General features: G+C 69.5%; 92 protein-coding genes (2 of these 92 running past the window's edge). 56 read left to right on the top strand and 36 right to left on the bottom strand.

Annotated features, from left to right (window positions below; all coding sequences use genetic code 11):
• The 6 genes from LQ772_RS00810 to LQ772_RS00835 form a co-directional block, all read left to right on the top strand.
• Positions 1-119, top strand: the end of a protein-coding gene (locus LQ772_RS00810) for a thiamine pyrophosphate-requiring protein (RefSeq protein ID WP_231323104.1). Its footprint begins 1672 nt before the window's first position; only the last 119 of its 1791 coding nucleotides appear in the window; the start codon falls outside the window, past its left edge; the stop codon is at positions 117-119.
• Positions 116-1264 carry an enolase C-terminal domain-like protein gene (locus tag LQ772_RS00815; protein WP_231323106.1) on the top strand — a complete coding sequence of 383 codons (1149 nt, stop codon included), beginning with the start codon at positions 116-118 and terminating at the stop codon, positions 1262-1264. Before LQ772_RS00810 ends, LQ772_RS00815 begins: the two co-directional genes overlap by 4 nt.
• Before the next feature lie 160 nt (positions 1265-1424).
• Complete coding sequence (locus LQ772_RS00820; protein WP_231323108.1) at positions 1425-4577, top strand: FAD-binding and (Fe-S)-binding domain-containing protein; 3153 nt, start codon at positions 1425-1427, stop codon at positions 4575-4577.
• A 64-nt stretch (positions 4578-4641) separates the two neighbouring features.
• On the top strand, positions 4642-5088 hold the full coding sequence (locus tag LQ772_RS00825; protein ID WP_231323110.1) for a PPC domain-containing DNA-binding protein: 447 nt from the start codon (positions 4642-4644) through the stop codon (positions 5086-5088).
• Positions 5085-5465, top strand: a complete 381-nt coding sequence (locus LQ772_RS00830; RefSeq protein WP_231323112.1) for a sensory rhodopsin transducer — start codon at positions 5085-5087, stop codon at positions 5463-5465. The genes LQ772_RS00825 and LQ772_RS00830 overlap by 4 nt, the downstream gene beginning before the upstream one ends.
• Before the next feature lie 27 nt (positions 5466-5492).
• On the top strand, positions 5493-6500 hold the full coding sequence (locus tag LQ772_RS00835; protein ID WP_231323114.1) for an SDR family oxidoreductase: 1008 nt from the start codon (positions 5493-5495) through the stop codon (positions 6498-6500).
• 62 nt (positions 6501-6562) lie between these two features.
• Here the strand turns inward: LQ772_RS00835 and grxD are convergent, their stop codons facing one another.
• From grxD to LQ772_RS00850, 3 genes are all read right to left on the bottom strand, one after another.
• Complete coding sequence (grxD, locus tag LQ772_RS00840; RefSeq protein ID WP_231323116.1) at positions 6563-7486, bottom strand: Grx4 family monothiol glutaredoxin; 924 nt, start codon at positions 7484-7486, stop codon at positions 6563-6565.
• 75 nt (positions 7487-7561) lie between these two features.
• Entirely contained in the window at positions 7562-8161 is a 600-nt protein-coding gene (locus LQ772_RS00845; RefSeq protein ID WP_231323118.1) for an SGNH/GDSL hydrolase family protein, read from the bottom strand.
• 174 nt (positions 8162-8335) lie between these two features.
• Positions 8336-9595, bottom strand: coding sequence for an aminotransferase class I/II-fold pyridoxal phosphate-dependent enzyme (locus LQ772_RS00850; protein ID WP_231323120.1), 1260 nt, complete (start codon positions 9593-9595; stop codon positions 8336-8338).
• 91 nt (positions 9596-9686) lie between these two features.
• Here LQ772_RS00850 and rsgA point away from each other — a divergent pair, with 91 nt between their 5' ends.
• From rsgA to aceE, 5 genes are all read left to right on the top strand, one after another.
• Entirely contained in the window at positions 9687-10739 is a 1053-nt protein-coding gene (gene rsgA, locus LQ772_RS00855; protein ID WP_231323122.1) for a ribosome small subunit-dependent GTPase A, read from the top strand.
• A 67-nt stretch (positions 10740-10806) separates the two neighbouring features.
• Positions 10807-12078 carry a peptidase MATCAP family protein gene (locus tag LQ772_RS00860; protein ID WP_231323124.1) on the top strand — a complete coding sequence of 424 codons (1272 nt, stop codon included), beginning with the start codon at positions 10807-10809 and terminating at the stop codon, positions 12076-12078.
• A 115-nt stretch (positions 12079-12193) separates the two neighbouring features.
• On the top strand, positions 12194-14506 hold the full coding sequence (locus tag LQ772_RS00865; protein WP_231323126.1) for an NADP-dependent malic enzyme: 2313 nt from the start codon (positions 12194-12196) through the stop codon (positions 14504-14506).
• Positions 14507-14767: 261 nt separating this feature from the next.
• Positions 14768-15751: a glycosyltransferase gene (locus LQ772_RS00870; RefSeq protein WP_231323128.1), complete on the top strand. Its 984-nt coding sequence runs from the start codon at positions 14768-14770 to the stop codon at positions 15749-15751.
• A 199-nt stretch (positions 15752-15950) separates the two neighbouring features.
• Complete coding sequence (gene aceE / locus LQ772_RS00875) at positions 15951-18668, top strand: pyruvate dehydrogenase (acetyl-transferring), homodimeric type (protein WP_231323130.1); 2718 nt, start codon at positions 15951-15953, stop codon at positions 18666-18668.
• Between the two features lie 485 nt (positions 18669-19153).
• On the opposite strand, the gene LQ772_RS00880 is transcribed toward aceE, so the two are convergent.
• Positions 19154-20755: an MFS transporter gene (locus tag LQ772_RS00880; protein ID WP_231323132.1), complete on the bottom strand. Its 1602-nt coding sequence runs from the start codon at positions 20753-20755 to the stop codon at positions 19154-19156.
• Positions 20756-20861: 106 nt separating this feature from the next.
• Here LQ772_RS00880 and LQ772_RS00885 point away from each other — a divergent pair, with 106 nt between their 5' ends.
• Entirely contained in the window at positions 20862-21173 is a 312-nt protein-coding gene (locus tag LQ772_RS00885; protein ID WP_231323134.1) for a hypothetical protein, read from the top strand.
• 60 nt (positions 21174-21233) lie between these two features.
• Here the strand turns inward: LQ772_RS00885 and LQ772_RS00890 are convergent, their stop codons facing one another.
• The 4 genes from LQ772_RS00890 to LQ772_RS00905 all read right to left on the bottom strand — a co-directional run bounded on the left by LQ772_RS00890 (position 21234) and on the right by LQ772_RS00905 (position 25876).
• Complete coding sequence (locus tag LQ772_RS00890; RefSeq protein WP_231323136.1) at positions 21234-21566, bottom strand: hypothetical protein; 333 nt, start codon at positions 21564-21566, stop codon at positions 21234-21236.
• A 357-nt stretch (positions 21567-21923) separates the two neighbouring features.
• A complete protein-coding gene (locus LQ772_RS00895) occupies positions 21924-23546 on the bottom strand; it encodes an alpha/beta hydrolase-fold protein (protein WP_231323138.1) in 1623 nt (540 codons plus the stop codon).
• A 112-nt stretch (positions 23547-23658) separates the two neighbouring features.
• The gene (locus tag LQ772_RS00900; protein ID WP_231323139.1) at positions 23659-24576 is read right to left on the bottom strand and encodes an arginine deiminase-related protein; all 918 of its coding nucleotides are present in this window, start codon (positions 24574-24576) and stop codon (positions 23659-23661) included.
• Positions 24577-24619: 43 nt separating this feature from the next.
• A complete protein-coding gene (locus tag LQ772_RS00905) occupies positions 24620-25876 on the bottom strand; it encodes an MFS transporter (RefSeq protein ID WP_231323141.1) in 1257 nt (418 codons plus the stop codon).
• A 248-nt stretch (positions 25877-26124) separates the two neighbouring features.
• On the opposite strand from LQ772_RS00905, the gene LQ772_RS00910 reads away from it, so the two are divergent.
• Positions 26125-26427: a DUF3247 family protein gene (locus LQ772_RS00910; protein ID WP_231323143.1), complete on the top strand. Its 303-nt coding sequence runs from the start codon at positions 26125-26127 to the stop codon at positions 26425-26427.
• Between the two features lie 77 nt (positions 26428-26504).
• Here the strand turns inward: LQ772_RS00910 and LQ772_RS00915 are convergent, their stop codons facing one another.
• Positions 26505-28307: an FAD-binding oxidoreductase gene (locus LQ772_RS00915; protein WP_231323145.1), complete on the bottom strand. Its 1803-nt coding sequence runs from the start codon at positions 28305-28307 to the stop codon at positions 26505-26507.
• 217 nt (positions 28308-28524) lie between these two features.
• Here LQ772_RS00915 and LQ772_RS00920 point away from each other — a divergent pair, with 217 nt between their 5' ends.
• From LQ772_RS00920 to LQ772_RS00930, 3 genes are all read left to right on the top strand, one after another.
• The gene (locus LQ772_RS00920; protein ID WP_231323147.1) at positions 28525-29397 is read left to right on the top strand and encodes a LytTR family DNA-binding domain-containing protein; all 873 of its coding nucleotides are present in this window, start codon (positions 28525-28527) and stop codon (positions 29395-29397) included.
• Positions 29398-29474: 77 nt separating this feature from the next.
• Entirely contained in the window at positions 29475-30194 is a 720-nt protein-coding gene (locus LQ772_RS00925; protein WP_231323148.1) for a hypothetical protein, read from the top strand.
• A gap of 64 nt (positions 30195-30258) precedes the next feature.
• Complete coding sequence (locus LQ772_RS00930; RefSeq protein ID WP_231323150.1) at positions 30259-30681, top strand: DUF6491 family protein; 423 nt, start codon at positions 30259-30261, stop codon at positions 30679-30681.
• A gap of 40 nt (positions 30682-30721) precedes the next feature.
• On the opposite strand, the gene LQ772_RS00935 is transcribed toward LQ772_RS00930, so the two are convergent.
• The 3 genes from LQ772_RS00935 to LQ772_RS00945 all read right to left on the bottom strand — a co-directional run bounded on the left by LQ772_RS00935 (position 30722) and on the right by LQ772_RS00945 (position 32985).
• Entirely contained in the window at positions 30722-31543 is an 822-nt protein-coding gene (locus LQ772_RS00935; protein WP_231323152.1) for a ferritin-like domain-containing protein, read from the bottom strand.
• Between the two features lie 114 nt (positions 31544-31657).
• A complete protein-coding gene (locus tag LQ772_RS00940; RefSeq protein WP_231323154.1) occupies positions 31658-32074 on the bottom strand; it encodes a universal stress protein in 417 nt (138 codons plus the stop codon).
• 41 nt (positions 32075-32115) lie between these two features.
• Complete coding sequence (locus LQ772_RS00945) at positions 32116-32985, bottom strand: YihY/virulence factor BrkB family protein (protein ID WP_231323156.1); 870 nt, start codon at positions 32983-32985, stop codon at positions 32116-32118.
• A 159-nt stretch (positions 32986-33144) separates the two neighbouring features.
• Here LQ772_RS00945 and LQ772_RS00950 point away from each other — a divergent pair, with 159 nt between their 5' ends.
• The 9 genes from LQ772_RS00950 (at position 33145) to LQ772_RS00990 (ending at position 39485) form a co-directional block, all read left to right on the top strand.
• Positions 33145-33603: a hypothetical protein gene (locus LQ772_RS00950; protein WP_231323158.1), complete on the top strand. Its 459-nt coding sequence runs from the start codon at positions 33145-33147 to the stop codon at positions 33601-33603.
• 167 nt (positions 33604-33770) lie between these two features.
• The gene (locus LQ772_RS00955; RefSeq protein ID WP_231323160.1) at positions 33771-34226 is read left to right on the top strand and encodes a hypothetical protein; all 456 of its coding nucleotides are present in this window, start codon (positions 33771-33773) and stop codon (positions 34224-34226) included.
• A 44-nt stretch (positions 34227-34270) separates the two neighbouring features.
• Positions 34271-35119: an energy transducer TonB gene (locus tag LQ772_RS00960; protein ID WP_231323162.1), complete on the top strand. Its 849-nt coding sequence runs from the start codon at positions 34271-34273 to the stop codon at positions 35117-35119.
• Positions 35120-35186: 67 nt separating this feature from the next.
• Positions 35187-35939 (top strand): DUF2884 family protein, encoded by a 753-nt coding sequence (locus LQ772_RS00965; protein ID WP_231323164.1) that lies wholly within the window; start codon positions 35187-35189, stop codon positions 35937-35939.
• Positions 35940-36111: 172 nt separating this feature from the next.
• The gene (locus LQ772_RS00970; RefSeq protein ID WP_231323166.1) at positions 36112-36552 is read left to right on the top strand and encodes a PA2169 family four-helix-bundle protein; all 441 of its coding nucleotides are present in this window, start codon (positions 36112-36114) and stop codon (positions 36550-36552) included.
• 37 nt (positions 36553-36589) lie between these two features.
• Positions 36590-37162, top strand: a complete 573-nt coding sequence (locus LQ772_RS00975; protein ID WP_231323168.1) for a DUF924 family protein — start codon at positions 36590-36592, stop codon at positions 37160-37162.
• A gap of 31 nt (positions 37163-37193) precedes the next feature.
• Positions 37194-37481 (top strand): DUF2845 domain-containing protein, encoded by a 288-nt coding sequence (locus LQ772_RS00980; protein ID WP_231323169.1) that lies wholly within the window; start codon positions 37194-37196, stop codon positions 37479-37481.
• 98 nt (positions 37482-37579) lie between these two features.
• Positions 37580-38395, top strand: coding sequence for a DUF2884 family protein (locus LQ772_RS00985; protein WP_231323171.1), 816 nt, complete (start codon positions 37580-37582; stop codon positions 38393-38395).
• Positions 38396-38642: 247 nt separating this feature from the next.
• Positions 38643-39485, top strand: a complete 843-nt coding sequence (locus LQ772_RS00990; RefSeq protein ID WP_231323173.1) for a mechanosensitive ion channel family protein — start codon at positions 38643-38645, stop codon at positions 39483-39485.
• A 75-nt stretch (positions 39486-39560) separates the two neighbouring features.
• Here LQ772_RS00990 and LQ772_RS00995 read toward each other — a convergent pair whose 3' ends face one another.
• Both LQ772_RS00995 and LQ772_RS01000 read right to left on the bottom strand, forming a co-directional pair.
• Entirely contained in the window at positions 39561-43148 is a 3588-nt protein-coding gene (locus LQ772_RS00995) for a M1 family aminopeptidase (protein WP_231323174.1), read from the bottom strand.
• A gap of 4 nt (positions 43149-43152) precedes the next feature.
• The gene (locus tag LQ772_RS01000) at positions 43153-44037 is read right to left on the bottom strand and encodes an ABC transporter ATP-binding protein (RefSeq protein ID WP_231323176.1); all 885 of its coding nucleotides are present in this window, start codon (positions 44035-44037) and stop codon (positions 43153-43155) included.
• A gap of 201 nt (positions 44038-44238) precedes the next feature.
• Between LQ772_RS01000 and aceF the strand changes: the two genes are divergently transcribed.
• Both aceF and lpdA read left to right on the top strand, forming a co-directional pair.
• Entirely contained in the window at positions 44239-45978 is a 1740-nt protein-coding gene (gene aceF, locus LQ772_RS01005; RefSeq protein ID WP_231323178.1) for a dihydrolipoyllysine-residue acetyltransferase, read from the top strand.
• A gap of 15 nt (positions 45979-45993) precedes the next feature.
• Complete coding sequence (gene lpdA / locus LQ772_RS01010) at positions 45994-47841, top strand: dihydrolipoyl dehydrogenase (protein ID WP_231323180.1); 1848 nt, start codon at positions 45994-45996, stop codon at positions 47839-47841.
• Positions 47842-47947: 106 nt separating this feature from the next.
• Here the strand turns inward: lpdA and LQ772_RS01015 are convergent, their stop codons facing one another.
• Positions 47948-48622: a hypothetical protein gene (locus tag LQ772_RS01015; RefSeq protein ID WP_231323182.1), complete on the bottom strand. Its 675-nt coding sequence runs from the start codon at positions 48620-48622 to the stop codon at positions 47948-47950.
• A 19-nt stretch (positions 48623-48641) separates the two neighbouring features.
• Positions 48642-49700 (bottom strand): DNA polymerase IV, encoded by a 1059-nt coding sequence (gene dinB / locus LQ772_RS01020; RefSeq protein ID WP_231325832.1) that lies wholly within the window; start codon positions 49698-49700, stop codon positions 48642-48644.
• A gap of 177 nt (positions 49701-49877) precedes the next feature.
• Between dinB and LQ772_RS01025 the strand changes: the two genes are divergently transcribed.
• A complete protein-coding gene (locus LQ772_RS01025) occupies positions 49878-51881 on the top strand; it encodes a protein-L-isoaspartate(D-aspartate) O-methyltransferase (protein WP_231323184.1) in 2004 nt (667 codons plus the stop codon).
• Between the two features lie 11 nt (positions 51882-51892).
• On the opposite strand, the gene LQ772_RS01030 is transcribed toward LQ772_RS01025, so the two are convergent.
• Positions 51893-52525, bottom strand: a complete 633-nt coding sequence (locus tag LQ772_RS01030; RefSeq protein ID WP_231323186.1) for a LysE family translocator — start codon at positions 52523-52525, stop codon at positions 51893-51895.
• A gap of 65 nt (positions 52526-52590) precedes the next feature.
• Complete coding sequence (locus LQ772_RS01035) at positions 52591-53547, bottom strand: putative bifunctional lysylphosphatidylglycerol flippase/synthetase (RefSeq protein WP_231323188.1); 957 nt, start codon at positions 53545-53547, stop codon at positions 52591-52593.
• A 263-nt stretch (positions 53548-53810) separates the two neighbouring features.
• Here LQ772_RS01035 and LQ772_RS01040 point away from each other — a divergent pair, with 263 nt between their 5' ends.
• From LQ772_RS01040 to LQ772_RS01050, 3 genes are all read left to right on the top strand, one after another.
• Complete coding sequence (locus LQ772_RS01040) at positions 53811-55133, top strand: APC family permease (RefSeq protein ID WP_231323190.1); 1323 nt, start codon at positions 53811-53813, stop codon at positions 55131-55133.
• Between the two features lie 46 nt (positions 55134-55179).
• Entirely contained in the window at positions 55180-57264 is a 2085-nt protein-coding gene (locus tag LQ772_RS01045) for a beta-agarase (RefSeq protein WP_231323191.1), read from the top strand.
• A 178-nt stretch (positions 57265-57442) separates the two neighbouring features.
• Positions 57443-57637 carry a hypothetical protein gene (locus LQ772_RS01050; protein ID WP_231323192.1) on the top strand — a complete coding sequence of 65 codons (195 nt, stop codon included), beginning with the start codon at positions 57443-57445 and terminating at the stop codon, positions 57635-57637.
• A 48-nt stretch (positions 57638-57685) separates the two neighbouring features.
• Here the strand turns inward: LQ772_RS01050 and LQ772_RS01055 are convergent, their stop codons facing one another.
• From LQ772_RS01055 to LQ772_RS01085, 7 genes are read right to left on the bottom strand one after another with little or no spacing between them, the layout of a single operon-like run.
• Positions 57686-59077 carry a sugar porter family MFS transporter gene (locus LQ772_RS01055; RefSeq protein ID WP_231323194.1) on the bottom strand — a complete coding sequence of 464 codons (1392 nt, stop codon included), beginning with the start codon at positions 59075-59077 and terminating at the stop codon, positions 57686-57688.
• Positions 59074-60030, bottom strand: coding sequence for an SMP-30/gluconolactonase/LRE family protein (locus LQ772_RS01060; RefSeq protein WP_231323195.1), 957 nt, complete (start codon positions 60028-60030; stop codon positions 59074-59076). Before LQ772_RS01060 ends, LQ772_RS01055 begins: the two co-directional genes overlap by 4 nt.
• The gene (locus LQ772_RS01065) at positions 60027-60788 is read right to left on the bottom strand and encodes an SDR family NAD(P)-dependent oxidoreductase (RefSeq protein WP_231323197.1); all 762 of its coding nucleotides are present in this window, start codon (positions 60786-60788) and stop codon (positions 60027-60029) included. Before LQ772_RS01065 ends, LQ772_RS01060 begins: the two co-directional genes overlap by 4 nt.
• Before the next feature lie 2 nt (positions 60789-60790).
• The gene (gene dgoD, locus LQ772_RS01070) at positions 60791-61939 is read right to left on the bottom strand and encodes a galactonate dehydratase (protein WP_231323199.1); all 1149 of its coding nucleotides are present in this window, start codon (positions 61937-61939) and stop codon (positions 60791-60793) included.
• On the bottom strand, positions 61936-62583 hold the full coding sequence (locus tag LQ772_RS01075) for a 2-dehydro-3-deoxy-6-phosphogalactonate aldolase (protein WP_231323201.1): 648 nt from the start codon (positions 62581-62583) through the stop codon (positions 61936-61938). The genes dgoD and LQ772_RS01075 overlap by 4 nt, the downstream gene beginning before the upstream one ends.
• Positions 62580-63503, bottom strand: coding sequence for a 2-dehydro-3-deoxygalactonokinase (locus tag LQ772_RS01080; RefSeq protein ID WP_231323202.1), 924 nt, complete (start codon positions 63501-63503; stop codon positions 62580-62582). The genes LQ772_RS01075 and LQ772_RS01080 overlap by 4 nt, the downstream gene beginning before the upstream one ends.
• Positions 63500-64225, bottom strand: a complete 726-nt coding sequence (locus tag LQ772_RS01085; RefSeq protein WP_231323204.1) for a FadR/GntR family transcriptional regulator — start codon at positions 64223-64225, stop codon at positions 63500-63502. Before LQ772_RS01085 ends, LQ772_RS01080 begins: the two co-directional genes overlap by 4 nt.
• A gap of 386 nt (positions 64226-64611) precedes the next feature.
• Between LQ772_RS01085 and LQ772_RS01090 the strand changes: the two genes are divergently transcribed.
• From LQ772_RS01090 to LQ772_RS01110, 5 genes are all read left to right on the top strand, one after another.
• On the top strand, positions 64612-65763 hold the full coding sequence (locus tag LQ772_RS01090) for an aldose epimerase family protein (RefSeq protein ID WP_231323206.1): 1152 nt from the start codon (positions 64612-64614) through the stop codon (positions 65761-65763).
• Positions 65764-65851: 88 nt separating this feature from the next.
• The gene (locus LQ772_RS01095) at positions 65852-67036 is read left to right on the top strand and encodes a glycoside hydrolase 5 family protein (RefSeq protein ID WP_231323208.1); all 1185 of its coding nucleotides are present in this window, start codon (positions 65852-65854) and stop codon (positions 67034-67036) included.
• A gap of 115 nt (positions 67037-67151) precedes the next feature.
• Positions 67152-69950, top strand: coding sequence for a TonB-dependent receptor (locus LQ772_RS01100; RefSeq protein ID WP_231323210.1), 2799 nt, complete (start codon positions 67152-67154; stop codon positions 69948-69950).
• 106 nt (positions 69951-70056) lie between these two features.
• Entirely contained in the window at positions 70057-71616 is a 1560-nt protein-coding gene (locus LQ772_RS01105; protein ID WP_231323212.1) for an exo-alpha-sialidase, read from the top strand.
• A 39-nt stretch (positions 71617-71655) separates the two neighbouring features.
• Positions 71656-72654, top strand: coding sequence for a glycoside hydrolase family 43 protein (locus LQ772_RS01110; protein WP_231323214.1), 999 nt, complete (start codon positions 71656-71658; stop codon positions 72652-72654).
• An 11-nt stretch (positions 72655-72665) separates the two neighbouring features.
• On the opposite strand, the gene LQ772_RS01115 is transcribed toward LQ772_RS01110, so the two are convergent.
• The 3 genes from LQ772_RS01115 to LQ772_RS01125 are packed head-to-tail and all read right to left on the bottom strand — an operon-like array spanning position 72666 to position 74453.
• Positions 72666-73073, bottom strand: coding sequence for a hypothetical protein (locus tag LQ772_RS01115; RefSeq protein ID WP_231323216.1), 408 nt, complete (start codon positions 73071-73073; stop codon positions 72666-72668).
• Positions 73074-73544 carry an Mpo1 family 2-hydroxy fatty acid dioxygenase gene (locus tag LQ772_RS01120; RefSeq protein WP_231323218.1) on the bottom strand — a complete coding sequence of 157 codons (471 nt, stop codon included), beginning with the start codon at positions 73542-73544 and terminating at the stop codon, positions 73074-73076.
• Between the two features lie 12 nt (positions 73545-73556).
• Positions 73557-74453, bottom strand: coding sequence for a phosphoribosylaminoimidazolesuccinocarboxamide synthase (locus tag LQ772_RS01125; RefSeq protein WP_231323220.1), 897 nt, complete (start codon positions 74451-74453; stop codon positions 73557-73559).
• A gap of 139 nt (positions 74454-74592) precedes the next feature.
• Between LQ772_RS01125 and LQ772_RS01130 the strand changes: the two genes are divergently transcribed.
• The 7 genes from LQ772_RS01130 (at position 74593) to LQ772_RS01160 (ending at position 81337) form a co-directional block, all read left to right on the top strand.
• Positions 74593-74904 (top strand): c-type cytochrome, encoded by a 312-nt coding sequence (locus LQ772_RS01130; protein ID WP_231323222.1) that lies wholly within the window; start codon positions 74593-74595, stop codon positions 74902-74904.
• A complete protein-coding gene (gene djlA, locus LQ772_RS01135; protein WP_231323224.1) occupies positions 74901-75704 on the top strand; it encodes a co-chaperone DjlA in 804 nt (267 codons plus the stop codon). The genes LQ772_RS01130 and djlA overlap by 4 nt, the downstream gene beginning before the upstream one ends.
• 100 nt (positions 75705-75804) lie before the next feature.
• The gene (gene rpe, locus LQ772_RS01140; protein ID WP_231323226.1) at positions 75805-76473 is read left to right on the top strand and encodes a ribulose-phosphate 3-epimerase; all 669 of its coding nucleotides are present in this window, start codon (positions 75805-75807) and stop codon (positions 76471-76473) included.
• Between the two features lie 128 nt (positions 76474-76601).
• On the top strand, positions 76602-77558 hold the full coding sequence (locus LQ772_RS01145) for an SEL1-like repeat protein (protein WP_231323228.1): 957 nt from the start codon (positions 76602-76604) through the stop codon (positions 77556-77558).
• A gap of 483 nt (positions 77559-78041) precedes the next feature.
• The gene (pdsR, locus tag LQ772_RS01150) at positions 78042-78731 is read left to right on the top strand and encodes a proteobacterial dedicated sortase system response regulator (RefSeq protein WP_231323229.1); all 690 of its coding nucleotides are present in this window, start codon (positions 78042-78044) and stop codon (positions 78729-78731) included.
• Positions 78728-79285: a hypothetical protein gene (locus tag LQ772_RS01155; RefSeq protein WP_231323231.1), complete on the top strand. Its 558-nt coding sequence runs from the start codon at positions 78728-78730 to the stop codon at positions 79283-79285. The genes pdsR and LQ772_RS01155 overlap by 4 nt, the downstream gene beginning before the upstream one ends.
• Before the next feature lie 27 nt (positions 79286-79312).
• A complete protein-coding gene (locus tag LQ772_RS01160; protein ID WP_231323233.1) occupies positions 79313-81337 on the top strand; it encodes an ATP-binding protein in 2025 nt (674 codons plus the stop codon).
• 15 nt (positions 81338-81352) lie between these two features.
• On the opposite strand, the gene LQ772_RS01165 is transcribed toward LQ772_RS01160, so the two are convergent.
• On the bottom strand, positions 81353-82300 hold the full coding sequence (locus LQ772_RS01165) for a pilin (protein WP_231323235.1): 948 nt from the start codon (positions 82298-82300) through the stop codon (positions 81353-81355).
• A gap of 107 nt (positions 82301-82407) precedes the next feature.
• Between LQ772_RS01165 and trpE the strand changes: the two genes are divergently transcribed.
• From trpE to recD, 8 genes are all read left to right on the top strand, one after another.
• Positions 82408-83895, top strand: a complete 1488-nt coding sequence (trpE, locus tag LQ772_RS01170) for an anthranilate synthase component I (protein WP_425600816.1) — start codon at positions 82408-82410, stop codon at positions 83893-83895.
• Between the two features lie 249 nt (positions 83896-84144).
• On the top strand, positions 84145-85662 hold the full coding sequence (locus LQ772_RS01175) for an efflux transporter outer membrane subunit (RefSeq protein WP_231323238.1): 1518 nt from the start codon (positions 84145-84147) through the stop codon (positions 85660-85662).
• On the top strand, positions 85652-86803 hold the full coding sequence (locus LQ772_RS01180; RefSeq protein WP_231323240.1) for an efflux RND transporter periplasmic adaptor subunit: 1152 nt from the start codon (positions 85652-85654) through the stop codon (positions 86801-86803). Before LQ772_RS01175 ends, LQ772_RS01180 begins: the two co-directional genes overlap by 11 nt.
• The gene (locus tag LQ772_RS01185) at positions 86800-89919 is read left to right on the top strand and encodes an efflux RND transporter permease subunit (protein ID WP_231323241.1); all 3120 of its coding nucleotides are present in this window, start codon (positions 86800-86802) and stop codon (positions 89917-89919) included. Before LQ772_RS01180 ends, LQ772_RS01185 begins: the two co-directional genes overlap by 4 nt.
• Positions 89920-89963: 44 nt before the next feature.
• Positions 89964-90677 carry a hypothetical protein gene (locus LQ772_RS01190; protein ID WP_231323243.1) on the top strand — a complete coding sequence of 238 codons (714 nt, stop codon included), beginning with the start codon at positions 89964-89966 and terminating at the stop codon, positions 90675-90677.
• A 57-nt stretch (positions 90678-90734) separates the two neighbouring features.
• Complete coding sequence (recC, locus tag LQ772_RS01195) at positions 90735-94175, top strand: exodeoxyribonuclease V subunit gamma (RefSeq protein ID WP_231323245.1); 3441 nt, start codon at positions 90735-90737, stop codon at positions 94173-94175.
• Positions 94172-97729 (top strand): UvrD-helicase domain-containing protein, encoded by a 3558-nt coding sequence (locus LQ772_RS01200; RefSeq protein ID WP_231323246.1) that lies wholly within the window; start codon positions 94172-94174, stop codon positions 97727-97729. Before recC ends, LQ772_RS01200 begins: the two co-directional genes overlap by 4 nt.
• An 82-nt stretch (positions 97730-97811) precedes the next feature.
• Positions 97812-99638, top strand: a complete 1827-nt coding sequence (gene recD, locus LQ772_RS01205; RefSeq protein WP_231323248.1) for an exodeoxyribonuclease V subunit alpha — start codon at positions 97812-97814, stop codon at positions 99636-99638.
• Between the two features lie 25 nt (positions 99639-99663).
• On the opposite strand, the gene LQ772_RS01210 is transcribed toward recD, so the two are convergent.
• The 7 genes from LQ772_RS01210 to LQ772_RS01240 all read right to left on the bottom strand — a co-directional run bounded on the left by LQ772_RS01210 (position 99664) and on the right by LQ772_RS01240 (position 110271).
• Positions 99664-100710: a serine hydrolase domain-containing protein gene (locus LQ772_RS01210; protein WP_231323250.1), complete on the bottom strand. Its 1047-nt coding sequence runs from the start codon at positions 100708-100710 to the stop codon at positions 99664-99666.
• A 72-nt stretch (positions 100711-100782) separates the two neighbouring features.
• A complete protein-coding gene (locus tag LQ772_RS01215; RefSeq protein WP_231323252.1) occupies positions 100783-101451 on the bottom strand; it encodes a M15 family metallopeptidase in 669 nt (222 codons plus the stop codon).
• 122 nt (positions 101452-101573) lie between these two features.
• On the bottom strand, positions 101574-103157 hold the full coding sequence (locus LQ772_RS01220) for a serine hydrolase domain-containing protein (protein ID WP_231323254.1): 1584 nt from the start codon (positions 103155-103157) through the stop codon (positions 101574-101576).
• Entirely contained in the window at positions 103144-104352 is a 1209-nt protein-coding gene (locus LQ772_RS01225; protein WP_231323256.1) for a dipeptidase, read from the bottom strand. The genes LQ772_RS01220 and LQ772_RS01225 overlap by 14 nt, the downstream gene beginning before the upstream one ends.
• Positions 104353-104367: 15 nt before the next feature.
• Entirely contained in the window at positions 104368-105657 is a 1290-nt protein-coding gene (lysA, locus tag LQ772_RS01230) for a diaminopimelate decarboxylase (RefSeq protein WP_231323258.1), read from the bottom strand.
• Between the two features lie 69 nt (positions 105658-105726).
• A complete protein-coding gene (locus tag LQ772_RS01235; RefSeq protein ID WP_231323259.1) occupies positions 105727-108726 on the bottom strand; it encodes a TonB-dependent receptor in 3000 nt (999 codons plus the stop codon).
• Between the two features lie 48 nt (positions 108727-108774).
• On the bottom strand, positions 108775-110271 hold the full coding sequence (locus LQ772_RS01240; protein WP_425600817.1) for a transglutaminase-like domain-containing protein: 1497 nt from the start codon (positions 110269-110271) through the stop codon (positions 108775-108777).
• Positions 110272-110410: 139 nt separating this feature from the next.
• On the opposite strand from LQ772_RS01240, the gene LQ772_RS01245 reads away from it, so the two are divergent.
• The 5 genes from LQ772_RS01245 to LQ772_RS01265 form a co-directional block, all read left to right on the top strand.
• On the top strand, positions 110411-111562 hold the full coding sequence (locus LQ772_RS01245; protein WP_231323261.1) for a DUF819 family protein: 1152 nt from the start codon (positions 110411-110413) through the stop codon (positions 111560-111562).
• Positions 111563-111581: 19 nt separating this feature from the next.
• Positions 111582-112982: a C40 family peptidase gene (locus LQ772_RS01250; protein WP_231323263.1), complete on the top strand. Its 1401-nt coding sequence runs from the start codon at positions 111582-111584 to the stop codon at positions 112980-112982.
• 65 nt (positions 112983-113047) lie between these two features.
• Positions 113048-114145 carry a dipeptide epimerase gene (locus tag LQ772_RS01255; RefSeq protein WP_231323265.1) on the top strand — a complete coding sequence of 366 codons (1098 nt, stop codon included), beginning with the start codon at positions 113048-113050 and terminating at the stop codon, positions 114143-114145.
• Positions 114145-114996 carry a MurR/RpiR family transcriptional regulator gene (locus tag LQ772_RS01260; RefSeq protein WP_231323267.1) on the top strand — a complete coding sequence of 284 codons (852 nt, stop codon included), beginning with the start codon at positions 114145-114147 and terminating at the stop codon, positions 114994-114996. The genes LQ772_RS01255 and LQ772_RS01260 overlap by 1 nt, the downstream gene beginning before the upstream one ends.
• A gap of 71 nt (positions 114997-115067) precedes the next feature.
• A protein-coding gene (locus LQ772_RS01265; protein WP_231323269.1) for a L,D-transpeptidase family protein crosses the window boundary here: on the top strand, positions 115068-115343 show its 5' portion. Its footprint extends 489 nt past the window's final position; 276 of the gene's 765 nt are visible here — the first part of the coding sequence; its start codon is at positions 115068-115070; its stop codon lies beyond the right edge, outside the window.

Consider the following 115343-nt stretch of genomic DNA (forward strand, 5'->3'; position numbering starts at 1 on the left):
GGAAGCAGGCCAGGGATTACATGACCGCACTGGCCAAGGGCGATCCGGACGAGGGCGGCATCATCAAGCAGAGCCTGCGCCAGGTGCTCGCCGGCATCCTGCCGAACAATTCCCGATGAACGACGCACGGCCCGCGCCTGTCGCGACCGTTCCCGCAACGCGCCGCATCGCCCGCATCGAAGTGGATGCCTATCGCATTCCCACCGATGCGCCGGAGGCCGACGGCACCATCGCCTGGGATGCGACCACCATGGTGCTGGCGCGGGTGTCGGCCGGTGGGCATACCGGCCTTGGCTGGACCTACGCCCATGCCGCGGCGGGCGCGGTGATCGCCGACCCGCTGCGCGACGTGCTGCTGAACCAGGACATCGACGACATTCCCCGCGCGTGGGCCTCGATGAACCGCGCCTTGCGCAACATCGGGCGGCCCGGCGTGGGCCTGATGGCGATCGCCGCCGTCGACGTGGCGCTGTGGGACCTGAAGGCACGCCTGCACGGCACTTCGGTGGTGCGCCTGATGGGCCGCGCGCGCGAGGCGGTGCCGGTGTACGGCAGCGGCGGTTTCACCTCCTATTCGATCGGCCGCCTGCAGGAACAGCTCGCCGGGTGGGCCGGTGAGGGCATGACGCGGGTCAAGATGAAGGTCGGCACGCACCCGGATGACGATCCGTCGCGCGTGCACGCCGCGCGCGAGGCGATCGGCCCGGCGGTCGAACTGATGGTCGATGGCAACGGCGCCTACGAACGCAAACAGGCGCTGGCGCTGGCTGGTGGTTACGCCCGCGACAGCGTGGGCTGGTTCGAGGAGCCAGTGTCCTCAGACGATCTCGAAGGGTTGCGCCTGCTGCGCGACCGCGCGCCAGCCGGCATGGATATCGCCGCCGGCGAGTACGGCTGGGATGCCTGGTACTTCCGCCGCATGCTTCGGGCCGGCGCGGTCGACGTGCTGCAGGTCGACGCTACCCGCTGCGGCGGCTTCACCGGCTTCCTGCAAGCGGCCGCGCTGGCGCGCGGCTTCGGCATCCCGGTCTCGGCGCACTGCGCGCCACACCTGCACGCGCACGTGTGCAGCGCAATCGGGCACCTCAAGCACGTGGAGTATTTCCACGACCACGCACGCATCGAGTCGATGTTCTTCGACGGCCTGCCGGCGCTGCGCGATGGTGCGCTGGTGGTCTATGCGGACGCGCCCGGGCTGGGCCTGACGTTCAAGCAGCGCGACGCGGAGCGTTACCGCATCGCTCCGGAAGGACTCCTGACATGACCGCCAGAACACGCCATGGCCAACAAGGCCGCTCCCTCGGCCGGAATCCCTGCAGGAGCGCACCCGGTGCGCGACCGCCCGAAGCGGCATGCCCACGGGCGCGCACAGGCTGCGCTCCGACAGGAGAGTCAGCGGGTTACTTGCGGGGAGGGGCGACATCATGACCAAGCAGCGGGAGCACGGCTCCGTCCCTTCGTTCCCCCGCAAACCCGACGCTTCCGGCGCCGAGGCGGCCGCATCGTCCACCGATGGCCGCGGCCGCCAGGACAGCCACCGCGATGCCGCGGTGCTGCCGCTGGCGCCGCCGCGCGTGCGCCACTCGCACAGCAACCGCTTGGCCTTTTCCAGTGCCGCCGCCGCCGTGCTGGCGCAGGACCTGGCCGCGGCGCTGGAAGGCGAGGTCTGCTTCGACGACGGCAGCCGTGCGCTCTACGCCACCGACGGCTCGATCTATCGCCAGGTGCCGATCGGCGTGGTCAAGCCGCGCCACGCCCGCGACGTGATCGAAACCCTGCGCATCTGCCGCGAACACGACGCGCCGGTGCTCTCGCGCGGCGGCGGCACCAGCCTGGCCGGCCAGTGCTGCAACACCGCGGTGGTGATGGATTTCTCCTACCACCTCAACCAGATCGTCGCGATCGATCCGGAGCAACGTCGTGCGCGCATCGAACCGGGCTGCGTGCTGGACGACCTGCGCGACCAGGCGGAGAAGCACCACCTCACCTTCGGCCCGGATCCGTCGACACACGCGCACAACACGCTGGGCGGCATGATCGGCAACAACTCCTGCGGCGTGCACTCGGTGATGGCCGGGCGCACTGCCGACAACGTGCATGCGCTGGAGATCGTCACCTACGACGGCCTGCGCATGCGCGTCGGGCCGACCAGCGAAGAGGAGCTGGAACAGATCATCCGCGAGGGCGGCCGGCGCGGCGAGATCTACGCCGGCCTCAAATCCATCCGTGACCGCTACGCCGACCTGGTCCGCGCGCGCTATCCGAAGATCCCGCGCCGCGTCTCCGGCTACAACCTGGACGAATTGCTGCCCGAAAACGGCTTCAACGTGGCGCGGGCGCTGGTCGGCACGGAAGGCACCTGCGTGACCATCCTGGAGGCCGAGGTGCGGCTGGTGCCCAGCCCGCCGGTGCGCTCGCTGCTGGTGCTCGGGTACCCGGACGTTTTCGAGGCCGGCGACCACGTGCCGCAGATCCTCGCCTTCGGCCCGACCGGCCTGGAAGGCATCGACGACGCGCTGATCGCCGACATGAAGCGCAAGGACATGCACCCGAAGGACCGCGCCCTGCTGCCGCCGGGCGGCGGCTGGCTGATGGTCGAGTTCGGCGGCGACTCCAAGGACGAAGCCGACGGCAAGGCCCGCAAGCTGATGCAGGCGCTCAAGGCCGAGGACCACCCGCCGAGCATGAAGCTGTTCGACGACCCGGCCGAGGAAGGCATGCTGTGGACGATCCGCGAGTCGGGCCTTGGCGCCACCGCGCGCGTTCCCGGCCAGCCGGACGGCCATCCCGGCTGGGAGGACGCCGCCGTCCCGCCGGACAAGGTCGGTCCCTACCTGCGCGACTTCCGCAAGCTGCTCGCCAAGTACACCTACACCTGTGCGCTGTACGGCCATTTCGGCGACGGCTGCATCCACTGCCGCATCGCGTTCGACCTGTCCACGCCCGAGGCGGTGGCGCAGTGGCGCGCCTTCATGGACGAGGCCTCCGACCTGGTGTTGTCCTACGGCGGCTCGCTCTCCGGCGAGCATGGCGATGGCCAGGTGCGCGCCTCGTTCCTGCCCAAGATGTTCGGCGACGAGCTGGTCCAGGCCTTCGGCGAGTTCAAGGCGCTGTGGGACCCGCGCGGGCGCATGAACCCCGGCAAGGTGGTCGATCCCAACCCGATGGACGCCGACCTGCGCGACGGTCCGGGCTACCAGCCGCCCAAGCTCAAGACCGCATTCGCCTTTCCGGCCGACGGCATGAGCTTCGCGCAGGCGGCGCGCCGCTGCGTCGGCGTGGGCAACTGCCGCAACAAGCACAAGAACGTGATGTGCCCGAGCTACCGCGCCACCCACGAGGAGAAGTGGAGCACGCGCGGGCGCTCGCACCTGTTGTTCGAGATGCTCGAAGGCGACCCGTTGAAAGACGGCTGGCGCAGCGAGGCGGTGCGTGACGCGCTGGACATGTGCCTGGCCTGCAAGGGCTGCAAGAGCGACTGCCCGGTCAACGTGGACATGGCTACCTACAAGGCCGAGTTCATGCATCACCACTACGAAGGCCGCCTGCGCCCGCGCGCGGCCTATGCGATGGGGCGCATCTTCGACATCGCCCGCGTCGCGTCGCACGTGCCGTGGCTGGCCAACGCGATCCTGCAGACGCCCGGACTCTCGCACCTGGCCAAGGCGATCGGCGGCATCGCCCAGCAGCGCACGATGCCGCGGTTCGCCAGCGAGACCTTCCGCGACTGGTTCGCCGCGCGCGAAAAATCCCGCATGCGCGGCCCGGAAGTGCTGCTGTGGCCGGACACGTTCAACAACTACCTGCACCCTGATCCACTCAAGGACGCGGTCGGCGTGCTGGAGGCGGCCGGCTACCGCGTGGTGGTACCGCAGGCGACGCTGTGCTGCGGGCGTCCGCTGTATGCCGAGGGCATGCTGGACAAGGCACGCGCGCAGCTTTCGGACATCCTCGATGCGCTCTCGCCGCACATCGACCGCAGCGTGCCGGTGGTCGGGCTCGAGCCCTCCTGCGTCGCGGCGTTCCGCGACGAGCTGCCCAATCTGTTCCCGGGCGACGAACGCGCGCACTGGCTCTCGCGCAACACCTTCCTCTTCAGCGAGTACCTCGACCGTGTCGGCTACGCGCCGCCGCAGCTCAAGCGCAAGGCGCTGGTGCACGCGCACTGCCACCACCACGCGGTCATCGGCACCGATGCGGAAAAGCGGCTGCTCGCCAAGGCAGGGTTGGACTTCGAACTGCTCGATGCGGGCTGTTGCGGCATGGCCGGCTCGTTCGGCTTCGACGCGAAGAAAGTCGACGTCTCCCTCGCGATCGGCGAGCTGGAACTGCTGCCGGCCATCCGCGCGGCCGATCCGGACACGCTGATCATCACCAACGGCTTTTCCTGCCGCCAGCAGATCGGGCAATGCACCGGCCGCACCGCGCTGGACGTGTCGCAGGTGCTGGCGATGGCGCTGGCGCAGGGCACGTCCAACCTCGACCCGATTCCCCGCCGCGAGCGCGAAGCGCCGCTGCCCTCGGCGCGGCCGGAGCCCGGACGCGGGGGCGAGGGGTGGGGAGGGCACGCAAGGTGAGGATGGACCCGATGCCCCTCGATCCTGCTCCACCTGGCCGGCCACCACGCAGGAGCGCCAATCCATGCATTACCAACTGATCCACCAGGGCGACACGCGCACCTGGGCCGTCGTGCTCGAGACCGGCGACGAGGCCAACGCCTGCCTGCTCGCCTTTGCCAGGGCGCAGCAGCTGTCGGCCGCGCACCTGACCGCCATCGGCGCCTTCCAGCGCGCGGTGCTGGGCTATTTCGACTGGGACGCCAGGGACTACAAGCGCAACCCCGTCGACGAACAGGTGGAAGTGGTCTCGCTGATCGGCGACGTGGCGCTCAAGGACGACGAACCCCGGCTGCACATGCACGCGGTGCTGGGCCGGTCCGACGCCCGCGCGCTGGGCGGCCACCTGCTGGAGGGCCACGTGCGGCCCACGCTGGAAGTGATCGTCACCGAGGCGCCCGCGCACCTGCGCCGCCGCCACGACCCGGTCTCGGGTCTTGCATTGATCCACCTCGACAAGGAGCTGCCATGACCACGCCAGAACCGATCGGCCAGCGCCGCTGGGCCATCGCCGAGGGCTACATCCCGCCCGGCGGCACGCATGCGGACGATCCGCGTTTCCTGAGCCACGAAACCGCCTGCCTGCTCAACACCAACGCGCAGGACGCGCAGGTGACCCTCACCATCTACTTCAAGGATCGCGACCCGGCCGGTCCCTACCGCGTCACCGTGCCGGCGCGGCGCACGCTGCACCTGCGCTTCAACGACCTGACCGATCCCGAGCCGATCCCGCGCGACACCGATTATTCGAGCGTGATCGAGTCGGACGTGCCGATCGTGGTGCAGCACACGCGGCTGGATTCGCGCCAGGCCGCGCTCGCGCTGCTTTCCACCATCGCCTACAGCTGATCCTGCAGGCACCGAAGGAGCCGCACCATGAAGAAACCCGAAGTCGTCGTCATCACCGGCGCCTCCGCCGGCGTCGGCCGCGCCACCGCCCATCGCTTCGCCCGCGACGGCGCGCGCATCGCCCTGATCGCGCGCGGCAGCGATGGCCTGGAGGTCGCCGCCGAGGAAGTGCGGCGGTTGGGTGGCGAGGCGTTGCCGATCCCGCTGGACGTGTCCGACGCCGACGCGGTCGAGGCCGCGGCCGAGCGCGTCGAGCGGGAGCTCGGCCCGATCGACATCTGGATCAACGATGCCATGGCGACCATCTTCGCGCCGGTCCACCAGATCAGCCCGGCGGAGTTCCGCCGGGCCACCGAGGTCACTTACCTGGGCACCGTGTACGGCACCATGGCGGCGCTCAAGCGCATGCGCGAGCGCGGCCGCGGCACCATCGTGCAGGTGGGGTCGGCGCTGGCGTACCGGGCGATACCGCTGCAGGCGCCCTACTGCGGCGCCAAGTTCGCCATCCGCGGCTTCACCGACGCGCTGCGCGTGGAGCTGATGCACGAGCGGAGCGACATCCACATCACGATGGTGCAGCTGTCCGCCTTCAACACGCCGCAGTTCCAATGGGGCCGCACCAAGCTGCCGCGCCGGCCGCAGCCGGTGCCGCCGATCTTCCAGCCGGAGGTCGCGGCCAGGGGCATCCATTGGGCCGCGCATCACCGGCGGCGCGAGCTCAACGTGGGTTTTCCCGCGGTCAAGGCGATCCTCGGCAACAAGCTGTTCCCGAAGCTGGGCGATCGCCGCCTGGTCAAGCTCGGCTACGCCGGCCAGATGGGCCAGCTGCCGCTGCCGGAAGACCGGCCGGACAACCTTTACGAAGCGGTGCGCGAGGATTACGGCACGCACGGCCGCTTCGATGCCCGTTCCAAGGCGTACAGCCTGCAGTTGTGGGCCACGACGCACCGCGGCCTGCTCGCCGCCGGCGTGCTGGCGGCCGGGGCGCTGTTGTGGGCGGGAAGCCGTGGCCCGCGCCGGGCGGAGCACGTGTAGGTTGGTGGGTTCGGCCTACCGCCGAGGTGCGCCAGGGTGGGCCGAAGCCCCACCCTGCGCCATCAGTAGCGCGGCACCGAGGAATCGATCTCGCGTGACCACGCATCCATGCCGCCCTCGACGTTGAACACGTCGGTGAACCCGTGCGCCGCGAAGCGCTCGGCCACGCCGCGGCTGGAGTTGCCGTGGTGGCAGATGAAGGCGATCGCCGTGTCCTTCGGCAGCGCGGCCAAGGCGTCGTAGCCCTCCTCCTCCAGCACGCGCGCCTGCGCCAGCGACGGGGCCAAGGCGCGGCCAGCGGCCGGGCGCACGTCCACCAGCAGCACGCTGCTGTCGGCCAGGCGTGCCTTCAGTTCCTGCACGCTGAGCGACTTGATCTCCTGCGCGCCGGGGAACTTCAGGCTGAGGCCTTCGCCCTGCACGGTGGAGACCCAGTCGATCACGATGCCCTTGGCGCGCTGCGCGCTGCCCGGGTCGAAATGCACCTCGATGCCGTTGGCGGTCACCACGATGTCGTGGTCGCCGGCCGGCGCCAGCTGGAAGCCGGCGCTGTGGTCGGGGCCGATCTCCAGGTGCAGCGCCAGTCCCTGTGCGTTGGCGATGCCGTTGCGGATGGCCTCGGCCGCCTTGTCGGTGATCGTGATCTCCGGCGGCGTGCGGTCCGGCGGGGTGGCGCCGAACAGCGAATGCAGTTCGCCGCTGGCGTACATCTGGCGGATGATGTCGGCGCCGCCGACCAGCTCGCCCTCGACGTACAGCTGCGGGATCGTCGGCCAGTCCCCGAACACCTTGATGCCCTCGCGGATTTCCGGATCGTCCAGCACGTTGACCGTGTGGTATTCGGGCAACAGCTCGTTGAGCGTGTTGGTCGCGGCCGCGGAGAAACCGCACATCGGCTGGCGACGGTCGCCCTTCATGAACAGCACCACGCGGTGGTCCTTGAGCAGGGTTTCGATGCGTTCGCGGGTGGCAGGGTCGAGGGACATGGGAAAGCTCCGGCAAAGAGGGCCAATGATACGCCCCGCAGATGGGGGCGGTGCCAGGCGATCCCAATCGCCGCGCTATTTCACCGCAGCGGCGGCGGCCGGCAGGATCGCGTCGGTCCACAGCGTGTACTGCGCGGCGCCGGGGTGCAGGCCGTCGTCGGCTACCAGGTCCGGATGTCGGCGCGAGATCGGCGTGATGTCCACCCAGCGCGTGCCCGCGCGGCCGGCCTCGTCGCGGGCGATCGCGTTGTAGACGTCCAGGGCGCGGGCGATCTGCGCCGGGTCGCGATCCTGCTCGCGGGCGAAACGGGTGACGCCCCAGTCGGGAATCGAGACCACCACCACATGCGCGGCCCGGCCGCCCGCCAGCGCGATCGCCCGTCGAAGCAGGCCGCTGAACTGGGAGCGGTACTCACCGGCCGCGCGGCCCCGGTACTGGTTGTTGACGCCGATCAGCAGGGTGACCAGGTCGTAGGGCGGCGTGAACGTGGCCGCGTCCATCGCGGCGGAAAGCTCGTCGGTGGTCCAGCCGGTCACGGCGATGATCTGCGGGTCGTCGATGGCCACGCCACGCGCGCGCAGCTGGTGCACCAGTTGCACGGGCCAGCGGCCGGTCGCGGGAACGGCTTCACCGATGGTGTAGGAATCGCCCAGGGCGAGGTAGTGCAGGGGCATGGCAGCGCTCCGGTGGGTGGTCCTTCGACTCCGGCGCCGGACATCCAGGCTCGGGCCGAAAGGATATGTTGGCCGCCCGGGAAACCGTTCGCGCTGGGCATAGCCCCCAGGGTGAAGTCGAAGCGCTGGCGGCAACCACGCGCCCAAACCCCTGTCCCGTGGGGATGGCCTGGATCAGGCGATGGCCGACTCGCGCGCCTGCTCCTGCGCCATCCGCGAGAGCACCCGCTCGACCCGCACGAACACCTCGGCCAACTGGTCCGGCGGCGGCAGCAGGGTCAGGCGGAAGTGGCGGCTGTGCGGCACGTTGAAGCTGGACCCGGGCACGACCAGCACCGCTTCCTCCTCCAGCAGGCGCAGCGCAAACACGTTGTCGTCGAACCGCGCCAGGCGCTCGGCCCGTACCTGAGGGAACGCATACAGCGCGCCCGCGGGAGCGACCAGGTCGAGAAACCCGCTCGATGCCACGCCCTCCAGCACCGCGCGACGTGCCTCGTGCAGGCGCCCGCCGGGGGCGGTGAGCGCGGCGATCGTGGCGCGACCGGTCAGCGCCGGCTCGACCGCCCACTGCGCGGTGACGTTGGCGCACAGGCGCAGCGCGGCCAGCAGCTGCAGCGCATCGCGGTAGGCGCCGGTGCGCGCCGGATCGCCGGACAGGCTCAGCCAGCCGACGCGGTAGCCGCAGGCGCGGTGCACCTTCGACAGCCCGCCGAAGCTCAGGCACGGGTGCGTGCCGGCGACCTCGGCCAGTGGCTGGAAGGGCGCGTCGTCGTAGAGGATCTCGTCGTAGATCTCGTCGGCGAACAGCAGCAGGTCGTGGCGCTGCGCGATTGCCACCAGCTGTTCCAGCAGCGCGCGCGGATACACCGCGCCGGTGGGGTTGTTCGGGTTGATCAACACCAGCGCGCGGGTGCGCGAAGTGATCAGCGACTCGAGTTCTTCCGGATCGGGCAGGTGCGCGTTCTGCGCCAGGCAGCGGTAATAGCGCGGGCTTCCGCCGTTCAGGATGGTCGCCGCGCTCCACAGCGGATAGTCGGGGCTGGGCAGCAGCACCTCGTCGCCCGGCTGCAGCAGCGCGCGCAACGACAGGTCGATCAGCTCGCTGACGCCGTTGCCGACGAAGATGCGCTCCACCGCCACGCCCTGCGCGCCGTGCGCGCGTTGCTGCGCGGCGATCGCCTCGCGCGCCTCTTCCAGCCCCTGTTCGTGGCCGTAGCCCTCGCTGTCGGCCAGGTGTGCGGCGATCGCCTGGCGCAGGTGGCCCGGCGTCTCGAAACCGTAGCGGGCCGGGTTGCCGATGTTGAGCTTGACGATGGCGTGGCCGGCCGACTCCAGTTCGCGGGCGCGGCGGGTGAGCGCGCCGCGGATCTCGTAGCGCACGTCGGCGAGGTGGGGGCTGGGGGTGATCGACGCGGAAAGGGACGGAACCGGCACGGGGTCCTCTGCGGGGCCTTGTAAAGCCGCTGATGCTAGCAGTGCGGGGTGCGCGGCGGACACCGCCTCGGCAAGGCATAATCGGGAACCTATGAGCGATGCCGCGACCATCGAACGCCTGCGCCACATCGGTTGGCGCGGCGACCTGCCACCCGGTGGACACCGCATCGCCCGCGTGGTGGCGCAGCATCGCGCCGGCTACGAACTGCACGACGGCCAGGCACTGTTCGGCGCGCAGCCGGCCGGACATTTCCTCAAGCGCACCCTCGATCCGGCCGACCGCCCCGCGGTAGGCGATTTCGTCGAGGTGGAGGAGGGCCGGCCGCCGCACATTCTCAGCGTGCTGCCACGGCGCAGCGTGCTTTCGCGCGCCGCCGCGGGCGAGCGCTACGAGCGGCAGATCATCGCCACCAACATCGACTACGTGCTGGTGCTCACCGGGCTGGACAACGATTTCAACCCGGCGCGCATCGAGCGCTACCTGTCGCTGATCGAGGATTCCGGCGCGCAACCGGTGGTGCTGCTGAGCAAGCTCGACCTGCAGGCCGATGGCGATGCGCGCCTGGCCGCGCTGCGCGAGCGCCTGCCGGATACCACGCCGATCCACGCCGTCAACGGCAAGGACCCGGCCAGCGCCGAGCTTCTCGCGCGATACCTGGGGCCCGGCGACAGCGCGGTGCTGGTCGGATCGTCCGGCGCCGGCAAGTCCACCCTGACCAACACCCTGCTCGGCACCGAACGCATGGCCACCGGCGCGGTGCGCGAGCACGACAGCCGCGGTCGCCACACCACCACCCACCGCGCGCTGCTGACGCTGCCCACCGGCGGTTGCCTGATCGACACGCCCGGCATGCGCGAACTGAAGCTCACCGGCGAGGAAAACCTCGACCTGTTCGCCGACATCGAGGCGCTGGCCGAAACCTGCCGCTTCGCCGATTGCGGCCACGGCAGCGAGCCCGGCTGCGCGGTGCAATCGGCACTGGACTCGGGCGACCTGACCGCCGAGCGCTGGCGCAATTACCTCAAGCTGCGCGACGAGCGCGAGGAGCAGGCGGCGACGCTGGAGGCGCGCCTGCGCCGCCAGCGCGGTGGGCGTCCGCCGGACCGTCCGCACGGACATCGCGGCCGGCGCGAGCGGGAGTAAGGCGCGGCATGCACGGCAGCTGCGCGAATCCGGGCCGTCCCTGCACCGCGTGTGCGCCGAGGCCGCGATGAACGTCGACGCATCCGCCCGCCGGCACTACGCCGCGCTCGACCAGCGCCTGCTCGCCGCCACCCGCGCCATCAACATCCTGCCCACGGTGAGCTGGCCGGCCTCGCTGGAGCGGCGCATGATCGCTGCCTACGACAAGGGCGATTTCGCGTTGCCGGAGGTGCATTACGTCCGGCCGGACCTGGCCGCGGTGCGCGCCGAGCTGGCGGCGATCGAACGCGAAGCCGAGGTGCTGCTGGTCGGCGACCCGATCGGCGATTTCCTGTGCCGCACCGCCACCTCCTGGCGGGTGGCAGCGGAGATGCTCGAAGCGGTCGGCAGCGCCGGCGTCACCGCCCCGTCGATCGCCCTGTACGGGCGGCCGGGCGATGCAATCCCGGGCAGTGACAAGAGCAACCTGGACGCGGCGCGCTACTTCGTCGAGCTCTCGGACGAGCTTGGCGCCGACCTGCTCTCCGACACGGTGAGCATGAATCTTTCGGCCGAGGAACTGTGCGCGGACCTCAGCCAGGTGCTGGACGGCTTTTTCGGCCCCGGACGCATCGCGGTGGAAGTCGACCCCGAACTCACCGCCAAGGCCGCCGCCGGCGCCACGCGCATCCGCCTGCGCGGCGGCGCCCACTTCAGCGAATACGACCGCCACCAGCTGCTCGCGCACGAGGCGTTCGTGCATTCGCTCACCGCGCTCAACGGCCGCGAGCAGCCCCTGCTCGGCTCGCTGGCGCGCACCTCGCCGCGCGTCACCGCCACGCAGGAAGGGCTGGCAGTGTTCGCCGAGCTGATTTCCGGCGCCATCGACATCGCGCGGCTCAAACGCATCAGCCTGCGCATCCTGGCCATCGATATGGCGCTCAACGGGGCCGACTTCGTCGAGGTCTACAAATACTTCCGCCATTGCGGGCAGGGCACGGCCGACAGTTTCCACTCCGCGCAGCGGGTGTTCCGCGGCGTGCCGCTGACCGGCGGCGCGGTGTTCGCCAAGGACAATGTGTACCTGTCCGGCCTGCTCACCGTGCACACCTTCTTCCGCTGGGCGTTCAAGCAGCAGCGCATGGACCTGCTGCGCTACCTGTTTGCCGGCAAGCTGGCGCTGCACGACGTGATCACCCTGCAGCCGCATTTCGAGGCCGGCACCCTGCTGCCCCCGCGTTGGCTGCCACCGTGGATGCAGCGCGTGCATGGCTTGGCCGGCAAGCTGGCCTTCTCCCTGTTCGTCAACGGCATCCACATGGGGCAGGTGCAGGCGGACGAGCTGAACCTGCGGCTCTGAGCGCCATTGCCGCGCCAGACGGCCTGGCGTGGCTCCTGCAGGCGCCGGAAGGCTCGCAAGCAACCTGCCTGTTACCATGTGAGACCGCTTCCCCTCGCAGAAAAAGCCGCCACCCATGGCCCATCCCGACGACCTGCGCCACGCCGCGCTCGAGTACCACCGCCATCCCCGCCCAGGCAAGATCAAGGTCACCGCGACCAAGGCGATGGTGACGCAGCGCGACCTGGCGCTGGCCTACTCGCCCGGCGTGGCCTACGCCTGCGAGGCGATCGTCGAGGACCCGCAGGCGGCCAGCCAGATGACCGCTCGCGGGAACCTGGTGGCGGTGATCACCAACGGCACCGCGGTGCTCGGCCTGGGCGACATCGGTCCGCTGGCCGGCAAGCCGGTGATGGAAGGCAAGGGCGTGCTGTTCCAGAAGTTCGCCGGCATCGACGTGTTCGACATCGAGTTGAACGAGCGCGACCCCGACAAGCTGGTCGACATCATCGCCGCGATGGAACCGACCTTCGGCGGCATCAACCTCGAAGACATCAAGGCGCCGGAGTGCTTCATCGTCGAGCGCAAGCTGCGCGAGCGGATGAACATCCCGGTGTTCCACGACGACCAGCACGGCACCGCGATCATCGTTGGCGCCGCCGTGCTCAATGCGCTGGAAGTGGTCGGCAAGAGGATCGAGGACGTCAAACTCGCCACCACGGGCGCCGGCGCGGCTGGCATCGCCTGCCTGGACATGCTGGTGGCGCTCGGCGTGAAGCCGCAGAACATCCTGGCGTTCGATCGCGAGGGCGTGATCCATACCGGACGCCCGGGCCTGGATCCGGACAAGGCACGCTACGCGCGCGATACCGACAAACGCTCGCTGGCCGACATCGTGGCGGGCGCGGACGTGTTCCTGGGCCTCTCCGCCGGCGGCATCCTCAAGCCGGAAATGGTCGCGACCATGGCCGAGCGCCCGGTGATCCTCGCGCTCGCCAATCCCAACCCCGAAATCCTGCCCGAAGACGCCAAGCGCGTGCGGCCGGACTGCATCATCGCTACCGGCCGCTCGGATTACCCGAACCAGGTCAACAACGCGTTGTGCTTCCCGTACATCTTCCGCGGCGCGCTGGACGTGGGCGCCACCGGGATCAACGAGGCGATGAAGCTCGCCTGCGTGCGCGCGATCGCCGCGCTGGCGCGGATGGAGGCTTCGGACCTTGCCGGCGCCTACGGCGGCGAGGTGCCCTCGTTCGGCGCCGAATACCTGATACCACGTCCGTTCGACCCGCGCCTGTTGGTGATGCTGGCGCCGGCGGTGGCGCAGGCGGCGATGGATTCGGGTGTCGCCGCGCGACCGATCGAGGACATGGACGCCTACCGCGAGAAGCTCGGCCAGTTCATCTACCGCACCAGCCTGCTGATGAAGCCGGTGTACGAGCGCGCCCGCACGGACCTCAAGCGCGTGGTCTATGCCGAGGGCGAGGAAGAAACCGTGTTGCGCGCCGTGCAGACGGTGATCGACGAGAAGCTCGCCTTCCCGATCCTGATCGGCCGGCCGGACGTGATTGCCCAGCGCATCGAGCGGCTCGGCCTGCGCATCCGCGAGGGCGTGGATTTCGAGCTCACCAACATCAACGACGACCCGCGCTTCAACGACTACTGGCAGCAGTACCACGCGCTGACCGAGCGGCGCGGCGTCACCCCGGCGGCCGCCAAGAACCTGCTGCGCTCGCGGCCCACGCTGATCGCCGCGCTGATGGTCGAGCGTGGCGAGGCCGACGCGATGATCTGCGGCCTGGTCGGTCGCTACCACAAGAAGCTCGGCTACCTGCGCAGCGTGTTCGGCCTGGACCCGAACGTGCAGTGCACCTCGGCGATGAGCGGCGTGATCAACGACCTGGGCGCCTGGTTCTTCGTCGATACCCACGTGCAGGTCGACCCCACCGCCGAGCAGATCGCCGAGGCCACGCTGCAGGCGAGCTATCGCCTCAAGCTGTTCGGCATCGCGCCGAAGGTGGCGCTGCTCTCGCACTCCAATTTCGGCAGCCACGACAACCCCAGCGCCGCCAAGATGCGCAAGGCCTACCAGCTGATCCGCGAGCATGCGCCGCGGCTGGAGATCGATGGCGAGATGCAGGCCGACACCGCCTGGGATGAGGCGCTGCGCCAGCGAATCTTCCCCAACAGCACGCTCACCGGTCGCGCGAACCTGTTCGTGCTGCCCAACCTGGACGCGGCCAACATCGTCTACAACATGGTCAAGGTGATGACTGGTGGCGTGGCGATCGGCCCGATCCTGATGGGCGTGGACAAGAGCGCGCACATCCTCACCCCGGCCTCGACCGTGCGCCGTGTGGTCAACATGACCGCGCTCGCGGCGGTGGACGCGCAGCTGCGCGGTTCGGGCCGCACGACCGGCGCGGAAGCCTGGCGGAGCATGCGCTAACGCAACGGCGGCCGGTACGGCGTATGCTGCGCTCGCGCGCCGGTTCCCGGGGCGGACGCGGGGGCGTCCACCCGTCATCCAGAGGACAGGACGAGCGCGCGCAGGGATCCGGAGGCATGACGGCAGGATGGCGCATCTGCGCCCAGCGTTGGCTGGGTGCAGGCCTTTGCGCAGATACCAGGCCGTCCGGCAACTGAACGGCGGATACCCGGCCATGGAGCGGCTTCGGAAACGCAAGGCATCCTTGGGGTCGGGTGACTCATGTCTGAAACCGCACTTTCCGCCAGCATCCTGCTGCTCTGCTACCGGGATGCGCCCTACATCCGTGCTGCGCTGGAATCGGCGCTGGCGCAGACGGTGCCGTGCGAGATCATCGTATCCAACGACTGCTCGGACGACGGCACCTTCGAGCTGGCGCAGGAGATGGTCGCCAACTACCGTGGCCCGCACCGCGTCAGCGTGCGCCGCAACGAGCACAACCTGGGCGTGGCCGCGCACGTCAATGCCGCGGTGCCGCTGACCCATGGCGACATCGTGGTGATGATGGCGGGCGACGACATCTCCTACCCGCACCGCGTGGCGACGATCCTGGATGCATTCCGGCGCCGGCCGCGGGCGACCGTGCTGGGCAGCGACTTCGACGGCATCGACGAGAACGGCCACGCGCGCGAGGTGTCGTTCCGGCAGCGGCCGGAAGTGTTCGGGCTGGACTACTACGTGAGCATCGGACGGCTGATCGGCCTGCTGGGCGCGGCCATGGCGTTCCGGCGCGAGGTGTTCGAACGCTTCGGCCCGCTGCTGGGACCGATCGAGGACAATGCGCTCAGCCTGCGCGGCGCGCTGCTTGGCGAATGCATGAACCTGCGCCAGCCGCTCATCCAGTACCGCCAGCACGCCAACAGCGTCAGCGCCGGCGTGTTCGCCCGGCACGAACCGCCGATGCTGCGCATGCAGCGCCGCTACGAACGCACCATCCACTTCTACCGCGGCACCGCCGACGACCTGGAACATTGCCTGGCGCAGATGCCGGAACTGCCGCCGCGCCGGCGCGGACTGGCGCGGGACATCGTCGCGATGTACCGGATCGAGGCCGATGCACGCGAGGCACTGCTGCACAAGGCCCGCCACCACTGGCTCAAGCCGATCGGCCGTGGCCTGATGCACCTGGGCCTGCGCCGCAAGAGTGCCGAGCGCGCGCTCAAGCTGTTCGTGCCTCGGCGCTGGTTCGGCCTGTACGGCCGCTAGCCCGCCGGTTCCCAGGAGCCCCTGTGCGCGACCGCGGCCTGCGGCCGGGCCGTCGCCGCGCGCGCGACATCGAGCGGCGAAAGGGTGCGCTCCTGCGGTATGCCGGTCTCATGTGGCACCCCCGCACCCCGAAAGCTAGAATCGGGGGCTCCCCACACGTCGAATACATCAGGCGCCCAGCGCGCCGCGGAGAAGCTTCATGGATCAGTTCGATGACATCCTGAACCAGGATATCGACCCCACCGAAACCCGCGAGTGGGTCGAATCGCTCAATGCGGTCATCCAGCACGACGGCACCGAGCGCGCGCATTACCTGCTCGAGCGCATGGTCGATTCCACGCGGCGCTCCGGCGGCTACCTGCCGTTCGATCCGACCACCGAGTACGTCAACACCGTCGCGGCCAGCCAGGAGGCCAAGAGCCCCGGCGACGCGGCGATGGAATGGCGCATCCGCTCGCTGATCCGCTGGAACGCGATGGCGATGGTGGTGCGTGCCAACCGCAAGCCCGGCGAGCTCGGCGGCCACATCGCGAGCTTCGCGTCCTCCGCCACGCTCTACGACGTGGGCTTCAACCATTTCTGGCGCGCTCCGAGCGCCGAGCACCCCGGTGACCTCGTGTTCCACCAGGGCCACTCGAGCCCGGGCGTGTACGCCCGCTCGTACCTGGAAGGGCGCATCGGCGAGGAGCAGCTGGACCTGTTCCGCATGGAGGTGGTGGGCAAGGGCCGTGGCCTGTCCTCCTACCCGCATCCGTGGCTGATGCCCGACTACTGGCAGGTGCCGACGGTGTCGATGGGCTTAGGTCCCATCCAGGCGATCTACCAGGCGCAGTTCTGGAAGTACCTCGAGCACCGCGGCCTGATCCCGAAGACCGACCGCAAGATCTGGTGCTTCATGGGCGACGGCGAGTGCGACGAGCCGGAGTCGCTCGGCGCCATCTCGCTGGCCGGTCGCGAGGGCCTGGACAACCTGGTGTTCGTGATCAACTGCAACCTGCAGCGCCTGGACGGTCCGGTGCGCGGCAACGGCAAGATCATCCAGGAACTGGAAGGCGTCTTCCGCGGCGCCGGCTGGAACGCGATCAAGGTGATCTGGGGTTCCTACTGGGATCCGCTCCTGGCGCGCGACAACGACGGCGTGCTGCGTAAGCTGATGATGGAAACGCTCGACGGCGAATACCAGGCCTGCAAGGCCTTCGGTGGCGCCTACACGCGCGAGCATTTCTTCGGCAAGTATCCGCAGACCCGCGAGATGGTCGCCAACCTGTCCGACGACGACATCTGGCGCCTGAACCGTGGCGGCCATGATCCGCACAAGGTCTACGCCGCCTACCACGCGGCGGTGAACACCAAGGGGATGCCGACGGTGATCCTGGCCAAGACGGTCAAGGGCTACGGCATGGGCCTGGGTTCGGGCGAATCACAGAACCCGACCCACCAGCAGAAAAAGCTCGATACCGATTCGATCCGGACGTTCCGCGACCGCTTCAACATCCCGGTGCCGGACGACAAGCTGGACGAAGTGCCGTACTACCACCCGGGCAAGGATTCGCCGGAGGTCGAATACATGCTCGAGCGCCGCCGCGCGCTGGGCGGCTTCCTGCCGCAGCGCCGCCGCAAGACCGACGTGGCGCTGAAGGCGCCCGAACTGTCCGCGTTCGAGCAGATCACCAAGGGCACCGGCGAGCGCGAGATCTCCACCACCATGGCGCTGGTGCGCGGCATGAACCTGTTGCTGCGCGACAAGGCGATCGGCCCGCGCGTGGTGCCGATCGTGGCCGACGAGGCGCGCACCTTCGGCATGGAAGGCATGTTCCGGCAGATCGGCATCTACGCGCCGTTCGGCCAGAAGTACCGCCCGCAGGATGCGGACCAGCTGCTGTACTACCGCGAGGACCAGAAGGGCCAGGTGTTGCAGGAAGGCATCAGCGAGGCCGGCGGCATGGCCGCCTGGATGGCCGCGGCGTCGAGCTATTCGATCAGCAACCAGCCGATGCTGCCGTTCTTCATCTACTACTCGATGTTCGGCTTCCAGCGCATCGGCGACCTGGCCTGGGCCGCCGGCGACATGCGCGCGCGCGGCTTCCTGATCGGCGGCACCTCCGGCCGCACCACGTTGAACGGCGAAGGCCTGCAACATGAGGACGGCCAGTCGCACCTGATGTCCGGCGTGATCCCCAACGTGAAGTCGTACGACCCGACCTTCTCCTACGAGGTCGCGGTGATCCTGCAGGACGGCACCCGCCGCATGCTGCAGGAGCAGGAGGACGTGTACTACTACATCACCGTGATGAACGAGAACTACGAGCACCCGGATCTGCCCAAGGGTTGCGAGGAGGGCATCATCAAGGGCATGTACCTGTTCCGCGACTCGGGTACGGGCAACAGCGGCAAGGGCAAGTCCAAGACCAAGGCGCCGTGCGTGCAGTTGCTCGGCTCGGGCACCATCCTGCGCGAAGTGATCGCGGCGGCCGAGCTGCTGCAGAAGGACTTCGGCGTGGCCGCCGACATCTGGTCCTGCCCCAGCTTCGCCGAGCTGCGCCGCGACGGTTTCGATGCCGAGCGCTGGAACCGCCTGCACCCGGAAGCCGAGCAGCGCCTGCCGTACGTCACCCAGCTGCTGCAGGGCCGCTCGGGCCCGGCCATCGCGGCGACCGACTACGTGCGCGAGTACGCCGACCAGATCCGCGCCTTCATGCCCGACGGCATGCGCTACACCGTGCTGGGCACCGATGGCTACGGCCGCTCGGACACGCGCGAGCACCTGCGTGACTTCTTCGAGGTCGACCGCTACTGGATCGCCCACGCCGCGCTGGCCGCGCTGGCGAAGGACGGCCTGGTCAATGCCAAGGACGTGGCGCGCGCGATCAAGGAGTACAAGCTCGACCCGGACAAGCCGAACCCGCAGACGGTCTGACCGCCCGCCTCATAGCTCCCTCTCCCCGCCGGGGAGAGGGTCGGGCCATTGCGCTGTTCGACGTCCTCCCCGGGAAGGGCTGAAGGCCACCCACGGACACCTTACGCAAACGTCGATGTGATCGGTTGTACCTCCCCGGTGGATCGCACTGCGGGTGACCCTCACTTGCCCCGGCTCCGAGCGCCCGCGGTAAAGCGGCGGCAGCGCCTCTGAGAGCAAGGGGCCCACTCGACAAGGCGAGGCGGCACCTAGCTCTTTACTCGCCCCGTGCTCAGCGAGGCCATTTCTTTTGGTTACTTTTCTTTGGGCCAGCAAAGAAAAGTGACTCGAGCGCCGTCAGGCGATCGGAAGCCCGCCGCAGGCGAGCCCAAGTCGCGGAAACTTATGCAAGGACGGCAATCGGTCCTTCGTGCGAGGCGTGTCTGCACACAGCTTCAGCCCGCGAATTCGCTCGTACCGAGCGCAGGCAATGCGCCTGCCGAGGCCTACTCGGACAACACCTGCTGGATCGCCTCCAGCCCGTGCCCGCGCGTCTCGATCCCGCGTCGCACCAGCAGCCACGCCGCCAGCCCCATCGGCAGCGCGATCAGCAGCGCCGACAGCATGAAGTGCTCGAACAGCCCGAGCACGCCCAGCAGCGCGCCGAGGATGCCGCCGAGCTTGGAGCCGCCGGCGATCAGCCCGGCGCCGGTGCTGCGCAGGTGCACGGGGTAGATCTCCGCCGCATAGGGAATCAGCGTCGCGATCACGCCGCTGATGCTGAGCAGCAGCGCCACCGTGGCGGCCGTGGTCAGCGCATTGGAGCGCAGCTCCACCATTCCGATCGCGAAGAACAGCAGCAACGACGCCGCCGTCAATGCGATGAACAGCACCAGCGTGCGGATGCTGCTCCAGCGCTGGTAGCAGGCCACCACCACGGCGATACCCGGCAACGCGAGCACTGCCGAGCGCGCCAGCAGCGCGGCGCTCGCCTGCGCATCGATGCCCAGCTTGACCAGGTTCGCCGGCAGCCACAGCAGGAAGCCGAAGTTGGCCAGCCCCCACGCCACCGCGCACACCATCAAGCCCCAGGTGATCGCCGCATGCCGGCCGCGTAACAACTGGCGCATGTCGATGCGTTCGACGCCGTGCGCGTGGGTTTCCGCCGGCAGCGGCGCGACCTCGCGGGCCGGCGGCTGGTTGCCGGAAAACTTCAGCAGCACCGCGCGCGCCTGTTCCTCCAGCCCGGCCAGCGCGAGGAAGCGCGGCGACTCGGGGATGTAGCGGTTGAGCAGCACGATCAGGGCGCCCGTGGGCAGGTTGAGCAGCCATAACGCGCGCCAGCTGTAGGTCGGCTCGAACAGCGTCGCCGCCCCCGAGGCGAGCAGATAGCCGGCCGAGGTGCCGACGCCACCGAGCGCCACCAGCAGCCAGCCACGGTGCGCGGTCGGAATGGTTTCGGCCATCAGCGTGAAGGTGATCGGCAGCATGCCGCCGGCGGCAGCGCCCATCATGAAGCACATCACCAGGTTCCAGCCGAACGAGGGCATCGCGCCGCAGATCGAGGTGCCCATGAACATCAGCGCCGAGAGCAGGATGGTGGCGCGCCGTCCGAACAGGTCGCCCAGGCGCCCCCACACGACCGAACCGACCGTGGTGCCGATCAGCGCCGAGAGCGCCAGCAGGCCGCCGGTGGCCGCGCTGATGCCGTATTCGGAGGACATGCCCGGCATCACGAAACCGATCGTCGCCGGCTTCATCACGTCCACCGCCAGCGCCATGGTCAGCACGGCCACCAGCTTCCAGTGTTCGCGGTTGAGCGGCACGTGGTCGGCCACGTGGAACGGCAGCGGGCTGGCGTCGGCATGGAGCGTGCGGCGCATCTGCGCCAGGCGCGGCATCAGGCCGTAGCCGGACAACAGGACGCCCAGCGGGACCAGCCCCATGCCGATCAGCATCAGGTTGTCCATCGGCATGCCGGCCAGCCGGTAATGCATCGGCGCGGCCATCGCCAACATCGGCAGGTGCGCCAGCACGCCGGCAATCACGCAGAAGCAGCCGGCCCAGAAGGCGATCGGGTGGTGGAAGGTGACGCTCTTGTGGGGCATGCGGGCAGGGGTAGCGAGGGACGGCCAAGCTTACCCTGCCGGGATGCCGCAGCCCCGCGGGATGTCCGCGGCTCTCCGGGGGGCTTCAAGGCTCGCGAGCGCGGCCATGCGCAAAGTGAACAGTCCTTTCGCGCAGCCCGCACGGCGGGTTGCCGATACTCGCCGCACAGGCAGCCATATGCAGGATCCCATGATCGAGTACATGCACGGCGCCGCGGTCGCGCCGATCTCTCCTTCGCATCGCGGGCGGACGGGCTGGTCGCTTGGCGGTCCACCCGGCGAGCCCGAGCATCCGCAGCAGGACCCACCGCCGCAGCGCCCGAACGACCCGATCGATCCGGGCCGGCCGCAGCAGCCGGAGGTGCCACCGATCGACCCGCACACCCCGTCGGTGCCCGAGCCCCGCATGCGCGGTTGATCGGCTCTGTGATCGCGCACCCCCGCGGCGCCCTCCCTGGCGGGAGGGCGCGAGGGCGCGTCAGTCCTCGTCGCTGCGCAGCAATTTACGCAGCAGGAGGAATGCGCCGATGGTGCCGGCGACCACGGCCACGGTCGCCACGGGGTGGCGGCTGGCGTGGCGGCGCGCGCGGCGGTACTGGTAGCTCGCTTCGTCGGCCAGGTCCTCGGCCATGTGCGAGATCTGTTTGCCGTAGCCGGCGCTGTGGCGGCCAAGGCGCGTGGTCAGGCGGCGGCCACGCTCGACCAGGTTGCTGGCCGTGTCGGCGGTGCCGGATGCGTACTGGCGCACCCGGTCGCGGACGCGTTCGCTGGCGCCGTCGAGACGCTGCTCGATATCGTGGGTTCGGTTCATTGAGGCCTCCTGTGCGTCGAGGCCCCAGCCTGACCGCCGCGGCGTGAGAGGGGCGTCGAAACTGCTCCCTCGGTTCAGGCCGGCCTTAGCCGGGTCGGTACCCGCCAGCGCGTTCGAACGGACGCCGGTAGAACGGACCGCGCGTCGAAGCGCTCGGGCCATGCCCACAAAAGGGGACGCCGCGCCTCGAGGCCACCGCGCGCTGGCCGCTTCCGGCGGGAAGCGCATCGCGATGTCGGCGTCGAACTCCTCGCCGGCGCACCAAAGCGCTCGGCGCGTTAATCCTGGCCAGTTCGTCGAACGGCCAAAAGACGCTTGGAGCGTGAATTGTCGAGGTGGTGGACGGCGATCGCCGGCTCAGTAGCGCCAGCCCGTGCGATCCGCGTCGGCGGGCGCATGGCCGTCGATGTACCGCGTGACCGTCTCGATCAGTTCCTTGCCGCGAGGACCCCAGCAGTGCGGTGCCATCGGCTGGTAGGTCACGCTGCCGCGGAAGGACGGGTTGCGCGCACTCTTGAGGAACGCATCCATCGCTCGCACGCCCATGTTGAGGTTGTAGGTGTCGGCGTCGCCCACGTAGATGTGGATCTTGTCGGTCACCTTCGGCCCCAGCGTGGCCCATTGCGACTGAAGCAGGTGGCGCAGGTCGAAGTGCGCTTTCCAGTACTGCGCGACGTCGTGGTCGATCACGCCCGTGCGCTTGTCCCAGAGCCGGCTGGGATAGCCGTCCGCACCAACCGGACCGAACGCCGCCTCCCAGATGTCCCACTGGCCACCGGAACGGCTGTGGTCGCCCACGGCCAGCTCGTACCAGTTCTCGTCCTTCATCATGGCGTCGACGTTGCCGTCGGGCTGGCGCGTGTCCACGCGCTCGACCTTCACCCAGCCCTTGTCGAGCCAGTACGCGTTGGCGTCGTCGTAGATGTTCACCACCTGGTGATGGCGGAAGTCCAGCGCGTCTGGGCAGGAGGCGAAGGTGGCGCCGTAGTAGTCCGGGTGGAAGAGCATCTGCGCCATGGCGATCCAGCCGCCGGTGGAACCGCCTTCCAGGATGCGCGCCCACGGTGCGTCGATGGTGCGGAAGCGCTTCTGGATGTCCGGCAGCAGCTCCTGGTGGATGGCGTCGTCGTACGGGCCCTCGTTGGCCGAGTTCACCGCGTAGGAGTCGTCGTAGTAGGGCGAGGGATGCTGCAGGCTGATCATGATGTAGCGCGGCGTGCCGTCGGCCAGCCAGTAATCGCGAAAGCCCGACTTCGGATGGTCGAAGCCGCCGGGCGCGCGGGTGGAGAAGTGGCCTTGCTCGTAGATCACCGGGTAGCGCACGTCCGGGTGTTTGTCGTAGTCCTTCGGCAGCAGCACCGTGGCGCCCAGATAGATCGGCTGGCCCCACCAGTCGCTCAGGAGCTTGCTCTTGATGCGGAAGCGCTTGACGTAGGGCGTGTCCTTCGGGAACGCGATCGGTGGGATCACCTGGTCGGCCACCAGCGTCACCGGCGTCGGCGCGGCGGGGTCGTAGTGCACCTTCACCGGCTTGCCGTAGAGGTTGCCGGGCGAGTGCTTGAAGTCCTGGCCTTCCCACTGGTCCATGTGCAGCCACACGGTGTGGCCGTCCGCGCGCTTGAATTCGGTGTAGACGTTGACGAAGGGCTGCATCCAGTAGTCGCCGGCGGGAAGCTGGCGCAGGCTGGTCAACGGCGCGCCGAAGTCGTCGGCATCGATGATCGCCGCCTGGCCGGGCGCGAGCGCCGTGACGTCGTGGCCGAACAGCGGCACGCCGGTGATGTCGGTCTGCTCGATCGGCGCGGTTTCGTTGCTGCGGCTGACCGCGACATAGACGCGCCCGGTGATCGGTTGCGCGTGCGCCTTGGCGCTGAAGCTGACCTGGATGCGCGGGCCGTCCGCCGCGTGCGCGGCAGGCAGGGTGGCCAGGACGAGGAGGGCGGCGCCGGCAAGGCGCAGGAGGGCGAGGGGCGTGGTCATGCCGGCGATCGTAGCGGTTGGCTGGCGCGCTTCACACTGCCCGCTGCCAGCGTCCCGTTCGCGACCTGCCGAATCCTCAAAATTCCTGCAGGCATCTCAAACGGGCTCGCCGTCAGAAAATCTCCGCCACGCAACACCGCAAACTGCCACCGGCCTTCTCGATCTCGTCCAGCGCCACCGCGCCGATGCGGAAGCCCCAGCCGGACAGCGCCTGGCGCTGCGCGTCGGTGAGCGCGGCGGCGGCCGCGCCGCTCATCCACACCCGCTCGTCCGACAGCGCGATCGCGTTGCCGGCGAAGGCCTGTTTCTGCGCCGGCGTGAGCCACAGCGCACGCTCGCCGTACGCCCGGGCGATCGCCGCGGGCACGGCCGGATCGGCGAAGCCGTCCGGCGCCACGATCGCAGCGCGACTGGCCAGCAATGCCAGCACCACGTTGGTGTGGTATTCGCCCGCGGCAAGCGGGAAGCAGAACGTGAGCCGCAGTCCGAACGCCTCGTGCATCGCCCGCGCGCCGGCCTCGTCGCAGCGTTCGGACAGGCCGCAATAGCCCACGCCGCGGGCGCGGTCGATCACCAGCGCGCCGGTCAGCTCGGCCACGCAGTCGGTGCGGCAGGACAGGTCGATCTCCTCGTAGCCGAGCACCAGGGCGAAGAAGTCGCGTACATCCCGCCGCCCGGCCTCGCGCTGGCGCACCGCGTGGCGCATGCGCCCGACGATCAGTCGCCCCGGTGCGGTCGCGAACACGTTGTTGGGGAACACCGCATCTGGGGTGCTGGCATCGCCGGGGAAGGTGACCACCGGGCAGTCGGCGCGCAGCGCTTGCGCCAGCGCCGCGTGCTGGGCCAGCGCGCGCAGCGGATCGACCGCAAGCTCCATGTCCATGTAGCGGTTGTCGCTGGCCGACTCTTCGGCCAGCGCGAATTCCGCCGGGGCGAGCAGGAACGCCGCGCGCGCGGTGGCCTGGGCATGGGGGAGCGGCGGCAAGGCCGCGAAGGCGTCGAGGAAGGCGGCGGGCGAAGTGACGATCACGGCTTGGGCTCCTCAGGGACACGCCATGGTAAGCGCCCGCCGCTCAAATGGTCTTGGCGCCGGCCTCCTCGGCCACCTCAATCGCCTCCGGCTCCAGGTGCAGCTTCTGGCGGCGGCGCAGGCCGGGGAACATCGCCATCCATAGCCCCACCACCACCAGCGTGCCGACGCCGCCCAGCACCGCCGCGCCCACCGCGCCCAGCCAGGCCGCGACCAGGCCGGACTCGAACTCGCCCAGCTGGTTGGAGGTGTTGATGAAGATCGAGTTGACCGCGTTGACCCGCCCGCGCATCGCGTCGGGGGTGTCCAGCTGCACCATCGAGCCACGGATCACCATGCTCACCATGTCGAACGCGCCGCCTGCGAACAGTGCAATCAACGACAGCCACATCCACGAGGACAGCGCGAACACCAGCGTCGCCACGCCGAAGCCGGCTACCGAGCCGAACATGATCATGCCCACGCGCCGCGTCAGGTCGTGCCGGGCCAGCCAGAAGGACATCAGCAGTGCGCCCACCGCCGGCGCCGCGCGCAGCAGGCCCAAACCCCAGGGGCCGGTGTGCAGGATGTCCTTGGCGAAGATGGGCAGCAGCGCGGTGGCGCCGCCGAACAGCACGGCGAACAGGTCCAGCGAGATCACCCCGAGTACGTCCTTGCGCTCGCGGATGAAGTGCACGCCGGCGAACAGCGATTTCAGCGTCGCCGGCTCGCGCCTGGGCGGCGTCTGCTCGTAGCGAAGCTGCGCCATCAGCGTGGCGGCGACCAGGTACAGGCCCGCCGCCGTCGCATAGACGACGCCCGGCCCGGCCACGTAGAGCAGGCCGCCTACCGCCGGACCCAGCACCATGGCCATCTGGAAGGCCGAACCGCTGACCGCTACCGCGCGCGGCAGGATCGCCGGCGGCACCAGCGCCGGCAGCAGCGAGGACATCGAGGGCGACTCGAACGCCTTGGCCGTGCTGATCACGAACACCAGCGCCAGGATGCCGGTCTCGTGGATGCGCCCGGTGAAGCTCAACACCGCTAGCGCGGCGATCGCGCACCACTCCACGATCTGCCCGATCAGCACCACGCGCCGGCGCTCGAACTGGTCGGCGACGTGGCCGGCCGGCAGCGCCAGCAGCACCGAGGGGAAGAACTGCACCAGGCCGATCAACCCCAGGTCCAGGGCGCGGCCGGTGATCGCGTAGATCTGCCACGCCACCGCCACCGAGAGCATCTGGAAACCGAAGCCCGAGGCGATGCGGGCGAACCAGAACTGCACGAAGGCGCGATGCTGGAGCAGCGAGTCGGTGGGCATGGGGAGTCCAGGGGCTTGAAGAGCGGAATTATCGCCTCGGGTGGCCATTCGCACGAGCGCGACCATCCGCCCTGCCGGCGCCTTCCCATGGAATGGGGGAAGGATCGGTGCGCGGCGCTAGTATCGAGCCTTCCCCGCCGGGCCGGAAAGGTGACGGCAGGCGGATGGGGCGCCCCTGCCGGAGACTTCACGAGCACTTGCCCATGCCCGCCCTAGCCTCGCCCCATCGCCGCAGCAGGAGACCGGCCATGGGCCGCCAGGCCGAACACGTCTACACCGACCAGCCCACCATCGCCCGCTTCAATGGCATGGTCGAGCACCTGCAGAACGGTGCCCGCGTGCGCCTGCACCTGGCCGACGGCAGCACCTGCGACGGCGTGGTCGCCGCCCGCCCGACCGTGCAGGAGTTCTACGACGGCGGCGGCAACGAGGGCAGCAACGGCGTCGTGCACCTGGAACAGCTGGGCACGTCCGAATGGAAACGCTACATCTGGTTCGACCAGATCGAGCGCATCGAACACCTGGATTCCGACGCGCAACTGCGCGCCTGACGCGGCTCCTTGGGAAGGCCTCAGGGCGCGACCCGGAGACAGGGCGGTCGCGCACAGGTGCGCGCCCTTGCGGGAATCTATCCGACGCGCGTGAACCCGTCCGCGCTCCAGCCCTCGCTTCCCACGCCGTGGTGCACGACGAACAACCCGTCGGGATCGTAGCGATGCTTGGCACGCAGCAGCCGCGCATAGTTCGATCCCCAGAAGCCCCGCTGCCAGTCGCGCAGGAAGTAGTCGCTCTCGGACACGTACGAGCCGGCGTGCGGTGCGACCCTGCGCAGTGCCTCCATCGCACCCGCGACCGCCGCCGCGTCGCCGCGCGCCTGGCCCAGGTCCGCTTCGCGCAACCCCGGAAAGGCCGGGCCGCTGCCATCGGCGCAGATCGCCAGGGCAAAGGCGTCGGCCACCTGGGGGTTCATGGCGGTATCGCGCGTACGCGCGATCGCCGAGGGCTCGCCACCGGCCATGCCCTTGTTGAAATGCAGCGCGAAGTCGTGCCGGCGCGAAGCGGCGAACACGGCATCGGCCAGCGCCGACTGCCGCCCGGGGGCGAGCAGCGCAGCCGGCAGCCATGCCGACTGATAGGCATGGATGAACCAGCCGACCTGGCCGCGATCGCCGGCCCAGACCATGTGGTAGGACGGCGTGCCGGAGCGGTCGTCGTTCACCATCAGCTGTGGCGCGTGCTGGCGGAAGAAATCGGCGTCCCAGAAGTGCTGCGCGGGCAACGCCAGCGTGCGCGGCGCTTCGGCGAAGCTGTATTCGTCGTGCGCGCGCACCCAGTCGAAGAAAGGCTTCCACGCTTGCTCGGCCTGGGCCTGCGTCAGGCCCTGGAACACCATGCTGATCGACAGCGTGTTGTCCGGCGCGAAGATCATCTGCTCGCCCCAGTGCCGGTTGAACAGCGCCTCGCGGTAGAACGCCATCGCCTGCGCCACCAGCGCCCGGTAGGCCTCGTCGGAGGACGCCTGGATGGTGCCGAACACCGCGCCAAAGAATGGCGGCAGCTCGAACGTGCGCAGGGTCAGCCGGGTCACCACGCCCAGGCTGCCGCCACCGCCGCCCTTGAGGCCCCAGAACAATTCCGGATGCGTATGCTCGCTGACGGTCAGCACCGCCCCATCGGCCGTGACCACCTCAGCCTCCAGCAGGTTGGACGCAGCCGTGCCGAAGCCCTTGGAGAAACTGCCGAAGCCGCCGCTCTGTACCAGCCCGGCCACGCCGACCGTGGTGCAACCACCGCCCTGCACATAGCGCCCGCCGAGCGTGGTCACCGCGTGGTACACGTCGATCCACATCGCGCCGGCCCCCACGCTGACCGCCGGCAGCGGCGCCACCTTGCCTTCGCCGCCGCTGGGCACGAAGCCCTCGTGCAGGGTGACCTTGTTCATGCGCCGCGGCCAGACCAGCAGCGAGTCGGGCGCCTCGGAGGTGCCCTGGTAGCTGTGCCCGCCGCCCTTGACCACCAGCCTCAGCCGGTGCTGCCGCGCGAAGGTCACCGCCGCCGCCACGTCGGCCGCCGACTCGGCCGCCACCGCGTAGGCGCTGGGCCGCGAGGTCCAGGCGTCGGCCCAGCCGCTGGTCTGGGTGAGCGCCGGATCGTCGCCCAGCGCGAACGGGTTCTTCAGTTGCTTCACCGCCTCGGCATAGGCGGCCGTGCCCGGGCCGCCGGCGAACGGCGATACCGGCTTGAGCAGGCGGCCGCCCACGTCCCGCTTGAGCGCCTCCCACTCGGCCGGCGCCGGCCAGCCCGGCTGGCCCGGCCGCAGCCGCGCACGCACGGCGCCGGCCAGCGTGGCCGGCAGCGCCTGGGCGTTGCGCAGCAGGGCGGGCAGCAGCGGCAGGGCCAGCGCAGCCTTGAGCAGTTCGCGTCGTTTCATGGGCGATCCTCCGTGGCGGTCGGGGCAACTTACGCCACGGTGCGGCCGGTGGCGTGGGCCAGGTGCCCGGCGGCGGGTGGGTTGGGATGAATGGCGGGGTCGCGGGACGAGTCGCGGGGCGCGCAACACCTGTCGCGGCGCAACCCGCCTTGAAGGGGAGGGCCGGTACGAGCACGGGTGTCGGTCACGCTCGCCCGCGCCCCACTAGAATCGCCCGATGCCTCCCACCCCCACCCTCGAATACCGCGACTTCCACCGCTGGCGCCGTCCGGCCGAGGTCGCCTTCTGGGTAGGCCTGGCCATCCTCAACACCGTGTTCAACAGCATGGTGGCGCAGATCGACCACGCCCGCGTCGCGGCCTGGGAACCGTGGGTGTGGGAGTGGACCAGCTCGCTGGTGATCCTGGTACTGGTACCCGCCATCCTGGCGGCGGAGCGGCGCTGGCCGTTCCGCTTCGACACCTGGCGCACCAGCCTGCCCTGGCACCTGCTCGCCACCGTGCCGTTCAGCCTGGTGCATGTGACCGGCATGGTGGCGCTGCGCGTGCTGGCCTACCGCTTGGCAGGCATCCGCTACGACTTCGGCCGTTGGGAGCCGGGCTTCGGCTATGAGTACCTGAAGGACTTCCGGACCTACTTCATCATCATCGCCCTGATCAGCCTGTCGCGGTTGTGGCTGGTGCGCTGGCAGGGCGAGGCGCGACTGCTCGCGGCGCCCGACGAGGGCCCGCCGGTCGAACCGGTGGAGCGGCCCGAGCGCTTCCTGGTGCGCAAGCTGGGCAGGGAGTTCCTGGTCAACGCGCGCGAGATCGAATGGCTGCAGGCCGCCGGCAACTACGTGAACCTGCGCGTGCGCGGGCGCGACTATCCGCTGCGCTCCACCATGGCGGCGATCGAGGAGCGGCTCGACCCCACGCGCTTCGTGCGAGTGCACCGCAGCTACGTAGCCAACCTCGACTTCCTGGCCGAGATCGAGCCGCTGGATACCGGCGATGCGCGCCTGAAGTTGCGCGACGGCGCGATCATCCCCTGCAGCCGGCGCTACCGCGCGCAGCTGCGCGAGCGGTTTGGCGAGGCGGCTGCGGTCTAGGCGGGGCATGGTCTGCGCTTGCACCGTGCGCCTGCGCGTCCCACGCTAGGGCTTTCCCCTTGCCCGGAGAGCACCCGATGAAGCTGCCCTTCCATCCGTCCGTGGCCGTGCTGTGCGGCGTGCTGGCCCTGGCCGGCTGCAATTCGCAGGACCAGGAGCAGGCGGCCAGCGCGCCGGCGGCCTCGGCGCAGAACGATGACGCCGCGCGCAAGCTCGACACTTACCGCCAGCTCGTGCGCATCCACAACGACGAGATGACGGTGACCATGGGCCACGACATCCTCGACCGTTACCCCGACAGCGCCGCGGCCAAGGAAGTGCAGCAGACGCTGCCCGGCATCGAGAAGCGCTGGAAGGAAGAAAGCGAGAAGCGCCGGCTCGACGCGCTGTGGCAGTACCAGGTCTCGCCGATGCAGGGCGGAACGCAGTCCACCGCGACCACGTACTCCAGCCAGGGCGCCGGCAACGATCGCGTACGGCTGGTGCTGCGCCGGCACACCGACTGGGGCCAGAACGTGTTCCTGTACGGCGGCGGGCACGGCTTCGTCTGCCGCGGCAACTGCACCATCCACGCCACCTTCGACGGCAAGGAACACGGCATCAGGGCGTTCGCGCCGTCCACCGGCGAACCCGCCCTGATGATCCGCGACGACGACGACTTCATCGCGCGGATGAAGAAGGCGAAGAAGATCACCATGGACGTGACCCTGGTCGACGGCGAGAAAAAGGAAACCCTGGTCTACAAGGTCGGCGGCTTCGACCCGGCCAAGTGGAAGGCGCTGCCGAAAAAGAAATGAGCGTGCACCGGCCTGCCGCCGATGCGTTATCGGTCAGGCGGGTCGACCCGAAAGGAGCAGCGCCATGTCATTGAAACCTATCCTGCTGGCCGGTGCCGCGATGGTGGCCCTGGCCGGCTGTTCCAGCATTCCCTACGCGCAACGCCAGGCCGCCTATGCGGCGGCCGCCGGCGCGCCGGTCAGGAGCTTTCGCTTCTTCATGCCGATGTGGTCGTGGGAATCTTTGGGCAGCGACCAGGTGGTGATCTACACCAAGCCGAAGGAAGCCTGGCTGCTCGACGTGCCCGGCTGCACCGAGTTGCCGTTCGCCAACACGATCGGGATCACGTCCAACCTCAACCAGGTGACGATCAACTTCGACAAGGTGATCACGGGGCGCAACCAGTTGCCCTGCGCGATCCACCAGATCCGTCCGGTCGACGTGGGCAAGCTCAAGGCGTTGCAGCAGGAGCAGCGGCAAGTCACGCCGGAGCCGCGCCGGTCCTGAGATGTTCGCGTAGGTGGCTGAAGCCCTAGGTGGCCGGGCGTCAGTTGAGGAACAACCTCTCCGCCAACTTCGCCAGCGGCTTCTCCAGCGCGCCCTGCAGCCGCGGCGGAAAATCCAGCGGCTTGAGCAGCATCTTCACCGTCATCTCCGCTGGGATATGCCGGCGCAGCAAATCCTGCGCCTTGCCGGCGATCCGGCGAAAAGCCTCGCGATCGCCCTTGTGCTGCGGATAGCACTGCTCGAACACGTGGCGCAGCGCGATGTCGCTGTCCTCGCTGCGGATCTCGTTGACCCGCTTGAGCACCGCGCGGAAGACCTTGTAGCGACCCAGCCCCTCGTTCTCGCGGTAGCGGCGGAAGTGCTGGTAGAAGTACTTGAAGTGCCGCACCTCGTCGCTCTTGATGTGGCCGGTCAGCTGCTTGAGCACCGGCTCGTCGGTGATCTCGTGCAGCGCGCGGTACAGGCTGGCGGTGCCGGTCTCGACCACGCAGCGCGCGGCCAGCTCCAGTCCGCGGCTGTCCTCCAGTTCCTCGGCGGTGCAGACCGCGCCGTATTCGGTCCAGAAGGCGGCGAAGCCCTTGTCCCAGTCGAACTCCGGCCATACCGCGCGCACGTAGGCGGCCAGCGCGCGGCCGTGCTGCAGTTCCTCGTGTTCCCAGTGCTGGCTTAGCCAGGTCTGCAGCTCCTCGTCGCCGTTGAAGTGGGCGACCAGGTTGTGCGTGTAGAGGTCCGAACCGCTCTCGACGAAGGACGAACTGCACAGCAGGAAGAACAATTCCTCGTTGTGGCGGACGCGCGTGCGGTCGATGCACGACAGGTCGAGGCTTTCCAGCGTCCAGGGCAGGGCAGGGGCATAGCTCACGCGGGTGTCCTGTGAGGGCGCGGCTTGGAGCGCGCGTGACGGGCGAATGACACACAGCATACGGACTCGTGACGCGGGCGGATTAACCCAGCCCCACCCCGCGAACGTCGGCTGCTACGGCACTACCGTCACCGGCACGTGCGCGCGCGCCAGCACGTCGCTGGAGACCGAACCGAGCAGCCAGCGCGCCAGCGCGCCGCGCTCGGTGTGGCCGATCACGATGTGGTCGACGCCCCGCTGCTCCACCTGGCCGAGCAGCACGTCGCCGGGGCTGCCGTGGGTGACTTCCACGTCGATCATGTCGCGCGCATCCGGCGCCATCGCCACCAGCTCGTCGAGTAGTTCCTGCGCGCGCTGGGCGCTGGAGTCGGCCATCATCAGCGCGCACGCGTCGGCGCCGCCCTCGGTCACCTGCAGCACCGACACCACCCGCACCCGGCCCTGGCCGCATCGCGCCAGCGCGACCGCGGTCTGGAAGGCACGTTGCGAGGAGGGCGAACCGTCGTAGCCGACCAGCGAGTACCTGAACATGGCGCGTCTCCGTGCGTGTGGTTCCGATTATGCCGTGGGCGTCACTGGTCGCACGGTGCTACCACCTCGGCATGTTCATTGGGCCGGATCGGCACCCCGCGGACCTCGGCCACGTTCTGGGTGAGCTCGGCGCCCAGCAGCAGGATCAGCACCGAGTAGTACACCCACACCAGCAGCACCACCACGCTGCCGGCCGGGCCATAGGCGCCGCCCACGTCGCTGTGCGCGAGATAGAGGCTGATGCCGAACTTGCCGATGGCAAAGAGGATCGCCGTGAAGGCGCCGCCCAGGAGCGTGTCCCGCCAGTCGATCTGCGCATCGGGCAGGACCTTGTAGATGGAGGCGAACACCAACCCGAACAGCAGCAGCGCCACGATCGCTTCCAGCGCGTCCCACACCGCCGTGTCGCCGCGTGCGAACAGCGCGATCGCTGTGCTTGCCACCAGCGACACGATCAGCAGGAAGGCCAGCGTCAGCAGAAGCCCGAACGCATGCATGCGGGTCAGTACCCAGCTGAAGAGCGCGTTGCGCGGCGCCGCCTTGAGGTTCCACACGCGGTTGATCGCCAGTTGCAGCTGCGCGAACACGGTCGAGGCGCCGATCAGCGTCACCGCCATGCCGATGATGCCGGCCCAGTGTCCCAGCTGGGGGCGGTCCTCGGCATTGTTGATCACCAGCTTCACCGCGTCGGAAGCGCGTGCACCGACCAGGTTGTTGATCGAGCCCACCAACTGCTCCTGCCAGGCTGGCTGGAGCGAGGCGACCAGCCACAGCAACAGCACCAGCATCGGCGCGAAGGACAGCGCCGAGTAGAACGCCACCGCCGCCGCGTGCGTCATCAGGTCGTCCGCGGCCGCGCCCTTGGCGGTGCGCTTGACGATCTCCACGGTCGATTGCCACAACGAGCGCATTGAGGTGTCTCCTGAACCTGCGAGCAGGCCAAGCATGGCGAGGCCTCTGCGCGGCGATCGTGAACGCGCGCCGCCGCTCCTGCTGGCGCTTCCTTCACCCGCCCGGGGGCAGACTCGACCGCAGCCCCAACACGCCCCGCACGGGGAAGGAGACCTGCGATGAATCTGCGTACCACTGCACTGGCGAGCCTGCTCGTGGCCGGCACGATGACGCTGGCCGCCTGGCCCGTCGCGCCTGCCCGGGCTTCCGAACCCATGGTCAAGTGCGAGCTCAGCTACAACCTGGAGGGCTGGTCGATCATCTACAAGCATGCCGAAGGCGCCGGCACGGTGACCTGCAACAACGGCGAGAGCGCGCCGGTGAAGATCAGCGTGGTCGGCGGCGGGCTCACCGCGGGCAAGTTCCGCGTCACCGACGGCAAGGGCGAGATCAGCAAGGTGTCCGGCATCGCCGAAGTGTTCGGCGACTACGTGCAGGCCGGCGCCGAAGCGGGCGTGGTCAAGAGCGCCCAGGCGCAGGTGCTGACCAAGGGCACCACGTCGCTGGCGTTGTCGGGCACCGGCCAGGGCATCAACCTCGGCGTATCGGTGGGCAAGTTCACCATCTCGCGCCCGTAAGCCGGATCGCGCAGGTGGGCTTCAGCCCTCCGGCTCCCCGCGGAGCGGGGGCTGGAGACCACCGTGTGCAGCTCAGCGCGTAGACTTCGGCGGATGCCTTTTTCCCTGGAGTCCGCCATGCGCCGCCCGTCGATCTCGCCCGCCCGCCACGCGGAGGCTTCCTCCTGATGGCCGTCGGCGCCGCGCCCGTGTCGCGCTTCGGCCTCTGGCGGGTGGCCGCATGGATCGTGCTGCTGCTGGCCGCCTTCGGCGGCGTGCAGTACCTGCGTCATGGCGACTGGCCTTACCTGGCCGGATCCCTTGTCGTGATCGTGGTCTGCGCCGGCGCAATCCTGCGCCAGCCTTGGGCCCGCCAGGCGATGCGCACCGTGGCCTTGCTGCTGGCGCTGTGGGCGTTGGTCACCGGCGGCCTGATGCTGGCGCAATGGGGCCAGTTCGATGCTGCCCGCGCGCACGCCATGACCCAGGCGCAATCCGAACTGCTGTTGCTGGTGATCGAGCAGGCGCGCCGCAGCTTCCTGCTGGGCTTGGTGTTCAAGGCGCTGCTGGTTCCGCTGTTGCTGTGGATGGCCTGGCACCTGGGCCGGCCATCGGTGCGTGCGCAGTTCGTTGCGCGCCGCTGAGGTCGGGCGCAGACTTCCCCGGACCGACCTGGGGAGGCTTGGGGATGAAGCGCTTGCTGTTGGGGATGGCGGGTTTGCTGCTGGCCGGCATGGCGTTGGCCGCTGGGCCGCGTGCGACCCGCGAGAAGGTCGAGGCCAGCATGGTGGTCACCGGCTCGATCGGCGTGACGCCACAGGGAACGGTCCTTGGCTACACGCTGGACCATCCGGAAAAGCTGCCGCCGCTGGTCGCCGACCTGATCGGCAAGGCGGTTCCAGGCTGGACCTTCCAGCCGGTGCTGCGCGACGGCAAGCCAGTGGCCGCCAAGGCGCGCATGAGCCTGCGCGTGGTCGCGCAGCCGATCGGTGACGGCAAGTTCCGGGTCGGCGTGCGCAGCGCGTGGTTCGGGGATCCGGGCCGGGGCATCAGCAAGGACAAGGGCACGCCGCCGCGCTACCCGATGCAGGCCATCCGTGGTCGGGTCGAAGGGACGGTCTACGTCGCCTTGCGCCTGGATCGCGAGGGCCGGGTGTCCGACGCCGCCGCCGAACAGGTCAACCTCCGCGTGATCGCCAGCGACAACGAGATGAAACACTGGCGCGAGGTGTTCGCCAAGGCCACCTTGAACGCGGCGCGGCTATGGACGTTCAGTCCGGCCGATCCCTCCGACCACGCGCCCTACCGCGACGTCACGGTGCCGGTGGCCTACGAACTGCACGTCGGTCCCGCCCCGACCGCACCCAGCCCCGAATCGAAGTACGGCCAATGGCAGACCTACGTCCCCGGACCGCTCGAGCCGGTGCCGTGGAGCGATGCCGACCGCATGCTCACCGGCGGCGTGGATGCGTTGCCTGACGACGGCGTCTTCGGTGCGTCGAGCCTGTCGCTGCTCACGCCACTGGATCGGGGCTGAGCGGCCAGTTCAGGCGCCGTTGACGCACGGGCGGGTATCGCTGAGGTCCCTTTCCGGGACGACACCGATGCGCCTGCGGCTCCTGTTTGCCAGCTTGATCCTTGCCACCGCCCTGCCGGTCCTGCACGCGCAGGACCTGGGCGATACCTGCCACGCCAGCAGCAGTTACGACCTGACGGTGAAGCCGGACAGCCTGCTGTTCGATCGCGCGCAGCCGGCGCCTTTCCACGTGCAGGTCGCCGATGGTGTCCTGAGCACCGACGGCCAGCCGGTACGCCTGCATGCCGAAGCGCAGGACCGGCTGGTGTTGTTCGAGCGCGAGCTGCGCGCGCTGGTCCCGCGCGTGCGGGCGGTGGCCGATTCGGGTGTGGACCTGGCGGTGCGCGCCGTGCACGAGGAGGCCGCCGGCATGCAACTGGCGCCCGCCACCCTGGCCGAGCTCGACCGGCGATTGGCCGCGCATGCGACGCAGCTCAAGCAGCGCATCGCCCAGAGCAACAGCACCCATGACTGGCAGGGCGATGCCGCCCAACAGCTTGCCGACCGCATCGTCGGCGACCTGGCGCCGCTGGTTGCCGCCGACCTCGGCCAGCAGGCCCTGGCCGCCGCCATGAACGGCGATCTGGCCGAGGCCGCGCGCCTGCGCGACGAGGCGGCGGACCTGACCACGCAGCTGCAGCCGCGGCTGCAGCGCCGCATGCAGGGCTTGCGCCCGCAGGTCCAAGCGCTGTGTCCTTCGATCCAGCGGCTGGCCGATCTGCAGCAGGGCGTGCGCGGAGCCGATGGGCAGCCGTTGAACCTGGTGCGGGTCGGACCCTAGCCCCGCCCCGAGGCGTTCCCTGCAGGGGTACGGCCCGTGCGCAGGCGTGAACCCGAACGCCGCCTGACGGGCGATGCACAGCGAGCCCCGCCGCCGGCGCGAGTTAATCCGCGGCTAAGTGCGCAAGGCCGACCATGGTCGCCCACCTCGATACCCCAAGGAGCCGCTCGCCGTGGCCCCACGCCCCCAAACGCTGTTCAACGCGCTGATCCGCCAGGGCATCGACCTGCGCGCGATGTACCGCGACGCTTCGGACCAGGCCAGCGAGCCGGGCCTGCGCGTGGTGCTGGGCGAGAACGCGAGCGCGCTGGACCAGGTGATCGCCGACCTGCAGGGCCAGGTCAGCCACCTGGGCGGTACGCCGGCCCGGCGCGGTCGGCTGGGGGGATCCGCGCGGCGCCAGTTGATCGAATGGCTGCTGCCGGACACGCCGCGCCGCGATACCGCCTGGATCGCCCGGCTGGCGCACGGCGAAGCCGCCCTCGTGCACGCCTTCGAAGAAGGCCTGCAGCGCGCCACGCCGGAGGCCGCGCTGGTGCTGCGCCGCCAGCTGCCGCGGCTGCAGGGCATCCACCTGGACATGCATAGCCTGGCCCGCGCCCGGCGCTGCTAAGCTCCGCCCACCCGGGGCGGGCCCAGGGAGAATCGGCATGACCGCAACCGCGCAGGATGTACTGGATTTCTGGTTCGCCGACGAGAATACGGTGCGCTGGTTCGTGCGCGATCCCGGGTTCGACGAGGTCGTCCGTGCACGCTTCGGTCCCACGTGGGAAGCGGCCACCACGGGCGCGCTGGACCTGTGGGCCATCACCCCGCACGGCTGGCTCGCACTGCTGATCGTGCTCGATCAATTCAGCCGCAACATCCATCGCGGCGACGCGCGCGCCTTCGCCCAGGACAACCGGGCCCAGTCACTGGCGCTGGAAGGCCTGGAACGGCGCGACGATGAAGCGCTGGCGCCGCTGGAGCGCGTGTTCGCCTATCTGCCGCTCGAGCACGCCGAGGATCTCGCGTTGCAGTGGCGTTCGGTGACGCTGTTCCGCGCGCTCGCCCTACAGGCCTCGCCCAACGCGCGCGGGCAATATGAGAATTTCCTCGACTACGCGCGCCGGCACTGCGAAGTGGTCACGCGCTATGGCCGCTTCCCGCATCGCAATGCGTTGCTGGACCGGCCCAGCACGCCGGACGAAGAGGCCTATCTCGCGGAGGGTGGCGGCTTCTAGCGTGCGTCGTCGATTCCACGGAGGGAACGACATGCGCACCATCCTGATCGGCAGCCTGTGGCTGCTCGCCTTTGCCGCAACCGCGTCCGACACCTTGCGCGTGGGCAGCCACCTGCTGGTGGCCGGCGACAGTGCCACGCAGGTGCGCGAACTGCTGGGCCGGCCCACACGGGTGACCCACCAGCGCGCGCGACGCCTCGGCCGCGGCGTCGTGGTGGTGACGCCCGCCAGCGAAAGCTGGGTCTATCGCGACGATGGGCGCGAGATCACCGTGACGCTGGTCGACGGTGTGGTGTCTGACATCGAGCAGCATCCGTGAGCTTTCGGGCATGACCGATGGCACGGCATGACGCCTGGCCCATGTCTGCGGCTCGGTGCCGCGGGAAGCTGGCGCCATCGTCACCGGGGAGCCGTCCCATGCGCACGCTGATCCTTTCCCTCGCAATCGCCACCGGCCTGGTGCTGGGCGCGCCGGCGCAGGCGGGCGGCCTGCACGTCAACCACGAACAATGCAGCTTCGGCACCGACTACGACGAGCTGGTCAAGCCCGAGGGCATCACCTTCGAGCGCCAGGATGGCAAGCCCGGCAGCGTGTTCATGCATGAGGGCGCACTGCGCATCGACGGTCGTGACGTGGCCGTGTCGGCCGCCGACGCGAGCCGCCTGCGCGAGTACGAAAGCCAGGTGCGCAGCCTGTTGCCCGAAGTCACCTCGATCGCCCGCGAGGGCGTGGACATCGGCTTCGACGCGCTCACCACGGTGGTCGCCAGCTTCGCCGACGACCCGGCCGAGCGCACGCGGCTGACGACCGAGCTCAACGAGCAGCACAGGCAGGCCCTGACCAAGATCGACAGCGGCCTGGGTCATGGCGAGTGGCGCCAGCACAGCGTCGAGGACCTGATGGAAAACCAGGTCGGCCATGCGGTCGAGTCGCTGGTCAGCACGGTCACCGCCAAGGCGGTGAAAGCCGCGCTGAGCGGCGACCAGAGCCAGGCGGCCGCGCTGGAAGCGCGCGCCGACTCGCTGGACCGCAGCATCGACCAGCAGGTGGATGCACGTGCGGACAAGCTCAGCGAACGCGCCGAGGCGCTCTGTCCGCGCATGGCCCGGCTCGATGAGTTGCAGCAGCAGTTCGAATTCCGCCTGAAGGACGGCTCGCGCCTGGCGCTGGTCGACCATCAGCCGGAGCATGACAACGAGGCTTCCGCCAAGACGAAGCCCCAGACCCGCTAGCCGTCCCACGGCCTGCGGGCCGGCCGCTCCTCCACACCACACCCCAAGTGCGGCCATCCGCCGCGCCGGTTTCCCCAGACCGGCGCGGTGTTTTTTTTTGCTCTCACGACTCGCGGGAGCCCACCTGTGGCCATGCCCGTCGTCGTGACCCGGGCCACAGGCATCACCTCCGGGCAGGCTCTTGCAGAAGCATCGTCTCGAATGCCCCTGTTAGGCTTCGCGGCTGGTTCGTACGCGGAGTGACGCCATGCCCGACCTGCTTGCCCGGATCCATTTTTCCGAGAACGCCACGCAGCTGGGGATCAACATCCTCATCGCCCTGCTGATCCTGCTGATCGGCAGCTGGCTGGCGGCGCGCATCGCCAACCTCGTCCAGCGGGCGATGCACCGCGCGAGCGTGGACGAAACCCTGATCGGCTTCCTGCGCAACCTGATCTATGGCGTGCTGGTGGCGGTGCTGGTGGTCAGCGCGCTGATCACCGCGGGCGTGCCCTCGGCGCCGCTGGTCGCCGCGCTGGGCGCCAGCGGCCTGGCCATCGGGCTGGCCTTGCAGGGTTCGCTCAGCAACCTGGCCTGGGGCGTGCTGCTGATCGTGTTCCGGCCGTTTCGCGCGGGCGACTTCATCCATGCCGGCGGCGTGGAAGGCACGGTGGAGACGGTCAACCTGATGTACACGCAGCTGGTGCTGCCGGACAACCGCGAGGCGATCGTGCCCAACGCCAAGATCGGCGGCGACGCGATCATCAACGCCAACCGGCGGGGTACGCGCCGGTTCGAGCTGAAGGTGGGCATCGGCTACAAGGACGACATCGGCCAGGCGATCGGGGAGATCGACAAGCTGTTCGCTGCCGACCCGCGCATCCTCAAGGAACCGCCGCCGAGCGTGGTGACCGGCATGCTGGCCGAAAGCTCGGTGGAACTCATCATCCGCGCCTACACGCGCAGCACGGACCTGTGGGCGGCGCAGACCGAGCTCTTGCGCAAGATCAAGGAGCGTTTCGACGAGGCGGGCATCAGCATCCCGTTCCCGCAGCGCGAGCTGACCGTGGTGCAGGGCACGTTGCCGGACGGGAGCAGAAAGGCGGGTTGAGCGGCCGTAGGGTGGGCTCTAGCCCACCGCACGTCCGCGCAAGCATGCGGTGGGCTGAAGCCCATCCTGTGATGCTTATTGCACCGTCACCGGCCGCCGGTTGTCGCCTGACACGCGGTCGATCAATTCGTTGAACGGGTCGATGCCCGCCTCGGCGGGCGTCCCGTCCACGGTCACGGTGAGGGTGCTGTCGCCCGCCGGCAGCAGGCGCTTTTGCAGGTACAGCGGCTTGCCGTCGCGGCCCCTGACCGGCGAGGCGGCGAACACGCCGATGTCCACAGGCACGTCCGGTTCGGCCGGGGTCTCCTTGCCGGTACCGTCGACGTGGACCTTGCCCGCGTGCACCTTCAGGGTCACCGCGTAGCGACCGTCGGGCAGCTTTTTCGCGGTGGCCTCGCCGGTGCGGTTGTCGAACAGCGTGATCTTCCAGAACAGGTCGTCCAGCAGCCCCTTCCACTTCGGGTCCAGCGCCCGGGCGAGCGTGTCCATGAAATCCTGCGAGCTGGGGTAGGGCGGGCCGCGGAACTGCCAGTCGAGCAGGAACTGTTTCAGCGCCCGGTCGAACACGTCCTCGCCGACATAGTCCTGCAGCGCGTAGAACACCAGCGAGCCCTTGTTGTAGTGGATGTACTGCTGGTTCTCGACCTTTGCCAGCGGCTCCTCGGCGACCTTCTCGGTGGCGCGGCTCATCAGATACCTGTCCAGCTCGTACTTGAGGAACTTGCGCATCTGGTCGGCGCCGTACCTGTGCTTCATCACCATCAGCGCCGAGTACTGCGCCAGCGATTCGCTGAGCATGGTCGAACCCTGCATGTGCGCGCCGATCACCTGGTGGGCCCACCACTGGTGAGCGACCTCGTGCGCGGTCACGTAGTAGACGTAGTCGACCTTGGACCGGTCGCGCAGGTCGGCGATGAAACCCACGCCTTCGGAATAGGGAATCGTGTTGGCGAAGGACTGTGCGAAGTGCGCGTAGTTGGGGGACTCCAGGATCCGCACCTGGCGGTACTGGTAGGGCGTGAAATGGGCCTGGTAGTAGGCCAGCGCGTCCCGGGTCGCCTGGATCATGCGCTCCACGTTCCAGGCGTGTGCGGGGTTGTAGTAGACCTCGATGGCGATGCCGTCGTAGCTGGCCTTCTTCACTGCGTAGCGCGCGGACAGCCAGGCGAAGAAGTCCAGCATCGGCCGGTCGGCGGCATAGGTGAAATAGCGGCGACCGTTGGCGGTCCAGCTTCGGGTGAGGTAGCCCGGCGCCAGCGCGATCTGGTCGGCGGCGGTGGAGACGGTGGTCTCGAAGTCGATCCAGTCGGCGTCGTTGCTGACGTAATTGTCGCCCAGCGCCCTGGTGTCGCCCAGCTTCGGCATGCGCGGCACGTCGGGCGGCAGGCCGTACTTGCGCCGATCGCCGCGGTCGGTCAGCTGCGCCTCGCTCTGGTAGCCGAAGCGCGGCAGCACCTGGCTGTTGAAGAAGCTGCCGTTGGCGACCAGGAACTGGCCGGATGGCTCGTTGGTGAAACCGCGCGGGGCGTACTCGATGTCGAAATCGAAATCCATCGAGGCACCCGGCGGTAGCGGCCGCTCCAGGCGGTAGATCGCGTAGCCCAGGCGCGTGTCGTGGCTGATCGTCTCGTGCGGCGCGAACTTGAGCGACTTCAAGGCGAAGTGGGTATCGAAGTTCACGTGCAGCCTGTCGATCGGCCTGCCGCTTCGGTTGACCAGCGTGTAGTGCCCGCGGATTTCGAGCCGCCGCTGGTAGGGATAGATGTCCACGTCGGTCTTGACCGCCGTGATGCGCGGCTGTGGCAGGCCGTCGTATTTCGAATACTTCTTCTCGTAATCGGCGCGCTGGCGCGTCTCGTCGTCGCTGCTGGAGTAGTGGTTGAGCACGTTCGTGTTGTAGAAGATCCAGGCGCCGGTCGCGACGAAGCCGGCCAGCGCCAACCCCAGCGCGACCGCGGCCGGACGGCGCAGCCGCGCTCGGGCCTCCTGCAGACGTTCGCGCCAGGTGGTGCCGGTGCCGCGCACGTTGAACAGTGCCGCGACCACCAGCATCGCCGCCGCCGCAAATCCCCAGTAGAGGTCGAACCACAAGGCGGCGGCCAGGAAATGGCCGAAGCCGTTCATGTCCGAATACGGCACCGACGAAGCGTGGCCGAAAACGTACAGGTTGTGCTCCCAGTGCAGCAGCGGGAAGCCGATCAGCGAGGCGACCAGCCACACGATGCCCAGCAGGTAGCCCATGAACTTGCTGCCGGCCAGCGTCTGGAACAGCAGCATCAGCACTGACAGCAGCACGAACGGTGCCGCATCCAGCCCCAGCATGGCCAGGTACAGGCCCGGTTCCAGTCGCGTGTAGCCGTGGGCGAGCTGCCAGGCGATGCCGACCAGGTCGCCGACCAGCAGGTACACCAGCACCACGGCGACCAGTGCGAGCAGGCGCGCGGTGAGCGGCAACCAGTCCGGCAGCGGGAACGCATCGACCACCTCGGCGGTGCGCCGGTCGCGCTCGCGCCAGACCAGCTCGCCCGCGTAGAAGGTCACGATGATCGCCAGCAGCCACTGGAAGCTGCCCTGGATCGTCTCCAGCACCGTGTGCGTGACCGGGTAGACCGGTGTGCCGTAGAAGTCGCCGGCGAAGGCCAGCGCGAACAGCAGGTTGACCAGCCCGAACACCAGCATGACCAGGAACGGCACGCCGCGCAGCACCTGCCCGACGTCGAACGCCAGCAGCTCACGCAGCTGTGCGAGATGGGCGCGCAGGTCGTGCGCTAGCCGCACGGCCGGCAGGCCGCTGCGCACCGCGCCGGGCATCGGGCGCAGCAGCGGCGGCTCGGCGCGGGGCTTGCGCCCGGGCATGCGCAGCCCCTCGCGGTCGGTACGGAAGAGCGCGAACGCGGTGCCGGCCAACAGCACCGAGACGCCCAGCCAGAGCAGCCGGTTCCACAGCAGCAGCCCTTCCAGCGGCGGCAGGCGATGGTTGAGCTCGTCGGCGGACCAGTAGCGCGTGACGATGCCCAGCGTGCGGCCCCCGAAGGGATCGAGCATGGCCGCCACGATGTGATGGTTGACGTCCCGGGTCAGCAGTCCCGACAGCGACAGCAGCACGATGAAGGCGATGATGCCGATGTAGGTGGCCAGTAGCGAGCGGGTCACCGTCGCCAGCAGGAACAGCAGCGAGGTCACGAACAGCATGTCCGGCAACACCATCACGCCGAATGCCCAGGCGTAGCCGTGCCATCCGGGCGGACCCAGCCGCGTCGGGTCGACCCACGGCATCGCCCCGCCCAGCGCCACGCCCAGCGCCACCGCCAGCATGATCGCCACCGCCGCCGCGTAGCCGGCGGCCAGCCGGCCGCCGAGGTAGGCGCCGCGGCTGACCGGCGTGGCGAACACCAGTTCGGCGGTGTCGTGGTCGAAATCGCGCAGCGCGGCGCCGGCGACGAACACGCCGCCGGCCAGCATGCCGAAGATCGTGAAGGCACTGACCAGCCGCGCGATCACCATCGGCGCGTTGCGCAGCACGTTGCCGCTGGCGCCGCCCATCACGACCGCGTCGGTGCTGGCCACCGCGAAGGCGAGCCCGCCGAAGGCCAGCGCCATGATCCAGAACAGCGGCGCGCGCCATTGCTGGCGCCATTCGAAGCGGAAGACCTCCCCCAGCATGGCGTCAGGCTGCCCGCGCCGTGGCCTGGGCGCGCAGGTGGCCGAAATAGACGTCCTCCAGGTCCGGCGACACCGCCTCGAAACCGGGTTCCGGCAATGCGTCGGCCAGCACGTGCAGCAGCGTGCGCCCGCCGGCCAGGCGGGTGGACAGGATGGTCATGCGGGCGCGGTAGTTGTCCAGCTCCGCCTTGTCGATCGTGCGCCGCCACACGCGCCCGTCCAGGCTGCGGATCGCCTCGCGCGGCTCGCCGGTCAACAACACCTGGCCCTGGCCGATGATCGCCATCCGCGGGCACAGGTCGGTCACGTCGGCCACGATGTGGGTGGAGAGGATCACCACCACCTTCTCGCCGATCTCCGCCAGCAGGTTGAGGAAGCGGTTGCGCTCCTCCGGATCCAGGCCCGCGGTCGGTTCGTCCACGATCACCAGCTTCGGGTTGCCGATCAGCGCCTGGGCGATGCCGAAGCGCTGGCGCATGCCGCCGGAAAAGCTGCCGAGCTTGCGCTTGCGCACGTCCCACAGGTTGACCTGGCGCAGCAGCGCCTCGATGAGGTCGCGCCGCTCGCCGCGGGCGGTGACGCCCTTGAGCACGGCGAAGTGCTCCAGCATGGCCTCGGCCGATACTTTCGGGTACACCCCGAATTCCTGCGGCAGGTAGCCGAGCAGGCGGCGGGTGGCCGGCTTGTCCGCCAGCAGGTCCATGCCGTCGAGCTCGATGCTGCCCTGGTCCGGGTCCTGCAGCGTCGCAATCGTCCGCATCAGCGAGGACTTGCCCGCCCCGTTGGGTCCCAGCAGGCCGAACATGCCCTGCGGGATGTCCAGATCGATCCCGCGCAGCGCATGCACGCCGTTGGCATAGGTCTTGGACAGGTGGCGGATGGTCAGCATGCAGGCTACTCCGCGCCGCCCCGCGCGGCGCCGGGAACCAGCATAGGCAGCGGGGCCGGCGGGCACATCGGCACAAGGTCATGCATGCCGGGTGGCCCATGACCGGCCGCCCCTGTGCGGCGGGCGGCCGTTCGCTATCATGGGAGGCCTTGCGCGGCCGTCATCCCCGGGCGCTGCGCGCTTGCCATCGCAGGAGACCCCATGGCCGACCCCAAAGAAGCACGCGTCCCCGACATCGGCGGCCACGACAACGTGCCGGTGATCGAAGTGCTGGTGAAGGCCGGCGACCGCGTGGAGAAGGAACAGAGCCTGATCACGCTGGAATCGGACAAGGCGACCATGGAGGTGCCCTCGCCGTTTGCCGGCGTGGTGAAGGAAATCAAGCTCAAGGTCGGCGACGAGGTGTCCGAGGGCGCGTTGATCGCGGTCATCGAGGCCGAGGGGGCCGCACCTGCGCCGGCGAAGGCGCCCGCCGCCGCGCCGCTTTCCAGCGCGCAGGCCAGGGCGGCCGAGCCGGGTACCGGCAAGGGCGCCATCGACGAGGCGCCGCCAACCCCGCCACCGGCCGCGCCCCCCGCGACGGGCGGCGTGCGCGAGGCGCGCGTGCCGGACATCGGCGGTCACGACAACGTGCCGGTGATCGAGGTACTGGTGAAGGTCGGTGACACGGTCGCCAAGGACCAGAGCCTGATCACGCTCGAATCGGACAAGGCCACCATGGAAGTCCCGGCGCCGTTCGAAGGCGTGGTCAAGGAACTGAAGCTCAAGGTGGGCGACGAGGTATCGGAAGGCGCGGTGATCGCCCTGATCGAGACCGGCGCCGCCGCCCCGGCAACGGCCGCGCCATCGCCCGCAGCCTCGCCCGATGCGCAATCCGCCACCGGCCTTCCGATCAGCAGCGGCGGCCCCAAGGCGCCCGGGCAGCCGGCCGGCGGCCGGGGCGTGCTTCCGGGCAACGTACCCGAAGGCGATGTCGCACCCCGCGCCCGTCCGCCGATGGACGCCCAGGTGATCATGCCGGGCGATGCTCCCTATGCCAGTCCGGCGATCCGCGCCTTCGCGCGCGAACTCGGCGTCGACATCGCGCAGGTCAAGGGCTCCGGCCGCGCCGGGCGCATCCAGCGCGAGGACGTCAGCGCCTACGTGAAACACGCGCTGGCCTCCGGCGCGCGTCCGGTGCAGGGCGCGCCGGTGGCCGCCGGCGGCGGTCTCAACCTGCTGCCGTGGCCGAAGGTCGACTTCGCCAAGTTCGGCCCGGTCGAGGAGAAGCCGCTCACCCGCATCCAGAAAATTTCCGGCGCGAACCTGTCGCGCAACTGGGCGATGATCCCGCACGTCACCCAGCACGAGGACGCGGACATCACCGAGCTGGAGGCGTTCCGCAAGAAGCTCGGCGAGGAAAACAAGGACCTGAAGGTCACTCCGCTGGTATTCCAGATCAAGGCGGTGGTCGCGGCGCTCAAGCAGTTCCCGCAGTTCAACGCCTCGCTGGACGAGACCGGCGAGAAGCTGATCCTCAAGAAGTACTTCCACATCGGCATCGCGGTGGACACGCCCGATGGCCTGGTGGTGCCGGTGCTCCGCGACTGCGACCAGAAGGGCCTGCTGGACCTGGCCCGCGAGCTGGGCGAGATCTCCAAGAAGGCGCGCGAGAAGAGGCTCGGCCCGGCCGAGATGTCCGGCGGCTGCTTCTCGATCTCCTCGCTGGGCGGCATCGGCGGCACCGCGTTCACGCCGATCGTCAATGCGCCGGAGGTGGCGATCCTGGGTGTCTCCAAGGCGTCCATGAAGCCGGTGTGGAACGGCAAGGAATTCGCGCCGCGGCTGATGCTGCCGCTGTCGCTTTCCTACGACCACCGCGTGATCGACGGTGCACTCGCCGCGCGCTTCGCCGCCTTCCTCGCCACCCAGCTCGGCGACATCCGCCGCCTGCTGCTCTGACGGGAGGCCAAGGCCATGGCGAACACGATCGAAGTGAAAGTCCCCGACATCGGCCACGACAACGTGCCGGTGATCGAGGTTCTGGTGAAAGCCGGCGACCGCGTGGAGAAGGAACAGAGCCTGATCACGCTGGAGTCGGACAAGGCCACGATGGAAGTGCCTTCCAGCGCCGCTGGCGTGGTCAGGGACGTCAAGGTGAAGGTGGGCGACGAGGTGTCCGAGGGCGCGGTGATCCTCACGCTCGAAGCCGAGGCTTCTGCTCCCTCTGCCCCGGATGGAAACAAGGCGGGGGAAGAGGGCCAGGGTAAGGGGGCGCCCTCGCGACAGCCCGGCAACGAAGCGAACGCACCTACCGCCGCTCCCGCAAGCCCCGCCCCCTCACCGCAATCCCCTCCCCGCCGGGGAGAGGAAGCGAAGGTGCCGCACGCGGCAGCGGCATCGTCCAGAACACCTGACCTCGAATGCAAGCTCGTCGTCCTCGGCTCGGGCCCCGGCGGCTACACCGCCGCGTTCCGCGCCGCGGACCTGGGCGTCGACACCGTGCTGGTCGAACGCTACGCGAGCCTGGGCGGCGTCTGCCTCAACGTCGGTTGCATCCCGTCGAAGGCACTGCTGCACGCCGCGGCCGTGATCGACGAGGCCGACGCGATGGCCGCCCACGGCGTCACCTTCGGCAAGCCCAAGATCGAGCTCGACAAGCTGCGCAAGTTCAAGGATCAGGTGGTCGGCAAGCTCACCGGCGGGCTGGCCGGCATGGCCAAACAACGCAAGGTGCGCACCGTGCAGGGCACGGGCAGCTTTGTCTCTCCGCACGAGCTGGAAGTAAAGACGGCCGAGGGCACCAGGCTGATCCGATTCGAGCACGCCATCATCGCCGCCGGCTCGCAGGCCGTGCGCCTGCCGATGTTCCCGTGGGACGACGAGCGCGTGATGGATTCCACCGGCGCGCTGGAGCTGAAGGACATTCCGAAGCAGCTGCTGGTCGTCGGCGGCGGCATCATCGGCCTGGAGATGGCCACGGTGTATGCGGGCCTGGGCAGCGAAGTGACCGTGGTCGAGTTCATGGACCAGCTGATCCCCGGCGCCGACGTGGACCTGGTCAAGCCGCTGGCCAAGCGCCTCGGCGGCAAGCTCAAGGGCGTGCACCTGAAAACCAAGGTGGTCGAGGCCAAGGCCACCAAGAAGGGTATCGAAGTCCGCTACGAAGGCGACAGCATTCCCGACACCACCGTGTTCGACCGCGTGCTGGTCGCCGTGGGCCGCTCCGCAAACGGCAACAAGATCGGTGCCGACAAGGCGGGCGTGGCGGTGACCGATCGCGGCTTCATCAACGTCGACACGCAGCTGCGCACCAATGTGCCGCACATCTTCGCCATCGGCGACCTGGTCGGCCAGCCGATGCTGGCGCACAAGGCGACCCACGAGGCGCGCGTCGCCGCCGAAGTGGTGGCCGGCATGAAGAGTCATTTCGACGCCCGCGTGATCCCGTCGGTCGCCTACACCGACCCGGAAATTGCCTGGGTCGGCGTGACCGAGCGCGAGGCGAAGGAAAAGGGTCTCAAGGTCGGCGTGGGCAAGTTCCCCTGGGCCGCCTCCGGCCGCGCGATCGGCATCGACCGCACCGAAGGCTTCACCAAGCTGCTGTTCGACGAGGAAACCCACCGCGTGGTCGGCGCGGGCATCGTCGGCCCGCACGCCGGCGACCTGATCTCCGAGCTGGCCCTGGCCATCGAGATGGGTGCCGAGGCGGCCGACATCGCCCTGACCATCCACCCGCACCCGACCTTGAGCGAGTCGATCGCGATGGCGGCGGAGGTCTACGAGGGCACCATCACGGACCTGTACATCCCGAAGAAGAAATAGCGCCGCTCAAGCGAACAGGAAGCCAGTCGCGACCGGGCGGCTGGCTTTTTTTTTGCCCCGTGGCGCATCCGTCGGTTGCTTCGAAAGCGGTGGACCGGCAGATCGCCTAGTGCGCCTGTGCCTCGGCCAGCGCCGCCTGCAAGCGGTCCTGCAAGGTCACCAGATTGTTCTTGGCCTGGTCCAGCATCAAGGTCATCTGTCCGATCACGTGCAGGAATTCACGCGGTTGCACGGTGCCGATGCGCATGTCGGTCATCGCATCGACCATGCGCGGACCGTTCATCACCAGCGCCAGGTTCGCGCTCAGTGTCGTGACCATGTCCCGTTGCCCGGCATAGGCCGCCGCATAGCGGCGCATGTGGGCGTCGTCGATCCAGCTGGCCGACTGGTTGGCTACGGCCACGTCCCAGGCTTCCTGGCGCAGGCTGGGCCAGCGCAGGTTGAGGTTGAAACCTTCCAGCGCGACCAGCGATTGCACGTGCCGGGCTACGGCATCGTCCGGCGCCCGTGCCTTGAAGTCCTCCACGAGCGCATTGCGGATCTTGGCCAGCGCCCGGGCTTGCCGCTCGTCCTGGGCGAGCGAGGACTTTACTTCCGCCAGGTTGGCGCGAATCTCGGCTTCGATCTGCGCGCGCGCCGTCTCGGCCGCGTGCGCATGGTGCGTATGCTCGATCCACGCCTCCAGCCCCAGCGCGGTGAGGATACTCAGCACGATCATCAGGTAATGCTTGAGGAAGTCCTTCAGCGATTCCACGCGAGCCTTGGGCAGTTCCAGGTGCATAGGTTGTCCTTGTTGGGGGTCAGTCGCGCGGCGCGGCAGTTTCGAACAAGTCGCGCTGCGCGGCAAAGTGGTCGCGGTCGACGAAGCCGGCCAGTCCCACGCCGACCAGCCGGTAGCGGGTGCCGGCGGGGTGCTCGACCCGAGCCCGCAACGCGCAGGCGAGCTCGGCCAGCTCGTGCGCGGTGACGGGCAGGGTGGCGGGCGAGAAGCTGCGGGTCAGCGTGCGGAAGTCGGCGGTCTTGAGCTTGAGCACGATCGTGCGCGCGATGCGCCCTTGCTCGCGCTGGTGGCCGGCCCAGGTTTTCTCGGCCAGGCGGCGGATGTGCGGTTCCAGCTCGTCCAGCGTGAGGTCGTTTTCGAAGGTGTCCTCGGCGGACACCTGCAGGGTGAGCCGGTCCGGCTGCACCGGATGCTCGTCGATACCCCACGAAAGCTGGTGCAGGCGCCGGCCCCAGCGGCCGAAGCGCTGCTCGAGCCCGGCCTCGCCCACCCGCCGAAGGTCGGCCGCGGTGGCCACGCCCATCGCGGCGAGCTTGCCCTCCATGACCTTGCCCACCCCGGGCAGGCGTCCGACGGCGAGCGGCGCCAGGAAGGCCTCGACCTGGTGCGGACGGATCACGAACAATCCATCGGGCTTGCGCCAGTCCGAGGCGATCTTGGCCAGGAACTTGTTCGGCGCCACGCCGGCCGAAGCGGTCAGATTCGTTTCCTCGCGGATCGCCGCGCGGATCGCCTCGGCCGTCGCCGTGGCAGACGCCAGCCCGTTCCTGCTGGAGGTCACGTCCAGGTAGGCCTCGTCCAGCGACAGCGGTTCGATGAGTTCGGTGTGCCGCGCGAAGATCGCCCGCACCTGCCGCGACACTGCCTTGTAGCGGGTGAAATCCGGCGGTACGAAGATCGCCTGCGGGCACAGCCGTTCCGCCCGCACCGCCGGCATCGCCGAACGCACGCCGAACACCCGCGCCTCGTAGCTTGCCGCGCAGACCACCGAGCGCGCCCCGCGCCACGCCACCACCACGGGCCTGCCGCGCAACGACGGATCGTCGCGCTGCTCCACCGACGCGTAGAACGCGTCCATGTCGATATGCAGGATCTTGCGCGGCGTGGAGGACACGATGGAAACCGGGGATGACTGGTGGCGATTCTAGGGGACCGGCGCGACCGCGCGGCAATCGGCCCGGCCACGCGGTTGCACGGCTTGACATGCGATTGATAGCGCCGGGGCTACCGTGGCGTCGCATCCCGGAGGCTCGCCATGACCGATTACGCCGAGCAACGCCAGCGCATGGTCGAGCGCCAGCTGGCCGGGCGCGGCATCACGGATGCGCGCGTGCTCGAAGCGATGGGCACGATCCCGCGCGAGGCGTTCGTGGCCGGGAGCATGCACGAGTTCGCGTACGAGGACTCGCCGCTGCCGATCGAAGCCGGACAGACCATCTCCCAGCCATTCATCGTCGCGCGCATGCTGCAGGCGGCCGAACTGCACGAGGGCGACAGCGTGCTGGAGATCGGTGCGGGCTCGGGCTATGCCGCGGCGGTGATGGCGGCGCTGGCTGCCCGCGTGCACGCGGTCGAACGCCACGCCCAGCTCGTCGACCTCGCGCAACAGCGCTTCGATACGCTGGGCTACCGCAACATCCGCTTGCGCCTGGGCGACGGCAGCGGTGGCTGGCCGGAAGCGGCGCCCTTCGACGCGATCATCGCCGCGGCCGGCGGTCCGGCGGTGCCGGATGTGCTGCGCCGGCAGCTGGCGATCGGCGGACGGCTGGTAATGCCGGTCGGTGAGACGCTCAACCGCCAGCGGCTGGTAAAGGTGACCCGCCTGGCGGAGGACCGCTTCGAGGAGGAGCCGCTGGACGAAGTGCGTTTCGTGCCGCTGGTGGGCAGTTACGGCTGGAGCGAGCAGGAAGCCATCGCGCCGCCGCGGATGGAACCCGTCGCCGTCCGCGCGCCGGGCGATGGCGGCACGTTGCCGGCCATGATCCGCGCCGCGGCCGAGGCCTTGCCTGAATTCGACGACCCGGCGTTTGGACGGCTGTACGACCGCTACGGCGATGCGCGTGTCGTGCTCCTGGGCGAAGCGAGCCATGGCACCAGCGAGTTCTACCGCGCCCGCGCGGCGATCACCCGCCGGCTGATCGAGGCGCACGGCTTCACCATCGTGGCGGTGGAAGGCGACTGGCCCGATGCGGCGGTGCTGGACCGCTACGTGCGCGGCCGTCCCGCCACGCACGAGGAGCCGATCTTCCAGCGCTTCCCGACGTGGATGTGGCGCAACCGGGACGTCGCCCGCTTCATCGACTGGCTGCGTGACTACAACCGCGACAAGCCCGCCCCCAGGCAGGCCGGCTTCTACGGCCTGGACCTGTACAGCCTGGACAGCTCGATCCGCGCGGTGATCGATTACCTGGACAAGGTCGACCCGGAAACCGCGCAGGTGGCGCGGCACCGCTACGGCTGCCTGATGCCCTGGAGCAAGGAGCCGGCGCAGTACGGCCGCATGGCCCTGAATGCCGGTTACCCGCTGTGCGAGAAAGCGGTGGTGCAGATGTTGCGCGAGCTGCTTTCCCGCCGGATGGAGTACGCCCACGCCGACGGCGAGCACTTCCTGGACGCGGCGCAGAACGCACGCCTGGTCAGCAACGCCGAGGCCTACTACCGCGCGATGTACTACGGCTCCGCCGAGTCGTGGAACCTGCGCGACAGCCACATGTTCGAGACGCTGGAAAACCTGCTCGCCGCCGCCGGTCCGCGGTCGAAGGCGGTGGTCTGGGCGCACAACTCGCACATCGGCGACGCGCGCCACACCGAAATGGGCCAGGTGCGCGAGGAACTCAACCTCGGGCAGCTTTGCCGCCAGCGCTTCGGCACCGATGCGGTGCTGCTGGGCTTCGGCACGCACACCGGCACGGTCGCCGCGGCGGACGACTGGGACGAACCGATGAAAGTGATGGGCGTGCTGCCCTCGCGCAACGACAGCTACGAGCGCCTGTTCCATGACGCCGGGCGGCCTCGCTGCCTGCTGGACCTGCGCGAGGGTGCGAACCGCGAGCTGTGCGGGCGTCTGGCCACCGGCCGCCTGGAGCGCTTCATCGGCGTGATCTACCGACCGGACACCGAGCGCTGGAGCCACTACGTCGAATGCTCGATGCCCCGCCAGTTCGACGGCTATACCTGGTTCGACGAAACCCACGCGGTCGAACCGCTGGGCGAGGAGCCGCGCAGCGGCGCCGCCGACACCTGGCCGTTCGGCCTCTGAACGTTGCGACGCTAGCGGCGCCCCTGCGCCAGCATGCGCACCGCCAGGGTGGCCAGCACCGTGCCCATCAGCCAGCGTTGGAGCGCCTGCCATAGCGGGCGTCCGCCCAGGAATGCGGCAATCGAACCGGCCGCCAGCACGATCATTGCGTTGACCGAGAGGCTGATGGCGATCTGCGTGAAACCGAGCGCCACCGACTGCGCAAGCACGCTGCCGCGACCGGGCACGACGAACTGCGGCAGCAGCGAGAGATAGAGCATCGCCGCCTTCGGGTTGAGCAGGTTGGTGAGCAGGCCCATGGCGAACAGGCGACGCGGGCTGTCCGGCGTCAGCTCGCGCAGCTGGAACGGCGAGCGGCCACCGGGCCTAAGCGCCTGCCAGGCCAGGTACAGCAGGTACACGGCCCCGCCGATGCGCAGTGCGTCATAGGCGTAGGGCACCGCGAACACCAGCGCGGTGATGCCGAAGGCCGCGCACAGCATGTAGGCGATGAAGCCCAGACCCACCCCTGCCAGCGACACCAGCCCCGCCGCGCGCCCCTGGCAGATCGAGCGCGAGATCAGGTAGATCATGTTCGGCCCCGGCGTGAGCACCAGGCCCAGCGCGATCAGGGCGAAAGCGAGCAGGTGGCTGGCATCCGGCATGGCGCGGCTCCGCGGCGAAAGCGCGCAGGATACGGCCGGGCCCGAGGCGGCGGCATGTGCCGCGGTCAGGCATGCGGTGCGGGGGGTGCGTTGCGCCGGCGCGCCTCGAACGCGGCCAGCGACAGCGCCGCCACGACGAATGGCAGCAGGTTGTAGACCAGCCGGTAGCAGAGCAGGCCGGCCAGCACGTCGGCGCGCGCCTGGGCGGGGAAGGCGCCGAGCAGGATCGCTTCGAACACGCCCAGGCCGCCGGGGGCATGGCTGACGATGCCGGCCAGCAACGCGGTCAGGTAGACCGGCACGAAATCGGCAAACGGCGGCGCGATTTCCGGAGGCAGCAGCAGGTACATCGCGCCGATCGCGGCGCTCATCTCCACGCCACCGACCAGCATCTGCAGCAGCGCGGCGCCCGAGCCCGGCAAGGCGATCGTCCAGCGACCCACGCGCAGGCTGCGTGGCCGCGCAAGCCACAACGCCAGGCTGGCCAGCAGCAGCACGATGACCACGCCAGCGGTGCGCCCCCAGCCGAGGGCGATCGCCGGTTCCATCAGCAGGCCGGCCGCGCCCAGCACGGCGTAGCCCAGCCCCACGCCCAACGTCGCCAGCCCGACCACGCGCGCAATGTCGCCTGCGCCCAGACCCGCGGTGGCGTAGATGCGGTAGCGCACCGCGCCACCGGTCACGGCGTGGAATCCGAGCGTGTTGGACAACGCGTGCGCCGCGAAGCCCGCGAAGGCTGCCAACCCGGTCGATGCGCGCGCCGGGGCCACGCGGCGCGCGGCCAGCACGTCGAACGTGGCCAGCATGGCGAAGCTGATCGCCGTTGCCACCACGGCGCCGGCCACGTGCGTGCGCGGCAGTTGCGCCAGCGCCGTCGCCACGTCGCGCCAGCGCATCGCGCCCAGATAACGGTGCAGGAGCCACGCCGCCAGGGCGAGCAGCAACGCCGACGCGAACCAGGACAACCCGCGCAGCCAGCGGCGCGTACCGGGGTCGGCAAGAGGGGAGGGAAGTGCGGACATCGGCCCAACCTTACGGCGCATGCGCAAGGGGCCGCGGGTGCGGGATCGTCATGTCGCCAAGGGTAGCGGGTTCCGCCCCCTGGCTTGTAGGAGCGCACCCGTGCGCGACCGCGCGGAGCGCCCACTTCGCGCTGCCCGTGGCTCGCGGTCGCGCACCGTGCGCTCCTGCGGGAATGGGGATGCATCGTGCGCCAGTGGCTGAACCCCACCGCCAACTCACGCTATCGTTGCCGCTCCCGCCGCCGACGATGCCTTCTCCACGCATGAGCACCGAATCGAATACCTACCTGCGCCGCCTGGGTACCTGGGACGCGGCGATGATCGTCATCGGCGGCGTGATCGGCGCCGGCATCTTCAGTACCCCGGCCACGCTGGCCCAGCGCACCGGTTCGGGCTGGGAGTTGCTGGCGCTGTGGGTGGTCGGCGGCCTGCTGACCCTGACCGGCGTGCTGAGCTATGCCGAGCTCGGCGCACGGCGTCCGCAGGCGGGCGGCAGCTACATCTACCTGCGCGAGGCGTTCGGCCAGCTGCCCGCGTTCCTGTTCGGCTGGACGATGGCGTTGATCAACTACCCGGGCAGCGTCGCCGCTGTAGCGACGATTTTCGCGCAGTACTTCTGCGCGGCGCTTGGCCTGTCGTTGCTGTACATCAAGCCCGTGGCCGCCGGCGCGATCGCCTTCATCGTCGGCGTGAACCTGTTCGGCATCCGCGCCGGCGCCTGGGTGCAGAACATCTTCACCGTGCTCAAGCTCGCCGCCATCGCGCTGCTGGTCGTGGCCGGCGTGGTGCTGGCCGATGGCCACCTGGGCGTGACGCTCGCCGCCGATCCCGGGCGGGACGTCCCCGCGGGCGCGCTGTTCGGCGCGCTGCTGCCGGTGCTGTTCACTTATGGCGGATTCCACTACCTCAACGACCTGGCCGGCGAAGTGCGCAACCCGCAACGCACGCTGCCGATCGCGCTGGGGCTGGGCATGGCCGGCGTGATGATCGCCTATGTGCTGGCCAACTTTGCCTACCTGGCCGGTCTGGGCCATGCGGGCCTGGCCTTCAGCACCGCGCCGGCCGCCGACCTGTTGCGCCGGCTGCTCGGCGACCGCGGCGCCACGCTGATGGCGCTGGGCATCGCCTGCTCCACCTTCGGCTACTGCAACATCGCCATCGCCGGCGGCGCGCGCGTGCTGCAGACGATGGGCGCCGACGGCATGTTCTTCTCCGCCGTGGGGCGCATCGAGCCGCAGAGCCGCGCGCCGCAGGTGGCGCTGGCCACGCTGGGCGCATGGGCGATCGTGCTGGCGGTGTCCGGCAGCTTCAACCAGCTGCTGGACTACACCACCGTCGGCGAGTGGCTGGCGCACGCCTGCAGCATCGCCACGCTGTTCTGGTACCGCCGTTACCTCACCGAGCCCTCGCCCTACCGCGTGCCGTTCTATCCGTGGCTGCCGATGATCTTCGTGGTGACCGTGCTGTGCGTGATCGGCGCCACGGCGATCCACAACCCAAGCGATGCCGGCATGAGCCTGGTCATCATTGCCTGCGGCATTCCCGCCTATTACGGCTGGCGCTGGCTCGAACGCAGCGGGGCGTGAGCGCTCCTGCACGTCCCGTGCGGAGCGGTGAGCGACACTGGTGGCCATGAGGACGAGCGCTGCACTGGTCTGCCTGATCCTGTCGATTGCATGCCGGGCGGAGGCGCCCGCCGGTGCGGCCGGATTGCAGGTTGGTCTGGCCCATGTCCGGGCCGGCGCGGAGGAGCAGATCGCCGGCGAAACGATGCGCCGGTACACCTTCGAGCCGTCCGCGCAGCCGAGCGTGCGTTTCAGCCCGGCGCGCCCGTGGCTTGGCGAGGGCGAACTGCGCGTCAGCGTGCAGAACGCGATGCCATGGGCGGTCACCCTGTCGATCGACATCGAAGGCACGGCGGGCGCCCACCTGAAGGCGACGGTGGGCCTGCCCGCCGGCCCGGCGCAGACCCTCATCGTTCCCTTGCACGCGACCTCGCCGCGCGCCTTCGGCATGCAGGCCGGCCCGCCGATGCCGGTGCAACTCGGTGGCCAGCGTGTCCTGCTGGCCACCACGGTGGAGGGCGCGCCGTCGCTCCAGGCCATACGCGCCGTGCAGCTCTCCATTCCCGCGCCGCAGGCCGCGCAGGTGCTGCTCGTCGGTACGCCGGGCGCAGCCGCTGGCGACACGCTCCACGACGTCTACGCCGGGATCGTCGACCGCTACGGCCAGTACACGCGGGGACAGTGGCCGGAGAAGGTCCACAGCGATGCCGCGCTACGCAGCGCGCATGTGCGCGAACGTGCGCAGCTGGGCGGCATGCCCGGTGATCGAGGCGATGGACGGCCCGATGGCCGAACCTCGGCCGCTGGCTGGTTCCACACGCGCAAGCTTCATGGCCGCTGGCAGCTGGTGGCACCGGACGGCCACCCGTTCTTCTCGCTGGGCGTGAACGCGGTAGCGCCCGATGGCGGGCGCAGTTACGTGCAAGGCCGCGAGTGGATGTTCACCGGCCGGCCGCCGGCCACGGGCGCCTGGCAGGCGTTCTACGGCGAGGACGACAGCCGCCGCGACACCGGCGCGGCCGGCGGCCTTACCTACAACCATGGCCGCTGGTTCGACTTCTATGCGGCCAACCTCTACCGCGTGGACGGCGTGCGATGGCGTGAAGCGTGGCGTGAACGCACGCGCCAGCGGCTGCTTGCCTGGGGCTTCAACACGCTGGGCGACTGGAGCGATGAAACCATCGCGCGCGGCCACAGCCTGGCCTACACCCGCTCGATCAACATCACCGGCGACTACGCCAACGTCGCCACCGGCTACGACTGGTGGGGCCGCATGCCCGATCCGTTCGATCCGCACTTTGCGGCGGCCACCGAACGAGCCGTCGCCAAGGCCGCCGAAGGCGTGCGCGAGGATCGCTGGCTGCTCGGCTACTTCGCCGACAACGAACTGGCCTGGGCGTCCCCCGGTGCGCAGGGCCGCTGGGCGCTGGCGCTGGGCACTCTGCGCGGCGAGCCGCGCAGTCCAGCGAAGCAGGCGTTCATCGCCATGCTCATGCGCAAGTACGGCGATGCCCTTCGCTTAGGGGTGGCCTGGGGCGTCGGCGTGACCCGCTGGGAGGCGCTGGAACAGGCCGGTTTCCAGGCGCCCCTGCCAAGCGAGGCCCACCAGGCCATCGCCCAGGACTACAGCGCCTGGCTGCGCGCCTATGCCGACCGCTACTTCCGCACGGTTGCGCAGGCACTGCGCCGGCATGACCCTCATCACCTGTTTCTCGGTGGTCGCTTCGCGGTGCGCACGCCCGAGGCCGTGGCCGCCTGCGCGCAGTGGTGCGACGTGGTGAGCATCAACGTCTACGCCGACCTGCCACAGCATGGAATGGATCTGGCCGCGCTGCACCAACTCGACAAGCCGGTGCTGGTCAGCGAGTTCTCGTTCGGCTCGATCGACCGCGGCCCCTTCGGCGCAGGCCCGGTGGCGGTATGGAACGAGGCCCGGCGCGGCGAGGCGTATGCGCGCTTCCTGGCCGCAGCGGCCACCGATCCGGCGATCGTGGGTGCGCACTGGTTCCAGTACGCTGACGAACCGGTGAGCGGGCGCCTGCTCGACGGCGAGAACGCCCACTTCGGATTGGTCGGCATCACCGACATCCCTTTCGCCGCCTTCGTGAGGACGGTGCGAAACGCGAACGCGAGCGTGCGGAAAACTCCCTAGCGCCGGGTCCCCGAACCGGCGTTTCCCTGGGTGAGCCTACGGCCACGGAAGCTTGCCGGCCGCTTCACGGCACCGGTCGATACTGGATGCGGCCAAGCGGCCTCGACGGGCGTCGGGCGCCTGCACGGAGCTTGCCGCTCCGCCATTGGCCATCGGCTTGCAAGGGAGGAACCCAGGCATGAACGCCGTATTCGCGATCACCCCCCACAACGAACCCAAATGGGGACGGCTGTCGGCTCCCGTGGACCCGGAAGAGACCCGGATCTGCATGCGTGCGCAGTCGATCCTTTCCGGTGGCGATATCGGGCAATGCCCGCCACTGGACCTCAGACAGGCCCGCGACGTGCTGGCCTGGTACAAGCCCCGGCATTGATGCGGGCGCCGACGGGGTGGAGGCCACCCCGTCGGGTTTCTCCGTCGACTAGCGGCCGATCTCGCGCAGCCGCTTGCCGTGCATCAGGTTGCGCTCGATCTGCTCCAGCGTGACACCCTTGGTCTCGGGGACCAGCCACACGGTAAGCACGAGAAAGACGACGTTGAGCGCCGCGTAGAGCCAGAACGTGGCCGCGTTGCCGATGCCGTTGAGCAGGCTGAGGAAGGTGAAACCCACGATCATGTTGCAGACCCAGTTGGTGATCGTGGAGCAGCCGATGCCGAAGTCGCGGCCCTTGAGCGGCTGGATTTCCGAGCACAGCGTCCACACCAGCGGGCCGGCGGACATCGCGAAGCCGACGATGAACACCAGTAGCATCGCCACGGTGAAGATCTGCGCCGCATGGGTGGCGATGCCGCCGTGCATCATCGTGCCGACCACGCCCAGGCCAATCGCCATTACCGCGAAGCCGGCGTAGAGGATCGGCTTGCGGCCCACCCGGTCGATCAGCGCGATGGCGATGAAGGTCGCCAGCACGTTGGTCAGGCCGACCAGCGCGGTGAACCACATCTGCGCGGCCGTGTCGTAGCCCATTGTCTGGAAGATGCGCGGCGCGTAGTACATCACCACGTTCATGCCGGTGAACTGCTGCATCAGCTGCAGCAGCACGCCCAGCCCGACCGAGCGGCGGAAGTTGCGGTTCTCCAGGAACAGATGCCAGCCGCGCTGCGGAGTCTTGAGCTGTTCCTCGATGTCGGCCGCCTCGCGCTCGACGATGGCCGCGTCGCCGCGCAGCCGGTTCAGCACGCCGATGGCCTCCTCGCGACGGCCGCGCATCATCAGCCAACGCGGGCTGTCGGGCAGCAGCAGAACGCCGAGCAGGAACAGGAAGCCGGGGATCGCGATCACGCCGAGCATCCAGCGCCACGAGCCGGTGTAGCTGAAGGCGGTGTCGGAAAGGAACGCGACCAGGATGCCGATGGTGATCATCAGCTGGTAGGTCGAGATCATCGCGCCGCGGATGTGCTCAGGCGCCACCTCCGCCAGGTACAGCGGCGCGGCGAAGGTGGCCAGGCCGATCGCCAGGCCCAGCACCACGCGCGCGGCGATCAGCGTGGCAGGCGACCAGGCCATGCCGCACAGCAGCGATCCGATCACGAACAACACCGCGCCCAGGATCAGCGAGCGCTTGCGGCCCAGGTGCACCGACAGCCAGCCCGCGCCAAGTGCGCCCACCGCGGCGCCGAACATCATCGCGCTCACGATCCATTCCAGGGCGCGGTCGCTGATGCCGAAATCGCTCTGGATGAACTGCTGCGCGCCGGAGATGACGCCGATGTCCAGGCCGAACATCAATCCGGCCAGCGCCGCAAGAATGCAGGTGAAGAGCGCCGCCGTCCGGGGCTGCGCAAGAGGTGTGGCAAGGGCGTTGCTGTTCATGGGTGTGCTTCCCCGGAAGCGAGGTGGAGGGCGCCGGCTGCGGTACCTGGGTGCACCGATACCCGCGGCGGCGTGCCGGCGAAACGCGGTTCCGGCAGGCCGGTGGTGCCCGCCGGTGCCGCGAACAGCGCACCGGCGGACGGTTGCGAGGCGAGCGCTGCGGCGTCCAGGCCGTCGCGCGCGCTGGTGACGTAGAGCACCGCAAGATCCGGTCCGCCGAAGGCGGGACGGGTCGGCTGCGAGGCGGGTATGTCGATGCAGTGATCGAGGCGGCCGCCAGCCGTGTAGCACGCCACACGGCCCAGGCCCCACTGCGCGTTCCACAGGTTGCCGGCCGCATCCACCGCCGAACCGTCCGGTTCTCCGCGTGGATCATCGAGGCGCGCGAAGGTGCGCGGCGAACCGCAACGGTCGCCATAGTCGCAGCACTGGATGGCGCGGGCAGGCGAATCGCAGTAGTAGAGCGTGCGTCCGTCCGGGCTGAACGCGACGCTGTTGCTGATCGCCACGCCGGGCAGGTCAAGGCGTTCAAGGGAGAGGTCCGCATTCAGGCGCCAGAAGCTGCCCACGGGCTCGCGGGCACCTCCGGCTGGCGGTTCGTGCAGCGTGCCGAACACGAACCGTCCCTGGCGGTCGCAGGCGCCGTCGTTGAGGCGCGTCGGCAGGCCGCCTTCCACGGGCGTGATCGGTGCGAGCGTCCCGCTGGCGGGGTGGAAGAACGCCAGCCGCGAGGCGAGCCCGAGCAGCAGCCAGCCCTCGGCCTCGCACAGCGCGATGCAGGCCAGCCGCTCGGGCATCGTCCATTGATCGGCACGCGCATCGCGCGGCCGGAAGCGCCAGAGGGTCGCCGCCTGGATGTCGGTCCAGTACAGCGCCTGCTCGCGGCTGCACCACACGATGCCTTCGCCGAGCGTGTTGCCGGCGTGGAGCGCGACCACCGCCGACGCGTTCATACCCAGCCGCCGTCCACGATGAAGTCCTGTCCGGTGCACATGCGGCTGTCGTCGGCGGCCAGGAACAGCGCCGCGCGGGCCAGGTCGTCGGCCATCAGGTAGCCGGGCAGGCACTGCACACGGGCGATTTCGGCCTCGCCTTCGGCGTCGAGCCAGAGCCGGCGCTGCTTCTCGGTGATCACCCAGCCGGGCACCAGCGCGTTGATGCGGATGCGGTCGTGGCCGAGCTCGCGCGCCAGGCCGTTGACCAGCCCGCGTACCGCGGCCTTGGCCATGGCGTACATCGGGTAGCCGGCGTTCTTCTTCATCCAGCCGGTCGAGCCCAGGCAGATCACCGAGCCGCCGCCCAGGCGACGCATGTCCTCGCGCACCGCCTGGGTGGCGAAATACTGGTGGCGCAGGTTGACCGCCACGTTGCGGTCGAAGTCCTCGCCCGTGGTGTCGCCGAATGCGTGCCGCACATCGTTGGCGGCGTTGTTCACCAGCACGCCGATCGGCCCCATCGCGGCGCGCGCCTGCGCGATCGCCGCGCCGAGCGCGTCCAGGTCGGTGACGTCGCAGGGCAGGAACAGTGGCCGGTGGCGGGCATCGGCCAGCTCCTCGCAGAGCGCCTCGCCGTGCGCACGGTCGAGGTCGATGAAGGCGACGCGACTGCCCTGCCGCGCGAAGTGCCCGACGAACGACGCGCCGATGCCGGTCGCGCCTCCGCTGACGAATACCGTGCGGTCGATCAGGCTGGGATAGGTGGCGAAGGCCATGCTCACCACTCCGCCACGCTGCCGTCGGCGTGGCGCCATACCGGATTGCGCCAGCGATGGCCGGCCGACGCGCGCTCGGCCACGTAGTCCTCGTTCACCGCGATGCCGAGGCCGGGGCCGCCTGGAATGGCGACGAAGCCGTCCTGGTAGGCGAACACGCTGCGGTCGCTGACGTAGTCGAGCAGGTCGTTGCCCGCGTTGTAGTGGATGCCCAGGCTCTGCTCCTGGATGAAGGCGTTGTGGCAGACCGCGTCCAGCTGCAGGTTGGCGGCCAGCGCAATCGGACCGAGCGGACAGTGCAGCGCGATCGCCACGTCGTAGGCCTCGGCCATCGAGGCGATCTTGCGCGTCTCGGTGATGCCGCCGGCATGCGACGGATCGGGCTGCAGGATGTCGACGCCGCCGATCGCCAGCACGCGCTTGAAGTCGTAGCGCGAGTACAGCCGCTCGCCCAAGGCGATCGGCGCGGGCGAAATCGCGGCCAGTTCCGGCAGAGCTTCGAGATGCTCGGACAACACCGGCTCCTCGATGAACATCAGCTTGTACGGCGCCAGCTCGCGCATCAGCACCTTGGCCATCGGCTTGTGCACCCGGCCGTGGAAATCGAGGCCCAGGCCGACGTGCGGGCCGACCGCGTCGCGCACCGCCTGCACGTTGGCGAGCACCTGCTCGACCTTGTCGTGGGTGTCGACATACTGCATTTCCTCGGTGGCGTTCATCTTGACCGCGGTGAAGCCGCGCGCCACCGCATCCTTCGCCGCGCGCGCGGTGTCGGCCGGGCGGTCGCCGCCGATCCACGAATACACGCGGATGCGATCGCGCACCGGGCCGCCGAGCAGCGCGTGCACCGGCTGGCCCAGGTGCTTGCCCTTGATGTCCCACAGCGCCTGGTCGATGCCCGCGATCGCGCTCATCAGCACAGGGCCCCCGCGGTAGAAGCCGCCGCGGTACATCACGGCCCACAGGTCTTCGATGTTGCGCGGGTCCCTGCCGATCAGATAGTCGGACAGCTCGTCCACCGCGGCGGCGATGGTGTGCGCGCGGCCTTCGACGATCGGCTCGCCCCAGCCGCAGATCCCCGCATCGGTATCGATGCGCAGGAACAGCCAGCGAGGCGGCACGACGAAGGTGGTGAGGCGGGTGATCTTCATGCGTTGGACCTTTGCGAATCGAGGTGGCGCCGCCAGGCCTGTGCGAAGGCCCGCGCGCGCGCGCCGACGTCGTCGGCCGCGCGAGCCGGCGCGTAGAGCGAGGAGCCGATGCCGAAGCCGGCCGCGCCGGCTGCGAGCCACGGACCCATGGTGTCGGGCGCGACGCCGCCGACCGGCAGCACCGCGGTGCCCGGCGGCAGGATCGCGCGCCAAGCCTTGAGCACGGCCGGCGAGGCCTGCTCGGCGGGGAAGAGTTTCAGCGCGTCGGCGCCGGCGGCGAGCGCGGCAAACGCCTCGGTCGGCGTGGCGACGCCCGGCACGCAATAGAGCCCGGCCTGTTTGGCGGCGCGGATCACCGCCACGTCGGCGTGCGGCATCACCACGATGCGTCCGCCCGCGTCCGCGATGTCGCGCACCGACGCCGGATCGAGGACGGTACCGGCGCCGACCAGCCGCTCGGCGCCGTAGCGCTCGGCCATGCGGCGGATGCTTTCCAGCGGCTGTGGCGAATTGAGCGGTACTTCCAGGATGCGGAAGCCGGCCTCGGCCAGCGCGTCGCCCACCGTCGGCACCTCGTCGGGGCGCAGGCCGCGCAGGATGGCGACCAGCGGCAGCGGTTCGAGCCAGGTCTTGAAGTCGTTCATGCGTGGATGCGTCCGTGGAGCAGGCCGGCCGCCGTCGCGACCCGCCAGAGGCCCGCCGCGGCGAGTGAGCCGGAGGTGGGTTGCAGAATCAGGCCGAACGCCGGGGCGGCCTGGCGGTAGCGGGCGCAGAGCGCGTCCTCGCCGACCAGTTGCACCGGCGCGTCGGGCATCGCCCAGCCGGCGGCCAGCGCCATGCGCAGCTCATCGCCGATCAGCAGCCCGGAAAGGAAGTCCGCGACCGACGCCGGCGCCAGGGCGCCTTCGAGCATCAGGGCGCGCGCGGAGAACAACCGCGAGAGGCCGCCGGCCGCGCCGGACGTCCGTGCGGCGGCGACGCCGAGCGCGAACGCCTCCTCGTCTGCGCCGCCGTCGGGCAGCCCGGCGCCGAGGACGGAATGCCCGCGCAGCAGCGCGAACAGCTCGCCGGTCATCACGGTGGTGAAACCGGTGACGGCTCCATCGCTCACGTGCACCCACTTGCTGTGCGTGCCGGGCATCAGCAGCCGCACGCCGCCGATGGGCAGCGATGCCTGCGCCAGCACGCCTGCGATCTGGGTCTCCTCGCCGCGCATCACGTCCGGCCCGGCCGGATCGCGCAGGCCCGGCACGATGTGCACGGTGCGTCCGTCGGGTGCGTCCACCGCGGTCAGCGCGCCGCCCAGCGCATCGAGCCGGCAGGGCGTATCCAGATAGGGCACCTCGCGCCAGCCGCCGCGGCTGCCGACCATGCCGCAGGCCAGCACCGGTGCGCGTGGCCAGCCTTCGACCGCTTGCGCGAAGGCTTCGACGAAACCACCTGCCGGCAGTTGTCGGCTGCCCCAGGGCAGCGCGCGCGTTTCGGCCACCTGGCCCGCCTCGTCGAAGCGGTACGCGCGCAGCCGCGTGCTGCCCCAGTCCAGGCCGACCAGCGGCGTGCTCACGCCTTGGCCTTTTTGCGGGCGCGGCCGCGGCTGTGCTGCAGGTTCGCCTGCGAGTCGGCGATCATCGCGTGCATCGCCTTGCGCGCCACCTCCGGCTGCTTGCGGCGGATCGCCTCGAGCACTTTCTGGTGATGCGGCAGCGAATACTTGAAGTCGCCCGCGGTGCGCGCGGACAGGGTGAAGAACGTGCCCAGCGCCGTCTCGATCACCGAGAACAGCGACTGCAGGAGTTCGTTGCCCGTGGCGTGCAGCACCGCGTCGTGGAACTGCAGGTCGGCGGCGGTCCACGCATCGAGCGTCTGCGCGGCGTCCATCGCGCGGAAGGCCGCATCGATCGCGGCGAGCTGCTCGGCGGTGCGTCGGCGCGCGGCGGCCGCGGCGGCGGCCGGTTCAATCACCTCGCGCATCTCCACCAGCTTGTCGACGAAATCGTCGGTGGGCATCGAGGCGCAGCGCCAGGCGAGCACGTCCGCATCGAGCTGGTTCCAGTGGCGCGGGTCGAGCACGCGCGCGCCGACGCCGGTGCGCGACTCGATCAGGCCCTTGGCCGAAAGCACCTTGAGCGCCTCGCGCAACGCGGTGCGGCTTACTTGCAGGCTTTCGGCGAGCGTCTCCTCGCGCGGCAGCACTTCGCCGGGCTTCACCTTGCCGCCCACGATGCGCTGCCCGAGCTCGTGCATGACGTGCCCGTAGAGGCTGCGGACTGCGCTCGTCTTCCTCATGAACTGCGGCTCCAGGATGGAATGGTTCGACGCTTACGGGCGGGCGCTTCCGGCGCCCGGACTGTTTGTCATACAAATCGACTATAAGCACTGGATGCGCGTCCTGCCAAGGTGCGACAGCGCATTTTTTTCGAGCTTCGTCGGCAGGTTGCGAAAGCGTCGATGACGCGATGCGGAAATTGCCACAAAGCCAGCAATCGCCCGGATGACCGATGTCGTCGCCGCAGGTGGCTACGCCATGCGAAAGCGCCTGACCGGAAGGCTCTGCGCGCACGCAATGCCGCGCTGCACAAAGAAAATTTTCGTACGTCCGAACACTTGCACGATAATCATACAATGTGCTTGCATGCCTCCACTTCGAACACCGTGGAAGGGGCTTTGGGGACATGCGACGTGCAGGGTGGATCGGTTCGATGCTCGGCCTCGTGGCGCTGTCGATGACGGCGCATGCAGGCACGACGGCCACGCGCGAAACCTTCGGCACGATGCCGGACGGCAAGCCGGTGGAGGCGGTCGTGCTGACCAACGCGCACGGCCTCAAGGCGCGGGTGATCGCGTACGGCGCGAGCCTGCAGTCGCTCAGCGTGCCCGATCGCGATGGGCACTTCGCGAACATCGCGCTCGGCTACGCCTCGTTCAAGGATTACCTGGACCAGCCGCAGTACTTCGGCGCGACGGTGGGCCGCTATGCCAACCGCATCGCCAAGGGCCGCTTCGCGCTCGACGGCAAGACCTACCAGGTGCCGGTGAACAACGGCGCCAATTCGCTGCACGGCGGTACCCGCGGTTTCGACAAGGTGCTCTGGACGGTCGATGCCGTGAACCACGACACCGACAAGGCGAGCGTCACGCTGACCTACGTCAGCCCCGACGGCGACATGGGCTATCCCGGCAAGCTCGAGGTGTCGGCCGTCTACACGCTGGACGACAAGGACCGGCTCTCGATCGAGTACCGCGCGACCACCGACCGGCCAACCATCGTCAACCTGAGCAATCACGCTTACTGGAACCTGTCGGGCGAAGGCTCGGGCAGCGTGATGGACGAGCGTCTGACCATTCCGGGCGACGCCTACCTGCCGGTCGATGCCGGCTCCATCCCCACCGGCGAGATCCGCAAGGTTGCCGGCACGCCGTTCGATTTCCGCCACGCCAAGCCGATCGGCCGCGACATCCGCACCCATGATCCGCAATTGCTCAATGGTCATGGCTACGACCACAACTGGGTGATCAGCCGAGAGGCTGCCGCTGCGCCGCGCATGGTCGCGCGCGTGGAGGATCCGAAGTCCGGCCGCGTGCTGACCCTAAGCTCGGCGCAGCCGGGCCTGCAGTTCTACTCGGGCAATTTCCTGGACGGCACGACCGTGGGCACCGGCGGGCACGTGTACCGCCAGGGCGATGCCTTCGTGCTCGAACCGCAGTTGTATCCGGACACGCCCAACCAGCCGGCCTTCGGCTCGGCGCGGCTGGCGCCGGGGCAGACCTACCGCAACCTGATCGTGTACCGCTTCACCACCGAGCCGGCGCGCGGCGCGCGCTGACCCGGCCCATCACGTCCCGAGGGTGCCGCGAGCCGGTGCCCACGGGGAGCGTTTGCCTGCAAGGCGCCCGGCGCCACGAGGAGTTCGCATGAAACACGCACTGTTGGCCCTGGCATTCGGCGCGGCGGCACTCATCGCCCCGCGCGCGCCGGCCGCCGATGCCCCTGCGCGCTGGACAAGCGCCAAGGCGCACACCTGGTACGAGCACCAGCGCTGGCCGTTGGGCAGCAACTACGTGCCCGCCAACGCGATCAACGAGCTGGAGATGTGGCAGGGCGAAACCTTCGATCCGGCACGCATCGACAAGGAGCTTGGCTGGGCGCAGCAGCTGGGCATGAACACCATGCGCGTGTTCCTGCACGACCTGCTGTGGAAGCAGGACCCGCAAGGCTTCAAGCGCCGCATCGACCAGTTCCTGGCGATCGCCGACAAGCACGGCATCAAGCCGATCTTCGTGCTGTTCGACTCGTGCTGGGACCCGGAGCCGAAACTCGGTCCGCAGCATCCGCCGATCCCCGGCGTGCACAACTCCGGCTGGGTGCAGAGCCCCGGCGTGGCGATGACCGATCCCGGCCAGTACCCGCGGCTGGAGCAGTACGTGAAGGACATCGTCGGGAGCTTCGCGAAGGACAACCGCGTGCTCGCCTGGGACGTCTGGAACGAGCCTGACAACCCCGGCGGCGGCAACTACGACGCGCGCGAGCCCAAGGACAAGGTCGCGCTGGTCGCCAAGCTGCTGCCGCAGGTGTTCGCCTGGGCGCGCAGCGTCGCGCCGACGCAGCCGCTCACCAGCGGCGTGTGGCATGACGAGGACTGGTCGGACCTTTCCAAACTCAACGCGGTCGAGCGCACGCAGCTCGAACAGTCCGACGTGATCACTTTCCACAGCTACGGCTGGCCGGAGGAATTCGCCAGCCGCGTGCGCCAGCTCGCCGGTTACGGCCGTCCGCTGATCTGCACCGAGTACATGGCGCGCGGCGCGGGATCGACCATCGACGGCGTGCTGCCGCTGGCCAAGAAGCTCGACGTGGGCATGGTCAACTGGGGCTTCGTCGAAGGGCGCAGCCAGACCATCATGCCGTGGGATTCCTGGCAGCGTCCCTACACGCTGCAGCCGCCGACGATCTGGTTCCACGACCTGTTGCACGGCGACGGCACGCCTTACCGCCAGCGCGAGGCCGACATCCTGCGCGCGCTTTCCCACGCTCCGCGCGGCGTGGTGCCCGAGGCGGCGCTGATGGTTCCCGCGTCCGCCGCCGCGACGACGCGATGACCGCTCCTCTCTCCACCGTCCTTCCCGCGGCACGGCGTTTCAGCCCGCTGCGCATCCAGACCCAGCACGGCGCCGCGGTTGCGGCCGCCGCGATCTTCTGACCGGAGGTTCCACCATGTACCGCAACCGCATTTCCGTGACGATTCTTGCGGCCGCGATCGCCGCGGCGTTCGCTTCGGCGCACGCGCAGGATGCGCCGGCCCCCGATGCCACCGGCGCCCAGGCTTCCAGCGACGCCACCCAGAACGCGCAGGCCGGCAAGCCCAGGAGCGGCACCGCGCAATCCGACGACAAGAAGAAGGTCGTCAACCTCTCGCAGGTGACCGTCACGCCGTTGCGCCAGAGCCTGGAGAGCGCGCAGTCGCTCAAGCAGGACTCGCGCATGGTGGTCGATTCGATCGTGGCCGAGGACATCGGCAAGCTGCCGGACAACAGCGTGGCCGACGCCATGCAGCGCATCACCGGCGTACAGGTGGCGCAGGGGTTCCAGGGTGAGACCAGCTCGGTGGTGATCCGCGGCCTGCCGAACGTGATCACCACGCTCAACGGCCGCGAGATCTTCAGCGGTGTGGGGCGCGGCTTCGCCTTCCAGAACCTGCCGGCCACCGCGGTCAAGACGGTCTCGGTCTACAAGAGCTCCGAGGCGAGCCTGCCCGACGGCGGCATCGCCGGCGTCGTCGACATGCAGCTCTACCGTCCGTTCGATTTCGACGGCGCCAAGGTGGCGGCGACCTATACCGCCACGCACAGCAAGTACGGCGGCCGCACCGATCCCAACTTCAGCGTGCTGGCCAGCGACCGCTGGCAGACCGGCATCGGCGAGGTCGGCGCGCTGGTCAACGCCAGCTTCATGGCGCAGCACTACCAGTACAACGCGGTGTGGGGCGATTTCCCGAAGGTGCTGACCGACGGCACCGGCACGCCGATCCGCACCGACGCGGGCAACCTGATCGCGGCGCCCAACGGCTTCGGCGCCGACTACAACATCGGCTACCGCCAGCGCCCCGAACTCAACTACGCGCTGCAGTGGAAGCCCAACGACAGCACCGAGGTGTACGCCGAGGGCCTGTACGACTGGATGTCGGACGACTACAACCAGCCGTTCTACTTCTCCTTCCCGGTCGGCGGCGTCACCCCGACCAACCTGACCGTCACCGACAACTGCTACGCCAACCAGCTCACCGGGTCGCCGTTCGAAGGCCAGACCATCTGCGACGCCGCCAGCGGCACCTGGACCGGCAACACCTACGCCGCCACCAGCACCCAGGCGCACGTGCAGCACGGCCACGACATGCAGCATGCGGTCGGCGTGAAGTGGCACGGCGACCGGCTGCGCCTGAGCACGGACCTGTCCTACGGACAGACCTCGTTCAACGACAACACCTTCATCGTCGACACCTTCCTCAAGGGACCGGTGACCACGGTGTGGAACGGCACCGCCGGCAACCAGCAGAACTGGTCGCTGGGCAACAACCAGCAGCTGGATCCGAACAACTACTACCTCAACGGCCTGTTCCAGACCTGGCACACCGAGCGCGGCAAGCAGTGGGCCTGGCGCGGTGACGGCAACCTGGATATCGCCGGCGATTTCTTCAGCTACCTCGACTTCGGCCTGCGCTACGCCGACCACAAGGCGCAGTACACCGGCAGCGTGGAAATCTCGACCCCGCCGCCGGGCGGCGCCGGCACCGGCAACATCGTCGAGACCCCGAACCCGGCCAACCAGGTCACCGCGCGCTTCCCGGACGGCTATTTCTGCTCGATGCCGACCACCTCGGCGATTCCCGTGTCGTGGCTGACCGGCTGCTTCAACTACCTCACCACCAACGCCGACGCGATCCGCGGCCTGTACGGCCTGCCGGCCGGCACGGCGCCGGTGAACCCCGGCCGCTACTACAACATCGACGAGAAGACCCTCGCCGGCTACCTGCAGGCGGGGTATGACACCACGCTGTTCGGCCTGCCGGTGGACGGCCTGATGGGCATGCGCGTCGAGCGCGTCAAGCGCAACCTCGATGCCTACTCGTTCAATGCCGCCACCGGCATCTACTCGCCGCTGTCGGTGGACACCAACGAGCCGGTGTACCTGCCCAACCTGAGCTTCAACCTGCACTTCACCGATGCGCTGCAATTGCGCCTGGTCGCGGCCAAGACCATCACCTACCCGGGCTTCGGCCAGCTCAACCCGTCGATCTCGCTCAACCCCGGCACGATCAACCGCGCCGGCGCGGCCGCCAGCGGCAACCCGAACCTCAAGCCGATCAAGTCGAACAACTACGACGCGTCGCTGGAATGGTACTTCGCACCGTCCGGGTACGTCAGCGGCGGGGTGTTCTACCGCGACATCAACGGCTACATCCAGAACTACGTGACCGACGTGACGATCAACGGCGAGGCCTACCAGCTGTCCTCGCCGCAGAGCGCCGGCAGCGGCCACCTGGATGGTGCCGAAGTCGCCTACCAGCAGTTCTTCGACTTCCTGCCGGGTGCCTTGAGCGGCCTGGGCGTGCAACTCAACTTCACCTACATCGACGGCTCGACCCGCTCGCCGCAGTTCCTGGGCGGCCCGGAAGTGGCCTCGCCGCTGCAGAACGTGTCCAAGCGCAACGGCAACGCCGTGCTGATGTACGAGAAGTACGGCTTCTCGGCCCGACTGGCCTACAACTACCGCAGCCGCTTCATCGACTTCTTCACCCAGCCGACGGTGGCCGGCAACCACGACGAGATCGAGCCGGCGAACCAGCTGGACCTGTCGGTCGGCTACGACGTCAATCCCAACACCACCGTGGTGCTGTCGGCGACCAACCTGACCGGCGAAGACCTGCACCAGTACTGGGGCGACGGCACCACGCGGCCGCGTGACATCCGCTACCAGGACCGCACCGTGGGTCTGGGCGTTCGCTTCAAGCTTTGAGCGGGCAGGGCAACGACGCCGGCAGTCGCTCCCCGCCCGCCGGCGTCGCCCGCTCATTTCTCTCTGGCGCGGCGTGCCTGCCGTGCCACCGATGTGGAGGTCATCCATGAAGCGCTTGCTTCCCCTCTCCCTGGCGTTCGCCCTGGCCTGCGTGGGGACGGCCACCGCCGCTTCGGCGCCGCCGGGCACGCGCGGCCAGGTGCTGGGCGATGGCGTGGGCTACGTGTCGGTGGTGCGCCTCGAACACCAACCCGATGCCGCCGCGAACGGCCACATGCTGATGGTGTTCGAGCGCGACGGCATGGCCGGCATCCCGCTGTACGAGAGCGATGACGGCGGCGCGCACTGGCGCTTCCTGTCGAACGTGACCGACCAGGCGCACGGCAAGGACCCACGCTGGCAACTGCGCTGGCAGCCGCACCTGTCCGAGCTGGCCAAGCCCAGCGCCGACCTGCCGGCCGGTACGTTGCTGCTCGGCGCCAACGCCACCGGCGACGATGCCACGGGGCGCCTGGTCGCCGAAGACCTGCAGATGTACGCCTCCACCGACGGTGGCCGCAGCTGGCGCTACCGCGGCTCGATCGTCAAAGGCGGCGGCAATCCCAGCGACAAGGACAACCACGGCGTGTGGGAGCCCAACATCCACCGCCTCGATGACGGGCGCCTGGTCGCGTACTACTCCAGCGAGGATCACAAGGACGCCGGCTTCAACCAGCTGGTCGCGCACAAGGTCTCGACCGACGGCGGCCGTACCTGGGGCGAGGAGAAGGTGGACGTGGCCATTCCCGGCGGCGTCGAGCGTCCCGGCATGGCCGTTGTCGACCGCCTGCCGGACGGCCGCTACGTGATGACCTACGAGGACATCGACGGCCCGAACAACGGACAGGTCTACCTCAAGATCAGTGCCGGCGGCCTGGACTGGGGCGATCCCGCCGACCGCGGTACGCCGGTGCGCACCGCCGCCGGCGCGTGGCCGGCCGCCTCGCCGATCGTGCGCTGGCTGCCGTGGGGCAACAGCCCCGGCGTGATCGCGGTGGTGGCCGAGCGCGCCGGTGGCGACGGCGATCCGTCCGGCCGCAGCCTCTACTGGAACAACGACGGCGGCCGCGGACCCTGGTGGGAAGCCGAGGCGCCGGTCCAGAAACTCACCGGCAACATCCACGCGGGCTGGACGCAGGCGTTGCTCGCGATGCCGGGCGGGCGCCTATGGCATGCGACCACCTCGTCCACGGCGGCCGAGCCGGAGGACGCACGCAAGAACATCGTGATGTACGCCGACGCACCAGCCCGCTTCGACCGCTACGAGGCCGAGGACGCGGTGCGCCGCTGGTCCGTGCGTATCGGCGACAGGACGGCGTCGAACGACGCCAAGGCGCGCATGGCTTCCGCGCCTGGTGGTCAGCTCACGTTCCCCGTGCATGTGCCGACCGGCGGCAACTATCGGGCCACGGTCCGCTGGCAGGACCTGGGCTTCACGCCGGCCGTACCGGTACTGCGTGTCAACGGCGCGGTGTGGAAGACCACCGACCACACGGACCGCGACGGCTGGCACGTGGCCACTGCCAGCGGCAGCCTGCGTGAGGGCGACAACACCGTGGTGCTCGAGGGCGCCCGGCGACCGGCCGACATTGATTACGTGCAGCTCGACCCGGCGTCCGGTCGATAGCTGGCGATAGCGCGCACGCAACGCCATCGGGAACTTTCCATGCCTTTGATTCGCTCGATGCTCACCGGCCTGGTGCTGCTGCTCGCAGCCGGCATGGCACAGGCGGCCGGCAACCAAAACTATGCCAAGCCGCTCCTTCCGTCGGGGCCGGATCCGTGGGTAGTCCAGCGCGACGGCGTCTACTACTACACCGCAACCTCCGGCAACCGCATCGAACTGCGCAAGACCGGCGACCTGCGTCAATTGGCGCACGCCCGGCCCGTGGTCGTGTGGCGGCCGCCGGCGCAAGGGCCGGGCTCGACCGCCGTCTGGGCACCCGAGCTGCACTTTGTCGAGGGCAAGTGGTACCTCTACTTCACCGCCGCCGAGGCCGGCCACAACGACGACGACCACCGCCACGTGTTCGTGCTGGAGAACGCCTCGCCCGATCCGACCCGTGGACGCTGGATCGCGCGGGGCATGCTCAAGACCGCCCACACCGGCATCGACGGCACGGTGTTCAAGCACGGCGGGCGCTGGTACTTCGTCTACTCGGCGTACGTCGGCGACCACAGCGACCTGGTGATCGCGCCGATGGTCAACCCGTGGACGCTCGGCTCGCCGCAGGTGGACATCGCCGCACCCACCTACGCGTGGGAGAAGCAGGGCGGGCGCAAGATCCTCGAAGGGCCGGAGTTCCTTCCGGGACCGGACGGCAAGGTGTTCCTGAGCTACTCGGCAAGCGCCTGCTGGTCGGACGACTACGCGCTGGGCCTGCTGCAGGCGGACGGCGACGCCGATCTGCTGGATCCGGCCGCCTGGCGCAAGTCTCCGCGGCCGGTGTTCGCCAGTTCGCCGGCGCACGGCATCTATGCGCCGGGGCACAACGGCTTCTTCAAGGACACGCAAGGCCGCGACTGGATCATCTACCACGCCAACGGCGGTCCGGACTGGAAGTGCACCGCGCGCCGCGCGCCACGCATCCAGCCGATCGGCTGGACGACTGATGGTCGGCCGAACTTCGGCGAGCCCGGCGCACCACCACTCAAGAAGCCGTAGGCGGAAGCCGTTTACGCCAGGCTGGTGGCGATGCCGAACACCACCGCGGTGATTGCCGCCATCGCCATGCAGGCGCTGGTGGGACGGATGCGACGTGCATCCACGCGCGGGGTGAGACGCCACAGCAACAAAGCGCCGACAAGCATGTCGACGACCAGTGCCAGACGCAGCGGCAGCGAGGCGAGCAAGGGCCCGTACGGCGGCCTCACGTTGCCTTCGTGCGCCGCCACCAGCCCGACCAGCAACAGGCCGAGCAGGCTCCACAACAGGCAGGCGAAATACACGCGGTTGAACACTACGTTGGTGCGCTCGCTCCAGCGCAGCACCGGCCAGGCGATCAGGCTGGCGAACAGGGCGACGATCGAGCCGTACAGCACCCACCAGAGCAGGGTGCTGAGCAGGGTAAGCAGGGTTTGCATCTAGTCGTGGGCCTTGAAGCCGAGCCGGCGCAGGAACTTTTCCATCAGCCAGGCGGGACCGACCAGCAGGTAGGAGAGGTCGGTGAGGAAACTGGGTCGATGGCCCTCGAACTTGTGGCCGACGAACTGGCCGATCCAGGCCACCACGAACACGGCGATGGCGACCCAGCGCAGGCGCACCGGCCCGAGCAGATCGAACAACCACGAGGTGATGAGCGCGAGCACGACGAAGGCGACCAGCAGTGCGCCGCCGAGCCGGTGCGAGTGCTTCCAGTACCACGCGAACGCCAGCACCATCGCGAATACCGCCCACGCACCGGGCTTGAGGAAGGCACTGGGCACCGGCACGGTCCACAGCAGCGCGACCACGGTCCACACGATCGGCGGCACGCAGATCCAGTGGATCACCTGGTTGACCGGGTTGCGGTGGTCGGCGCTGTAGCCGTCGAGCCAGCTCTGCATGCTGCGCATGGCGTTGCTCCGTCAGCCGAGGCGGATGCCGGCAAGGCGCTCGAGTGCCTCGGCATACTTCGCGCGGGTGCGCTCGATGACCTCGGCGGGCACGTTCGGTCCGGGCGCCTTCTTGTTCCAGTCCAGCGTTTCCAGGTAGTCGCGCACGAACTGCTTGTCGTAGCTGGGCGGGCTGATCCCGGTGCGGTATTCGTCGGCCGGCCAGAAGCGCGAGGAGTCGGGCGTGAGCATCTCGTCCATCACGTACAGCCGGCCGTCGGCGTCGGTGCCGAACTCGAACTTGGTGTCGGCGATGATGATGCCGCGCTCGGCCGCATAGGCGGCAGCCCAGCGATAGATCGCCAGCGTCGCCTCGCGCACCTTGTCGGCCAGTTCGCGGCCCACGGCATCGACCACCGTGTCGAAGCTCACGTTCTCGTCGTGGTCGCCCACCGCGGCCTTGGTCGAGGGCGTGAAGATCGGCTCGGGCAACTGCTGCGCCTGCTTCAGGCCCGGCGGCAGCGCGATGCCGCAGATCCCGCCGGTGGCCTGGTAGTCCTTCCAGCCCGAGCCGATGATGTAGCCACGCGCGATCGCCTCGACCGGCACGGGTTTCAGGCGCCGCGTCACCACCGCGCGGCCGGCGTAGAGCGCGAGGTCCGTGCCCTCGGGCAGCACGTCGGCCAGCGGCACGTCGAGCAGGTGGTTGGGGATGATGTGCGCGGTCTTGCCGAACCAGAAGTTGGAGATCTGCGTGAGCATCTCGCCCTTGCCCGGGATCGGATCGGGCAGCACCACGTCGAAGGCGGACAAGCGGTCGGTGGCGACGATCAGCAGCCGGTCGTCGGACAGCGCATAGACGTCGCGAACCTTGCCGCGGTGGATCAGGTCCAGGCCGGGCAGGTTCGATTGCAGCAGGGTGGTGGGCACGGGGCGATCCGCCGTCGAGAGGGGGAAGCGGCCTATTCTAGCGAGTCGTCGCAACGCGGGCCTCGGCTGCGCAGGGCTGGCGGCGCAGCGCTGCTAGAATCGGGCCTTCCGGGAATCCATCTCGCCCCACCCCTTGCCGATGCGACTCGTCCTGTTCGCGGCGCTCATGGCCGCCGCCCTGCCAGCCTTTGCCGCCGGTCCCGCCCGTCCGGCCCGCCTGGGCCTGTGCGCCGCCTGCCACGGCGAGACCGGCATCGCCCAGATGTCCGGCGCGCCCAACCTGGCGGGGCAGCGGCTGGATTACCTGCGCAGCGCGCTGGCGCAGTACCGCGACGGCCGTCGCGACGTGGCGGTGATGCGCGCGGCGATCGGTCCGGTCAGCGACGCCGAGCTGGATGCCCTGGCGCGCTGGTACAGCGCACAGGCGCCGGCGGCGCAGGTGCAGCCATGAATTTCTCTTCCACGCTGATCCTGGCGTTCGTCGGCCTGATCCTCGGCCACGGCCTGCCAGGCGCCATCGTCGGTGCGGTGATCGGCTTCGTCATCGACAGCCTGCGCCAGAGCCAGCGGTACCGCGCGGCGCCGCAGATGGACGGCTTGTACGGCCCGCTGTTTGCGCTGCTCGGGGCGGTCGCCAAGTCGGACGGGCGCGTGTCGGAGGCCGAGATCGCGGTGGCCGAGCGGATGATGACCCGCATGGGGCTGATCGACGAGCAGCGCCGGCAGGCCATCGCGAGTTTCAACCGCGGCAAGCAGCCGGAGTTCGACGTCACCCCGGCGATCGACGGCCTGCGCCAGTGGGTCGGCATGCGTCGCGACCACGCCTTTCCGGTGCTCGACGTGGTGATCGAGACGGTGCTGGCCGAAGGCAACCCGCCGCCGGAAAAGATGGCGATCCTGCGCCAGCTCGCCTTCGCCCTGCGCATCAGCGACATGGAGCTGATGGCCTTGATGGCGATGAAGGGCTACGCCTGGAACGCCGCCGCGGGCGACCGCCGGCGCGGGCCGGGCGGTGGCGGCTACGTCCCGCCGCATCGCAATACCCACGGCCCGGACCCTTATACCGTGCTCGGCATTACTCGCGCGGCCGACGAGCGCGCCGTCAAGCGCGCCTACCGCAAGCTGATTTCCGAACATCACCCCGACCGCCTGGGCGATCTGCCCGAGGACATGCGCAAGCGCGCCGAGGCGCGTGCGAGCGAGATCAACGCCGCGTACGAGCGGATCAAGGCCGAGAAGGGTTTCAAATAATCGATGTGTAGGAGCGCACGCTGTGCGCGAACATCCTACGAAGCGGCAATGCGGCACGTTCCGGTCGCGCACGGCGTGCGCTCCTGCAGGAAAGGCACACATGAGCAAACAGACTCCCATCATCGCCCCCTCCATCCTCTCTGCCGACTTCGCCCGCCTGGGCGAAGACACCGCCAAGGTGCTTGCCGCCGGTGGCGACTGGGTGCACTTCGACGTGATGGACAACCACTACGTGCCCAACCTGACCATGGGCCCGATGGTGCTCAAGGCGTTGCGCGACTACGGCGTCAGCGCACCGATCGACGTGCACCTGATGGTCAAGCCGGTCGACCGGATCGCGCCGGACTTCGCCAAGGCCGGCGCCAGCCTGATCAGCTTCCACCCGGAGGCCAGCGAGCACGTCGACCGCACCCTGGGCGTGATCCGTGACGCCGGCTGCCAGGCCGGCCTGGTATTCAATCCCGCCACGCCGCTCAACTGGCTCGACCACGTGCTCGACAAGCTGGATTTGGTGCTGATCATGTCGGTCAACCCCGGCTTCGGCGGCCAGAAGTTCATCCCCGAGGCGCTTGCCAAGCTGCGCGAGGTGCGCCGGCGCATCGACGAGAGCGGCCGCCCCATCCGGCTGGAGATCGACGGCGGTGTCAGCGCCGCCAATATCGGGGAAATCGCGCAGGCGGGAGCGGACACGTTCGTGGCGGGCTCGGCCATTTTCGGCGCGCCGGACTACGCGCAGGTCATCGCCGCGATGCGCCAGGCGATCGGCTGAGCCCAAAGAAAAATCCCGGTGCATGCCTGCACCGGGATAAAAGCGTCGTCGGAAAGGGACGCGTTGAGGAGTCCACCAGAGCGGGCGCCTGGACGCCACCGCCGGACGGCGGCGGCGTATCCACGGCAATGGACGACGCCCGCCACTACAGCAAGACCGGCCCGTCGACGGTTGGTTCCGCGCCCGAAGCAAATATTTTCGATCCGCGCGCCTTGGGGCCGGGCGCACATTTCGTTCACACTGGGCTGGGGAGGGTGCAGCCGCAGGAGACACGGATGATGTCGGGACGGAACGTGATTGCTTTCCTGGTGCTTGGACTGGCCGCCCTGGCCGCGCACGCCGATGGCGTAACGGACCCGCCCGCGAGGGCGGGCGACACGCCGCCGATCACCCTGGCCGAGCTCGGCAAACTCGGTTGCGCGCCTGGGCTGGAACGCTTCCTGCCCGGTATCTATTACTACTGCGTGGGCGCCCGCGAACTGGCCAACCATCGCGATGGCCGCGGTGTGGACATGCTGAAGCTGGCGGCCGCCTGGGGCAGCAAGCCGGCGCAGTTCACGCTCGGCGTGGGCTATTTCAACGGCGACATCGTCGCCCGGGACCGGGCGCGCGGGCTGGCCTGGCTCGGGCTGGCCGCCGAGCGCCGCGATCCCAGCTACCAGGCAGTGCTGCGCTCGGCGTGGCAGCAAGCCACGCCGGGTGAACAGGCACGGGCCAACGTGTTGTGGAATGCCATGTTGCCCACGTACGGCGACGCCCGCGCCGCCAGGCGCGCCGAGCGGCGCTACCGGCACGAGCGCGACCAGCTGCTTGGGGGCGTCACGCTCGGCCGGCGCGTCTGCATCGCCGGCCTCACCCAGCGCGACATGGTGGCGATACCGCCGCCTATGCGCTCGAGCACCCCGGCACTTCACGGAGGCGACGGACTGTCGGATTTCCAGTTGTCGGTCGGCTGCCCCGGCGGCGCCCCCGCCAGCTTCGTCCTCCAGCGTCTCGACGGTTTTGCGGGAAGCTTGTTCGACGGCTTGGAGGGGCACGTCACCGTCGGGCCGCTTTCGCCGGTCCGGGACCAAGCCAGGCCCTAGCCCAAAAAAAACCCCTCGCGAGGAGGGGGAAGGAACGGTTGGCTAACGGAGGGTGTTGCGCTGCCGTGTCAGAGCGGCTGCCATTCGGGATCCGGCTGCCTGTCCGCACCCGCCGCGCCTCCCTGTGCGACGGGTGCTTCCACGCCTTCCACGGCAAACGGGTCGACATATTCGGCGTTCATGAGCTGATCTCCTCTAGTGGATACCCATCACCAGCCCCAGCAGCAGGGCGCCCAGGGCCAGCGCTACGCGCAGTGGCTCGAACTGGCGAAGTTCAGCGTTGGGGTCGGGCCTGGCGGTGATATTGCTCATGCATCTCTCCGGTGACGGCTCCATGGAACCGCCCGCCCGGGCGCGCGCGGCGGCGGCGCGCGGGCGAAGCGCGGGCCGGATCGGGCAAAACGCGGGCAGACGCACTGTGTGCCTTGCGCCGTGGCGATGCGCATAGCACGCTGCGCGCCACCACAGGGAGACTTCATTGCCATGGGCCGCAGCATCGCCATCGTCGAGGACGAACCGCTCATCCGCGCCAACTACGTCGAGGCGCTCACCCGTTTCGGCTACGACACGCGCGGCTATGGTTCGCGTCAGGAGGCGTCCACCGCCTTCGGCATGAAGTTGCCGGAGCTGGTGATCATCGACATCGGGCTGGGCGACGAGCCCGAAGGCGGTTTCGACCTGTGCCGCGAGCTGCGCGCGAAATCGGCCACGCTGCCGATCATCTTCCTGACCGCGCGCGACTCGGATTTCGACGTGATCTCCGGCCTGCGCCTGGGTGCCGACGATTACCTGTCCAAGGACACCAGCCTGCACCAGCTGGCGGCGCGCATCGCGGCGCTGTTCCGGCGCATCGAATCGCTGAAGGCGCCCGCGTCCAGTGAAACGGTGATCGCGCACGGCCCGCTCAAGCTCGAGTCCGAGCGCATGCGCATCACCTGGAACGATGCGGAGATCCCGCTGACCGTCACCGAGTTCTGGATGGTGCACACGCTGGTGCGCTTCCCCGGCCACGTGAAGAACCGTGACCAGCTGATGCGCGAGGCCGAGCTGGTGGTGGACGATGCCACCATCACCTCCCACATCAAGCGCATCCGCAAGAAGTTCGTGGCGGTGGCGCCCGACTTCGACGCGATCGAGACCGTGCACGGTGTCGGCTACCGGTGGAAGCCGTGAGGCGGCTGCTCGGCCTCCTGCTGCTGGTCCTCGCCGGCGCCGCCGCTGCCGCCGACGCACCGAACGAGGCGATCGCGACGGGCAAGCGCGACGGCGACATCCCCGGTTGGACCGTGGCCGCGCCCACGCCCGCGGGCTGGACCGCCGATTGCTGCACCTACGCGCGCGCCATCGGCGTCGACGAGGTGATCTACCGCGGCGAGTGGACCGGCGAGCCCTATGGCGTGATGGTGCTCAACGTGTGGCCGCGCAAGCTGGCAACCCTGGGCGCAGAACTTGATGCCGACCGCAAGCATTACCTGCAGCGCGACCCGGCTGCGAAGGTCGATCGCTTTACCGTGCGCCATCGCGGCATGCCGTGCGAGGCGCTGGTGTTCCAGGGCAGCGACCAGGTCGATGATGCCGTGGTGTTCTGCGATCCGGGCAAGGCGTCGGGCGTCCGCCTGAGCTGGTCGATGAGTTTCAAGGATGCCGATCCGCAGCGTGCCGCGTCGCTCGATGCGTTCATGCGCGTGGTCGTCGGCACGCGCTACCGAACCGGGGTGTCGCGCTAGCCCGTGACATCGGTCTAGGCTCGCCCGATGAACCTGCGCCGCAAGCTGCTGCTGGTCGCCCTGTGCACGCTGGCCCTGCCGGTGGCCGGGTGGCTGTACGTGCGGCAGATGGAAACCCTGCTGCGCGAAGGCCAGGCGCAGGCGCTTGCCGCCTCCGCGCGGGCGGTGGCGCGCAGCCTGGTGGCGACCGGCGCCACGCTGCCGCGCGAGGCGCAGGGCTGGTACGTCGAGCAGGTCACTACGCCGATCACGATCGACGGCTACGGCGACGACTGGGCGCCGCTGACGCCATGGAGCCAGCCGCTGGGTCCGCGCGGCAGCGTGCTGCTGGCCGAGGATGCGGACGGGCTCTACCTCTACGTGCAGCAGCGCGGCACCCGGCGCGTGCGTGCCGACGCGGACGACCCCGGCGCGCTGCATGCCGATCACCTGGTCCTCGAACTCGATCGCGGCGACACGCGCCTGCGCTATCTGCTGGCCAGCGCCGCGCCCGGTACGTTCACTGCGCGCCTGCTCGACCCGCCGGTCGCCGACTGGCCCGACCGCCTGGTTGGGCAGTGGCAGGAGGATGGCGGCGGCTGGCGCCTCGAAGTGCGGCTGCCTCGCCCGCTGATCGTGGACCGGCTCGGCCTGGGCTTGTACGAGGCCTCGGCCGGCGGCGACCCGCTGGCGGTCGAGGCGCGCCCGCTGTGGCACTACTCGCCGACGCTGGCGGAGGAACTCTCGCGCCTGGCGCCGGAGGACACCCGCGCCCGCGTGCTGGCGCCGACCGGCTGGCTGCTGGCGCAAAGCGGTCGCCTGCAGGCCGCCGGCCCTCAGCCGGGATGGTTCGCCGCACTGGTCTACCGTGCGCTGCTGGCCAATCCAGTCGAGGACGCCGCACCCTGGGCGCAGGACGCGCCGCGCCTGGAGCTGCCGGAAATCGTCCGCGCCCGCGACGGTGAACCGGCGATCGCCTGGCGCGATGGCGAAACCCGCGCCAGCGTGGTGCTTGCCGCCGCGGTGCCGATCGGCGCGCCGGGCCACGTGCGCGGCGTGCTGCTGCTCGAACAAGCCAGCACCACCGTGCCGCTGCTGGCCAACCGCGCGCTGCTCACGCTGCTGCTGACCAGCTTCGGTGTGATGCTGGTGGCCGGCGGCATCCTGCTGTGGTTCGCCACGCGGCTGAGCCTGCGGCTGGGACGCCTGCGCGATGCGGCCGAGCGTGCGCAGCTGGCGGATGGACGTCTGGACGGCCTTTTCGCCCAGGGCCGCTTCCCGCTCACCGCCGCACCGGACGAGATCGGCGACCTCGCGCGCAGCTTCGAGCGGCTGTTCGAGGCGGTCGGCGGCTACACCGACTACCTGCGGACGCTTGCCTCCAAGCTCTCGCACGAGCTCAACACGCCGCTGGCCATCGTGAAGAGTTCGCTGGACAACCTGGAGCACGCGCTGGAGGCCCACGCCGCGCTGCCGCCGGAAGCGAAGCCCTACCTTGCGCGGGCCCGTGACGGCGTGGCGCGGCTGGGAACGCTGGTGCGCGCGATGAGCGAGGCCAGCCGCATGGAGCGCGCGATCGCCGCTGCCGAAGCCGAGGACGTCGACTTGCGCGAAGTGGTGCGCGGTTGCGCCGAGGCCTACCGTCCGCTGATCGGCACCCGCACGCTGGCCTGCGAGCTGCCGCAGTCGCCGCTACCGATGCACTGCGCCCCCGAGCTGATCGCCCAGGCGCTGGACAAGCTGCTCGACAACGCGCTCTCGTTTGCCCCGGCCGATGGCTGGCTGCGCCTGGTGCTCGCCTCGTGCGACGGCGGCGCCGAAATCACCCTCGCCAACCAGGGCCCGCCGCTGCCCGCGGCCATGCAGGCGCGCCTGTTCGATTCGCTGGTCAGCCTGCGCGACAAGGCGACCCCGGGCGACGCACCGCATCTGGGTCTCGGCCTCTACGTGGTGCGCCTGGTCGCCGAACGCCACGGCGGCCACGCCAGCGCCCGCAACCTGGACGACGGCAGCGGGGTGGCCTTCACCCTGCGCCTGCGCAACATGCCGCGCCTGCGGATCGGCGGAGGCTGACCGGCAAGTGCGTGGCTAGCGACAACCGGCCGGCAGGTAGCGCGGGTCGATGTCCGGGCTCTCGCAGGCCCAGGTGATCACGCCATCGCGGCCTTCGGCGATCAATGCCAGCTGCTTGCCGCGAAGGGCCACGGGCGCGTTGCCGGCGAAGGTGGCCACCAGCACCGTGCCTTCACCGATCGGCTGCACTTCGAAACCGGCCAGGTTGCTGCTGGCATAGGCGCCGGCTTCCTTGAGGCCGGCCTGGCCGTTGTCCTGCGGCCACGCGTGGTTGCGCCCGATCGCGTCCAGCACCTGCTGCTTGAGCGGTTCGGCCTGCGCCAGCGCGCTGGCCACCTGCGCGCGCACCACGTACATCTGGTAGGCGGGCAGCGCCACGGCCGCCACGATGAGCGCGAACGGCACGACCATGACGACCCAGAACACCGCCTTGGGCGGCTTGGCCAGGGTCTGGCCGGTCTGCTGCCATCGTGCCAGCCAGGTCAGCTGGCCCTGCAGGTACAGCGTGTTGAAGAAGAACAGGGTGATGCCGCCGATCCGCATCGGAACCCGGTAGCCCGCCATCACCCGGCGGATCGTTCCGGCCATCGCGAAATAGGCACCGAGGAACAGCACCACGTAGACCAGCTCCAGCAGCCAGCCCAGGCGCTCCATGGTGGTCGTGGGCGATGCCTCGTCGGCCGGGGCGCCGGCCGCGGCGAGGAAATACCCGACGAAATAGCAGGCCAGCGCGGCGCCCAGCATGGGCGTCGCGCGGCTTTCCGGATCGATCTTGCGCACCCAGTTGGCCTGGATGAACGGCCAGACGATCGCGAAGATGCCGAGGGTGACGATGCTGAGCAGGAACACCCAGCCCCAGTGCAGCGAGGGCGGCGTCGGCAGGGCGGCGCGGTCGGCCACCTCCCTGTGCCACTGCCCGGCGTCCCGCTCCATGAGCCCGGGCATCGTATCGGTACGTTCCATGTTTTTTCCCCTTGTCCCGGCGCGCAGATTAAGCGGGCGTCTCGCGCGGTCGCAAGCGACGGTGCCCGCCGGCGAATGGACTGCTATCGTGATGGGCCGCCATATCGATGCTTGAGCCCGTGATCTCCCGAGACCAATTCGACGCGCTGGCCGCCCAGGGCCATACGCGCATCCCGCTGGTGCGCGAGGTGTTCTCCGACCTCGACACGCCGCTGTCGGTGTACCTGAAGCTCGCCGACGGGCCCTACACCTTCTTGTTCGAATCGGTCGAGGGCGGCGCCACCTGGGGGCGCTATTCGATCATCGGCCTGCCGGCCAGGCGCGTGTACCGCCTGCGCGGGCACGAGCTGGAAGTGGAGGATGCCGGCGAGGTCATCGAGCGCCGCCACCTCGAGGACCCGCTGGGCGAAATCGAAACGCTGCGCGCGCAGTACTCGGTGCCGCGCCTGCCCGAACTGCCCGCCTTCACCGGCGGCCTGGTCGGCTACTTCGGCTTCGAGACGATCGGCTACATCGAACCGCGCCTGGCGCAGTGGGACCGGCCGGACGAGCTGGGCACCCCCGACGTGCTGCTGATGCTGGCCGAGGAAGTGGCCGTGTTCGACAACCTCAAAGGCCGCCTGTACCTCATCGTGCACGCCGACCCCGCGCAGCCGCAGGCCTACGCGAAGGCGCAGCGGCGGCTCGACGCGCTGGTCTACCGCCTGCGCCAGGGCGGCGCGGCCTATCCGCAGCTGACCCAGTCCACCGCGCTGGACGAGAGCGACTTCAAGTCGTCCTTCACCAAGGCCGAGTTCGAGGCGATGGTGGAGAAGGCCAAGGAATACATTCGCGCCGGCGATATCTTCCAGGTGGTGCCTTCGCAGCGCCTGAGCGTGGGCTTCAACGCGCGGCCGGTCGATGTCTACCGCGCGCTGCGTGCGTTGAATCCTTCACCGTACATGTATTTCGTCGATCTGGGGAACACGCAGATCGTCGGCTCCTCGCCGGAAATCCTGGCGCGCTTGAAGGACGGCAAGGTCGTCGTGCGGCCGCTTGCCGGCACGCGCAAGCGTGGCGCCACGGAAGCGGAAGACGCGGCGCTGGAGGCCGAGCTGCTGGCCGATCCCAAGGAGCGCGCCGAGCACGTGATGCTGATCGACCTGGGCCGCAACGACATCGGCCGCATCAGCGACACCGGCACGGTCGAGGTGAGCGAATCGTTCGTGATCGAGCGCTACTCGCACGTCATGCACATCGTCTCCCAGGTGCAGGGCACGGCACGCCCGGGCCTGTCCTACATGGACGTGCTCAAGGCGACCTTTCCCGCCGGCACGCTCTCTGGCGCGCCGAAAATCCGTGCGCTGGAAATCATCCAGGAGCTCGAACCCTACAAGCGCAACATCTACGCCGGCGCGATCGGCTGGATCGGCTGGTGGGGCGACGCGGACACCGCGATCGCCATCCGCACCGCGGTGATCCAGGACGGCCGCCTGCACGTGCAGGCCGGCGCCGGCATCGTCTACGACTCCGATCCCGCGGCCGAGTGGGAGGAGACGATGAACAAGGGGCGTGCGCTGTTCCGAGCGGTGGCGCAGGCGGCCAGAGGGCTCTGAGGGCACGTCACCGTCCCCGACTCAGCGGACGTGCCGACGATCGAGCTCCCTCTCCCCTTGGGGGAGAGGGTTGGGTGAGGGTCCGGTGCTCGCCCGACTGTCGAAACGAAGCATGCTCTGCTTTCCCGCGCGGCTCAGGGCGCGTCACGACGCAAGAACTTTCGCTCCCGCCCATGACTTTCGGCAGGGAGGATGCCGGTTGCAACGTTATATCGTTTCGGCCCTCGTTTCCCGCCGAAACCGCATCGCATGATCAAGCCGTCCACTGCCGTGCTGGCCTCGCTCCTGTTGGCCGGATGCACAGTGGGCCCGGACTTCCAGCGTCCGGCGGCGCCGACCGTCCGCGGTTACACCGCCGCACCGGTGAGCGCGACGGTCGCGAGCGCCGGTATTCCCGGCGGCGCCTCCCAGCACTTCGACCGGGGCGGTGACATTCCTGCACAGTGGTGGCAGCTCTTCCACTCCAAGCCGCTTGACGCGTTGATCAAGCAGGCGCTGGCCAACAATCCCGACCTCAAGGCCGCACAGGCCGCGCTGCTGGCGGCGAGGGAAAACGCGTTGGCCGGGCGGGGCGCGTACTACCCGAGCGTGGGCGTGGGTCTCTCCGCCAACCGCCAGCAGGATCCACCGGGCGCGCTGGCGCCGGTGCCCAGTTCCAACGCCTCGCTGTACAACCTGCTGTCCGCGCAGGTCAGCGTTTCCTACATGCCCGACGTGTTCGGCCTGAACCGGCGTACGGTCGAATCGCTCGACGCGCAGGCACAGGCCGCGCGCTACGAGATGATCGCCACCGACATGGCGCTGGCGGCGAACGTGGCGGTGACGGCGATCCAGGCCGCGTCGTTGCGCGACCAGGTACAGGCCACGCAGGCGCTGGCCGGCATCGACGCACACGTGCTCTCGATCATGCGCTACCAGTTGGCCAAGGGGTACATCGGCCGGCTCGACGTGGCCGCGCAGGAAACCCAGCTGGCTCAGGTCAACGCCTCGCTGCCGTCGCTGCGCACCCAGCTCGCGCAGCAGCAGCACCGGCTGGCGGTACTGGCCGGCCAGTTTCCGGGCGAAGGCGCAGGCGCGACGTTCGCGTTGGCCGACCTGACGCTACCCGAGGAACTGCCGCTCAGCCTGCCCTCCGCGCTGGTCGCGCAGCGGCCGGACGTGCTGCAGGCGCAGGCCAACCTGCACGCGGCCAGTGCGCAGGTCGGCATCGCCATCGCCAACCGGCTGCCCAACCTCACGCTGAGCGCCGATGCCGGCAGCACGGCGCTGGCGATCGGACGGGTGTTCCAGTCCGGCACCGGTTTCTGGGGGCTGGGCGCCGCGCTCGCCGCACCCGTGTTCGAGGGTGGCTCGCTCCGGCACCAGGAGCGCGCCGCCAAGGCCGGCTATATGCAGGCGGCCGAGCAGTACCGCGGCGCTGTGCTTGCCGCCTTCGAGGACGTCGCCGACACGCTGACCGCGCTGCAGCAGGACGCGCAGGCGCTCCAGGCCGCCGCCGCGGCCGACCAGGCGGCCAAGGTGACACTGGATCTTTCGCAGCGGCAGTGGAAGGACGGCTACGCCGGCTATCTCGCCGTGCTCAATGCCGAACAGGCCGCGCTGCAGGCGCGCATCGGCCTGGTGCAGGCGCAGGGCAGCCGCTATGCCGACACCGTGGCGCTGTTCCAGGCGCTCGGTGGCGGTTGGTGGCACCGCTCCGACCTGACGCAGGGCGATGCGCCTCCCGCTTCCACCACGCTTTTGACCAAGGGTGACCATGAACATTGACGCTCGCGCGATGGCGCGCGTGCGGCTTGCCGCCACGACGCTGGCGCTGGCCGGCCTGCTCGCCGGCTGCGGCTCGCACGACTCCGCGCCGCCCGCTGCCGATACGCCGCACAACCCCACGCTGACCGCCGCGCAGCGCCAGCACATCACGCTCGACACGGTGGCCCTCGCACCCTTCCACAAGGCGGTCGAGGCGACCGGCGTGGTCGACTTCGACAACGACCAGGCGACCAGCGTGCTGGCGCCGTTCTCCGGTCCGGTCACGCAACTGTTGGTGAGCGCCGGCCAGCACGTCGCCAAGGGCCAGCCGCTGGCGCGCGTCGACTCGCCCGACTTCGCCGCCGCCGTGGGCGCCTACGGCAAGGCGCTGGTCGTCGCGCGCAACGCGCGCCGTCTCGCCGACGCGGACCGCGACCTGAGCGAACACGAAGGCCTGCCCCGACGCGAGCTCGAGCAGGCCCAGGCCGACGCCGCCAGCGCCGACGCCGACCGCGACGCCGCGCTGCAGGCGCTGCTCGCGCTGGGTGCCGATGCGCCCACGATCAAGGCGATCCAGGCCGGCCAGCCGCTGTCGCGCATCCAGGCGGTGATCCGCGCGCCGGTCGCGGGCACCGTGGCGGAGAAACTCATCACGCCCGGCCAACTGCTGCAGGCCGGCAGCACCGCCTGCTTCACCGTGGCCGACCTCTCGCGCATGTGGGTGATGGCGCAGGTGGCGCCGTCCGAGTCGGGCGGGGTCGCCGTGGGCAATCCCGCCGCCATCGACGCCGGCGGCGCCGGCACGCTGCAGGGCACGGTGGACAACATCGGCGCCGTGGTCGATCCGGACACGCGCGCGATCCCGGTGCGCGTGCTGGTGGACAACGCCAGCGGCCGGCTGAAGAAGCAGATGTACGTGCGCGTGCAGATCCAGTCGCGCCAGACGGAACGCGGTTTGCTGGTGCCGGCGTCGGCGATCCTGCGCGACGAACAGAACCTGCCGTTCGTCTACGTCGCGCAACCCGATGGCAGCTTCGCCCGCCGCGGCGTGACGCTTGGCTACCGCGCCGGCGACCGCTACCAGGTGTCCGAGGGACTCCACGCCGGCGACCGCGTGGTCGCCCAGGGTGGCCTGTTCGTCCAGTTCATGCAGAACCAATGAACGAGCACCTGCCCCCGATGCCGCCGCGCTCGGCGTCGCTGATGAACCGCCTCATCGGCGCATCACTGGCGCAGCGTTTCCTGGTCGCGCTGCTGGCGCTGGTGCTCGTCGGCGCGGGCATCCGCGCACTGCAACGCCTGCCGGTCGATGCGTACCCGGACCTCTCGCCGCCCAGCGTCGACATCGTCACGCAATGGCCCGGGCATACCGCCGAAGAGGTCGAGCGACTGATCACCGTGCCGGTCGAGCGCGGCATGACCGGCATCCCCAGGACCACCAGCACGCGCTCGGTCTCGCTGTACGGCCTGTCCGACGTCACCCTGAATTTCGCCAGCGGCAGCGACTACGCGCAGGACCGCCAGGAAGTCTTCAACCGCCTGGGCGACCTCGAGCTGCCCGACGGCACCGCGCCGTCGGTGTCGCCGATGTCCTCGCCTTCGGGGCTGATCTACCGCTACGTGCTGCAGAGCTCCGATCGCACGCCGACCGAACTGAAAACCTTCGAGGACTGGGTGGTCGAGCCGCAGTATCGCGCCGTGCCCGGCGTGGCGGACGATTCCGGCTTCGGCGGCGGCACCTTGCAGTATCAGGTATTGCTCGACCCGCTGAAGCTTGCCGGCGTGGGCCTGACCGCCACGCAGGTGCAGGCGGCGCTGGCGGCCAACAACGCCAACGCCGGCGGCGGCTTCTACGCGCAGGGCGGGCAGTTCTATTACGTGCGCGGCGAAGGCCGCCTGCGCTCGCTGGAGGACATCGGCAACGTGGTGCTGGCCGTGCACGACGGCAAGCCGGTGCTGGTCAGGGACGTCGGCCGCGTGACCACCGGCATCGCACCGCGGCTGGGCGAGTTCGGCTACGAGAACCAGGACGACGCGGTCGAGGGCGTGATCTCCCTGCGCACCGGCGAGAAGACCCAGGACGTGCTCGAGCGCGTCGAGGCGAAGACGAAGGAACTCAACGAACGCATCCTGCCGCCGGACATCAAGGTCCATGCCTTCTACGACCGCAGCGACCTGGTCGCGCTGACCGTGCAGATCGTGCGCGAGAACCTCGTGCGCGGCATGCTGCTGGTGGTCGTGGTGCTGATCTTCTTCCTCTACGACGTGCGCGCCGGCCTGATCGTCGCCACCACCATCCCGCTGGCGCTGCTGTTCGCCTTCGCCTGCCTGGACCTGCAGGGCGCCTCGGCCAACCTGCTGTCGATCGGCGCGGTGGACTTCGGCATCCTGGTCGACGCGGCGGTGGTGATGGTGGAGAACATCTACCGCCAGATCGCCGACCGCGAGGGCGGCGACTTCGATGTCATCGAGGTCATCCGCGACGCCGCCGCCGAGGTGGACCGCCCGCTGTTCTACGCGGTGGCGGTGATCGTGGTCAGCTTCCTGCCGATCTACGTGCTGTCCGGTCCCTCCGGCACGCTCTTCAAGCCGATGGCCGACACCATGGTGTTCGCCCTGGCCGGCTCGCTGATCGTCACGCTGACGCTGCTGCCGGTGTTGTGCTCGTGGTTCATGCGCAAGGGCGTGCGCGAGCGGCGCAACGCGATCTTCGAGGCGATCAAACGCTCCTACGCGAAAGGCCTGGACGTCTGTCTCGCGCACGCGCGCGGCACCATCATCGCTTCGGTGCTTCTGCTGGGCGCCTCGCTGTTGCTGATTCCCGCGATCGGCGCGGAGTTCATGCCGCACCTGGACGAAGGCGCGCTGTGGGTGCGCGCGACCATGCCCTACACCATCTCGTTCGACGAGTCGGCCAAGATCACGCCGCAGATCCGCGACATCCTGCACTCGTTCCCCGAGGTCACCACGGTGGCCTCCGAGCTCGGACGCCCGGATGACGGCACCGACGCCACCGGCTTCTTCAACGTCGAGTTCTACGTGGCGCTCAAGCCGTACGACCAATGGCACGGCGCCTACCGCACCAAGGCCGAACTGACGGCGGCGATCAACAAGAAGCTGGCCGCTTTCCCCGGCATCATCTTCAACTACACCCAGCCGGCCGAGGATGCGGTCGACGAGGCCGAGACGGGCCTCAAGAGCGCGCTGGCGGTGAAGGTGTTCGGCCCGGACCTCGGCACGCTGGAAACCAAGGGCAAGGCGATCAAGCACGTGCTCGAGCATGTCCGCGGGATCCATGACGTGACGCTGGTGCAGGAGCTCGGCCAACCGTCGCTGAGCATCGTCGTCGACCGCGCCGCGATCGCCCGCTACGGGCTCAACGTGGACGACATCAACGGGCTGATCCAGACCGCCATCGGCGGCGACGTCGCCACGCAGGTGATCCAGGGCGAGAAGCAGTTCGACCTGGTCGTGCGGCTGGACAAGCCCTACCGCGACGGTCCCGAGGCGATCGGCAACATCCTGGTCGCCACGCCAGGCGGACAGCAGATCCCGCTCAGGACGCTGGCGCACATCCAGGTGACCGACGGCGCCGCCTTCATCTACCGCGAGAACGACTCGCGCTACATCGGCGTCCAGTTCTCGGTGGAAGGCCGCGATCTGGCCGGTGCGGTGGAGGACACCATCGCCCAGGTGAACAGGCAGGTCAAGCTGCCGCAGGGCTACCGCGCCGACTGGGGCGGCGAGTATTCGGAGTACACCGCCTCGCGCGCGCAGCTCAACGTGATCGTGCCGCTGACCCTGGCGCTGATCTTCCTGCTGCTGTTCACCCTTTATGGCAACTTCAAGTTCCCGCTCATCACCGTGGCCGGCGTGCTCCTGTCGGCACCGGTCGGCGGACTGCTGGCGCTGTGGCTGACCGGGACGCCGTTCTCGGTGTCCTCGGGGATCGGCTTCCTCGCACTGTTCGGCGTCTCGGTGCAGACCGCGGTGGTGTACATCTCCTACGTCAACGAGCTGCGGCGCAACGGCACGCCGCTGGCGGAGGCGGTCCGCGAAGGCGCGATCCTGCGCCTGCGCCCGATCATGATGACCGCGCTGGTCGCCGCGCTCGGCCTCCTGCCGGCGGCGCTCGCCACCGGCGTGGGCACCGACACGCAGCGGCCGTTCGCGCTGGTGATCGTCAGCGGCCTGTTCACGCGCCTGCTGATCAGCGTGTTCCTGATGCCGGCGCTGTACGCGGTGGTGGCGCGGCCGCAGGATCGGCTGGAGGTGTAGCGGGTCTCGCTACACTTCCGGTCCGGCCGTTCACGGGAAGACACATGCAGCGCGACAAGCCACGGCACAGGGTTCCCAGGCTGTCGGGCACGCGATGCCTGGCCGTCCTGTTGCTCGGCATGCTGATGCCGGCCGCCACCCTGGCAGGCGACTGGCCGGACACGCCACTCGCGCGAACCGAGGCGTTGGCGTTGTTGCAGACGCTCAACGCGGACCTGCTCAGCCATCCGAGCGCCACCCTCACGCTGGAACGCTGGTGCGGCGCGCACCGGTTGGCGGCCGCGCCGACGGTGATTGCCCGGCGCGACCGCAAGGCGGACAGGCCGCTGCCCGAGGACCTGCGGCGCGCACTCGGTATCGGTGCGGGCACGCCGGTGCGCTACCGTCGCGTGCAGCTCGCCTGCGGCGGCCGCGTGCTGTCCGAGGCGGACAACTGGTACCTGCCAGGTCGCCTCACCGCCGCGATGAACCATGCGCTCGAACACGGCGACACACCGTTTGGCAAGGTGGTCGCGCCGTTGCACTTCCGCCGCCACACGCTTTCCGCGCAACTGCTGTGGTCGCCGCTGCCGCAGGGCTGGGAGATGCACGGCCTTCCGGCGGCCACCGAACAGCCGCTTGCCCTGCCGCACCACCTCCTGCAACACCGCGCCCTGCTGGAGGATGCGCAAGGCCGCCCGTTCAGTGCGCTGGTGGAGACCTATACCGAACAGGTGCTCGCCTTCCCGCCGCCCGCGGCGAGACAGGACGCCGACTGAGCATTCAGGCCGTCGCGGGTCGCAGGGCATGCGACCTTGGGCGGCTATCATCGGCGCATGGCAGCACTTCCCCTCGACGACCTCACCCGTGGCCTGGCCGTGATCCGTGCCAGCCGCCTGGAAGCGCTGCTCGATCCGCTGGTGCAGTTGCTCGACGCGGTGCCGCCGGCCAACGTGCTGGCGCCGCAGACGGTGATCGCGGCGCATCCTGGCATGCGCCAGTGGCTCTCCGCGGCGCTGGCCCGCGCCCGCGGGCCGGGTGGGATCGTGGCCAACCTCGACATCCGCCTGCCCAGCGCGTGGCTGGACGACCTGGCGCGCATGCTGCTGGGCGAATCGGCCGTGGCCCTCGCGCCGTATCGCCGCGAGCGGCTGCGCTGGCGCATCCACGCCATGCTGGACGCGATCGACGATGCGCAGCTGCGCGGCTACCTCGCCGGCGGCGATCCGGCGCGCCGCCGCTACCAGCTCGCCGACCGCCTCGCCCGGCTCTACTCGCAATACCTGGTCTACCGGCCGGACTGGCTGCGTGCCTGGCAGGCCGGCCGCGACGACGTGCCCGAGCGCAGCTTCCTCGCGCCACTGTGGCGCGCGTTGCGCCGGGCGATCGACAAGCCGCACCGCGCCGAAGTGCTGGGCGAACTGCTGCAGAAGCTGCAGCGCGACGCGCCCGCCAGCCTGCCGCGCGAACCGCTGCACGTGTTCGGCATCAGCCACCTCGCGCCGGCGGAACTGGCCGTGCTCGCCGCGGTGGCACGGCACCGGCTGGTGGTGCTCTACGTGCCCGATCCCTGCCGCGAGTATTGGGCCGGCCTGCGCGGCGAACGCGCGCAGCTGCGCGAGCTCGCCCGCCGCCTGGACGAGGGCGAACGCGAGGAGGGCTGGTTCCTCGAGCGCATGGGCCACCCGCTGCTCGCCGACTGGGGACGCCTGGGCCAGCACTTCATGCTGGCCCTCTCGGGCCAGGCCGAGATCCGCCTGGACGTGCGCCACTGGCAGGACGAGGACGCGCACGCGCCAGCCCGGCTCTCGCTGCTGCACCGCCTGCAGGAAAGCATCCGCCGCCTGGACCCCGCGCTGCTGCAGCCGGGGCATGGCGATGCGATGCACGACCGCTCGCTGCGCGTGCACCTGTGCCACACCCGCCTGCGCGAACTGGAAGTGCTGCGCGACGTGCTGCTCGACGCCCTGGCCCGCGACCCCACGTTGCAGCCGGCCGACATCGTGGTGATGGCGCCCGACATCGGCGCGTACGTGCCGCTGCTGCCGGCGGTGTTCGGCGAACCCGGCCGCGCGCACGGGCCGCTGCCCTACCACCTGGCCGACGTCGCGGTGGCGCGCGTGCATCCGCTTCTCGCCGCGTTCGATCGCCTGCTCGACACGCCGCAGTCGCGCCTCACCGCGCCGCAGGTGCTGGACTTCCTGCAGACGCCGCCGATCGCCGCCGCGCTCGGCCTGGACGAAAGCGCGGTGGACCTGCTCGGCCAGTGGCTGGGCGAGGCGCGCGTGGCCTGGGGCCTGGACGGCGACTGGCGCGAGGCCTTCGGCGTGCCCGGCATCGAGGAATACACCTTCGCCTGGGGCATGGACCGCCTGCTGGCCGGCTACGTGATGGGCGAGGACGCGATCGCGGCCTTGCCCGATGGCGAGCTGTCGCCGGTCGCCGGCGCGCACGGTCCGCAAGCGGCTGCGCTCGGCGCGCTTGACCGCCTGCTGCAGGAATTGGCCGCACTGCATCGCGATGCCGCCCAGCCTCGCAGCGCCTCGGCGTGGGCCACGCGGCTGGAGTCGCTGCTCGACGGGCTGTTCCGGGTCGACGCGGGCGACCATGCCGGCCATGAGGCGATGGGCCTGCTGCGCCGCATGATCCGCGCGACCGTCGCGGAAACCGAAGACAGCGGCCTGGACCCGGAGCTGGACTTCACCGTGATGCGCGAGGTGCTGCGCGAACGGCTCGCGGCCACGCCCGAGCGCCAACGCTTCCTGCTCGGCGGCATCACCTTCTGCGGCATGGTGCCCCAGCGTGCGATCCCGTTCCGCGTGATCGCCGTGGTCGGCCTGAACGACGGCGAGTTCCCGCGCAGCGCCAGCGACGCCGGCCTGGACCTCATGCTGCGCCATCCGCGGCTGGGCGATCGCGACGTGCGCAGCGACGACCGCTACCTGTTCCTGGAAACGGTGATGGCCGCGCGCGATGCGCTGCACCTGTCCTACCTGGGCGAGGGCGTGCGCGACGGCAAGCCGCGCAATCCGGCCGCGCCGCTGGCCGAACTGCTCGCCCTGCTCGACGCGCAGGCGGGGCTGGCCGACGTGCCTACCGACGCCGACGACAAGGCGCGCGCCGAGGACCCTGCCGCGCCGGTGCGCCGTCCCTGGCGCGTGCGCCATCCGCTGCAGCCGTTCGACGCGCGCTATTTCGACGGCAGCGATCCGCGGCTGTTTTCCTACCAGTCCGCGTTCGCCGCGATGGTGCCGGGCGACCGACGCGCCGGCTTCCTGGTCGGCACTGACACGCTCGACGTGCTGCCGCTGGAAGCACCGGTCCCGCTGCGCGAGCTGCTGGCCTGGTACCGCGATCCGGCCCGGCAACTGCTGCGCGGGCGTCTGGACGTCCGCCTGGATGCGCTGGACGAGGACCGCCTGCGCGAGAGCGAGCCGCTGGAACCAAAGTTCGAGGCACTGGACCGGGTCGGCCGGCGCCTGCTGCTCGATGCGCTGGAGGCCGGGCTGGTGCTGCCGGCCGAACCGCCCGAATGGCTGCGCCTGACCGGCTTGCTGCCGCCGGGTCGCAGCGGGATCGCCGCGTGGACCACCGAACGCGAGCGCGCGCAGGCGCTGCTGGAAGTGGCCCGCCAGCATCCGCTGTTTGCCGACGGCCTGCCGCCCCACCTGCCTGTCGCGCTTGAGCTGGACGTCGGCGGCGCGCGCGTCGAGGGCGAGCTCGGGCGCGTCCACCAGCACGCGGGCACGCGCTGGGTGTTCGAGCTCTTCGTCGGCCGGAAGGAGGGCGAGCTGGGTTTCCGCGAGCGCCTGCCGCTGTTCATCGAATGGGCACTGCTGCGCCTGGTCACGCCGGCCGACACGCCGGTGCGCCTGTGCCTGCTCGCCGAGGGCGAACATCCCTGGCAGGAACACATCAACGCGTGGGACGCGGCGCTGGTCGGTGCCTCGCCCGACGAACAGGGCACGCTGCGCGCGGATCTGGAATCGCGTCTGGCTGTGTTGCTCGACCTGTGGCGCGAGGCCCAGCGCCAGCCCGCGCGCTACTTCCCGCGCACCAGCTGGGCCGTGGCGCAGTGCCTGAGTGGCGACAAGCCGCCGAACTTCACCTCCTGGCTGGGCAACGACCGCAGCCACGGCGAGTGCGACTACGCGCCGGGCTACGCGCGCCTGCTCGCCGGCGACGTGCGCTTCGAACCCGGCCAGCCCGAATACGTGGCGCTGCTGGATACCGCCGCGCGGCTGTCGCGGCTGATCGAACTGGGCGTGCCCGCATGAGCGCGCCGCTGCGCGTGCATGACTGGCGCGAGCTGCCGTTGGCGCACGCGCCGCGGCAGGGTGGCCGCTGCCTGATCGAGGCGAGCGCGGGCACCGGCAAGACCTGGACCATCGCGGTGCTGTACCTGCGGCTGCTGCTGGAGCAGTCGCTGAGCCCGCGCCAGATCGTGGTGACCACCTTTACCGACGCGGCAGCCCAGGAGTTGCGCGAACGCCTGCGCGCGAAGCTGCGCGCCGCGGAGCGGCTGGCGCAGTCGCCCGGCGCGCCGGCCGATGGCGCGGACGCGGCGTGGCTGCAGGCGCGCTGGGCCGACGATCCGTCGCGCGCCGCCGCCGACGCCTTGCGCCTGCGGCTGGCGCAGGCCGACCTCGATCTCGCGCCGGTCGGCACGCTGCACGGGCTGTGCCGGCGCATCCTCACCGACTTCCCGTTCGAATGCGGCAGCGCCTTCCGGCTGGGCGAGCTGGTGCCCGGCCGCGCGCTGGACGACGAACTGATCGACGACCTGTGGCGGCGGCTCGGCCAGTCCGCCGGCGAACTCGCGCCGGGTGACCTCGCCTGGTGGCGGCAGGGTTTGGACAAGCTGCGCCGCACGCTGCGCGCGGTGATGCGGCCCGGCGTGCGCGTGCGAGTCGAAGCCGGCGGCGAGACCGCCGAACTGATGCAGCCGGAGCAGGCGCAGGCGATCCGCGACTTCATCGGTGACGGCACGCCGTTCAAGCGAAGCAACAGCGCGCTGCTGACCGCGCTGCGCAAGCTCGCCGAGTACCTCGAGGCTGGCGACCACTCGACTCCCTTGCCGGATCTGTCCGATGCACTCGGCAAGCCGCTGGACACGCAACTCAAGCCGGCCTTCGTGGAGGCGGCGCAAGGAAGCGAGGTGCTCGCCTTCGCCCGGCGTGCCGCCGCCGTGCTCGCCGATCCGGACCTGCCCGCGCGCAGCGCCGCTCTTGCCCACTATCGCGAAGACCTGCTCGCGCGCCGCGACGCACACCTGCGCGAGCGCGGCCAGCTCACCTTCGACGAGCTGATCGCCCAGGTACACCATGCGCTGGCCACCCGCGGCGGCGTGCTCGCCGACCGGTTGTTCCGCGAATGGCCGGTGGCGCTGGTGGACGAATTCCAGGACACCGACCAGCAGCAGTACGCGATCCTCGACCGCATCTACCGCGACGACGAAGGCGCCACGCGCGGGCGGCTGGTGATGATCGGCGACCCGAAGCAGGCGATCTACCGCTTCCGCGGCGGCGACATCCATGCCTACCTGTCCGCCCGCCAGGACGTCGACGCCGAGCTGCGCCTGGACCGCAACTTCCGCTCTTCCGGAGCCTTGGTCGAAGGCTTCAACGAGCTGTATGCACTGGCCGGGCCCGCGCTTTCGCAACGCGCCGAGGACGCCATTGCCTACGAGCCGGTCAGCGCGGGACGCCCGGCACGCGTGCTGCGCCATCGTGGCGAGGTGGTTGCGCACCCGCTCGCGCTGCACCTGTGCGCCGAGCTGCCGGTCAACAAGGACGCGCGCATCGCCTTCGCCCTGGATGCCTGCGCCAACCACGTCGCGCAACTGCTCGCGGACGACTGGCAGATCGACGACAAGCCGCTGCGGCCGGGCGACATCGCGGTGCTGCTGCCGACCAACGATCACGTTGCCAGCCTGCGAGAGCGCCTTCGCGAGCGGCACGTGCCGTGCGTCGGTGCGGGACGCAGCAGCGTGTTCGCCACGGCGCTGGCGCGCGAGCTGCAGGTCGTGCTCTACGCGGTCGACCAGCCGGGCGACGAGGGCGCGTTGCGCGCGGCGCTGGCCACGCGCCTGCTCGGCGTCGGGCTGGCGGAACTGGCCGCGCTGCGCGACCGGCCCGACGACTGGGCGCGCCACGAACAACGCTTTGCGCTTTGGCACCGGCAGTGGCGCGAAGAAGGCGTGCTGGCGGTGGTGCAGTCGCTGCTCCACCACGCCGCACCGGCCCTGCTGGCCACGCCCGCGGGCGAGCGCGCGCTGACCGACCTTCGCCACCTGGGCGAACTCCTGCAGCAGGCCGAGGACGAACATCCCGGCCGCGAGCAGCTGCTCGCGTGGCTGGCCCAGCAACGCGGCGGCGAGGGCGCGGCAAGCGACGACGCGGCGGAGGAGCAGCAGCTGCGCATCGAATCCGACGCACGCCGTGTGCGCCTGATGACGCTGCACGCCAGCAAGGGCCTGGAGTTCCCGCTGGTGCTGCTACCGCTGATGTGGGCGCAGGAGGGCCGCGAAGAAAAATTGCCGCTGCGCTACGACCCCGCTACCGGCGGGCGCGAGCTGGTGCTCGGCGGCCCCGGCCACGCCGATGCCTGTGGCGAAGTGGCGGCGGAGGACCAGGACGAACGCTTCCGCGTGTTCTACGTGGCGCTGACCCGCGCCGAGCTCGCCTGCCACGTGTACGTGCTGAACCCGGAGCGCCCGACCAATGGCAGCGTGAAGCGCCCGCCGGCCGACCCGGCGCGCTCCGCGCTGGACGCCACCGTCGAGCGCCTGCTCGCCGCGAACGTGGCCGCAGCGGCGCAGCACATGGCCTGGCTGGCCGATGATTGGCCCTGGCCCTATCCGGCGATCCCCGCCGCCGTTCCGGCGGCGACGCACGCGCGCCAGGCTCTCGCGCCGCCGCCGCCGCGCCCGATGCAGCAGTTGCACAGCTTCTCCACGCTGGCCCGGGTCGAAGCCGTCGGTGCCCTCGAAGAGCAGTCGGCGAGCGACGAGGCGGCCGCCACGGAGGCGCCGGACCTGACCGACGAAGCTGGCGCGGACATGCTGCCGGCGCCTGCGCCCGGCGAACCGGCATTGCTCGCGCTGGCACCCTGGCGCGGCGCCGAATTCGGCAACGCGATGCACGCGGTATTCGAGCACCGCGAGGTCGGCGTGCCGGTGATTCAGCAGCACGCACTGGTCGCGCGGTGCCTGCACGAAGCCGGCGTGAGACGCGGCGAGGAACCGGCCGAGGTGCTAGTGCGCCGGTTGGCGGCGCGGGTGCAGGCGACGCTCGATGCACCGCTTCTGCCCGGCCTGTCGCTGGGGGCGCTGCCGGTTTCGGCGCTGCGTGCGGAGATGGCGTTCCACTACCTGCTCGACGCGGTCTCGCTGGACGCGCTGCGCGAGGCGTGCGCGCGGCATGGCGAACCGGCGCTGGTACCGCGCGCCCCGTTCGGCGCCCTGCGCGGGCTGATGACCGGCAAGATCGACCTGGTGTTCGAGCATGCCGGGCGCTTCCACGTGCTCGACTACAAGAGCAACTGGCTGGGCGAGCGGCTGGATGCTTATGCACCCGAGCGCCTGCCGGCCGCGATGGACGCGCATTACTACCGCTTCCAGGCACTGCTCTACACGGTGGCGCTGGACCGCCTGCTGCGCCAGCGCCTGCCGACGTATCGGCGCGAGGCGCACCTGGGCGAAGCGATCTACCTGTTCGTGCGCGCGGTCGGCCTGGCCCCGGGCGCGGGCGTGTGGCGGCAGCGTTTCGACGATGCGCTGCTGGACGCCGTCGACGGCGTGCTGGCGGCACGCGTGGGAGAGCCGGCATGACGTGCGCTAGTCACCCAAACCGGCGGGACCTGCGCCCTCTCCCCGGAGGGGAGAGGGAGCTAGGCGCGAGGCGGAACCAGCCATGACCCACTTCGATTTCCGCCTCCGCGGCGATGAACCCATCGAGGCGGCCTGGCGCCCGCTCGACCGCACGCTGTGGCGCTGGGTACGCGCGCACGGCGGCTCACCACGGCTGGCGGCGCTGGCGGCGTGGGCCTCGTTCGCCGACGGCGCCGGCGACACCGCGTTACCGCTGCTGGGCGGGGAAGCCGGTCGTCATGGACTGGAGCCGCCCGCGCGGGACGAGGTCGAGGCGCTGCGCGACGAAGCGCTGGTGGGCGACGGTGCCGGGGTCACTCCCTTCGTGCTGGACGGAGCCGGTCGCCTGTACCTGCGGCGCAACTATGCCGACGAACTGGCGGTCGCCGCGCTGATCCACCAGCGCCTGCGCGACGGCCAGCCGGGCGTGGCCGATGACGACGCGCTGGACGTGCTGTTCCACGGCGAGCGTGGCGCCGCGGTGCAGCGCCAGCGCGAGGCCGTGCGCGGCGTCGCCGGGCGGCGCCTGTTCGTGTTGACTGGCGGACCGGGTACGGGCAAGACCACCACCGTGCTGCGCATGCTGCTGATGCTCCAGCGCCGGGCGGCGCAGCCGTTGCGCATGGCCGTCGCCGCGCCCACCGGCAAGGCCGCGCAGCGCCTGCTGCAGTCGCTGCGCGCGGGAAAGCAGGGACTGCTCGATCATCCACGCGCGCCGCTGCCGGGCGACTGGCAGCCGCTGCTGGAGCGCATTCCGGACACCGAGGCGCTGACCCTGCACCGCCTGCTCGGCTACAGCCCGCGCAGCCACCGCTTCGGCCGCGACCGCGAGCATCCGCTGGCGGCCGACGTAGTGGTGGTCGACGAGGCATCGATGGTCGATCTCGGCCTCCTGCGCGCCCTGCTCGACGCGGTGCGCCCGGACGCCACGCTGATCCTGGTCGGCGATGCCGACCAGCTCACGTCAGTCGCTGCCGGCTCAGTGCTGATGGATCTGGTCGCGGTGCTGGAAGCCGAGCGCTCCCCCGCGCTGGTGCGGCTGGAACACAGCTTCCGCGCGGAGCTGCCGCTGGTCTCGCTCAACCGTGCCGTGCGCGCCGGCGACACTGCGGCGCTGGAGGCCACTTTCGGCGATCAGGTGATACGGCAGCCGTTGGCCGGGGGATCGTCCCTGCGGCAGGCGATCGAGGCGTGGGCCGATGCGCTCGCGGCATTGCCGATCCATCCGGCGCTGCCGGTGGCGAACGGCGATGCGGTCGATCCCGCGCAGGTGACCACGGCGCTCGCGGCGCTGCGCGCGCTCGGCTCGCGTCAATTGCTGTGCGCGCTGCGCGAGGGGGAGTTCGGCGCGCTCGCTGCCAGCGCGCTGATCGAGCAGCGCCTCAAGCGCCGCTGGAACATGGCGGCCGACCGCGTTTGGTATCCGGGGCGTGCCGTGCTGATCACCCGCAACGACTACGCCAGCCGGCTGTTCAATGGTGACGTGGGCCTGTGCCTGGCCGACGCCGAAGGGCGGCTGCGCGTGTGGTTCGAAAGCGCAGGCAGCGACGGCCTGGCCGGCGTGCGCAGCTTCAGCCCCGGTGCGTTGCCGGCACATGAGAGCGCGTTCGCGATCACCATCCACAAGTCGCAGGGCTCCGAATACGCCCGCGTGGCGGTGCTGCTGCCGCCGGATCCCGCCCATCGCATCCTGTCGCGCCAGCTGCTTTACACCGGCGTGTCGCGTGCGCGGCAGGTGGTGGAGCTGTGGGCGGGCGAGGCGACGCTGCGCGCGGCGCTGGCATTGCCGGTCCGCCGCGCCGGCGGCCTGGCCGACCGGCTCGCGAGCGTGCCGTCCGGCGGCGAGCCGCAACAGCTGGCCTTGCTGTAGCTCTGCGCGCGGGCGTGCCTGCGCGTCAGTGCGCCAGGAACGGCTGCGCGATCTTCAGCGCCGTCTGGTACGGCTCCGGCTCGTTGCGGTTGCTGAGCAGGATGACGGTGAGGTGCTGCTTCGGCCAGCGCACGATCACATTGCGGAAGCCGATGCTCTCGCCCGAGTGCCACAACGTGTCGCCGGTGATGCGCCAGCCGTAGCCGTAGTCCGCTTCGTAGGGCTCGCCGGTGACCTTGGCGTGCGGGCTGAAGGCGGCCTTGCGCGAGGCGTCGCTGAGCAGGCGGTCGTCGTAGAGCGCGGCGTCCCATTTGGCGAGGTCGTCGATGTTCGAGTAGATGCCGCCGTCCCCGCGGGTGGCGGAGGTGAGGCTCTGGTCGGTGCGCAGCCAGCGCCCCTTGGTCCAGCTGTAGCCGTAGGCGCGGTTGGGTATGGCCTTGTCGTCGTGCACGTAGAGCAGCGTGTGGTCCATGTGCAGCGGCTGGAAGATGCGCTGCGCGAGGAAGTCCTGCAGGGTCTTGCCGGAGGCCTTTTCCACCACCAGTCCGAGCAGCACGTAACCGGAATTGCTGTAGCGATAGGCCGTGCCCGGCGCGAAGTAGCTGCGCGACGTGGCCGAAAGCAGCCGCAACACGTCCTGGTCGTTGAGCTGGGCGGTCTGATCGGGAGGCATGAGGTCCTCGTAGTCGATCAGGCCGCCGGTGTGGCTGAGCAACTGGCGCAAGGTGACCTTGTCGGTGCTCGCCGGCAGCGAGGGCAGCCAGTGACGGATCGAATCATCGAGCTTGAGCTTGCCGTCCTCGGCCAGCAGCAGGATCGCCGCGGCGGTGAACTGCTTGCTCACCGAAGCGAGGCGGAAATCGGTGTGCGGCGTGACCTGCGCATGCTGTTCGAGATCGGCCAGGCCATAGCCCTTGCGCAGGAGTGGGTTGCCGTCCTTGAGCACGAGCAGGGCGGCGCCGGGGACGTCGCCCCGGTAGTCGTGCATCAGGCGGTCGGCGTTCTGCACGGCATCGGTCGCGTTGACCGAGCCGGCAAAGAAGATCGAAGCGAACAGCAGGGCGATGCGCATGCGTTTCTCCGTGCGTTGAACTTGACCACCCTCCCGAGGGCAGAGGGGTTCAGCCGCGTGCCGCGGGAAGACCTACCTCACCGGCACGTCGTAGATCACGTGCGGTGTAGGCTCGCGGGCCCAGGTGTAGTGCCACCACTCCAGCGGGTAGTTCTTGAAGCCCTCGCGCTCCATCGCCGCGCGCAGGCGCAGCCGGTTGGCGTGCTGCGCGGGCGTGACGTCCGGGGCATCGGTGTGCGCGCGCACGTCGAAGAAGTCGAACGGCGTGCCCATGTCCAGTGCCTTGCAGCGGCTGCCGTGGTCGTCACACTGCTCCATCGTGAGGTCGGCCGTGCCGCCGCGACTGTGTCCCGACACCGGCGCGATGTAGTCGCCCAGCAGCACGGACTTGTCCAGCCGCGGATAGTGCGCAGCCTTGGTGTGCTGGTCGGACAGGTCGTGCGCCCAGCGCACGAAGTGCGCCACGGCCCGCGCGGGGCGGTAGCAGTCCCACAGCTTCAGGCGCTGGTGCGTCGCGCGCAATGCATGCTCGACGCGTGCCAGCGCCTCGGCCACGGGGCGCTTGAGCAGGCACTTGGGCGCGAGATAGCCGTCCACCGGCGAGCCGACGAAGTTGTCATGGCCGGCGTACTTGATGTCCTGGGCGATGTCGGGCACGAGGGTACGGATGTCGACCAGGTCGGCTGCGGCGGCGGTCGGGGCGGGGGAGAGCGTGACGGTGTCCTTGGCGGGCGCCGGCATCGACAGCACCCATGCGCATGCCAGTGCGATCCGACAGCAGGAGCGCACCCTGTGCGCGACCCGGCCATTCCGCTCTGCCCGGCCGCGCAGAGGGTGCGCTCCTGCAAGTGCGATGAGGCGTCTCATGGGCAATCTCCGATGCGCTCGAAGTGCAGATCCTCGTAGTCCGAGCTGAAGTCGCCCTCGGGATCGAGCTTGGCCATGGTGAGCGTGGGCGGCGAGCCGGCATGGGGGTCGAGCCAGGCATCCAGGTCCACGGCCGGGTCGTCCCAGTGCACCAGGTAGCGCGCGTCCAGGTGCTTGACCGTGCCGTGCATGTGCGGCGACTTGCGCGAGGCCCATTCGACGCGATCCCCGCGCGGGCACAGCGTGATCTCGCCGAACCACGGGTCGCGGTAGCGGCCACTCCAGGCGAAGCCGGTCGGCGCCACGGCAGTGGCCGCGTCGGTGTCGGGCGGACGCGCGGCGGCGGGACGCTGTGCCGCGTCGTGGTCGAGCGCGTCGGCGTACCACGCCACGCCGTGGCCGCCGTCGGGCGCGGTGAAGTGCTTGGTCAGCACCTCGCCCAGCACGGTGCGTGCGTCCTCGGCCTCGCCATTGATCATGAATACGAAGCCGCTCCGGCGATCGGGCAACAGCGCCAGCATCGAATACATGCCGCCCAGCGTGCCGGTGTGCCAGACCACCCAGGTTCCGTCCACGTCGGCCATGCGCCAGCCGTAGCCGTAGGCCATCACGTGGCTGTGGTCCCAGGCGCGGCGCTGGTTGGACACCGGGATCAGCATGTGCGGCGACTGCAGCACCTCGCGCTGGGTGGAAGAAAGCCACTTCAACTGCGCAGGCGTGGGCGTCAGCCAGTTCCGTGCCCAGCTCAGCATGTCGGTGAGATCGCAGCGGATGCCGCCTGCCGGGTCGGAGGTGATCGCGGGAATAACCGCGCCGTCCTGGCGCATGGGCAGGTTCTGGCCGTCCTTGCGGTAGTGCGGCTGGGCCACGTTGCCGACCTGCTCGCGGTTCCACGTGCCGACCTGGCAGCGGGACAATCCCAGCGGCTGGAACACCTCGCGGTGCATCAGCTCCTCGTAGGGCGCGCCGCCGGCGGCCGCGGCGACTTCGCCGGCCACCACGTAGAGCAGGTTGTCGTACTGGTACTGCGAGCGGAAGCTGTAGCCGGGCTTGATGTAGCGCAGCCCGTGAATGATGTCCTGGCGCGTGAAGGCGTTCGGCTCGGGCCACAGCATCAGGTCGCCGCCGCCTTCGGGCAGGCCGCTGGAGTGGGTGAGCAGGTCGCCCACGCGCATGTGCTTCGTGACCCACGGGTCGGACATGCGGAAGTCGGGCAGGTATTTCGTGACCGGGTCGTCCCAGGCGAGCTCGCCCTTGTCGACCAGCCGCCCGAGCAGCGCGGTGGTCATCGCCTTGCTGTTGGAGGCGATCTTGAAGAGCGTCCGCGGGGTGATCCTTTCGCCGGAGCCGGCGACGGTTTCGCCGCGGGTGGCGATGTAGGTGACCTGGCCGTTTTCGATCACGCCCACCGCAATGCCCGGCAGATGGTAGCGGGCGACGACCGCATCGACGACCGGGTCGAAAGTCCTTCCAGCCGGAGGCTGGATGGGCGAGGCCTGCGCGCTGCCCGCCAGGCAGGCCGTGACGAGCAGGGCGAGAGCGAGGCTTTTCGGTGCGCCAGGGCGCTCAGTGCCGCGCATCGCGCTCCACCTCGTGCCACACGCGCAGCAGGTTGCCGCCCCAGACCTTGGCGATGTCGGCGTCGCTGAATCCGGCACGGCGCAGCGCGGCGGCGACGTTGCGGGTCTCGCTGGCGTCCTTCCAGCCGGTGATGCCGCCGCCGCCGTCGAAATCCGAGGCGATGCCGACGTGATCGATGCCGGCCACATCCGCAATGTGGCGGATCTGCTTGGCGTAATCCTCGACCGTGGGGAGCGGGAATTCCTGCTGGATCTTCGCCATGCCCGCGGCCATCGCCGGCAGGTAATCGTGCTTGTCGCTGTCGTATTCCTTGTCGCCGGCCGCGTGCGCGACCTCGGCCTGCAATTTCTTCTCCGCCGCTTCGCGGCCCGGGTCGTTCTTGAGGAACTCCTTGTAGGCCACCGCCTGGATCACGCCGCCCTTGGCAGCGATCGCGCGCAGCAGGTCGTCGGGCAGGTTGCGCGGATGGTCAAGCACGGCGCGGGCGCCCGAATGGGAGGCGATGAGTGGCGCCCTGGATACGGCGAGCGCGTCACGCACGCAGGCGTCCGAGGCATGCGAGACATCGACCATCATGCCGAGCGCGTTGGCGCGCGCGACCACCTGGCGGCCGAAGTCGGTCATGCCATGGTCGCCCTTGCTGTTCATCGCCGGCTCGCCGTTGTCCTTGTCCGGCAGCGAGCTGGTGCACAGGTCGTTGTTGCCCACATGCACCAGCCCGACGTAGCGCGCGCCGCGGTCGTAGGCGGCATCCAGCCGGTGCAGGTCGTGGCCGAGCGAATAGGCGTTCTCGATGCCGATCATCGCCGAGAGCAGGCCGGACTTGCGGTTGGCCAGCGCCTGTTCGGGCGAGGTGGCCAGGCGGATGCGGTCCGGATACATCATCAGCATCCGGCCGATCGCTTCGTACTTTTCCTCGGCCTGGTCGACCGCCCTGGCGTAGCCGGCCGCATCGAGCTTGTGCTGCGGCACCCAGATCACGAAGAAGGCGGCATCCAGCCCACCGCGCTGCATCTTTCCAAGGTCCACCAGCAGCGGCGTGGCCTTGCCGACGTCGAAGCGTGGCTCGCGCATGTAGGTGAAGGGGATATCGACGTGGGTGTCGATGGTGATCGGCGGGTCCTGCTGCGCCTGGGCGGGAAGCGCGGCGGCGAGCGGCAGGGCGAGCAGGGCAAGATGGGCGAGTCTACGCATGTGCGGCGGATGTCCTCATGGCGTGGCCCAATCCTGCGCCGACTGCTCGCCGGCGACCATCTCCTCGAGGGTCTGCCGGCGCCGGATGACCGCGTAGCGGCCATCGTCCAGCAGTACCTCGGCGGCGAGCGGGCGCGAGTTGTAGGTGGAAGCCATCGACGCGCCGTACGCGCCGGTGCCCTGGATGGCGAGCAGGTCGCCCGGTTGGCACGCCGGCAGAACGCGTGCGCGTGCGAAGGTGTCGCCGGTCTCGCAGACCGGGCCGACCACGTCGTAGGTGGCCAGCGGCCGAGGATCGGGCGCGACCGGCACGATGTCGTGCCAGGCGTCGTAGAGGCTTGGCCGCTGCAGGTCGTTCATCGCCGCATCGAGTACCAGGAAGGACCGCTCGGTACCTTCCTTGATGCGCAGCACACGGGTGAGCAGCACGCCGGCCTCCGCCACCAGGTAACGGCCGGGCTCCAGCAGCAGGCGGCCCTCGAAGCCGGCCAGTGCCTCGCGGACCACGTTGGCGTAGTCGCCGGCGGCGACGGGCCGGTCGTGGCCGGCGCGGTAGCGCACGCCGAGGCCGCCACCGACGTCGATGCTGGCGATCGGGTGGCCGGCATGGAGCAATTCGCGCCAGAACGACGCGACGCGGTTCAATGCCAGCCGGAAGGGTTCCAGGTCGAGGATCTGCGAGCCGATGTGCACGTGCAGGCCGTCCAGCCGCACGTGCGGCAGTTGCCGGCGTTCGGCGAACCAGCGGCGCGCCTCGGCGATGCTCACGCCGAACTTGTTCTCGGCGCGGCCGGTGGAAATCTTGGCGTGGGTGAGCGCATCGACGTCCGGGTTGATGCGCACCGCGGCGTTCGCCACCACGCGTCGTGCGGCGGCCACCCGCTCGATGGCGTGCAGCTCGTCCAGCGATTCGACATTGAAGCGCGCAACGCCGGCGGCGAGCGCCGCGGCGATCTCCCCCTTGGTCTTGCCGACGCCGGAGAACACGATGCGGTTGGCCGGGATGCCCGCGGCGAGGGCGCGCTGCATTTCGCCGGCGGAAACGATGTCCGCGCCCAGCCCGGCGGCGGCCATCAGTTCGAGGATGGCGCGGTTGCTGTTGGCCTTGACCGCGTAGCAGATGGTGGCGTCCAGGCCGTGCAGGGCAGACTGGAGTTCGCCGATCCGCCCGCGGATTGCGTTGGCCGAGTAGGCATACAGCGGCGTGCCCAGTCGCGAGGCCAGCGCCTGCAGGTCCACGCCATCGAAGGTCGGTTGCGGGTCGGGCACGGACGCGGTGTCGTCGTGCCGGGAGGAGACGGTCATGGGGTCCATTCGAGCGAGGCCCAAAAAAGACGGCCCGCGGTGACCGCGGGCCGCCAGGCGGGGAGGGCCTTAGAAGTCCACGGCCACGGTCAGCTGCGTGAAGCGCGGCGACTGGAAGCCGATCGGCTGCATGAAGCTGGCGCTGGTGTCGTTGGAGATGGTGGTCTGCAGGTCCTGGTCCACCTGTACCGTGCGCTGCTGGTTGAGCAGGTTGTACACGGCCAGTTTCACGCGCAGGTTGCCGCCGCCCTGGAAGGGCAGGATGTAGCTGATGCCGGCATTGAGCGTGTAGGTCCAGGGCAGGCGGCCGTAGGCGCCGCGGGGCGAACGCTCGTACACGCGATCCTCGGAATTGGGCGACGTGCAGTTCTCCACGCAGATGAAGTAGCTGTGGTAGTTCTGCGCGTCATACGGGTTGCCTACGCCGAAGCCGGTGATCGGGCCGCCCGAATGGACGTCCAGGTCGCCGCTGACCTGCCAGTGCGGGGTGATCGCATAGGCGCCGCGCAGCTTCAGCTGGTGGCGGCGATCGTTCGGCAGGTAGCCGTCGCCGCCGAAGTTCACCCACGGATCGTCGAAGTTCTCGGTGCGGCCGGTGTCGTCGAAGTTGGTGTCGGAGTTGACCGGACCTTCGGCGTTGCCGCGGTTCCAGGCCAGCACGTAGGACGCGTTGAACGACCACTTCTCGTCCCACGCGCGGTCGAGCTGGAACTCCAGCGAGGTGTAGGTGCGCTTGGGCTTCACCCAGCCGCGCTGGCCCAGGTAGTTGCCGTCGGCGTCGTACAGCGCCCAGCCTTCCTTGGAGGTGTCGACCGTCAGGTAGCCGTCGGCGGTGCCGTCACAGTTGGTGTCGCCCCAGACCGTGACCTTCTCGCCCGGGTTGGCCATCACCCAGCCGACATAGCCATTCTCGCCGCACTGCGCGGTGGCGCTGATTTCCATGTCGTCGATGGCGTTGTGCAGGCGGCGGTAGGTGCCGCTGACGCCCCACGACCAGTTGTTGCCGATCATCTGCTGGAACCCCAGGATCGCTTCGTCCTGGTAGACCGGGTCCATGTCGTGGTCGACTTCCGAACGCAGGTCGCCGACGGTGCCGTCGCCCTGCGAGGTGTCGACCGGGCCGATCTGCGGACCCAGCCGCGGCACGACGTAGCTGACGCCGTTGAGCTCGCGCGTCTCCCAGCCGTCGAACGCGTAGAAGGTGCGCTCGTCGAGCAGGCCGCCGGCCTGCTTGATGTTGATCACGTTGGCCACCGGCAGGAAGTAGCGGCCCAGGTTGCCGAACAGCTTGGTGGTGCCGTCGCCGGTCATGTCCCAGGAGAAGCCCAGGCGCGGCGCGATCTGGCGGTCCATCTTGATGTAGCTGTTGCCCGCCGAATCCTGGTTGTCGAAGCTGTCGTTGCGCAGGCCCATGTTGAGCACGAAGTTGGGCGTGATCTGCCAGTTGTCTTCCAGGTAGTACGCCGAGTCGATGGTCTTGAAGGTCCCCTCGATCTCGTAGCGGCGCGCACGGACGTAGTTGGTGTAGCCGGCCGGGATCACCCCGCCGTTGTCGATGGTGTCGCCCGCCGCACCGGCATACACGGTGTAGTAGAGCGCGCCGGGACCGGGGTAGTAGCGGCTGTATTCGGAGGTGTTGACCTCGTGGTCGTAGCCGAAGCGCAGCAGGTGGTCGCCCAGCGTCCACTCGAAGTCGGCGCGGCCCTGCTTGCGCTCGTCGTTGCGCTTTTCGACGCGCGTGCTGGTGGAGCAGCCCAGCTGCGGGCCGGGCGGCGGCACGGCAGTGGTGTCGTCGATGGCGACCGGGTTGCACTCGAGGTCCAGCTGCGAGCGGGTGAAGGCCTCGCGGTTGTTCTTGCCGTACATCAACTTCATCGACAGGTCGTTGGTCAGGTAACTGGTCCAGGTCAGCGCCCAGTTCTTGCCGCCGGTGTCGGTGTAGACCTCGTTGGTCTTGGTGCCGCGGGTGTCGGTGTCGTAGTCGTACTCGTAGACGTCGCCGACGTTCTTGTTCTTGTCGGAGAAGGCCATCAGCGACAGCGTGTTGCTGTCGGTGATGTTCCAGTCGACCGTGGTGCCCCAGAAGCCCTGGTCCGAGGAGTTGTCGGTGATCGCGTTGCCTTCGTCGTTCGTATTGCGGGGCGATGCGCCGCGCGCCTCGTACATGGCGAAGAAGAACAGCTTGTCCTTCACGATCGGGCCGGACGCCCACACGTTGGTCTTGATCAGCGAATCGCGGTCGCGGCTGGCGGTGATGTAGCGGTTGCCGTTGGCGTCGTAGTGGTTCGCCGCTACCGAATGCCAGTTGCCCGGCTCCATCGTGAGTTCGGCGCCCGCCTTGAACTCATTGGTGCCCGAACGCGCCACGGCGTTGACCACGCCGCCGGTGGTGCGGCCGAACTCCACCGAATAGCCGCCGGTCTTGACCTGGAACTGGTCGTAGAAGGCGAACGGCGCCTCGGAGAAGCCGTTGCGGTTGTAGAAGTCGGTGACGTTGAGGCCGTTAACGTAGAACGCGTTCTCGGCGATCGACGAACCGCCGAAGGAGATGCCGCCGAAGCCGGCGTTGCCCTTGACCACGCCCGGCGCGAGCAGCGCCACCGAGGCCACGTTCTGGTCGACCGGCAGGCGCACCAGGTCGGCACGCGAGACGATCGTGGCCGATTCGGTCGAGCTCACGTCGATCACCGGCAGCACCGAGCTGGTGACGTTGATGGTCGCCAGGCTGGTCGCGTCGACCGCGCCCAGGTCCACCGTGGTCGTGGTGCCCAGCGCGACGGTCACGTTGCGGGTCGGGCCGACCTGCTGGCCGCCGCTGGTCGCGCTGATGGTGTACTGGCCTACCGGCAGGTACGGCAGGCGGTAGTTGCCCTCGTCGTCGGCGATGACCGAGCGGGTCAAGCCGGTGTCCGGGCTGGTCACCGTCACCGTGGCGCCGGCCTGGGTGTGGCCGGCCACCGTGCCGTCGGTGTTGGCCGCCTGCGCCGGTGGCGCGCCAAAGGCGGCGAGCGCCAGTCCGAGTGCCGTGCCGAGCACGGTCCTGCGCATGTTCCAAACCTTGCTGCTCATTTCCCCTACTCCCCTCGACGCCGGGTCGATGTCAGATGAACTTGTTGGTTACTTGTCGTTGCGTCCGTGCAGGAACTGCCAGTCGAAGTGGTAATCCCACTTGTCGAAATAGAGATTGCCGCCGCGCCACTCGACCTCGCCGCGCTGCGAGTCGACCGTTTCGGAGCGCGGGAACTGCTTGGCCGGCACGAACGGGCGGCTGAAGTCGTCGTTGAACGCGATGCGGTAGGCGTCCAGGCCGCCCAGGTAGAACCAGCGCAGGCGCGGATCGTCGCCGGGCTTGGGTTCGAGCTGGCCGAAGGTCACGTCCACCGGCACCCAGCCGTAGGGGGCGAGATAGAGCTGGCCCCAGTCGTGGATGTTGTCGTAGTCGACGTCGGAGAACATCCAGCCGGACTGCCAGCGCGCCGGGATGCCGTTCAGGCGCAGCAGGGTGAGCAGCAGCAGTGTCTGCTCGCCGCAGTCGCCGTGGCCGGCGTGCAGGGTGTAGTCGCTGATGTTGCTGATCGTGGAGTATTCGCGCGCGCCGGCCCAGGGGATCCGGTCGACGGCCGCGAACAGTTTCTGCGCGATGCGGTAAGGGTTCTTTTCCTCACCCACCACCTTGCGCGAGAACGCGCGCAGGTCGTCGGTGAAGACGATGTGCGGCGCGCGTTGTTCGACGAAAGGCTTAAGTTCGGGCGTGATCGTGGCCGGCACCACTTTGTCCGGGTCGATCGGGTGGGATTGCGCGCGCAGGGTCAGCTCGTAGGTGAGCTTGAACACGGTCGGCTGGCCGGCCTTCGCCGGCGCCTCCATGTAGGCGGTGCGCTGCAGCGTGTCCACCGGCGCGACACGCGCGCCGGCCGGTTGGCTGGCGACGAAGCGGATGTCGTCCTGCTGGCCGGGGATGGCGCGCGGGTAGGGGATCCAGGCCTTGACCGTCTCCCCGGCCGGCACGGCGGTGGCGTCGACGGTGACCGTCTGGGTCACGCGCACGCGCATCGGCAGTACGCCGGCCTTGCCGGTCGCGAGCGCCTCGCGGAAGGCGGCGCGGTGGTGGTCGTTCAACGTCTCGTTGGGGCCGTCGGCGATCGGCGTCTGCACCGCGCGGCGATCGCGCGCCTCGGCGCTCAGGCGATACAGATTGGACGGTGCGCGGTTGAAGTAGAGCGTGCGGCCGTCGATCACCATGTGTTCGAGCAGGCCGGCCTGGTCCCAGCGCGCGAACTCGGCGTCGGTGAGGTCGGGGATCTGCTTGCGGATGCGCGCCTTGGCTTCGTCGGCGGTCAGCGTGAAGTCGAGCAGGATGCGATGCATGCGCTCGCGCTGGAACTCGAGCGCCTCGCGTGCTTCGGGCGCAAGGCCCGGCTGTGCGAGCGCGGCGTCGATGGCCTTGCGGGCGGCATCGAAGTGGCCCTGATCGATCTGCGCCACGATGGCGGGCGGGCCGGGCGGCGGCAGGCTGGCCAGCGCAGGGATCGCGCAGCAGAGCAGGCCCGCCAGGGCGGCGCACGCCAGTGCCCGCCGGTGCGCCGGTTCGTGTTTGCCTCGCGTCGCTGGCACCCTCGTCATCGCACAACGCCCCCGCCAGTTGGCATCAAGGCCTTGTGTAACACGCTTGCAAAAGGTGGTCAATAATTTATGCTTCGAGATAACGTATGAGGAATGGCATATTCCTGACGCGACGCATGAGGGGTAGCGCGTGATCCACACGGTATGGCCGTACCTGGCCGTGATGCTGCTGGCTGCCGGCCTGTTCCCGGCGCTGGAGCGGCGAACCGGCTGGCGGGTGTTCAACGTGCTGCCGCCGATCGTCTTCACCTACCTGCTGGTGACCGCGCTGGCGGTGACCGGGCTGTGGGAGGTCAACGACGAAATCCACGCCGCGCAGTCGATGCTGGTCTCGCGCATGGTGCCGGCGCTGCTGTTCCTGCTGATGATCAACTGCGACCTGCGCGCGATCTTCAAGCTGGGGCCGCGGGTGCTGGGCGTGTTCGCCTGCACCTCGGTAAGCCTGTTCATCGCCTTCATTGCCACCTTCCTGATCTACCGGCGCTGGTTGCCGGGCGATGCCTGGCACCCGCTGGCGGCGCTGTCGGGCAGTTGGGTGGGTGGTACGGCGAACATGATCGCGGTGAAGCAGGCGATCGGCATGTCGGACCAGCACCTGGCGATGAGCCTGCTGACCGACGCGCTCTGCTATTCGACCTGGGTGGCCGTGCTGTTCGCGGTGGCGCGGCTGGCGCCGGCGTTCAACCATTGGACCAGGGCCAAGTCGACCGGCGACCTGCCGGTGGCCGAGGCGAAGGCGACCGGGCCGACCACCCCCGATTCGGTGCTGCTGTGGCTGGGCATGGCGCTGGCGGCGGCGGCGCTGAGCGCCTGGCTGGCCGGGTACCTGCCGACCTCGACCATGATCAGCCCCACCACCTGGACGATCCTGCTCGCCACCGGCGCGGGGCTGGTGGTGGCGCACACGCCGCTCGCGCGCTATCCCGGCGCGGGGACCATCTCCAGTGCGATGCTGATCAGCGTGGTGGCGGTGCTCGCCTCGCAGAGCAACTTCCACGGTATCGGCGCGGCGCCGTTGTACCTGCTGTGCGGCGTGACCATCATCGCGTTGCACGCGGTGTTGCTGGTCGGCTTCGCCAAGCTGTTCCGTTTCGATCTCTATCTGTGCGGGATCTCCTCGCTGGCCCACATCGGCGGCGTCGCGGCCACGCCGGTGCTGGCGGCGAGCTATTCGCGCGCGCTGGTGCCGGTGGGCATCCTGCTCGCGCTGCTGGGCTACATACTGGGCACCGGTTTCGGCCTGCTGGTCGCGTCGATCATGTCGGCGCTGGCCGGAACCTGACCCCATGAGGACCACGACCATGCGAACCCTTCTTCCTTCGGCGCTGCTGGCCCTGCTGCTGGCGACGCAGCCGCTGCATGCGCGCGAGCAGGTGTCGACGCTGAGCGTTCCACCCTCGGGCGTGCTGGGCGTGGGGGAGGCGCAGCTGACGCCCGCGTTCTGGATCGGCCTGCAGCCGCAGCCGGACCGGGTGATCCTCAGCCGCCAGCAAATCGAGGCGCAGAACGCGAAGCTGTTCGCGCAGGACAAGTCCATGCACGAGCTGGCCAAGCTGCCGGCGAGCTTGAGTGCCACGCAGGTGCGCGGCTGGATCGAGGACCTCGCCGACCCGCCGTCCAAGCCGCTCTACGACGTCGATGGCAAGCCGGTGCCGCAGAGGGCGCTCAGGAAAATCGTCGACGCGCGTGCGCTCGATGCGATTCCCGCCAGCCAGAAGACCCGCTTCGGGCTGGTGGTGCGCCGCGCCGCGCTGCGCACCTTTCCGACCACGCTGCGCGTGTTCAGCCATCCGGGCGACACCGACATCGACCGCTTCCAGGAAACGGCCGAGTTCCCCGGCACGCCGGTGGTGATCGCCCATGCCACCCGCGACGGCCGCTGGCTGTTCGTGGTGAGCCCGCGCTACGCCGCCTGGACCGAGGCGAAGAACATCGCCGAAGGCAGCCGGGACGCGGTGCTGGGCTACGCCGACAAGACGCCGTACCGCATCGTCACCGGCGCCAAGGTCTACACGGTCTACACCCGCGAAGCGCCCGCCGTCTCGCAGGTGGAGCTGGACATGGGCACGCGCGTGCCGGTGCTCACCGACTTGGCCGCAGACCAGGCGGTCAACGGCCAGACGCCCTACGCCGCGCACGTGATCGAGCTGCCGGTACGCAAGGCCGACGGATCGCTCGCCTTCAGTCCCGCGCTGATCCAGAAGAACGCCGACACCGCGTCCGACTACCTGCCGCTGACCGCGCGCAACCTGATCACCCAGGCGTTCAAGTTCCTGGGCGAGCGCTACGGCTGGGGCCATGCCTACGACGGGCGCGACTGCTCCGGTTTCGTCTCGGACGTCTACCGCTCGATGGGCGTGCAGATGCCGCGCAATACCTCCACCCAGGGCGTGAGCCCAGCCTTCGCCAGGCACGCCTTCAGCGACGCGAGCTCGCACGAGGAACGCCTGCAGGCGGCGCATGCGCTGCAGCTCGGCGACCTGGTCTACATCCCCGGCCACGTGATGATGTCGCTCGGCCAGTGGCAGGGTCAGCCGTGGATGATCCACGACGTGCTGGGCATGAGCTACCGCAAGGCCGACGGCTCGACCGCGCGCGTGACGCTCAACGCCGTCTCGGTCACGCCGTTGCTTCCGATGCTCTACGGCAAGGATTCGACCTTCATCGACCACATGACCAGCAACGTGCGGATGCGGCCCTGAGCGTTCCCGCGCAAGGGCCGGTGGGCGCCAACCCACCCTACGGACAACAGAAGACCAACAACATCATGAAGATCACAGACATCCAGTTCGGCATGCTGCGGGTGCCCTTGAAGACACCCTTCAAGACCGCGTTGCGCACCGTCAACCAGGTGGAAGACATCGTGGTGATGGTGCACACCGACACCGGCCAGGTCGGCTACGGCGAGGCGCCGGCCACCGCGGTGATCACCGGCGACACGCACGGCTCGATCGTCGACGCGATCCGCCATTACATCTCCCCGCGCCTGATCGGCCAGGAAATCGCCAACCTCAACCGGATCACCCACCTGATCCAGGGCTCGATGGAAAAGAACTCCTCCGCCAAGGCGGCGGTGGAGATCGCCATCTACGACCTGTGGGGCCAGCTCTACGGCGCGCCGTTGTACAAGCTGCTGGGTGGCGGCGACCCGGTGATCACCACCGACATCACCATCAGCGTGGACTACATCGACAAGATGGTGTCGGACTCGGTCGCGGCGGTGGAGCGCGGTTTCGAGTCGCTCAAGATCAAGGTCGGCAAGGACATCGGCGTCGACATCGAGCGGGTCAAGGCGATCTACGCGGCGGTCGAAGGCCGCGCGCTGCTGCGCCTGGACGCCAACCAGGGCTGGACCGCCAAGCAGGCGGTGTACGCGCTGCAGACGCTGGAAGAGGCCGGCATCAAGCTGGAGCTGGTCGAGCAGCCGGTCAAGGCGCGCGACCTGGAAGGCATGCGCTACGTCACCGAGCGCGTGCACACCCCGGTGATGGCCGACGAGAGCGTGTTCGGTCCGATGGAGGTGATCGAGCTGATCCGCATGCGCGCGGCGGACATCATCAACATCAAGCTGATGAAGACCGGCGGCATCTCCAACGCGATCAAGATCGCCGACATCGCCGCGCTGCACGGCATCGACTGCATGATCGGCTGCATGCTCGAGTCTTCCATCAGCGTGGCGGCCGCCGTGCACGTGGCGGTGGCGCGCGCCGACGCGATCAGCAAGATCGACCTGGACGGGCCGTCGCTGGCCCAGTTCAACCCGGTCGACGGTGGGGTAATCTTCAACGAATCGGAAATCTCCGTGACCGACGCCCCGGGCCTCGGCATCCGCGAGATCAGGGGCCTGGAGAGGATCGCCGACTGATGTCGCCGCTGGTCAAAATCCGTTCGGAACGCGACCAGATGTCGGCGGTCGAGCGGCGCGTGGCCGACTTCATCCTGGAAAACGCGCACCTGCTGCGCGACTACTCCTCGCAGCAACTGGCCAACGCGCTGGGGATCAGCCAGTCCAGCGTGGTCAAGTTCACCCAGAAGCTGGGCTTCAAGGGCTACCCCGACCTCAAGTACTCCGTCAGCGAGGCGATCGCCCGCGCCGACAACGGCGACGCGCCGGCGCTGGCGCGGGCAGGCGAGGGCGAGGAGGAAGGCCCGGGCGCACTGTGGCGGCAAAAGTCCGAGGCGGAGGAGGCCAGCCGGCTGATCAATCCTCCGGAAGTGATCCACGCCATCGCGACCGCCATCGAGCAGGCCGGGCGCGCGGGCAAGGTTTTCATCATTGGCCTCGGCGAGGATGACATCTACGCGCGCAACTTCGCGCTGCGGCTGTCGCTGCTGGGCATTCTCACCGTGCACAACTTCGACACCGCGCGGATGACCGCGAACGTGTCGGCGGCCGGCGCCGGCGACGTGCTGCTGGTGTTCTCCGAGCACGGCAACCATCCGGCGCTGTGCAAGATCGCGCGTTACTTCCGCGAGCGGCGCGGCAAGGTGATCACCGTCACCCGGCACACCGCCAATCCGCTGCGCACGCTGGCCGATATCCAGTTGCTGGTCAGTGCGCACGACGAGCGGCCGTACATCCAGCCGCTGCTCTACCAGTCGGCGCTGCAGCACCTGCTGGACAACGTGTTCGTGCGCCTGTGCGAGGAACACGACGATCGCCATGCACAGCTCCTGGCCAACCTGGAGCGCATCCAGTTGATGCTGGAGCCGTGAGGTGGCCGTTCGCTCTTGCGCTTGCCATCCACGCGGGCAGGCGCTCGCTTACCCCGAGAGATCGATTTCCCATGCGTAACTGTCTGCTGCTGGGTCTGGCGTTGGTCTTCGCCGGAAATGCCGTCGCCGCGGCCGACGAATCCGCCGCCTGGTCCGACGCCGGCCAGATGGTCGTGGTCACCACGCCCGGCTGGAACGTCAACCACGGCACCCTGCGCACCTACGAGCGCACCGCCGACGGCTGGAAGGAAGCCGGCGCGCCCGCCCTGGTCACCATCGGCAAGGCCGGCGCGGGCTGGGGGCTCGGCCTCAACGCCCCGCGCCACGACGGCCCGGTCAAGCGCGAA

The organism is Frateuria edaphi (assembly GCF_021117405.1).
Classification (GTDB): Bacteria; Pseudomonadota; Gammaproteobacteria; order Xanthomonadales; family Rhodanobacteraceae; genus Frateuria_A; species Frateuria_A edaphi.

Excerpts from the sequence above, each read along its gene's own strand:
- LQ772_RS01200 (WP_231323246.1), top strand. The coding sequence starts at position 94,172 with ATGAGCGCGCCGCTGCGCGTGCATGACTGGCGCGAGCTGCCGTTGGCG.
- LQ772_RS01000 (WP_231323176.1), bottom strand. The coding sequence starts at position 44,037 with ATGCTGACCATCCGCCACCTGTCCAAGACCTATGCCAACGGCGTGCAT.
- LQ772_RS00910 (WP_231323143.1), top strand. The coding sequence starts at position 26,125 with ATGGGCCGCCAGGCCGAACACGTCTACACCGACCAGCCCACCATCGCC.
- LQ772_RS00890 (WP_231323136.1), bottom strand. The coding sequence starts at position 21,566 with ATGAACCGAACCCACGATATCGAGCAGCGTCTCGACGGCGCCAGCGAA.
- LQ772_RS01105 (WP_231323212.1), top strand. The coding sequence starts at position 70,057 with ATGAAGCGCTTGCTTCCCCTCTCCCTGGCGTTCGCCCTGGCCTGCGTG.
- LQ772_RS01030 (WP_231323186.1), bottom strand. The coding sequence starts at position 52,525 with ATGCCGGATGCCAGCCACCTGCTCGCTTTCGCCCTGATCGCGCTGGGC.
- LQ772_RS00975 (WP_231323168.1), top strand. The coding sequence starts at position 36,590 with ATGACCGCAACCGCGCAGGATGTACTGGATTTCTGGTTCGCCGACGAG.
- dinB (WP_231325832.1), bottom strand. The coding sequence starts at position 49,700 with ATGGACGCGTTCTACGCGTCGGTGGAGCAGCGCGACGATCCGTCGTTG.
- LQ772_RS01015 (WP_231323182.1), bottom strand. The coding sequence starts at position 48,622 with ATGCACCTGGAACTGCCCAAGGCTCGCGTGGAATCGCTGAAGGACTTC.
- LQ772_RS01255 (WP_231323265.1), top strand. The coding sequence starts at position 113,048 with ATGAAGATCACAGACATCCAGTTCGGCATGCTGCGGGTGCCCTTGAAG.
- dgoD (WP_231323199.1), bottom strand. The coding sequence starts at position 61,939 with ATGAAGATCACCCGCCTCACCACCTTCGTCGTGCCGCCTCGCTGGCTG.
- rsgA (WP_231323122.1), top strand. The coding sequence starts at position 9,687 with ATGAGCGATGCCGCGACCATCGAACGCCTGCGCCACATCGGTTGGCGC.
- LQ772_RS01220 (WP_231323254.1), bottom strand. The coding sequence starts at position 103,157 with ATGCGCGGCACTGAGCGCCCTGGCGCACCGAAAAGCCTCGCTCTCGCC.
- lysA (WP_231323258.1), bottom strand. The coding sequence starts at position 105,657 with ATGACCGTCTCCTCCCGGCACGACGACACCGCGTCCGTGCCCGACCCG.
- LQ772_RS00945 (WP_231323156.1), bottom strand. The coding sequence starts at position 32,985 with ATGCGCTCGTTGTGGCAATCGACCGTGGAGATCGTCAAGCGCACCGCC.
- LQ772_RS01160 (WP_231323233.1), top strand. The coding sequence starts at position 79,313 with ATGAACCTGCGCCGCAAGCTGCTGCTGGTCGCCCTGTGCACGCTGGCC.
- LQ772_RS00925 (WP_231323148.1), top strand. The coding sequence starts at position 29,475 with ATGAAGCTGCCCTTCCATCCGTCCGTGGCCGTGCTGTGCGGCGTGCTG.
- LQ772_RS01055 (WP_231323194.1), bottom strand. The coding sequence starts at position 59,077 with ATGAACAGCAACGCCCTTGCCACACCTCTTGCGCAGCCCCGGACGGCG.
- LQ772_RS00980 (WP_231323169.1), top strand. The coding sequence starts at position 37,194 with ATGCGCACCATCCTGATCGGCAGCCTGTGGCTGCTCGCCTTTGCCGCA.
- LQ772_RS01110 (WP_231323214.1), top strand. The coding sequence starts at position 71,656 with ATGCCTTTGATTCGCTCGATGCTCACCGGCCTGGTGCTGCTGCTCGCA.
- LQ772_RS00820 (WP_231323108.1), top strand. The coding sequence starts at position 1,425 with ATGACCAAGCAGCGGGAGCACGGCTCCGTCCCTTCGTTCCCCCGCAAA.
- LQ772_RS01260 (WP_231323267.1), top strand. The coding sequence starts at position 114,145 with ATGTCGCCGCTGGTCAAAATCCGTTCGGAACGCGACCAGATGTCGGCG.
- LQ772_RS01175 (WP_231323238.1), top strand. The coding sequence starts at position 84,145 with ATGATCAAGCCGTCCACTGCCGTGCTGGCCTCGCTCCTGTTGGCCGGA.
- LQ772_RS01235 (WP_231323259.1), bottom strand. The coding sequence starts at position 108,726 with ATGAGCAGCAAGGTTTGGAACATGCGCAGGACCGTGCTCGGCACGGCA.
- LQ772_RS01210 (WP_231323250.1), bottom strand. The coding sequence starts at position 100,710 with ATGCGCATCGCCCTGCTGTTCGCTTCGATCTTCTTTGCCGGCTCGGTC.
- LQ772_RS01060 (WP_231323195.1), bottom strand. The coding sequence starts at position 60,030 with ATGAACGCGTCGGCGGTGGTCGCGCTCCACGCCGGCAACACGCTCGGC.
- LQ772_RS00915 (WP_231323145.1), bottom strand. The coding sequence starts at position 28,307 with ATGAAACGACGCGAACTGCTCAAGGCTGCGCTGGCCCTGCCGCTGCTG.
- LQ772_RS00895 (WP_231323138.1), bottom strand. The coding sequence starts at position 23,546 with ATGACCACGCCCCTCGCCCTCCTGCGCCTTGCCGGCGCCGCCCTCCTC.
- LQ772_RS01075 (WP_231323201.1), bottom strand. The coding sequence starts at position 62,583 with ATGAACGACTTCAAGACCTGGCTCGAACCGCTGCCGCTGGTCGCCATC.
- LQ772_RS00845 (WP_231323118.1), bottom strand. The coding sequence starts at position 8,161 with ATGCCCCTGCACTACCTCGCCCTGGGCGATTCCTACACCATCGGTGAA.
- LQ772_RS00955 (WP_231323160.1), top strand. The coding sequence starts at position 33,771 with ATGGCCGTCGGCGCCGCGCCCGTGTCGCGCTTCGGCCTCTGGCGGGTG.
- LQ772_RS01250 (WP_231323263.1), top strand. The coding sequence starts at position 111,582 with ATGCGAACCCTTCTTCCTTCGGCGCTGCTGGCCCTGCTGCTGGCGACG.
- LQ772_RS01120 (WP_231323218.1), bottom strand. The coding sequence starts at position 73,544 with ATGCGCAGCATGCAGAGCTGGCTCGACGGCTACAGCGCCGACCACCGC.
- LQ772_RS01180 (WP_231323240.1), top strand. The coding sequence starts at position 85,652 with ATGAACATTGACGCTCGCGCGATGGCGCGCGTGCGGCTTGCCGCCACG.
- grxD (WP_231323116.1), bottom strand. The coding sequence starts at position 7,486 with ATGTCCCTCGACCCTGCCACCCGCGAACGCATCGAAACCCTGCTCAAG.
- LQ772_RS01045 (WP_231323191.1), top strand. The coding sequence starts at position 55,180 with ATGAGGACGAGCGCTGCACTGGTCTGCCTGATCCTGTCGATTGCATGC.
- LQ772_RS00825 (WP_231323110.1), top strand. The coding sequence starts at position 4,642 with ATGCATTACCAACTGATCCACCAGGGCGACACGCGCACCTGGGCCGTC.
- LQ772_RS01065 (WP_231323197.1), bottom strand. The coding sequence starts at position 60,788 with ATGGCCTTCGCCACCTATCCCAGCCTGATCGACCGCACGGTATTCGTC.
- LQ772_RS01035 (WP_231323188.1), bottom strand. The coding sequence starts at position 53,547 with ATGTCCGCACTTCCCTCCCCTCTTGCCGACCCCGGTACGCGCCGCTGG.
- LQ772_RS00835 (WP_231323114.1), top strand. The coding sequence starts at position 5,493 with ATGAAGAAACCCGAAGTCGTCGTCATCACCGGCGCCTCCGCCGGCGTC.
- LQ772_RS01090 (WP_231323206.1), top strand. The coding sequence starts at position 64,612 with ATGCGACGTGCAGGGTGGATCGGTTCGATGCTCGGCCTCGTGGCGCTG.
- rpe (WP_231323226.1), top strand. The coding sequence starts at position 75,805 with ATGAGCAAACAGACTCCCATCATCGCCCCCTCCATCCTCTCTGCCGAC.
- aceF (WP_231323178.1), top strand. The coding sequence starts at position 44,239 with ATGGCCGACCCCAAAGAAGCACGCGTCCCCGACATCGGCGGCCACGAC.
- LQ772_RS01145 (WP_231323228.1), top strand. The coding sequence starts at position 76,602 with ATGGACGACGCCCGCCACTACAGCAAGACCGGCCCGTCGACGGTTGGT.
- LQ772_RS00870 (WP_231323128.1), top strand. The coding sequence starts at position 14,768 with ATGTCTGAAACCGCACTTTCCGCCAGCATCCTGCTGCTCTGCTACCGG.
- LQ772_RS01100 (WP_231323210.1), top strand. The coding sequence starts at position 67,152 with ATGTACCGCAACCGCATTTCCGTGACGATTCTTGCGGCCGCGATCGCC.
- LQ772_RS01050 (WP_231323192.1), top strand. The coding sequence starts at position 57,443 with ATGAACGCCGTATTCGCGATCACCCCCCACAACGAACCCAAATGGGGA.
- LQ772_RS01130 (WP_231323222.1), top strand. The coding sequence starts at position 74,593 with ATGCGACTCGTCCTGTTCGCGGCGCTCATGGCCGCCGCCCTGCCAGCC.
- pdsR (WP_231323229.1), top strand. The coding sequence starts at position 78,042 with ATGGGCCGCAGCATCGCCATCGTCGAGGACGAACCGCTCATCCGCGCC.
- LQ772_RS01215 (WP_231323252.1), bottom strand. The coding sequence starts at position 101,451 with ATGCCGGCGCCCGCCAAGGACACCGTCACGCTCTCCCCCGCCCCGACC.
- LQ772_RS01040 (WP_231323190.1), top strand. The coding sequence starts at position 53,811 with ATGAGCACCGAATCGAATACCTACCTGCGCCGCCTGGGTACCTGGGAC.
- LQ772_RS00865 (WP_231323126.1), top strand. The coding sequence starts at position 12,194 with ATGGCCCATCCCGACGACCTGCGCCACGCCGCGCTCGAGTACCACCGC.
- LQ772_RS01225 (WP_231323256.1), bottom strand. The coding sequence starts at position 104,352 with ATGCGTAGACTCGCCCATCTTGCCCTGCTCGCCCTGCCGCTCGCCGCC.
- LQ772_RS01165 (WP_231323235.1), bottom strand. The coding sequence starts at position 82,300 with ATGGAACGTACCGATACGATGCCCGGGCTCATGGAGCGGGACGCCGGG.
- LQ772_RS00940 (WP_231323154.1), bottom strand. The coding sequence starts at position 32,074 with ATGTTCAGGTACTCGCTGGTCGGCTACGACGGTTCGCCCTCCTCGCAA.
- LQ772_RS01190 (WP_231323243.1), top strand. The coding sequence starts at position 89,964 with ATGCAGCGCGACAAGCCACGGCACAGGGTTCCCAGGCTGTCGGGCACG.
- LQ772_RS00995 (WP_231323174.1), bottom strand. The coding sequence starts at position 43,148 with ATGCTGGGGGAGGTCTTCCGCTTCGAATGGCGCCAGCAATGGCGCGCG.
- LQ772_RS00905 (WP_231323141.1), bottom strand. The coding sequence starts at position 25,876 with ATGCCCACCGACTCGCTGCTCCAGCATCGCGCCTTCGTGCAGTTCTGG.
- trpE (WP_425600816.1), top strand. The coding sequence starts at position 82,408 with ATGCTTGAGCCCGTGATCTCCCGAGACCAATTCGACGCGCTGGCCGCC.
- LQ772_RS01115 (WP_231323216.1), bottom strand. The coding sequence starts at position 73,073 with ATGCAAACCCTGCTTACCCTGCTCAGCACCCTGCTCTGGTGGGTGCTG.
- LQ772_RS01025 (WP_231323184.1), top strand. The coding sequence starts at position 49,878 with ATGACCGATTACGCCGAGCAACGCCAGCGCATGGTCGAGCGCCAGCTG.
- LQ772_RS01185 (WP_231323241.1), top strand. The coding sequence starts at position 86,800 with ATGAACGAGCACCTGCCCCCGATGCCGCCGCGCTCGGCGTCGCTGATG.
- LQ772_RS01085 (WP_231323204.1), bottom strand. The coding sequence starts at position 64,225 with ATGAGGAAGACGAGCGCAGTCCGCAGCCTCTACGGGCACGTCATGCAC.
- djlA (WP_231323224.1), top strand. The coding sequence starts at position 74,901 with ATGAATTTCTCTTCCACGCTGATCCTGGCGTTCGTCGGCCTGATCCTC.
- LQ772_RS00815 (WP_231323106.1), top strand. The coding sequence starts at position 116 with ATGAACGACGCACGGCCCGCGCCTGTCGCGACCGTTCCCGCAACGCGC.
- LQ772_RS00985 (WP_231323171.1), top strand. The coding sequence starts at position 37,580 with ATGCGCACGCTGATCCTTTCCCTCGCAATCGCCACCGGCCTGGTGCTG.
- LQ772_RS00885 (WP_231323134.1), top strand. The coding sequence starts at position 20,862 with ATGCGCAAAGTGAACAGTCCTTTCGCGCAGCCCGCACGGCGGGTTGCC.
- LQ772_RS00950 (WP_231323158.1), top strand. The coding sequence starts at position 33,145 with ATGAATCTGCGTACCACTGCACTGGCGAGCCTGCTCGTGGCCGGCACG.
- LQ772_RS00880 (WP_231323132.1), bottom strand. The coding sequence starts at position 20,755 with ATGCCCCACAAGAGCGTCACCTTCCACCACCCGATCGCCTTCTGGGCC.
- LQ772_RS00965 (WP_231323164.1), top strand. The coding sequence starts at position 35,187 with ATGCGCCTGCGGCTCCTGTTTGCCAGCTTGATCCTTGCCACCGCCCTG.
- LQ772_RS01095 (WP_231323208.1), top strand. The coding sequence starts at position 65,852 with ATGAAACACGCACTGTTGGCCCTGGCATTCGGCGCGGCGGCACTCATC.
- LQ772_RS00960 (WP_231323162.1), top strand. The coding sequence starts at position 34,271 with ATGAAGCGCTTGCTGTTGGGGATGGCGGGTTTGCTGCTGGCCGGCATG.
- LQ772_RS00990 (WP_231323173.1), top strand. The coding sequence starts at position 38,643 with ATGCCCGACCTGCTTGCCCGGATCCATTTTTCCGAGAACGCCACGCAG.
- LQ772_RS00920 (WP_231323147.1), top strand. The coding sequence starts at position 28,525 with ATGCCTCCCACCCCCACCCTCGAATACCGCGACTTCCACCGCTGGCGC.
- recC (WP_231323245.1), top strand. The coding sequence starts at position 90,735 with ATGGCAGCACTTCCCCTCGACGACCTCACCCGTGGCCTGGCCGTGATC.
- aceE (WP_231323130.1), top strand. The coding sequence starts at position 15,951 with ATGGATCAGTTCGATGACATCCTGAACCAGGATATCGACCCCACCGAA.
- LQ772_RS00930 (WP_231323150.1), top strand. The coding sequence starts at position 30,259 with ATGTCATTGAAACCTATCCTGCTGGCCGGTGCCGCGATGGTGGCCCTG.
- LQ772_RS00830 (WP_231323112.1), top strand. The coding sequence starts at position 5,085 with ATGACCACGCCAGAACCGATCGGCCAGCGCCGCTGGGCCATCGCCGAG.
- recD (WP_231323248.1), top strand. The coding sequence starts at position 97,812 with ATGACCCACTTCGATTTCCGCCTCCGCGGCGATGAACCCATCGAGGCG.
- LQ772_RS00860 (WP_231323124.1), top strand. The coding sequence starts at position 10,807 with ATGAACGTCGACGCATCCGCCCGCCGGCACTACGCCGCGCTCGACCAG.
- lpdA (WP_231323180.1), top strand. The coding sequence starts at position 45,994 with ATGGCGAACACGATCGAAGTGAAAGTCCCCGACATCGGCCACGACAAC.